Raw genomic sequence first — 83,423 nt, 5'->3', positions numbered from 1 at the left:
CGCGGCCACCAGAAACAACTCTCCCGGCCCGGCGTATTCGACGTGTAAATACGTGACGCGGTCGACGTCGCGGTGCGCCAAGAGCGTCCGCAGCAGGTGCTGCCGTGTCGGCTGATCGACACTCTGACCGAGCAGGAACCGCCGGTTCTGGTTGATGAGCACCACCGCGACCACACCGAGGAGAACGCCGACCAGGATCGAGCCGATCGAATCGTACGTCGGTGACCCGGTCAGCTGATGGAGAAGAATGCCGACGAAGGCGATGGCGAGGCCGATCAGCGCGGCGGCGTCTTCGGCGAATACCGCACGGAGGGTGGGATCGGAGGTCCGGAACACCTGATCGAGCAGACCGATTCGACGTTTATCCGCACCCTGCTTGGCCTGGTGGTACGAGCGGAGGAACGAGACACCTTCGAGCACTGCGGCAATCGCGAGGACCGCGTAGGCCACACCGTAGTCCGTGGCGGGTTCCGGCGACAGCAGCTCTGAGATCCCGTGCTGAATGGACACTGCCGCACCGACGGCGAACAACCCGAAGCCGGCGAACATCGACCAGATGTACGCCTCTTTGCCATAACCCTGGGGATGGCGGGCATCTCGCTGGCGGCGGGATCGGCGTTCGGCGATCAGCAGCAGGATCTCGTTACCCGTATCGGCCCACGAGTGGGCGGCCTCGGCCACCAGCGACGCTGATCCGGTGAGCATCGCGGCCCCGGTCTTGGCCACGGCGATCAGTAGGTTCGCGACGAATGCGATGAAAACCGTCAGGAAGCTCTCGCTTCCGCCCGCTGCGGTCGTACCTGTCTGCTCACTCGGCGTTGACATGCGAACCCCCCGCCCTGAGAGTATTCGCTACCCGTCGGTCTCGGGCGCCACGCGCCGAGACACCGTGGCCAGAGCGGATTCACCGTTCAGATCAAACCCTCTCGCATCGCATAGGCGACTGCATGGGAGCGGTTGCGCAGCTGCAATCGTGTTGTCACGTCGTGTAATACGTTCTTGACCGTCCGCTCCGAGAAGCACAGCTGGCGGGCGATCGCGGACGTGTCGAGTCCATCGGCCACCAGCCGTAGGACCTCGATCTCGCGTTCGGACAGGCCGGAGAAGTGGAGGCCGCGGGGCGCGAGTGTTTGACGCTGCAACCGGCCGACCTGGTCGAGCAGGCCGCCGAGTAGATCCGCCGGGACCACGCCGCCACCGGCTGCCACCCGACGGATCTGCGCGATCAGCGCGTCGGCTTTCGCGTCGGCGCGACGTACCAGGCCGCTGACACCGGCTTCGGCGGCATCCACGACGGTGGTGTCGTCGAGGACTCCGAGGACCAACATCGTCCGTGGGATACCACCGCGCTGAAGGGCACGCAGGTTGCGTTTGACCGCATCGTCGAAGCAATCGGCGACCACTATCGCGACTTCCGCCGAGTCCACGTCGGATTCGTCGACCAACCGGACCTCCGGTCGCATGTGCAGTTGGCTGCTCACCCCGGCCTGGAGAATGGTGTCGTTCGAGTACACATACGTGAGGATTCGATGTTGCATCTGCCGACTCCTGGATGACCTTGACGATGGCGGCGGGTGGATGGTCATTGCCGCGCCATTCCGGAGCCGACGAGAATGGTTGCGGTGGTTTCCGTACCGCCGAAGACAACCTGATTCGATTCGGGCGATACGTCTTTCGAGCAGGCCGCAACGGTGAGAACGATGCCGGCGACGAACACCGCGAGTGTCACCGTCGACGACTTCAACAACTCGAGGACGGACGTTGGGGGGATTCCGGTCTGTCGGGACATGCACTGAGCGTGGTCGCGTGACGTCCCGAAAACGCGAGTAGGCGACTACCCGAATATGGGTAGCCGCCTCGCCCGCGGACTGCGTAACACCGCATCGGCCCGCGTAGTGGTCACGGCCGCACTACCTGCGGTGGCGGGAATCAGTGTGCGAAATGCGTCTTCTGCTCGAGGTGTCCGCTGGTGGTGACCTTGCGGAGGTCGGCGATCACCTGCACGAGGTGTTGGTGCAGAACTCGCGCCATGTCACGCGAAAAACCCTCGCGGACAACAACTCGCAGAACCGCGAGATTGGTGACGTTGTCGGGCATCGTGTAGGCGGGAACCTGCCAGCCGTAGGCACGTAGTCCGTGGCTGATGTCGAATGCGGTGAACTCGCACGATTCGTGGAGTCTGAACGTGACCACCGGAATGGCCGAGCCGTCGGTGATGATCTCGATCTCGTCTTCTTCGGCGATCTGTCCGGCAAACCATTGGCCGGTGCTCGACAACGACTTCATGATGTCGGTGTAGCCCTGACGGCCCAGCCGCAAGAAGTTGTAGTACTGCCCGATGACCTGGTTGCCGGGTCGAGAGAAGTTGAGGGTGAAGGTGGGCATGTCGCCGCCGAGATAATTGACCCGGAACACAAGGTCTTCCGGCAGCCATTCCTTCCCTCGCCAGACAACAAACCCGACACCGGGATAGGTCAGGCCGTATTTGTGGCCGGAGACATTGATGGACACCACCCGAGGCACCCGGAAGTCCCATTCGAGGTCGGGATGCAGGAACGGGAGCACAAAGCCGCCGCTGGCAGCATCCACGTGGATCGGCACGTCCACGCCGCCGTCGGCCGCCAGTTTGTCGAGTGCGTCCGCGATGGCCTTCACCGGTTCGAGTTCACCGGTGTAGGTGGTGCCGGCGATGACCACCACACCGATGGTGTTCTCGTCGACGGCGTCGATGACCTGCTCGGGCGTGATGACGTAACGGCCTTCCTCCATGGGGAGGTAGCGGGGTTCGACTTCGAAGTAGCGGCAGAACTTCTCCCAGACCACCTGCACGTTGCTGCCCATGATCAGGTTGGGCGTACCCCGGGTTTCGCCCTGCTTCGCTTTCCACAGCCACTTCAGGGCCAGACCGCCGAGCATGACCGCTTCGGATGAACCGATGGTCGAGGTACCGGTCGCGGTGGAGGCATTGGTGGGGTCGAGGTCTGGTGCGTTGAACAGGTCGGCGACGATTGCGACGCAGCGTTCCTCGATGGCTGCGGTCAGCGGGTACTCGTCTTTGTCGATCATGTTCTTGTCGAACGTCTCGGCCATCAGTTTCTCGGCCTCGGGATCCATCCACGTGGTGACAAATGTCGCGAGATTGAGGCGGGAATTTCCGTCGAGCATCAGTTCGTCGTGAATGAATCGGTATGCGACCTCGGGGTCCATCGATTCTTGGGGCATCTGGAGCGCCGGTACATCAGAAACGGCAAGGCGGCCAGTGTAAGCGGGAGTGATTGTCCCGCGGTCGAGGTCTGACATCTCAGTGAAACTCCATCTATTGGAAGTTGAACCGGCACGAACTGAGCGCAATCTTGCACGATGTTACCGTTCCGTTGCAGGTCCGGCGGGTTGTTCGGCCGGACAGCCGCAGGGGTGATTGCGGCACAGCGGATTCGGCGCCGCGAGCCGGTTGATGAACACCGATCAGGCGTGGTAGGACCGCGAATTCGGGCCGCCGGTAAGGTCGAAGCCCTGACCGCCGACGTGAGGAGTGCACGCATGGGTCCCGGAAACGGAAACGATCGCGAGAATCCCGACCAGCCGACATGGGGTGGCGGGCAGGACCCGGCGCAGCCCCAGCAACCGTATTGGGGCGCGCCGCCCGACCAGCCGGGCCACGGTCCCAGCGGTACCACCCAGATGCCGTCGCAGGATTCCGGTCCGGCGTCCCAGTACGGGCAACCCGACTACGGTCAGGGCCCCCAGTACGGACAACCGGGCTACGGCCAATCGCAATATGGTCAGCCTCAATACGGTCAGCCCCAGTACGGCGGTGATAAGTATGGGGGCGATCAATACGGTCAACCGGTTGTCGGTGGCCAGCCCGCCTACAGTCAGCAACCCGACTACGGCCAGCAGTACCCGGGCGGTCCGTACGGTGGCGGGCCGCCCTATGGTGGTGAGCCGCCCTACGGCGGCTACGGAAGCGGTGGTCAGCCCCCGGGTGATGGCGGTAGCAAGAAGACGGTCTGGATCGTCGTCGCGGTTGTCGCAGTTCTGGTTTTGGTTCTCGGTGGAGTCTTCGCGGCCGTGGCCTTGTCCGGTGATGACGGCGACAATTCGAATACGGCGGCGTCATCGACCTCCGCGACATCGACGGAAGAAAGCACCCGTTCGACCGAAACCGATACGACGACAACCGAGGCCACGGAATCCACCACCACGAGCGGATCGTCGTCGGGCACAGTGACCTACGAGGTGACGGGAAAAGTCGACTTCATCCTCTACACCAGTGATACCGGCCAGCAAACGGTTACCGGGCCGAGCGATCCGTGGTCGATGACCGTCGAGGACACCGGGAGCGAGTTCATGGTCAGTGCGGTCTCGGCTGATGGCAGCGACGTCACGTGCGAGATCAAGGTCGACGGGAAGACGGTTGCCGACGACGAGGGTGCGATGGCGATCTGCGTGGATCTGAACATCCGCTAGGAGCGCACCATGACTGACTCGGACAAGCGGGCCCAGATGTCGAGGTCTTTTGGGGGACAGGCGCAGTCGTACAGTCGTGGACGCCCTGACTATCCGGCCGCGGCGGTCGCCGAACTGACCAAGCCGGATGCTCGGGTGATTGCCGACATCGGTGCCGGCACAGGAAAACTCACCGCATCCCTGCTCGATTCGGCGCGCACGGTCTACGCGGTCGAGCCCGATGCCCAGATGCTCGACGTGCTCAGGGCCCACCTGCCCACGGTGCACGCTCTGATCGGGACAGCCGAACAGATCCCGTTGGCAGGGCGCACCATTGACGCACTGGTCTTCGGCCAGGCGTGGCACTGGGTACGCCCGGACATCGCTGCGGCCGAGGCGGCACGCGTCCTGCGTCCCGGCGGCACCCTGGGGATGATCTGGAATATTCGCGACGAATCGGTGCCGTGGGTGAAGCAGCTGACCGACACCATCGCCGCCAGCGAAGCCGAACGGTACGTGGCGGCAGGGGTGCCCGAGTTGGGCGCCGGATTCGGGCCGTTGGTGCACACGACCGTTCGCTGGGACCGCACTTTGTCGGCTGCGCAATTGCTGGACATGGTCTCCTCCCGCAGTGCGGTCATCACCGCCACGGACACCGACCGGGCCCGGATACTGGAACAGGTCGAGGCCCTTGCCGCCGAGGTGTCCGACGAGGACGGAAACGCAATTCTGCCCTATGCCACACATGTGTATCGGGCTGAATTGAATCCATGAATCCATGAATCCATGAATCCACGGCAGGCGTGACGTCGACGGTCCCCGCCCAGCTCGGCCTGTTGTTGCTCCTCACCCCGTGGAGGGATGTGGGGCTCACACCGTCGATCATCGCCCTGATCCCGATGGGTTCGAGCCGTCTTCAAGAGGTGGGAACAGTTGTTATCCGCGGTTGAGTCGATAACCGCACACCCTGTCGCCTACCGTGGAGTCGTGAGTTCCCCAGACGTGTCCCATATGCCCGCTCAGCCTGCGCCAACGGAGGCCGGCAACGGCGACTTCAAAGCCATGATGACCTGGCGCGGCATCGGTGCCGAACGTCTGGAACAGGTCCGGGTGACGGTAACCGGTCGACGGATCAAGGCGTACGGCCGGATCATCGCAGCGGCGACCCCCGAACACGAGGCGTTCAGTGCTTCCTACGACCTGATCACCACCGACGCCGGACTCACCAAGAGGCTGTCGCTGCACCTGGTGCGGGCCGGCGGAGACACCCAGATCTCGATCACCCGTGACGGGCAGGATGTGTGGCTGGTGCAGTCCGCGCGCGGCATGCATCGCAGCGACTTCGGTGGCGCCCAGGACGTCGACCTGGCACTGAGCCCCTTCTTGAACGCACTTCCGATCCGGCGGCTCGGACTGGACAACCCGGCCACGAAGCCGGTGGTTGTTCCGGCGGCGTACCTGTACTTGCCGACCGGTGAGTTCGCGGCGGAGTCGCTGCAGTACACCCCCGGCGAGTCCGGAATCGGCATCGTCGGGCCGGTGGCCCAGACCACCATCACCGTCGACCAGAACGGATTCGTGCGCGACTACCCCGGTCTGGCCGAGCGGATCTAGCGCCACCGGCGGCGGACAAACGTCTCTGCCCGGCGGGGTCGTCGCAGATCAGCCGGTCCAGATCGCCCCGTCACGGGCCGCGTTGCGCAGGTCGGCCTCCCAGCCGGGTGCGCCGATGGTCACCGTGGCCGGTGGTCCGTCGACTCCGTTGACCTTCTCGTAGTGCATGCGGGCGCGGTGTCCGTCGGCGACAAGTGTCTCGACGGTGCCCTGATCACGCAGCTGATCCCGAGCGTATGTCAGTCGATCGATCGTTTCGCTGAGCGCGACCAGCAGGGCCGTCGAGTTCGCTTCGAGCATCGCGCGCTGCGCAGTCGGGGAGGTCCCGGCCACGCGGGTGCCGTCCCGGTACGAGCCGGCGGCCAGCCGCAGGGCCAATTCGCCCTCACCCGCGCCGACCACCGCGGTGACCGCTGCCGTCAGGTGCGGAAGGTGCGAGATCCCGGCCACCGCTCGGTCGTGTTCGTCAGATGCGGCCGCGACGACGCGCGAACCGACATCGAGCGCGAGGCGCGCGACCATCCGCCAGATCTGCGGGTCGGCGCCGTCGTCGGTCCCGACCACCCACACCGCGCCCGAGAACAGAGCGGGATCGGTCGCGGGCCAACCGGACTCGGACGTACCGGCCATCGGATGCCCGCCCACATAGCGGTCGCCGAGGCCATGAGCGTGCGCCGCGTCGGCAACGGGCTGCTTCACGCTGACCACATCGGTCAGGGGGCATGCGGGGGCGTGTTCGGCGACGCGCGCGATCAGCGCATCGATCGTCGGGGCCGGGGTCGCCAACACGATCAGTGCCGACGTGTCGGCGGCCCGGCGCAGCGTCGCAACCAGGTCGGAGGAGGCGTCGTAGCCGTCCGCCACCGCGGCGTCCACCGTCTCGGGGGACCGGTTGTATCCGAACGCGGTGCGACCGGCGGCCACCGCCGCGCGGAGCAGGGAACCACCGATCAGACCGAGACCCAGAACGCAGATCGATGGCTGATGTGTCGGAGCGCTGTGAGTCACCTGTTCAGATTCGCATATCGTCGCGCCCGGCAAGCCGGGTGGCAGTGGTCGATAGAGTTGGGTTTACCCGTTCCGCCCGCTACCGTGAACCGCTATGGCTGGTGCGCGCGCGGATGAAGTAGACGGCTTTGCCATTGCGGTCGTCCGAGAGGACGGCAAATGGACCCTCACCGCGTTGGACAGCAACTCCCTCGGCGACCTGGGGGAGACCGAGAACCTGCTGCGTGGCCTGCGTAGTGCCGGTGCGGTGTTCGGGCTCCTCGATGTGGACGACGAGTTCTTCGTCGTCGTACGTCCGTCGCCATCGGGGACCAAGCTGTTCATCTCTGACGCCACCGCCGCCATCGACTACGACATCGCCGCCGACGTACTCGAGGTCCTCAACGTTGACATCCCCGACATCGACCCCGACGAACTCGCCGACGTCGAACCCTGGGAGGAGGGCGATCTCGCGATCCTCTCCGACCTCGGACTGCCCGACTCCGTGATGAGCGTGATCGTCGGCGACACCGACCTCTACGCCGACGAACAGATCGGGATGATCGCAGCGCGTCTGGGCTTTGCCGACGAGCTGTCGAATACGCTTGAGCGTCTGGGCCACTAGACCTCTGGGGGCGTATGACTGCCGATGAGGAACTGATCGAGGCGGCACTCGCCGCCGCCGCGCAGGCCGATCCACGGGATGTGCCGGTGGGTGCGGTGATCGTCGATCCACAGGGGCAGGTGATCGCCACCGCCGCCAACGCCCGTGAGGCCACGTCCGATCCGACAGCTCACGCCGAGGTCCTTGCGATCCGGCAGGCCGTCGCCGTGCTGGGCGATGGCTGGCGGCTGATCGGCTGCACCATCGCAGTCACCCTCGAGCCGTGCACGATGTGCGCCGGCGCCATCACGCTGGCTCGGTTGGACCGGCTTGTGTTCGGCGCGTGGGAGCCGAAGACAGGCGCGGTGGGGTCACTCTGGGACGTTGTCCGCGATCGCCGCAACACCCATCGGCCACAGGTCCGCGGCGGGGTCCTCGAGGACCGGTGCGCGGCTGTGCTCCGCGACTTCTTCGCCACTCACCGACCTTCCTGACCAGGTGCCACGCCGCGCCCACCTGTAATTGCACGTTCCGGTCCGCGCCCCACCTGTATCTGCTCCGTCCACCGAAAATTGTCGGTGGACGGAGCGAAAACGGGTGGACGTTCGCTCGGCGCGATCCAGGAGGGGTTTAGGAGTGCCGATCGGCTGGGTATGCGAGGTGTGTACCGAAGAGCGGTCTGAACGAACCGTCAGGGAGGAAGTGTCATGGGTATTTCCGACGATGCAAAGAACAAGGCAGAAGATCTCAAGGGACGCGGCAAAGAGGCCGCGGGAAGCCTGTCCGGTGACGATCAGCTGAAGGCAGAAGGACAGGGCGACCAGGCCAGTGCCGGCGTCAAGCAGAAGGTCACCGACGCGGCGGACGCCGTCAAGCACAAGGCCGACGAGGTCAAGGACAAACTGACCGGCCGCTGACGTTCGGGTCGCCTGACAGCCGAAAATGGCTCTGACCAGCCGATTGCAGTCCTAGGCCACTGCTGCGGTACAGTTTTCCGCGGTGGCGTGTCCGAGCGGCCGAAGGTGCAGCACTCGAAATGCTGTGTACGGTAACCCCGTACCGAGGGTTCAAATCCCTCCGCCACCGCCAGTGAAAGCCCCCCATCCTCGCAGGTGGGGGGCTTTTTCATGCGAGACGTATGTTCGAATGCCCTTCCGGTGGGCACACTTTGGGCACACTCGCTGCAGAGTAGGACGTGTGGAGGGTGTCGGCCGCGGCGTCCAGGTCGGTGTCGAACAGGTCGGCGTAGACATCGAGGGTCACCTTGGCCGACGTGTGTCCGAGCATCCGCGCGAGCACCAGAACGTTGATGCCGGCCGAAATCGACAGGCTCGCAGTCGTGTGTCGTAAGTCGTGTGGCGTCACCGACTGCACGCCAGCGCGTTTGACCGCGCCAGCGAACCATCCCCGCGTGGACTTCGGCCGCGGTAGGTACTTGCCGCTCTCGCCCGGGAACACCAGATCGCCGGGGCCCTTGCCCGCGCACTGCTGTGACAGCTCCTCGAGGATGAACTGGGGGACCGGGACCGATCGAGTGGTGCGACTCTTCGTCAGACCCTCGGCGTGCTCGACGCCGAGCTGCACCGCGTTGTCATGGACGGTCAGGCGACGCCGGAGGAACTCGACATCCCGGACGCGCAATGCGATCAGCTCGCCCCATCGCAGTCCGGTGTAGGCCAGTGTGAGCACCAGGGCGCGGTGCTGGCCTGACTCAGCGGCGAGCTTGGCGACGTCCTCGGCGGATAGGTAGACGTGACGCTTCCGCCGTTTGCGCGGCAGGTTCTCGACGCCGCGCGCAGGATTGGCGGCCAGTCGCCGGCCTTTCACCGCATCGTCCAGGATCCCGGCCAGCACGCCGTACGCGCGGATGATCGTCGTTGCGCCAGCGCCCTTCTTCGTGACCTTGCCGTCTGCGTTGGTGATCGTGCGGCCCATATGTGCGATCCACCGCTCAACCTCGACCAGCTCGATATCCGAGACTCGACGAGTCCCCCACTGGGGCTTCACGTGCACGCGCCACGCGGCGTCGAGCGTCCGGTAGTTCGACGGCGCGACGTCGGACTCCTTGCGCGCCAGCCATTCGGGGCCCAGCTCGGCGACCGTGATCCGGCCGAGCGACGGCTGGATGTAGGCGCCTGTCAGCTTGGACACTTCGACGGTGGCGGCGTAGGCCTCGGCGTCCCGTTTGGTGCGAAACCCGCGCTTCTTCGTCTGTCGGTGATCTGGCGTCCGGTAGCGGACCTGGTAACGCTTGCCGGACTTCGTCTCGTAGGGCTCAATCGTCGCCATCGGTGCCACCCTTCTGCTGTGGTGGGATTCGCATCATCGATGTCTGGGAGTCAACGACGCCGGTGTCATCAATGCGGACGCGCCTCTCGACGGTGATCCCGTCAAGGTCGATTTCGAGTCGCTCGCCATCGTCGAACGACAGTCCGCGACCAAGGCCAGGACGAGAGCGGAAGACAAAGCCGAGGCCCGTCCCGTTGGGGGACCAATAGCCCTCCACGAACTGCCAAAGTCTCTCGGCTGTAACGGGTTTCATACCAGTGACTTCGAACTCGTGGGTGAGTTCGATCCTAAATCCTTCTGGAGACAAGAGTCTGCCCGGCGCAACGTCGAGTGCGACAGCGAGCGCCATCAGGTCATCGACGTCCACGCGCCTATCGCCAGTTTCAATCCTCGATAGTCCCAGCGTTGCTATCGGCCGGCCGATCTCAGTGAGACGTCGACTCAGCTCGGCGAAGGTTATCCGCTGGGCCTCGCGTAGCCGTTTGATGTTCGCGCTTACCGCGATGCCTGTTGGCCCCAGGGGGTTCTTCTTATCCGCCATTGTTCGAGCATCGCCCAATCATTTTGATATGTCCACACATCGTCTTGACACTTGCCCACTTCGGTTACATGATGATTGCACAGCAGATCATAATGATCTGACAAGCTGTCAAAATGAGAGGAAAGCGATGGCTATCGACGCTTCGCCACTAGCTCTGCCGAGTGAGGTGGCCGCATATTTTCGGACCTCAGAGGCCAAGCTCGCTCAGGATCGGTTTCGCGGCATCGGTCCTCGGTACGTGAAGCACGGCCGCCGCGTTCTGTACCGGTGGGCCGATGTCCACGCCTGGGCCGACGCGAACACCCTGCAGCGCACGGATGACCGCCCGGTTGCCTCGTGAATCGCTACACCCGTCTCGAATCGCAGAGCGACGTCGGCCTCGGCGCCGACGAGGACGGAATGCGCCGGTTTACCCGGCCCTGTGACAGGGCCGAGCTGTCTGCTCGGCTCGAAGAAAGAAGTGACCTGGCCCCGGCGGCAACCGGTGACCAGGTCGATGTCCAAATCCCTGAGAAGAAATGAGAACGATGATGACGATACGACGCCCCTCAGACATGCGCCAGCGCCTGTCTGCCAACTGGATGACCCACATCGACGACGACCTGCAGCGAGACGCGTGGAGCGACCTCCACCACCTGGGGGTCGAACCCGAGTGCCTCGCAGATTTCGAAGATGTCCGGCGCGTGATGATCGACGTCGAGCGCGAAGGGCACCACCCGGCCGAGTTCGACGTAATCGCGATCGCGGTCGAGCTCCGTCGCGCGGCCGGTGATCGCCACCTCGACGCCGCGCCCGACGAGGTCTGGACTGACGCGCTCGAATGGCATCGACGAGCGCCGTGGCCAACCGATCCGAGTCGGATCGAGGCCGCGTGATGTCCGCGAAAGAGCTGCTGCAGCAGGCGAATGACGAGCACGAATTCACGATCGGCGACGAGGACCGGCTGCCGTGGTTCGACGAGGATCGGCCGGCCTGGTCGGACCGCGAAGAGGACGAGACGGGCGCCAGTGACAACGGTGTCGCTCGCCCTGATGCGATGCGGTGGTGCTCGCAACGGGTGTCCCTTCCCGCACGTCTCTACCGAGGGCGGTTCGTCGGCGACACCTACATGGGTGCTCGCCACGAGGTCAGCCTGGTCCAGTCCATTGGCGATCGGGTGCCCACGGTGCTGCTGCACCGGGCCTCGCATCCCGACGGCGCGACAGGCGCATACACGCGGCTGATGGCGCTCACGCTCGACGAGGCCGCGGCGCTGGCTCGAATCCTGCTGCTGCACGTGGATCTCGCGACGGAGGGGGCTGGAGAACCTGCGGAACCCAGCTAGTCCCATCGGCGCCGGGGCTGACAACGTTTCGCCCCGGCGTCAACGGGATTCATCAACACCTACCTCCGAGGAGAGGCAATCATCATGGTAGCCCCGGCCGCCGAATCAGCCGCGACAGAAGGCCAGTCGGTGGGTCACGCGGATCGGTTCGAGTGGGAGCGAGTGCTGCAGCGGGTCGTGTTGCCGCCCTCGACCAACCACCTTGCCGCGATTCTCGCTCAGCACGCGGACCCTGACGGAACGCGCGTCTATCCCGGGACCGAGCGCCTCGCGAAGATCATGAACGTATCGACCTCGACTGTGAAAAGAGGTCTCGCGGAACTGCGTTCGTACGGCTTCATCGAGCGGGTGCGACAGGGCAACAGGTGGGCAAATCAGTCCGACCTCTACCGCCTCACAATCCCGGTCGATCTGTTCGATATGGACCTTCACGTCTACGGTCCCGATGACTTGTCTGGGGGTCACACATGACACGCAGACCTTCGTCGTTGCAGCAACTCTGGGTATCACCCATGACCCCCAGAGTTATCCACAGGCAAACAGTCTGGGGACCACCCATGACACCCAGACCCAGCCGGTTCGACTGGCTTGCAGCAAGTCTGGGGGTCATATCGCGAAAGTCTGGGGGTCATCTCAGAAAGTCTGGGGGTCATCTGGAGCAAGTCTGGGGGTCATGGGTGACCCCCCACCATGTATTACCAACCACTACCAGCCACAGACCAACCATCTGTCGTTGCGTAGACAGGGGAACGTTACGTCGCGCGCGAGCTGAGTCCGGTGATCGAAAATGACATCTCGCTATGACCGGACCGGCGATCGCATCGAGGACACCGACGATGGCCGCATTCGTCCACCCGCGCATGACCCTCGATGCGACAACGGCTGGCTCGGTATCGATGACGAGATGCGGCCGATTCCGTGCCTGCAATGCCGGCCACATCTGGCGCGCGGACTGGCCGACACAAACGACTTCGGAAGGGAACGATGACGACCGACGACCGAGCGAAACTGATCGACCCGACGACCGAGGTGTGGTTGGCCGAGCACGGACTGCCGGGTTTCACGGTCGCCGAGACCATCGACGCTGGCGGCAACCGGCAATTCTGGATCGTCGACCGCGACCAGCTCGGCGGCCGCGACGTCGACCACGGCAACGAGTCCCCGGCTCACGAGCAGACCGGGTTTCTGTCTGAGCGTTGGCACGACCGAATTGCGGCCGCGCCGTTCCGCTGCTGCCGTCCACGTCGGGACGGTCGGCCCTGCCGGATTCTGGTCCGCTCGGCGGACTCCGCGTGCGCGTATCACCGGCGGCAGCAGAAGGCGGGCGTCGACGGCAGGAGTCCGAAGTCGTGACCGTGACCGTCGACCACATCGTTGAGTTCCTAACCGAACTACTGCCCGGTACCGCGAGCCTGCCGGGCGCGCAGTGCGTCGGGTCATCGGCTCTGTTCGACCCTGGCGCGATCGACGAGCCACCCGAGGACTACGCCTACCGCCGCACTGCGGCGCGCCAGCTCTGCCGCTCGTGCCCAGTGCGCACCGACTGCGAGACCTGGGCGCAGAACGTTTCACACCATCGCGTCTCCGGGCTGCTTCCCGGTCGCGGATCCGGATCGAGAAGAAAGCCGAAACCATGAACACACCACCCGAAAATACCAACCGACGACGCGCCACGCTGATCCTGCTCGCCGCGCTCGACGACGACGAATACACCGCGAGAGCCGTTCTCGACGAGGCGTGGGCCGAGTCCGAAACGGCCGGCCTTTGCGGCATCATCGCCTCGATGACGACCGGCATGCTCGAGCTGTTCGTAACGACGGCCGGTCCCGACGCAACGCGCAAGACGCTCGACCTCACGCTGCTCAACCTGAGCCTGGAGGACGGCGATGTCTGACGAAGTCCTGTTCACCAACGCCGCCGCGGGCGAGGGCGAGGACGATCCGACACCGCAGAAGACCCGCAGGGTGTTCGACGGAACGCGGTGGATCTACGTCCCGGAGGAGAACGCGAACCAATGGGACGACCGCGTGTGGCACGCCGAGGTGCCGCGTGATGATCCGCACTGACCGGCCAGCCGCTATCGTGGTCGGTGGAGCCGTCGCCAGCCGACCGCGGCCAGCACTCAGCGAGTGCCCGCCAGCACCCGGTCCGCGAACGAATCCAGCGAGTCCCGCCAGCGCAGAGCGCGGCCAGTGACCCGTTGTCGATTCTCCAATTCCATTGTCCGAAAGGACTTTTCGTGAAACACAAGTCTCTGCCCATAGCTGGGCTCAAAACCGCCGGCCTCGGCGAAGGCGAGTTCGAAGGATTCGCGAGCTGTTTCGACAACGTCGACTCTGCTGGCGATGTGGTCCGCAAGGGCGCGTTCGCCAAGTCGATCAAGACCGGATCGGTGACCCCGTTGATTTGGGAACACCTCGCGAGCGACCCCCGTAACTACGTCGGCGAAGTCGTCGAAGCTCGCGAGACCGACGAAGGGCTGGCGATCAAGGGCCGGTTCGACCTCGACACCGAGCACGGCTCGGCGGCCTACCGAGCGGTCAAGGGCCGGCGAGTAAGCGGGCTCTCAATCGGCTACATGGTGCGCAACTCCACCAAGAACGCCGAGGGCGCAACCGAGCTGCTCGACCTCGATCTGCTCGAGGTATCCGTGGTCGCACGCGGCGCCAACGATCAGGCCCTGGTCACCAACGTCAAGTCGCAACCCAACCCCGACGCCTCGCGTAAGGCCCGCGATGCCTACGCCCGACTGCGCGTCGACATGCTCACCAAATCCACAGATGCCCAAGGAGGCACCACCATGTCCGGAGCCACATCCATCCGCCTGCAGAAGCTCGTCAAGGCGAAAGAGGATCAGCTCGAATACATCGACGAGATCATGAAGAACGCCGGCAAGCTGCGGCGCGAACTGACCGAGGGCGAGTCCGAGGAGGTCGTCGAGGCCACCGAAGAGGTCAAGAAGCTCGATCAGCGGATCGCGTCGTACAAGTCCGAGCAGGACGGCTTCAACGACGCAATGGATCTGGCGCGCCGTATCGGCGGAGTGTCCACCGACGGCACCAGCGACGCCGATCAGCCGGCCTCCGGATTCCTGCCGCTGACCGGCAAGGGCGCCAAGTCGCTCGCGGCCGCCGTCGTCAAGGGCATGCCACGCAAAGAGTCCAAGGCACTCGCGAGCGGACAGACCACCACATCGGTCGAGCTGCGCGACGAAGTCGCCGAGAAGGGCCGCGCGCCACAGTCGCTGCTCGACGTTCTCACCACGCGACAGGTCGCCACGAACTACGCGTTCCTGCGTCAGACAGTGCGCACCAACAACGCCGCGCCCGTGGCCGAAGGCGGCACCAAGCCGACGTCGGTCTACACCGTGACCACCATCGACGCCAAGCTCGAAGTCATCGCACACGTCAGCGAGCAGGTGCCGCACTACGTGCTGTCCGACAACACGAACCTGGAGCGGTTCGTCCAGGACGAGATGCTGCACGGCCTGCGAACCGCGGTCGAGAATCAGGTACTCAACGGCAACGGCACCAGCCCGAACCTGGCCGGCATTCTCGGCACCAGCGGACTACAGACACAGGCGTTCGCCACCGACAAGCTGACCTCGGTACGCAAGGGCATCACGAAACTGGAGAAGCAGGGCTACCAGGCCAGCGTGCTCGTGCTCTCGGCTGACGACTGGGAAGCAATCGAGCTGCTCGCGGCCACCAGCGGCGCAACCGACGTCCGAGGCGTCCCGATTGACGCTGTGGCACGCAAACTCTGGGGTGTGCAGGCTGTCATCAGCAACGCACTGCCGGCCAACAAAGCACTGATCCTCGACGGAACTTCGGTCGCCATCGACACCGATGCGGCAATCGACACTCGGTGGTCCGATGCTGTGTCCGATGACTTCCTCAAGAACTACGTCAGATGTCGCGTTGAGGGTCGATTCGGCGTCTCCGTGTTCAAGCCCGAGGGGATCGTCAACGTCACGACCGCAGCCGCGTAATTTTCGCTCCGCCGCGAAAATTGCGCTCCGCAGAAGTCGGAGCGCGCGAAAGAAGCCCGCCGAGGTGCAATCACATTGCCTCGGCGGGCTTTTGGCTACCCCCTCCCACTCCCGCCCCACCCGGAGTAGGACTCCCACCCCACTCCTGCCGGCCTCCCACCTCCCCACCCCCCTGGGTCAGATGCGCCCGCACGGAGCACCCGCTGAGCGGTTCTGGCGGCGTCCACGCGGGCCACATCGCCGCTGGCGGGCATAACTCGGACGCCATGGGACTTTGGCCATCGTTGCTCCGCCAGAAGCGGCAGGAGAGTTGCAGGCTCGCCCCCGGCCGATCTCTGGCCCTGGGATCAACGCAAGAGCCGTCGGAGTCGCCGTGACGACACGGACCGCGTAAGCGGCAACCGTCGGCTGAACCTCGAACTGGCCGACAACGCCGCGATGTGCTCGCCAGGAACCGCTCAGCGTCTGCGAACGGGTGAGCCGCCGAGCTGCCGGGGGTAAGGGGGTCAGCATCGCTACGGCAAGGCGAAGGGGGAGCCCGACTGGTTGGTCGCTCTTTTTCACGCTCAGGTTGCGGCACGAGGGGGGTGACAGCCCCGCGCGCTAGCTTGAACGTACATGGATGTGATTCAAGCAAAGGGATGTTTGCTTGAACCTGCTCCCCGCGCGTTCAAGCTAGCTTGTGCCGCGCGGCAGACGTTCAAGCAAAGCCGGTTAAGCTTGAATGGTGGACATTGAAGCAGTGGGCAAGTCACCCATCGGCAAGCTCGTACCGATTGCGGGAACCGACCCACGAACGATGCAGGAGTGGACGTACTGGGCGTATCTACCAAAGGATCTGCCAGAGTTGCCGGCCCTGAGTGCCCGCGCGATCGCCAAGTCAGCAACCGCGGGAGAGGCTGTCGCACGGTTGGATGAAGCAGTCGCACAGCTTCCCCGGCCCGAGATCCTCGTGCGTCCGATCATCCGTAAGGAAGCTGCGAGTACATCGGCCTTGGAGGGGACGTACGCGTCGTTCGATGATGTATTGGAAGCGGACTTTCTTGAGGACCGCCAGATGTCGTCAGAGCAGCGGGAGATCCGCAACTACGTGGAGGCCACTGAAGCTGCGTGCGCTCAGATCTCCGAGCGGCGAATTAGTCGCGCATTTTTGGGCGGACTCCAGCACATGATCGTTCAAGGCACTCGCGGCGAAACTGCCGATGCGGGTGACATCCGTCCTCACCAGGTCGCCATTGGTGCCGACGAGCGACCGATTGAGCAGGCTCGATTTGTGCCGTGCCCGCCCGGTGACCAGCTGGAAGCAGGTGTCGCCGCGTGGGAGAACTGGTTGATGACGGACAGTGACCTTCTGATCATCGCGAAGGTCGCGATTGCGCACTATCAGTTTGAAACTCTTCACCCATTTGGCGATGGCAACGGCCGACTTGGCCGTCTCGTCTCAATTCTGCAGCTCATGAAGGCAGGCAGATTGCGATGGCCGGTGCTCAACATTGCCCCATGGTTCGAGACGCGCCGTGAGCTGTACCAGGGCGGACTGATGGACGTCACGCTGTCTGGAGACTTCAGTCCGTGGGTCGAGCTGTTCGCACACGCGGTGGAGCTCCAAGCAAAAGAGGGGTTGTTGAAGATCCAGCGATTGCTGGCTATCCGCGACCGACTAGTTGCCGAACTTCGTTCCGCCAACATGAGGGGTTCAACGGTCGAGATCGCAGAAATCCTCATCGGATACCCAGTGATTGACGTGCGAACCGCAAGCATGCTCATTGGCAAAACCTTTGAAGCAGCAAACCAGGCGATCGCCAAACTAGTTGATCTCAAAATCCTCGTCGAGATCACTGGCAAGAGTCAAAATCGGCTCTTTGGCTGCGCGGAGATAGCTCGGGCGATCACACCCTAGCGCCGCGCGGTGGGCACATTTTGGGCACACTTCGGCGTAATTGGGCACAATCACGGATAACCATCTGGCACCATTAACCCCTGATCAGGGACTCTTTCGTGCCACCACCTGCGGGTATGGGCAGGGTTCAAATCCCTCCGCCACCGCCGTCGAAATCCCCTCACCCTCGGGTGGGGGGATTTCTGGTTTTCTGACCCCTCGACGGCCCGATATTGCGTTACCGGCGTCGGCCAGTACACTTGTGCTCTGCATCACAGATCTGAAAGTCAGTGGACTGGAACACAGCTTGGTCCGCTAGTTCGCTGCCTCGCTCGACTGACGATGACCTGAATACATAGGAGCTGGCTGCAGTGAATGAGCGTCTGGACGTCTCGAATCCGCCTTTGGTGTCGTGGTCGTCGGAGACCGGCGGGCAGGCAAGGCTCAATGCCCTCGTCTCGGCTCAGCGGAATCGTTGGGCGATCACGGTGAGGAGTTCGGACTTTCGGTCGATCGTCGGCGTTCCCTGGGTGGACTGACAGGCCGGCGCCACCTGGCGTGACCACCGGCGCGCAGGTTCAGTGGTTCGGGAGTACGCAGGCCGTGTCGAGCCCGAGGACGTGGTTCAGGCGACCGAACGCCAGCCACGAACCCAGGCACATACTCAGTTCGACGATCTCCCGCTGGTCGTAGGCCGCGGACATTCGCGACCAGAACTCGTCGTCCAGGCCGTGATGGTCCACCGCGTACCGTTCGGCGTACTCCGCCGCCAGGCGGGTGCGGACGTCGAAGGCGTCGGTGGTGCGCCAGTTCTCAACCGCATCGTCGAAGGTCTCCTCGACCTTCTCCCCGTCCCGTTCGGTGCGCCAGTCCTGGCAGAATATGCAGCCGTTGATCTGAGCGGTCCGGAGTCGGGCCGCCTCGAATTCTCGTAGCCCCAGTGTGGAATCCGAATAGACCTTCATCGAGAAGTTGGCCGCGGCTCCGCCAATCTCCGGAACCATCTCGCCCCACACGTATGTGATCGGGTCCTTGCCGTCGGGTACGTCGATTCTCATGTCGGTGCCATCCTCTTCAGTTTGCCGAAGGCCGGGGTCAGCGGAACATCAAGTGCGTCATACAGGCCGGGACCGGCCTCGCGGAGCCAATTGATCGAGTTCACCAATCTGCCTACCGCAGTGGCATTTCCACCCGCGGCGCGATTTCCACCTTCATCTGTCGCCTCGACGCTGATCTCGATGCGCGGACGTCCTTCGATGATCACCCGGTGTGCACCGTCACCGCCGTCGGGCGGGGATGGCCAGTCCGGCGCGCAGGAGGGATGGATTCTGGTGATGTGCTCGATGACGATGAGTGGTTCACCGTCGACGATGCCCTGGACCTCGAATCGGATCGCCCCCTGCGTGCCCTGCTCGAACACACCCATCCGAGGGGTGTCGATCGTGGCGTCCAACGGGCGGCGCAGAAGCGTTTCCCGGATCTCATCCAATTCGACGCCGAGGGCCCTGGCGATGAGCCGAATCTGGCCGCCCCACACCATGGTTGGGACAGTTGGGGCGACCATCGGCGGCTCGTAGTCCATGGGTTGGCCCATCCCGATGAGATATCGCACGGAGTCGGGCTGGTCGTAGGTCGTGTAATCGAAGATCTCCTGGCAGCGCACCTGCTCCACGATCGATGCGACGCCGGTTGCGAGGATCGGGAGGATGTCGTTGCCCCACCCGGGGTCGATGCCGGACACGAACAGGGATCCGCCGCCCTCGTCGATCGCGGCGAGGACGGCGTCGCGTAACTCGGCGGGTGCCGAAGCGGGGTCGTATAGCGCATACAACGAGGTACTGACGACCGTCGCGCCGGTCCGGATGGCCCGGGTGATGTCGGTGAGTGCATCGGCGGGCCTGATGTCGCCGGATGCCGCGTACACAACGGATTCGGCGCCGGCCAGGGCCAGATCAATGTCGTCGGTGGCAAGCACTCCGAGATTGCGACCGATGTCGGCGAGGTCGCCGGCGTCGCGCCCGACCTTGTCGGGGTTGTGCACGATCACCGCGGTCAGCTCGAGGTGAGGATGTGCGTCGATCGCGCGAATTGCCGCGCGCCCCACATTTCCGGTTCCCCACACCACTGCCTTCACCGTTCTCGAACCGCTCATCTCGCCAGAATATAGAACACGTTCCTGTTTTTCAGGCGGTCGGAGATGTCAGCGAATGAACACGGCGGCACCGTCGGCGAGATCGAGCAGCGGTTGCGGGAAGATGCCGATGAGCACGGTGGCCGCGGCGGTGATGCCGATGGTCACGCTCGTCGCGATGTTGGGCGCGATCACCCTCGGGGCATCGGAGCCGGGTTCGGTGAAGAACATCAGGACGATCACCCTGATGTAGAAAACCACCGCGATCGCACTGCTGAGCACTCCCACTATCACCAAGGGCACGGCACCGCCGGAAGCGGCTGCCGAGAACACGGCGAACTTGCTGACAAATCCACTGGTCAAAGGGATTCCGGCAAACGCCAGGAGGAAAAGGGCAAACACGGCGGCCACCAGCGGTGAGCGACGGCCAAGACCGGCCCATCGAGTCATGGCGGTGACCTCACCGGAATCGTCGCGGACGAGCGTCAGAACCGCGAACGCTCCCAGCGTGCTGAGACCGTAGGCCATGAGGTAGAACATGGTCGACGACAGTCCATCTAGGCTGAGGGCGATGACGCCGGCCAGGATGAAGCCGGCGTGGGCGACGGACGAGTATGCGAGCATCCGTTTCATGTCGGTCTGAGTGATCGCAACAACGGAACCGACCACCATGGTCGCGATCGCGACCACCCACATCACCGGTCGCCAGTCGTCCTTGAGTCCCGGCAGCGCGACGTAGAAGACACGCAGCACCGCACCGAACGCGGCGATCTTGGTGGCCGAAGCCATGAATGCGGTGATCGGGGTGGGCGCACCCTGGTAGACGTCGGGGATCCAGTAGTGGAACGGCACGGCACCGATCTTGAACAGCAACCCGACCGAGACGAGGCCGGCACCGATCAGTGCGAGAGTCCGATCACCGGACTCGGCAGTGATGGCGGTCGCGATCTCGTCGAGCTGAACAGATCCCGCGTACCCGTAGAGAAAGGCGGCGCCGAACAGGAAGAAGGCCGACGAAAACGCGCCGAGCAGAAAGTACTTGAGTGCTGCCTCCTGCGATAGCAGACGACGCCGGCGCGCCAGGGCGCAGAGCAGATACAGCGGGAGAGACAGCACCTCGAGTGCTATGAACATCGTCAGCAGGTCGTCCGACGCCGGGAACAGCAGCATTCCCCCGACCGCGAACATCACGAGTGGAAACACTTCGGTCTGGGTGATCCCGGCCCGAGTGGCGGTGTGTTCGTTCTCGCTGCCGGGGACGGTTGAAGCGGCAGATGTGAACGCGTCCAGCACCTTCCGTCCGCCCGAAGCTGATGCTCCCACGCCGGCGTCTGCGGCGACGCCAACCGACGCCCGCTGTGCGATCAGCGGGATCGCCAAGGCCGACACCACCAGGATGGTGCCCTGCATCAGCAGTGCGGGCCCGTCGACGGCAACTGCACCAACCGCCGCCGAGGCGCGGGTGCCGGCAAGTGCCACAACAGCTATGAACGCGGCCGTGAGACCGCCGATACTCAACACCAACTGCCCGCCGTAGCGATACCGGGTCGGTGCGAAGGCCTCCACCAGCACTCCGGCCACCGCCACCCCGAACACGATCAACATCGGGGAGAGCTGTGCATATTCGATGGATGGTGCCGGCAGCACGTCTACAGCGGAGTTCATGGTGGTCCTCCTCCGTCGGGTTCGGCGACGGCAGGCGCCGGGTCCTGTTCCTTGATGACGGTCAAGGTGTGACCGACAGCAGGATCGATCACATCCAGGATCGGTTTGGGGTAGATGCCGAGGACGAGCAGCAGGGCGATCAAGGGTGTTACGACGATGAGCTCACGGCGCTTCAGGTCGCCGATCTTTTCATTGTCCTTTGACACCGGTCCGGTCATCACCCGCTGGAACATCCACAACACGTAGAGTGCCGCGAGGACCAGCGCGATACTGGCGCAGACCGCGGCCACCGGGTAGCGGGTGAAAGTGCCTATCAGGACCAGGAATTCGCTGACGAACGGCCCCAGCCCCGGCAGCGACAGGGTGGCGAGGCCGGCGATGAGGAAGGTGCCCGCCATCACCGGCGCAACCTTCTGGACGCCGCCGTAGTCGGCGATGTTTCGGCTGCCGCGCCGGGTCACCAGGAATCCGGCGATGAGCATGAGTGCGGCGGTGGCGATGCCGTGATTGACCATGTACAGCGTCGATCCGGCCTGGCCCTGGCTCGTCAACGCGAAGATGCCGAGGATGATGAAACCGAAGTGCGAGATCGACGTGTAGGCGATGAGCCGCATCATGTCGGTCTGCCCGATCGCGAGGATCGCGCCGTACACGATGCCGATCACCGCGAGGATGATGATCAGCGGCGTGAAATATCTTGTCGCATCTGGGAACAACTGAACGCAGTAGCGCAGCATCGCAAACGTTCCGACCTTGTCCACCACGGCCATCATGAGGACCGCACTGGCCGGAGTGGCCTGGACGGCTGCGTCGGGCAGCCAGGTGTGCAGGGGCCACAGCGGCGCCTTCACGGCAAAGGCGAACATGAACCCGAGGAACAGGGCCTTCGCCACGGTCGGATCGATATCGAGCGCCCCCGACGAGACCGCGGCCGCGATCTCTCGGAAGTCGAACGTGCCGCCGCCCTGATCGGTGGTCACCACGTACAGGCCGATGACGGCCGCCAGCATCACCAAACCGCCGGCGAGGTTGTAGAGCAAGAACTTCACGGCCGCGCGGGTCCGCTCTCCGGCGTCACGAGGGCCACCGAACCCGGCGATGAGGAAGTACATCGGGATCAGCATGGCTTCGAAGAAGATGTAGAACAACAAGATGTCGAGCGCGGTGAACGAGATCATCACCATAGCCTCGACGAGCAGCATCAGGGCCACGTAGCGGTGCGTGGCCCGTCGGCGATCGGCGTCGGCGTCGTTCCATCCGGCGATCAAGAGCAGCGGCAACAGCACCGCGGTCAGTATCACCAGGGCCAGTGCGATCCCGTCGATGCCGAGCGCGTACCTCGCCCCGAAAGTCGGTATCCACGAGGTGGATTCGACGAACTGGAACTGCTCACCGCCGGTGTCGAAGCCGGCCGCGAGACCGATCGAGATGGCGAGAACCACGGCCGAGGTACCCAGGGCGAGCCACTTGGCGTGAACACGCATCCGCGGCGGCAAGGTGAGGATGATCGCCGCGCCGACAGCGGGTACGGCCCACAACAGGGTCAACCAGGGAACGTCGCTCACCACACCCTCACCACCATCATCATCCCGATCAGCAGGGCGGCACCGGCGAACACCGACAGCGCATACGAGCGAACGAACCCGGTCTGCAGCCGGCGCGTGCTTGCCGAGACCGCGGCCACCGTCGCACCCACGGCCCGCACGACGCCGTCCACGCCCTTGGTGTCGACCACACCGAGTGTGCTGGTGAGCTTTTGGCCCGGTCGCATGAACGCGGCCTCGTTGAGGGCATCGCCGTAGAGGTCGCGGCGGGCGGCCTCGGTCAACGGACTCACGTCGTCGGGTGCAACCTCCGGAATGTCCCGTCCGGCGTACTGGCGGTAGGCGATACCCACCCCGACTACCACGATGGCGAGCGTGGAGAGGGTGATCACCCACACGGGCACACCGAGGTGCTCATGGTGTTCACCGACAACGGGTTCCAGCCAGTCCTGAAGCGAACTGCCGAGGACCAAGAGTCCACCCGCACACACAGACCCGATCGCGAGCACCACCATCGGTGCGGTCATCAACGACGGCGATTCATGTGGATGAGTGTCGTCTTTCCATCGCTTCTCTCCGAAGAACGTCAAGAGCATCACCCGTGTCATGTAGTACGCGGTGATCCCGGCGCCGAGTACCGCGACGCTGCCGAGGATGATGCCCTTGGCTCCTCCTGCCGCCCAAGCGGTCTCGATGATCTTGTCCTTCGAGAAGAATCCGGAGAACGGCGGGATGCCGATGATCGCCAGATATCCGAGTCCGAAGGTCACAAACGTGATCGGCATCAGCTTCCGCAGGCCGCCGTACCGGCGCATGTCGGTCTCGTCGTTCATGCCGTGCATCACCGACCCCGCTCCGAGGAAGAGTCCGGCCTTGAAGAAACCGTGGGTGATCAGGTGCAGGATGGCAAATGCATACCCCGCCGGGCCAAGCCCGGCGGCGAGGACCATGTAGCCGATCTGGCTCATCGTGGATGCGGCCAGCGCCTTCTTGATGTCGTCCTTCGCGCAACCGATGATGGCACCGAACAGCAGTGTCACCGCGCCGACGATCATCACGCCCAGCTGGGCATTCGGTGCCAGATTGAAGATCGGGCCGGAGCGGGTGATGAGGTAGACGCCGGCAGTGACCATGGTGGCCGCGTGGATCAGCGCGGAGACCGGGGTCGGGCCTTCCATGGCGTCACCGAGCCACGACTGCAACGGAACCTGGGCCGACTTGCCGCAGGCCGCGAGCAGGAGCATCAGGCCCATCGCGGTGAGCGTTCCTTCACCGGCCTCACCGGCTCCGCCGAACACCTCCGAGAACCCGACCGATCCGAACGTGGCGAACATGATCATCATGCCGATCGCCAGGCCCATGTCGCCGACGCGGTTGACCACAAAGGCTTTTTTCGCGGCGGCCGCCGCGCTGGGGCGTTCGTGCCAGAAGCCGATCAACAGATACGACGCCAGACCGACACCCTCCCAGCCCAGGTACAGGCCGAGGTAGTTGTCGGCCAGGACCAGCAGGAGCATCGCCGCGAGAAACAGGTTGAGATACGCGAAGAATCGACGCTTGCCCTCATCAGCCTCCATGTAGCTGACGGAGTAGATGTGGATCAGCGACCCGACGCCGGTGATGAGGAGGACGAAGCACATCGAGAGCTGGTCGAGTTGCAGGCCGAAGTCGACCTGCAGCTCACCGACCGGAACCCACGTGAACAGCGTCTGCCCCATCGACCGGTCCTCGGCGGATCGCGCGAGCATGTCGAAGAACATGACCACGCCGAATGCGAATGACGCCAGTGCCATGATGCAGCCGACGAGGTGGCCCCACCGATCGGTGCGGCGGCCACCCAGCAATAGCACGACGGCCCCGGCGAGGGGGAGTGCCGGCAGGATCCAGATGAGTTTGTCCATGGCGGGATCAGAGTTTCAGCAGATCGGCGGCGTCGACCGAGGTCGATCGACGGGTGCGGAAGATCATCATGATGATCGCCAGGCCGACAACCACTTCGGCGGCCGCGACCACCATCGTGAAGAAGGCGATCACCTGGCCGTCGAGATTGCCGTGCATGCGGGCGAAGGTGACAAATGCGAGGTTGCAGGCGTTGAGCATCAACTCGACACACATGAACACCACAACAGCGTTGCGGCGGACCAGGACTCCGCCGGCTCCGATGGTGAACAGGAGCACTGAAACATACAGGTAGTTCTCGGGATTCATTTCCGGTCCTCCGTTCGGCGCACTTCGGGCCCGGGAGCGGTCGGGTCGCGGGGAACGAGGACGTCGCTGACCGACAGATCGGAGTAGGAGCCGTCCGGAAGCAACGCCGGCATGTCGACGGCGTTGTGGCGGGCGTAGACGCCCGGATTGGGGAGCGGTGTGGCGCGGGCGCCGTCTCGGAACCGCCGGATCGACATCTCCCGCTGGGAGGTCTTGGGGCCGAGGCGTTCCCGATGGGCCAGGACCATGGCGCCGAGGGTGGCGGTGATCAGCAGTGCGCCGGTCAACTCGAACGCCCAGAGGTACCGGATGAAGATGAGCTCGGCCAGTCCTTCGACGTTGCCGCCGGCGTTGGCTTCCTCGACTCCCACAAATGCGGTGACGGAGGCGCTGCCGACCCCGGCGATGATGAGGATCCCGAACCCGAGGCCGGCGATGATCGCGCCGAGGCGTTGACCCCGAAGGGTTTCGACAAGTGAATCCGATGAATCGACACCCACCAGCATGAGGACGAACAGGAAGAGCATCATCACCGCGCCCGTGTACACAACCACCTGCGCGACACCGAGGAACAGTGCACCCTGCGCGATGTAGAAGACGGCGAGGATGATCATCGTCATCGCCAGGAACACCGCCGAGTACACGGCTTTCGCCGAACACACCACACCGAGCGCACCCAGCACGGCGACCGTGCCGAGGACCCAGAACTGCACTGCTTCGGTGGGCGACGTCTTGGTCAGCGGCTCGGCGGCGAGTATCGATGCGGACAACAGACTGTTCACGGGGCGGGGTCTCCTTCGGGTCTCGTCGTCGGGGGTCACCGGGGCGTGGTCGGCGGCATCACCTCGCCGATGACATTGCCGCGGTAGTAGTCCTCGTCGGTGCTGCCGGGGGCCATCGCGTGGGGCGGCGGCGTCATACCGTCGGCGAGAGGGGCGAGCAGTTGGTCTTTGCCGTAGATCAGGTCGGCGCGATTGTCGTCGGCCATCTCGTAGTTGTTGGTCATGGTCAGGGCGCGGGTCGGGCAGGCCTCCACACAGAGGCCACATCCGATGCACCGCAGGTAATTGATCTGGTAGACAACGCCATAGCGTTCACCAGGTGAGTATCGATCGTCCTCGGTGTTGTCGGCGCCTTCGACGAAGATGGCGTCTGCCGGGCAGGCCCATGCACACAGTTCGCATCCGATGCACTTCTCCAGGCCGTCGGGATAGCGGTTGAGCTGGTGGCGTCCGTGGTAGCGGGCCGCAGTGGGCGTCTTCACCTCTGGATACAGCTCGGTGTTGTTCTTCTTGAACATGGACGAGAAGGTGACGCCGAATCCGGCCAGGGGTTCGAGTGGGTTACGCATCGCTGCTCTCCTTGATCGGTGGCACCGGGAATCCGCCGGCCATGGCATCGAATGGCTCGATGGTTTCGACGAGTGCGGGGGTGGCGCGGCGTAGATCGCGTTTGCCTCGGAAGACTTTCCACAGCAGGGCGATCAGAGCGAGGCCGGCGACGACCCCGGCGACGCTGAGGACGGCGGTGGCGCTGCTGTATCCCTCGTTCCGGATCGCGCGCACCGTGGCGACGATCATCACCCAGGTCAGCGACACCGGGATGAGGATCTTCCACCCCAGTGCCATGAACTGGTCGTAGCGCAGGCGGGGCAGGGTGGCGCGGAGCCAGATGAAGAAGAACAGGAATGCCCAGACCTTGGCCACGAACCAGATCAGGGGGAACCATCCCGAGTTGGCACCGTCCCAGAGCGAAATCGGCCAGGGCGCATGCCATCCACCGAGGAAGAGAGTCGCGGCCAGCGCCGAGACGGTGGCCATGTTCACGTATTCGGCGAGCATGAACATCGCGAACCGCAACGAGGAGTACTCGGTGTGGAAGCCGCCGACCAGCTCACCTTCGGCTTCGGGGAGATCGAAGGGTGCGCGGTTGGTCTCGCCGACCATCGAGAACACATAGACGACAAACGAAGGCAGCAAAAGGAATATGTACCAGGTGTCGTCCTGCGCCGCGACGATGCCGGACGTCGACATGGTCCCGGCATCGAGGAAGACCGCCGCGAAGGTCAGGCCCATGGCGATCTCGTACGAGATCACCTGCGCGCTCGACCGCAGACCGCCGAGCAGTGGATAGGTGGATCCGGACGCCCAGCCGGCGAGCACGATGCCGTACACCCCGACGGAGGTGACCGCGAGGATGTACAGGACGGCCACCGACAGGTCGGTGAGCTGCAGCGGTGTCTCGTGACCGAAGATCGATACCTCCGGACCGAACGGGATGACCGCGTAGGCCATGATGGCCGGGACCACCGAGATGATCGGTGCGAGTAGGTAGATGGGCTTGTCGACCCCGGCGGGGATGATCCCTTCCTTCAGCGCGAGTTTCACGCCGTCGGCCAGACTCTGGAGTAGACCCATCGGACCAACCCGGTTGGGCCCCACCCGGGTCTGCATCCAGGCCATCACCCTGCGCTCGGCCAGGATGCCGATCAGCACGGTCAACACCAGGAAGACGAAGATCGCCAGGGCCTTGATGATGATCAGCCACCACGGGTCGTGGCCGAAAGCGGACAGGTCGGTCATGAGCGTTCCACTCTCGCTGCCGGCGCGATCTGAACCGTATGTCCGACAACCGGACCGAGTGTCGCGTAGAGGGAGCTTCCCGGTGAGTTGAGGGGCAACCAGACGACACGATTGGGAAGGTCGGTGATCTCCAGCGGCAAGGTGATGGATCCGCGATCGGTGCTGACCGTGACCAGTTCCTCGGCCCCGACCCCGTTCTCTGTCGCGGTGGCGGCGGACAGCCTGACCACCGGGCGCCGGGCGGTGCCCGCGAGATGGGGTTCACCGTCTTGCAGGCGGCCCGAATCCAGCAGCATCCGCCAGCTCGTGAGGACTGCTTGTCCGGGCCTGGTATCAGGAGCCTCCGAAACTGTGGTCACAGTGGGTGTTTCGAAGGCACCGTCCCAGGGTCCGAGCCGGCCGAGCTCCTCCCGTGCGCTCAGCGCATCGGGAAGGTCGATACCGCGGCCCAGGTGGTGGGAGATCGCGTCGAGAACCCGTTGATCGGGCATGGCGCCGTCGCTGGGCAGTGCCGCCTCGAACGACCGTGGACGTCCTTCCCAATCCACGAAAGTGCCGTCTTTGCGGACCACCGGTGACACCGGGAACACCACGTCTGCGACGTCGGTGACGGCGCTTTCCCGCATTTCGAGACTAATCACGAAGGGAGCCGCGATCAGTGCTGCCAGTGCCGCGTCGGGGTCGGGCAGATCGGCGAGCTCCACACCCCCGACCACCAGGGCCTGGAGTTCGCCTGATGCAGCGGCTTCGAGGATCCCGGCCGTGTCCATCCCCGGTGTGTGCGGTAACTCCGTACCCCAGATCTGACGGACCTGGGCTCGTGCGAGCGGGTCGCCGACGGGTCGGCCTCCGGGTAGGAGGTTCCCGAGGGCGCCGACCTCGAGCGCTCCCCGTTCGCCCGCCCGTCGGGGGACCCATCCGACCCTAGCCCCGGTGGCATCGGCTAGCGCGCCCACCGCGGTCAGCGCGCCGGGAACCTGGGCCAGCCGCTCGCCGACCAGGATCACCGCACCCGGCGCCCTGAGGTGATCGGATTCGTGAAGTCGTTCCAGCGCAGAGGGTTCGGCACCTGGTTCGACCTTGATCAGGCCGCCGGACATCTTCCGCAGTCCGCCGGTCGCGAAGGGCGCTATCGAGATCACGGTCAGTTTTCGCATCCGAGCAGCTTTGCGGAGACGCAGGAAGATGATCGGTGACTCTTCTTCCGGTTCGAGACCCGCCAGCAGGACCGTCGGCGCCTTCTCGAGGTCCGAGTACGTCAGGGACATCGGTCGTCCGGCCACCCGGGCCGCCAGGAAGGACGCCTCCTCGGCCGAATGCGCCCGGCTACGGAAGTCGATGCTGTTGGTGCCCAAGACTGTTCGGGTGAACTTGGCGTACGCGTAGGCGTCTTCCGCGGTGGCCCGCCCACCCACCAGTACGCCGGTTCGTGCACCCGCGGTCTTGAGACCGGCGGCCGCCGCGGCAACGGCCTGCGGCCACGACGCGGGCACCAGGCTGCCGTCGGCGCTGCGGATCAGCGGTGTGGTGATGCGGTCCAGCGACGTCTGATACGTGAATGCCCAGCGGCCTTTGTCGCAGTTCCACTCCTCGTTGACCTCGGGGTCGTCGCCGGCGAGGCGGCGCAGCACCTTGCCCCGTCGATGATCCGTGCGTTGCGCACAGCCGTCTGCGCAGTGTTCGCAGACGCTGGGGCTGGAGACCAGATCAAAGGGGCGGGCCCGGAATCGGTATGCCGCGCCGGTCAGCGCGCCGACCGGGCAGATCTGCACCGTGTTCCCGGAGAAATAGGATTCGAACGGGGTGTCGTCGGCGATCCCCACCTGTTGCTGGGCACCGCGCTCGAGGAGATCGATGAACGGATCGCCCGCGACCTGTTCCGAGAACCGGGTGCAGCGCGCGCACATCACACAGCGTTCGCGGTCGAGGAGGACCTCGGAGGACAGCGGAATCGGCTTGGGGAACGTACGTTTGACGCCCTCGAAACGGGACTCGGCCTGCCCGGTGGACATCGCCTGATTCTGCAGGGGACACTCGCCGCCCTTGTCACACACGGGGCAATCGAGTGGGTGGTTGATCAGCAGCAGTTCCATCACACCCCGTTGCGCCTTCTCCGCTTCGGGTGAGGTCAGTTGCGTCCGGACCACCATGCCGTCGGTGACGGTCGTTGTGCAGGAGGCCAGTGGTTTGCGCTGCCCCTCGACCTCGACCAGGCATTGCCGGCAGGCCCCGACCGGATCGAGGAGGGGGTGGTCGCAGAATCGGGGGATCTGCACGCCGATCAGCTCGGCTGCCCGGATCACCAACGTGCCCTTCGGAACCTTGAGCTCGGTGCCGTCGATCGTGACGGCAACCAGGTCGGCCACGGCCGACTCGGGGGAGGAATTGCTGGTCAGTGTCATGGCGCACCTGCCTGTTCAAACAGCGGGGAGCCGGCCGGTTCGAACAATGTGGACCGAGCCGGGTCGAAGGGACATCCGCCGCGGACGTGCTCGACGTACTCGTCACGGAAATACTTGAGCGAGGACATGATCGGGCTCGCCGCGCCGTCGCCGAGTGCACAGAACGACTTACCGAGGATGGACGCAGAGACGTCGAGTAGCTTCTGCAAGTCGTAGTCGGTGCCGCTCCCGTTCTCGAGTGCTCGCAGGATCTGGACCAGCCAGTAAGTGCCCTCGCGGCACGGCGTGCACTTGCCGCACGACTCGTGCGCGTAGAACTCGGTCCACCGCAGCACCGCGCGGACCACGCAGGTGGTTTCATCGAAGATCTGTAATGCTTTGGTGCCCAGCATCGAACCGGCAGCGCCGACACCCTCGTAGTCGAGGGTGACGTCGAGATGCTCGGCGGTGAAGATCGGGGTCGAGGATCCGCCGGGTGTCCAGAACTTGAGCTCGTGACCGGCCCGCACGCCACCGGCGTATTCGAGCAGTTCCCGCAATGTGATCCCCAGTGGTGCCTCGTATTGGCCGGGTGTGGTGACGTGTCCGGACAACGAGTACAGGGTGAACCCGGGTGACTTCTCGGTGCCCATGCTCTGGAACCAGTCGTTGCCGTGCAGGATGATCGGCGGCACGCTGGCGATCGACTCGACGTTGTTGACCACCGTGGGACTGGCATAGAGACCGGCAACTGCCGGGAACGGGGGACGTAGGCGCGGTTGACCACGACGCCCTTCGAGTGAGTCGAGTAGCGCGGTCTCCTCACCGCAGATATACGCGCCGGCTCCGGCGTGGACCACCAGTTCCAGGTCGAATCCCGACCCGAGGATGTCGCGGCCCACGAGCCCGGCCGTGTAGGCCTCGGCGACCGCGGTCTGCAGCCTTCGCAACGCAGGGATCACCTCGCCGCGAACGTAGATGAATGCGTGCGACGCCCGGATCGCGTATGCCGCAATGATGATCCCCTCGATCAGCACGTGCGGAGTCGCCAGGAGCAGGGGGATGTCTTTACACGTTCCGGGCTCGGACTCGTCGGCGTTGACCACGAGGTAATGCGGCTTGCCGTCGCCCTGTGGGATGAACGACCATTTCATACCGGTGGGGAATCCGGCGCCGCCGCGACCTCGTAGACCGGACTCCTTCACCGTGGCGATCAGGTCGTCGGGATCCATCGCCAGGGCTTTGTCGAGGGCTTGATATCCGTCATGGCTGCGGTAGGCGTCGAGGGTCCACGACCGGGACTCGTCCCAGTACCGAGACAGCACTGGTGTCAAAGGCATCTCAGCTCGCCTTCCCGCCGGGAGGTACGTCTGCAGAAGGTGCGGGAGCGGGCTTGTCGGCGCTCGACTCCGCGGCCGCCTGCTCATCGTCGGGCCCGGCGACATCGTCGGAAGCCCCGGGGGCCGGAGCCTGCATCTGGCGTTCGCGGGCGATGCGGTGCCCGGCAAGAGTGGGAGCACCCGGTTCGGCCGCATCCGACGCACCGTCCCGTTCATCCGCGAAACCTGCCAGAATTCTTGCGGTCTCGCGGAACTTGCACAACGGCGCGCCGCGGCTGGGTGTCACCTGCTCTCCGCTGCGGAGGGCGTCGACGAGGTCGCGACCGGATCGTGGTGTCTGATTGTCGAAGAACTCCCAGTTGACCATCACCACGGGTGCGTAATCACAAGCCGCATTGCACTCGACGTGTTCGAGTGTGATCGACCCGTCCGGGGTGGTCTGCCCGACCTCGATCTCGAGATATTCGCGCAGGTCCGCGAGGATCTGGTCGCCGCCCATCACCGCGCACAGGGTATTGGTGCACACCCCCACCAGATAGTCGCCGGTCTCCTCACGCCGATACATCGAGTAGAAAGTCGACACCGCAGTGACCTCGGCGGTGGTGAGCCCGAGTTGCTGTGCGCAGAAACCGATTCCGGCGGGCGTGATGTACCCGTCGACGCTCTGTACGAGGTGCAGCAGCGGCAACAATGCCGATCGCGGGCTCGGATACCGCGAGATGATCTGCGTGGCGTCGTCACTCAGACGCGCGAACACGTCGTCGGGGTAGCGGTGGGATTCCGCGGCAACTTCGCGCGGGATGCCGAAATCGATGAATATCGGTTTGGCGGTCATCGGTCGACACCTCCCATGACGGGATCGATGCCGGCGACCGCGGCGATCACGTCCGAGATCATGCCGCCCTCGCACATCGCCGCCACCGCTTGGAGATTCGTGAACGACGGATCCCGGAAGTGGACACGATAGGGGCGTGTCCCGCCGTCGGAGACCATGTGGACGCCCAGTTCGCCGCGGGGGGATTCGATCGGGATGTAGACCTGGCCCGGGGGTACCCGCATACCTTCGGTGACCAGCTTGAAATGATGGATCAGGCCTTCCATGGACGAACCCATGATGTCGGAGATGTGCTTCGGGGAATTGCCCAGTCCGTCCTCACCGACGGTGAGTTCGGCCGGCCAGGCGATCTTCTTGTCCTCCACCATGATCGGTCCGGGGCGCAACCGGTCGAGGGATTGCTCGACGATCTTCAGGGACTCCTTCATCTCCTTGACCCGGATCTGGTAGCGGCCGTACGAGTCGCAGGCATCGTCGGTGATGACGTCGAACTCATAGTTCGCGTACCCGCAGTACGGAGACGACCGGCGCAGGTCATGGGCCAGGCCGGTGGCCCGCAGCACCGGACCGGTGACACCGAGAGCCATGCATCCGGTGAGATCGAGGTAGCCGACGCCCTGGGTGCGGGCCTTCCAGATGTAGTTCTCGCTCAACAGGTCTTCCACGTCACGCAGCCGCCCGGGCAGCACCCGGAGCACCTCGCGCACCTTCTCGACCGCGCCGTCGGGGAGATCCTGGGCCAGGCCACCGGGCCGGATGTAGGCGTGGTTCATCCGGAGGCCGGTGATCATCTCGAAGACGTCGAGGATCAGTTCCCGTTCGCGGAACCCGAAGAGCATCGCGGTGACCGCGCCGAGCTCCATACCGCCGGTTGCCAGAGCGACCAGGTGAGATGAGATCCGGTTGAGCTCCATCAGCATCACCCGGATGACGGTGACCCGCTCCGGGATCAAGTCGGTGATGTCGAGAAGTTTCTCCACGCCCAGGCAGTAGGCCGTCTCGTTGAAGAATGGCGAGAGGTAATCCATCCGGGTCACGAACGTGACGCCCTGCGTCCAGTTGCGGAACTCCAGATTCTTCTCGATCCCGGTGTGCAGGTAGCCGATACCGCACCGGGCTTCGACCACGGTCTCGCCCTCGAGCACGAGGATCAGCCGCAGGACCCCGTGCGTCGACGGGTGCTGGGGACCCATGTTGACAACGATCCGCTCCTCACCGGCACCGGTGGCAGCGCTGACCACGTCGTCCCAGTCCTGCCCCGACGCGCTGTAGATCCCGGGATCCTTATCGATTTCGGGGTCCCTGTCCGTTCGACTCATGGTCGAGCTCCGCTTCGCTTCGTCTCCGTACTCATGGTCGAGCTCCGCTTCGCTTCGTCTCCGTACTCATCAGCTGTACGACCTCCGCTGGTCGGGCGGTGCGATGCGGGCACCCTTGAACTCGACCGGGATGCCGCCGAGTGGGTAGTCCTTGCGTTGCGGATGACCTTCCCAGTCGTCGGGCATCTGGATCCTGGTCAGTGCGGGATGTCCGTCGAACACGATCCCGAAGAAGTCGTAGGTCTCGCGCTCGTGCCAATCGCAGGTCGGGTAGATCGTGTAGAGCGACGGGATGTGCGGATCGCTGTCCGGGACAGCCACTTCCATGCGGATGCGTCGGTTGTGTGTGATCGACAGCAACGGGTAGACAGCGTGGAGTTCCCGGTCGTTCTCGTCCGGATAGTGCACGCCGCTGACGCCGAGACACAGTTCGAATCTCAGTGTGGGCTCGTCGCGGAGGGTTCCGGCAACGAGCGGTAGATGATCGCGCCGCACGTACAGGGTCAGTTCGTCGCGGAAGACCACAACCTTCTCGACCGCCTCGTCCAGACCCGGTCCGCCGCGCGCGGTGAGAGCGTCTGCGAGGTGATCGACCACCTCGTCGAAATATCCGCCGTACGGCCGAGGGCTGCGGTCGGGCATGAAGATCGGGCTGACGAGACGGCCGTAACCTGAGGTGTCGCCGCTTCCGCTGGCACCGAACAGCCCGCGGCGGGTGGCGATGGCCTCGCGCCCGGAATCGCCCTCTGCGTTCGGGGGTGTCATCGCAGCAATCCCTTCATCTCGATCGTCGGGGTGGCCGTGAGGGCGGCCTGCTCGGCCGCGCGGATGGCCTCGTCACGATCAACGCCGAGCGGCATCTCCTGGATCTTCTCGTGCAGCTTGAGGATTGCGTGGAGCAACATCTCGGGGCGCGGGGGACATCCGGGCAGATAGATGTCGACGGGAACGATGTGGTCGACACCCTGGACGATGGCGTAATTGTTGAACATACCGCCCGAGGAGGCGCAAACACCCATGGCAAGAACCCATTTCGGTTCCGCCATCTGATCGTAGATCTGGCGGAGTACCGGAGCCATCTTCTGGCTGACCCGGCCGGCGACGATCATCAGGTCGGCTTGGCGGGGAGAGGCGCGGAAGGCTTCCATTCCGAAGCGGGCGATGTCGAAACGTCCACCGCTGGTGGCCATCATCTCGATGGCGCAGCAGGCAAGGCCGAACGTGGCCGGCCACAGCGACCCCTTGCGCATGTACCCGGCCAGGCCCTCGACGGTGCTCAGCAGGAACCCGCTGGGGAGCTTTTCTTCAATACCCATGATGGACACTCTCTTTCGGGCAGTTGCTCGTGCGAACCGTCAGTCCCAACTCAGTCCGCCGCGCCTCCATTCGTAGGCGTACGCCACCGAGACGTTGAAGATGAACAGTGCCATCGCGATCAGCCCGAACAGGCCCAGTGAGTCGAAGTAGACCGCCCACGGGTAGAGGAACACGATCTCGATGTCGAAGATGATGAAGAGCATGGCGGTCAGGTAGTACTTCACCGGAATACGCTGCCGGGTAACGCTTCCCGAAGCGATGTCATTGCCCAGGCCGCCCAGTGGATTCGGGATGGGTTCGATCCCGCACTCGTACGCCTCGAGTTTGGCGCGATTGTAGCGACGCGGGCCGACGACGGTCGCGAGGGCGGCAGACCCGACCGCGAAAGCCACTGCGATCAGGCCGAGTACGAGTATCGGCACGTAGAGGTTCACGAGTACGGTTGCTCCTTCCCAGCGAGTGGTTGCGGAGTGGGGTGTCGGCGTTTGGGCGGACCGACAAAAAACAGGGCTACGTTGGTGCTCAGATCATCCGGGGCTGTGTGTGATCTGAAACACAGCCTACCGTCGGCCGGGCCCGGGGTGTCACCGTTACGGGCACCGATGGCCGTGCTGATTTGTAATCGCAGTTATCTGGATCGCTCATAAGAGTGGCCGCAGAACATGGTCGTTCGGGTCTGGTGCAGGAGGCCGCCGATGGCGGCTAGGAGGACGTACGAAGGACCGTGACCACGGCTTTTGTGAGCGCGAACGGATCGATCGGGCGGGGGACCACTGCCTCCGCCCGTGACCAGGCGGCCAGCCATCGATCTTCAGGACGGCCGGTCAACAGGACGATCGGCGGGCAGTCGTCGATCTCGTCCTTCAGCTGACGCGCGATGCCCATCCCGCCGGCGGGTGCCGCTTCGCCGTCGAGGATCACCAGGTCGATACTCCCGGCATCCATCTCGCGGATCACCCCGGGCCCGGTGGCCACCTCCACGTAGAGGAACGGGTCGAGGCCGTCGGGTGGGAAGTCTCCGAGGGCGGCGATGATCTGCCTGCGCGTGCTCGCGTCGTCGCTGTAGACGAGGACGCGTTTGACATCCAGGCGATTGTTGGTGCGTACCGGTGCTTCGGTCACGTGGCCGATGCTACTCGTGCATCCATATCGGCCGCAGGGGGTTTGGTCTTGTTGGCCGGCCACCAGAAGGCGCTCCTCTGCAGGACCGAGAGGCCCGGGACCAACATCGGCGCCATCACCAGCGAGGCGAGCAAGACGCCGATGGCAACACCGGCGCCGAGTTCCTGGAGGTTCTCGAGGCCGGTGAGGGTCAGGGACGCGAACGTCAGCGCGAGAATGGTGCCGGATGCGGAGACGGTGGGTCCGTCGTTCGAGATGGCGATTCTGGCGGCTTCGGCGGGCGAGTGGCCGTTCTTGAACTCTTCTCTCAGGCGTTCGGCCAGCAGGATGTTGTAGTCGGTGCCTATCGCCACGACAAAGAGGTAGAGCACGATCGGGGTCGAGAAGTCGATGCCGTCGTATCCGGCGCCGTGCAGGAAGACGATGACGAGCGCGCCGAGTGTTGCGGCGAACGTCAGGCCCACGCAGACAAGCAGGTTGATCGGTGCGAGCACGGACAGTAGCAACAGTCCGAGGATGACGCCGACGATCACCACGGCGACCGGGAATACGCGGCTGGTGTCGGTGTTGAGCTGTGCCCGGACATCGACAAGTGTCGAGGTCTGGCCGCCCACAAGCACTTCGGCGTCCGGCATGGAGCTGTGGGCGGTGTCGCGGATCGGGCCTTCGACGGCATCGAGGGCTTCGGACGTGTAGGGGCCCTCCACCAGGATGACGTTGATCAGAGCGGCGGTCCCGTCCTGACTGAGCTTGGGTGGTGTCACCGATGCCACGCCCGGGACCTGGCTGAGATTGGTGCTGAGCGTGGCCAATTCGTCCTGCGGTACCGGTCCTGGTGTCTTGACGTACACCTGGGTGGGACTCAGTGCGCCCGGAGGCAGGGAAGCCGACAGTGTGCTGAACGCCTCTTGTGACGGTGTGTCGGAGGGCATTTCATCGAGAGTGTCGTAGGTCGATTTGTAGCCGGTGCTGAAGATCGCCAGGACGATGAGCCCGGCGGCGATGGTGATCACCACGACAACGGGGTGGTGTCCCACAAATCGGCTGATCGGGCCGAACGGCGACCGCTTGGGTTCGGGACCAGGACCCAGTGGCCAGAACAGGTGTTTGCCCAGGATCGCGCAGACCGCGGGTATCAGCGTCAGAGCGGTCACCAACATCAGCGCGACGCCGATGATCAGCCCCGGCGCAAGCGAATTCAGGGATCCGAGTTTGGCGAGGAACAGGGCGGAGAATGCGCCGATCACGGTGAGGGCGGACGACGCCACCACCCGTCCGACCACGCGGGTCGAGAGGATCAGAGCGTGGTCACCAATGTCGCCCTGCCGTAGCTCTTCCCGGTATCGGAAGAGCAGGAACACGATGTAATCGGTGCCGACACCGAACAGCACCACCACGAGTATCGCGTCGAGGGAGGTACTCACCTCGAAGTCGAACAGTTCGGCGGCAAATGCGGTTACGCCGCGGACAGCGGTGAACACCACGCCGATCACCACGATCGGCAAGACCGCGATGATCGGGCTGCGGAACACCAGGCCGAGGGTGAGCAGGATGATGATCACGGTCGCGATCGTGATCACGTTCTCCGCATCGTCGTAGGCGGAGTTGCTGTCGACCAGGATGGCGGCGTTACCAGTGAGGCCGGCCTGCAGATCGGTGCCCTCGAGTGCGGTGGTGGCGTTTGTCCGGACCAGCGGTACCGCATCGTTGACGATGTCATCTCCGGGTTGGCCGGCGAACGCGACCTGCAACGCGGCGACCTTGCCGTCGGGGGAGAACGACTGCTGGCTGCCGGTGACCGCGGTGACGCCGGGGATCTTCTCGTTCTGCAGAGTGGTGGCCAGTCCGATCGCTGCTTGCTGGTCGGGCGGTGACATGGCGGCACCGTCGGTGCGGGACACCACCAATGTGCCGGTGGCGCCCGAGGTGGCGGGGAAGTACTCGTTCCCCAGATCCTGGGCCTGGATCGACTCGAACGAGGTGGGCAGGAAGTCCTGATTGTTGCCGGTCGTGTGGTCCTCGAGATCAGGCGAGAACACGATGATGGCGATGGCGACGACAAGCCACCCCGCTATGACCCGCCAAGGATGACCGACAACGATGCGTGCTATGAATGCGAACATTCGAATCCCATTCGGTGACAACGAATCTGGTGTAGTTGTAGCGACCGCTACCGCAGGTGGGGATGGATGTCGGCGCGCGGGGCATCGGTGCGTCAAAGCTGCGCAATATTAACGCGATTCCCATTGACCTGTGAGGTAACCGGAGATTCGGTCGGCCGCGCCGACCTGGGGTGCGAGGTGGATAGGATCGCTGGATGACTGCTGACAGCGATGTTGTTCTTGCCCAGACCGATGGTCACGTCACCACGTGGACCCTGAACCTGCCGGAGATCCGCAACCCGATCTCGGGTGATGACGTGGTCGACCGGCTCGTGGAGCTGGTCGCCGCTGCGAATGCCGATCAGCAGACGCGGGTGGTCATCCTCACCGGTGCCGGCAGCGCATTCTCCGCGGGCGGCAACGTGAAGGACATGGTAGACCGCAACGGCATGTTCGGTGGTAAGCCGCACCAGATCTTCCAGGGCTATCGGCGTGGGATCCAGCGGCTGGCTCGCGCGGTCTACACCTGCGAGGTGCCGATCATCGCGGCCGTGAACGGACCTGCGGTGGGCGCGGGGTGCGACCTGACCCTGATGTGCGACATGCGGGTTGCCTCCACCAAAGCCTTTTTCGCGGAGAGCTTCGTGAAGCTCGGGATCATCCCGGGCGACGGCGGCGCCTGGTTGCTGCCACGGGCGGTGGGTGCCGCGCGCGCTGCCGAGATGGCTTACACCGGCGACCGCGTGGACGCCGCGACCGCGCTCGAGTGGGGCCTGGTCTCGCGGGTCGTCGAACCCGAGGAGTTGCTGACCACCGCCAGGGAGCTGGCCGCGCGGGTGGCCGTCAACCCGCCGCACGCATTGCGGGCCACCAAACGCCTGCTGCGCGAATCCGGTCGGCAGGACTTCGACGGATTCCTGGAATTGTCGGCGGCTCTGCAGGCACTGTCACATCCCACCGAAGATCACCGAGAGGCACTGGCGGCGTTCAACGAGCGCCGCGTCGGGGACTTCACCGGAGAGTAGCGATCCGTGCAGGCTTTCTGATCGCGCACCGGCATTGCAACGCCGGGATTCGAATGAAGAGCCTGCACGGGGTTGACGATCGGAGAACTCAGAGGAGTTCGAGGATGGTCGCGTTGGCCATGCCGCCGCCCTCGCACATCGACTGCAGGCCGAACTGGATGTCACCCGCCCGCATGCGGTGGACCATCCGTGGTCATCAGCCGAGCCCCGGATCCGCCCAGCGGATGGCCCAGCGCCATGGCACCGCCTACGGATGAGCGCGAACTCGTCGGCGATCATCTCCGCGCCGATGCCCTGGTTGAACGCGAAATTGTTCTATCGCTCGCGGACCATCGGGCCGTACGGCTCACCGTGGAGCCCATCGGCGCGCGTCGCGTCCATGATCACTCGCGACATCGATTCGACGCCGCCGGCGACGGCGATGTCGTAATGGCCGGCGACGACCACGCCGGCCGCGGCGAGGTGAACGGCCTGCTGCGATGACCCGCATTGCCGGTCGACCGGATGTATTCCGGACAGTCCGCCGTTCCGTTTGCCCACCGGGCTGAGGACGGCGTCGACAATCACTGCATCACGTATATGCGTTTGCCTCCTGGGTCGGAACTGTTGAGTTCGATGAACGAAAGCGGTCAGATACCAAGGGATTTGGCGATGATGGTCTTCATGACCTCACTGGTGCCGCCGTAGATTCGCGAGACGCGGGTGTCCGCGTACAGGCGCGCGATGGGGTATTCGGTGACGTACCCGTAGCCGCCGTGGAGCTGCAGGCATTTGTCGATCACCCGGCCGGCGGCCTCGGTGCAGAAGAGCTTGGCCTTCGCGGCGTCGGGCACGGTGAGCTGACCGGCATCGTGCAGTTCCAGCGCGCGGTCGGCCATCAGGACGATCGCGTCGACCTCTGTGGCGCACTCGGCGAGAACGAATTTGGAGTTCTGGAACGACGACAACGGCTTGCCGAAGATGGTGCGTTCCTTGACGTAGTTGATGCCGTGCTGCAGGGCGGCCTGCGCGGAGGACGAGGCCTGCAGCGCGATGGTCAGACGCTCCTGGGCGAGGTTGTGGGTGAGGTAGTTGAACCCTTCGCCCTCGTCGCCGAGACGGTCGGTGACCGGTACTTTCACGTTGTCGAACGACAACTCGGCGGTGTCGGAGGCCTTGAGTCCGATTTTTTCGAGCTTGCGGCCCACCGAGAAACCCTCGGAGGTGGTGTCGACACAGAGGATCGTCAGCCCGGCGCGCCGGTTCTCCGAGGTGCTGGACGCGGTGCGGCAGACCACCAGGATGAGGTCGGCGAGGGCGCCGCCGGTGATGAAGGTCTTGGATCCGTTGAGGAGGTAGTACTGTCCGTCCTCGGACAGCTTCGCGGTGGTGGCGATGTTGGCCAGGTCGGATCCGGTGCCGGGCTCGGTCATCGCGATGGCGGTCATGATCTCGCCGGAGATGAATCCGGGGAGCCAGCGCTTCTTCTGCTCCTCGGTCGCGTATTCGACCAGGTACGGCAGGATCAGGTTGGAGTGCACCGAGTATGAGCCGAACGTGACCCCGGCGCGGGCCGCCTCTTCGGTGACGACCGCGGTGAACTTGAACGAGTCGGAGCCCCCGCCGCCGAACTCTTCGGGCGCCTCGATTCCGAGGATGCCCAACTCGCCGAGGCGGTTGTAGAACTCGCGGGGCGGATGCCCCTGTTCCTCCCATTCGTGGTGCACCGGTACGACCTCGCGATTGATGAAATCGCGGACGACCTGGCGAAATGCTTCATGCTCCTCGTTGAACACCGTCCGAAGCACTGCCCCCTCCATCCCCGAATGCCGGTCTCTTCGGTCGGTCCGAACGCCATGCATGCGGCAAATTCGAACATAGAGCAACCGGGGACGGTTCGGTAGAGGAAGTAAACGGTCAGCCCAGTGGGATTGTCATCATCCCGGTGTTGAGACAGCCTTTGCCGGTCTGGAAGTCGCCCGCGAAACCAGCGCCGTTGTCACAGGTAGGGGCAGATCTGCCGTCGACTGTCACCTCTGCGCCCGGTCCGGCGATACCGATCGACAATCCGGGATTCTGTCCGGTCATGTTGACGACGGCTCCGTCTCCGAGTGCGATCGCGGCGGGTCCTGAGAAGTTGTCGCCGGTGACGGTCGCGACACCGCCGTCGATCGTGATGGCCAGCGTCAGACCGGTGGGCCCGGAACTGACCTCGCAGGTGTCGGTGGATGCCGACTGTCCGGGTAGACCAGGGCAGATGGACACCTGTGGCGCGGCGGAGGCGGCGGGTGCCGCGGCGAAAGCAAGTGCGGCGCCGCCTGCGACGGCGGCAAGAACGCCTACGGTTGTGCGCGCAATTCGAATCATCGGAGTACTCCTCAGTCGGTGCGGTTGTGCGAACACCAGGTATTCGGAGCCGCAACCGAGGAGGACCGGTGCCAATAATGGTCCGGCAGCAGGTCAGTTGACGAGGTTCGCCTCGGCCTGTGCGACGATCGCGTCGAGCAATTGGTCGGCGATCCACTTCAGCGACTCGAGATCGCGTGGCAGACTTGCCTGTTCGTAACCGATGAGCAAGTAGAGGGCCCAGTTGGCGAACCGGTGTGCCTGCTCGGGATCGCCCACGAGTTCAAAGGTCGACTCGTAGAAGATGTCGTACCGGTTCTTGTCCACCTCCTCCTGGATCGGACGGACCTCGTCGCTGATGTTGCTCCAGGTCCGGATCGCGGCCTCGGCCCCGTGCGGCAGCGAAAGTCCGATCTGGACAAGCGCGCTCACCCGGTCGAAGGCTCCCGGTATCGATCGGGCGAACGCCATCTCCTGAACGGTCCGGGTGTTGAGCCAGTGCTGCAACAGTGCTTCGGTGTACGCGCCCCAGTTCTTGAAGAAGTGGTAGAACGAACCGGTTGTGACGCACAGACGCTGACAGACCTCGGACAGCTTCAGTGCGCCGTATCCGGAGGTCGCCAGGATGTCGAGACCGGCTTCGAAGTAGGTCTCACGCGAGGTTGTTGGGGACATGAGGGGCTATTCGATCGAGAACGCGATGGTGTCGGCGCCCATGGTGCAGCGGGAGAGCACTCCGCGTGTCTGCGAAGGGCCACAGTCCCAACCCTGCACCTGCTGGGTTTTGCCGGTGGCGATCATCGGCGAATACGCCTTGGCGATCGGCATGGCCACCGCGCAGTCGATCGAGCCGTCGCCCAGGATGACCACGTGCAACGTCCCATCCGGACCGTTCACGGTGTCGCACCGCGTACCCCCGAGGGCGGGGAGGAGCTTCGATTCCGGAATCGAGGTGGCCGGCGGCAATGACGGACCGGGAACGGCCGGTGCGTTCGAGTTCTGGGACACCGGCGAGTCGGTCTTCGACGGTGGCGCGGCCGACGTGTCGGTGGCAACCGACTGCCCCGGCGAGGCCGATGTGGTGCCATCCGATTGTGCGGAGTCGTCGGAGCAGGCGACAAGACAGACAGCCAGGGCTCCGGCGACAACCGCGGCTCCGAGGAGCCTGGGGGTCGCTGCGCGCATGCGCCAACCGTAGCGAACCGAGCCCGTTTGCTCAGGGATCCACCGAACGCGTCCGCAGCCGAACATGCGCTGGTACGAATCTGGTGTGGCGGACCGACTACTCGGGGGGACACATCAGATGAGCAATGCATCGATCGACGATGGGCCGATTCTCTTGGATCACCGCGGAGCGTTGCGACTGATCACGCTCAATCGCCCACATCTGCGGAACGCCATCGACGTTCCGTTGCGAACCGCGCTCGCCGAGGCCATCGAAGCAGCCATGGACGACGATATTGTCCGGGCGCTGGTGATCACCGGTAGCGGCGGGGCGTTTTGTTCGGGCGGCGACATCTCCACGATGGACCCGCTGACCCCGGATCAGGTCCGCACCCGTGCACAGGCGGCGCAGCGGGTGGTCAGGGCGATCTGGAAAGGCGCGAAACCGGTGGTCGCGGCGGTGGAGGGGCCGGCGTTCGGTGCTGGTGCCGCACTGGCACTTGCTTGCGACCGCGTGGTCGCTGCCCGGGACAGCTCGTTCGGGACCACGTTCACCGCCGTCGGTCTGGCCGGTGACATGGGCATTTTTGCCAGCCTGCCGGCCCGGATCGGCGTGGCCGCAGCAAAACAGTTGTTGATGTTGCCGCGGCGCATCGGAGGTGAGGAGGCGAGTCGGCTGGGTCTTGTCGACTCGCTGGTCGACTCGGGGACGGCACTGGATTCTGCGCTGGCGGACGCGGATCGACTGGTGCAGGGCCCGCCGCTGGCGCTTGCCGCGATCAAATCGCAGCTGGGGACACCCGAGCGGAATCGGTTCGACGTCCTGGACGACGAGGTCGAGAACCAGGTGACGTTGTGGCAGAGCGACGATTTCGCCGAGGGTGTGGCCGCGTTCCGGGGAAAGAGGACGGCGCACTTCCGGGGCCGCTGAGAGGGACGGTCGCTGCCGATTCCGACCCATTCATCGGCGGTGATGTGGGTCACCCCCTGGCGTGTGCTGTGACCGACTCGTCAATTTTGCACCCCTGAGAAATTTTGCAGAGCCCTGCAAGTTCCGTACTCTGGCTTTCGTGGAGCAGATGGGACTACGTGAATCCAAGAAGGCCGCGACGCGGCTCGCCTTGGCAACCGCGGTGCTCCGTCATGCCGCCGTCGGTGGGTTGGAGTCGGTGTCGATCGATACCGTCGCTGCCGAGGTCGGCGTCTCGTCGCGGACCTTTCACAACTACTTCGCCGCCAAAGAGGATGCGCTCATCTATTTCGTGGGCGTGGTCCTCGGCCGGATGGCCGACTTCATCGAAGGTCGGCCGTCAGATGAATCCCTTTGGGATGCAGTCGAATACGCACTGATCGAGATCGCCTGTGACACAGATGCCGTACCCGACCAGTTCATCACCCTGATCAGGCTGCTCGAGACCGAACCGACCCTGGTCGCACGCAAGGACCACAGCGACCTGGTCGAGGTGCAGAAGAAACGGTTCACCGACGTGATCACCGCGCGCGGTGACACCACCGCACTCGGACTGTACGAGCGGCTGGTGTTCTCCAGCGCCCTCTGTACTTTGCGCGTGGCCTTGGAGATGTGGGCCGAGGGGCTCGCTCCGCACGACGATCTACGCCGATTCCTCGGCGAGGCGTTCCTGATGACCAAATCCGGCTTCGCCGGGAGCCCACCACGCGCCGACCAATCCTGACTTCTTCAACCTCCTGAACGAACATCCCGACGGAAGGAAGCCCCAGTGGCTACATATCTCTACCGGATCGGCCGATGGGCCTACCTGAACAAGTTCAAGATGATCGGGATCTGGCTGCTGGTACTCGTCGGGATGGGTGTTGCAGCAGCGACCTTGTCGAAGCCGACAACCGAGAGCTTCAGCATCCCCGGTGTTCCTTCGGTCAAAGCCCAGAACGAAATGGTCGAGGCGTTCCCGGAGAAGCCGAAGTTCTCCGAGAACATCGCGATCACGTATGTGGTCCAGGCGCCCGCCGGCGCCACACTGACCGAGCCCGAGTATCAGGCCGCGATCAACACCATGGTCGATCAGATGAAGCAGTTCGACGGCGTCAAGGCGCCCGAATCGATCGCGAATCCGTTCGATACCTATGGGACGCAGCAGAATCCCGGCTCCGGCCGTGATGCGGTGGTGGCGTTCAACGAGGAGACCTTCGGGACCTCCCCGGCGGAGGCGCAGGCCGACGCGCAGGTCACCTCGCCTATCAATGCCGATGCCACGATGGTGCAGCTCGGCGCGGCGTTTGATGTGGAAGCCGCCGCAGACGTGAGCAGTGTCGCCCACACGGAGATGGACAAGATCGCCGATCAGGCCCGCGACAGTGGCCTGAAGGTCGAGATGTCGGGCACCGCGATGCCCCAACCGGCGATGGGTATGACCTCTGAGCTGATCGGTGTCGCCGTCGGCGCCATCGTGATGATCCTGACCTTCGCCTCGCTGGTTGCCTGGGGCATGCCGCTGATCACCGCGATCATCGGTGTCGCCATCGGAATGATGGGTGTGACGGCCGCGACGTTCTTCTTCGACCTCAGCTCCGAGACCCCGATCCTGGCCACGATGATCGGCCTGGCCGTGGGTATCGACTACGCGCTGTTCATCCTGTCGCGATACCGGCACGAGGTGCACCGGTCGAAGACGCGGGCCGAAGCCGCCGGAAAGGCTGTCGGCACAGCCGGTTCGGCCGTGGTGTTCGCCGGCGCCACCGTGTTCATCGCCCTGGCAGCGCTGTTCATCGTCAACATCCCGTTCCTGACCGCCATGGGTCTGGCAGCCGCCGGCACCGTATTGGTTGCCGTCCTGGTCGCGTTGACCCTGTTGCCCGCGATCCTCGGCGTCTTCGGTGAGAAGGCGTTCGCCGGACGTATCAAGTCGCTGAACCCGCCAGACGTGACCAAGCACGACCCCGCGCGCCGCCACAACGGTCAGCGCTGGATCAATCAGGTCGTCCGGCGCCCGGGCGCGTTCGCCATCGGCGGCATCGTGCTCCTGGCGCTGATCACCATCCCGATCAGTGGACTCAAACTGGGCCTGCCGAACAACGGAAACAGTGATCCAGGCACCACCGAGCGCATGGCCTACGACATGGTCGTCGACGGCTACGGCCCGGGCGTGAACAACCCGTTTGTGGTGGTTGTGAACGGCAGCGAGATCGCGGACGAATCCCAGCGTCTGGTGGCGTTCAACGGCCTGGTCGATCAGATCCGCGGCGTCGATGACGTCGCCGAAGCGGTGATCAGTCCCGGAGACATCAGTGCCAACAGTGAAACCGCGATCATCTCGGTGATCCCCGCCAGCGCGTCCGGCGAGGATGCCACCCAGGATCTGGTCAAGGACCTGCGTGGGATGGAATCGAATGTTGCGGAACAGACCGGGCTGACCTACGGCGTCACCGGTCAGACGGCCATCGAGATCGATGTCTCCGACAAGCTGTCCTCGGCGTTGATCCCGTACCTGATCGTGGTTGTCGGGTTGGCCTTCATCCTGCTGATGATCGTGTTCCGGTCGATCCTGGTCCCGCTGACCGCCGCGCTGGGCTTTCTGCTCAGCATCGGCGCCACCTTCGGCGCCACCGTGGCGATCTTCACCAATGGTGACCTCGGACTGGTGGGCAATCCGCAGCCGCTGGTCAGCTTCTTGCCGATCATCCTCATCGGCATCGTGTTCGGCCTGGCGATGGACTATCAGGTGTTCCTGGTCAGTCGAATGCGGGAGGCGTACGTCCACGGGATGTCTGCAAAGGAAGCCATCATCGACGGCTTCAGCCACAGCTCGCGTGTGGTGGCGGCAGCAGCTGCCATCATGATCTCGGTGTTCGCGGCATTCATGTTGCAGGACATGGTCTTCATCAAGGCGATGGGCTTCGCCCTGGCCATCGCGGTGTTCTTCGACGCCTTCGTGGTGCGGATGACCGTGATCCCGGCGGTGCTCGCGTTGCTCGGTGACAAGGCGTGGTCGTTGCCGAAGTGGCTGGACAAGATTCTGCCGAACGTCGACATCGAGGGTGACAGCCTGAACAAGACGCTGGCCGCCGAGGAGGCCGCCCGCGAGGTCGCTGCGGGGGCCAAGGTCTGAGTCACATCGGGCGCCGGCGGAGTCCCCTGTTTTGCCGGGCAGGGTCGCGGGCTGCGAGGATGCAGCGGTGAGCGATCTCAATGAAGGTCCCGACCGTACATTCACGGTCGGGACCACCCTGCCCGGCACACTGGGCCGCACCGGCGTGATCAGCACCCCCCATGGGGCGATCCAGACGCCGGCATTTGTTCCGGTTGGCACCAAGGCGACCGTGAAAACGGTTGTGCCGGAAGCAGTTCGTGATCTCGGAGCGCAGGCGGTACTCGCCAACGCATATCACCTTTATCTGCAGCCGGGCCCGGACATCGTCGACGAGGCCGGTGGCCTGGGATCGTTCATGAACTGGCCCGGACCGACATTCACCGACAGCGGCGGCTTTCAGGTCATGTCGTTGGGGGCCGGTTTCAAGAAGGTCATCGCGATGGACCTCACCGGGATGCAGAACGATGACGTCATCGCCGAGGGCAAAGAACGACTGGCCCGGGTCGACGATGACGGTGTGACGTTCAAATCCCACCTCGACGGTTCGACGCACAGGTTCACGCCGGAGGTCTCGATGCAGATCCAGCATCAGCTCGGCGCCGACATCATCTTCGGGTTCGACGAACTCACCACGCTGATGAATACCCGTGCCTATCAAGAGACTTCACTCGAGCGCACCCGCCTGTGGGCGATTCGCTGTCTGGCCGAACACAATCGGCTCACCGCGGAGCGAAGCCACCGGCCGCTGCAGTCACTGTGGGGTGTGATCCAGGGTGCGCAGTACGAGGATCTGCGGCGCAAGGCGGCACGCGACCTGGTGACGATGAGCGAAAAGGACGTGGCCGAGGGTGGCCGCGGTTTCGGTGGCTACGGAATCGGCGGTGCGCTGGAGAAGCAGAACCTGGGAACCATCGTCCGGTGGGTCAACGAGGAACTGCCGGTCGACAAGGCGCGCCATCTGCTCGGCATCAGCGAACCCGATGATATCTTCACCGCGATCGAGAGCGGCGTCGACACGTTCGACTGCGTCTCGCCGTCCCGGGTGGCACGCAACGGCGCGATCTATTCGCTGGATGGTCGTTACAACGTGACCAACAGCCGGTTCCGGCGCGACTTCACGCCGCTGGACCCCGAAATGCAGAACTACACAACGCAATACACTCGCGCCTACATCCATCACCTGTTCAAGGCGAAAGAAGGCCTGGCGGCCACACTCTGCACCATTCACAATGAGCACTTCATCGTGACCTTGGTGGAGCGGGCGCGCCAGGCCATCCTCGACGGCAATTACTTCGAATTCCGGGACGAGTTCCTCGGCAGGTATTACGCGGGTGCCGTAGCGAAATGATCAGGCGGTCTTGACGACCGAGGTGCCGCCGGCGAATTTGTCGTGCCACCCCTGCTTTCGCGGATCACCGTTGATCGTGACGGCGATGGAGACCGCCAGGCCGATCCAGGCGAGACCCAGAATGAACGGCAAGAAGAAGATCGGCAACCAGGCCAGCACGCCGACGAGCATCCAGAGGTTCCGTTTGGCGGATTCGTCGATGGTCGGAGTGCCGCCGCGAGCGCCGACCACCTTGAGTTTCAGCAACTTCTTGGCGATCGTGGCGCCGTCCTGCTGGGTCTCGAAGTAGACGAAGTACGCGAACGCGGCAAACGAGAGCACGAAGCCGAGGACGAGCGCGACAAACCAGGGCGCTGCCAGGAACAGGATCGTGTAGACGAGGTTCATCGGGATGGCGACGATGATCCAGTCGATGGCCCTGGCGCCGAACCGGATTGCGACATCAGCCGGCGAGCCTGGGCCGGATTGCGCTCCGGGAGGGCCATATTGGGGAACCTGCTGCGCATACGAGGCAGCTGGTTGGCCGTAAGGTGTGCCACCGGGCGGCGGAGGCTGGTAGGGCGCCGGATTCGGTTGTGGGGGAAGGTGTGCGCCTGGTCCGGGACCCGGATATGGCTCGGATCCGGGGTGGTGGGGTCCACTCATGGAAGGTCCTCTCGCGGGGTGGGGGCACCCCGTCTGTTGTCGAATTGATGAGTGACCTTAAGCCGGGCTTCCCGGGCGAATCGAGGGTCGAGGCGATAGATATCCCGAATGAATGACCGTCAACCAGACCTGTTGTGTCAGTGATGCAAAAGGTCTGCAGGATCGAGAACCCAGGGTTCGGACGGCAGGGTCGCCGGAATGAACCGCGCGAGCATCAACTCAGCGGTCACCACCTCGCCGGGGTCTGCGAGATTCAACGAGTTGGCGATCAGCGACAGCACCTGTGGAGTTCCGACACCAACGGCCTTCAGATCGCCGAGGGTCACCGCCCCGTCACGTTTGGCGAGACGTTTGCGCTCGGTGTTCAAGACCATCGGAACGTGGGCGTACGTCGGAGGCGTCAGCCCGAGCGTCGTCGCCAGATAACTCTGCCGCGGTGCCGAACTCAGGAGATCGTCGCCGCGAACCACCTGATCGACGGCTTGGGCGTTGTCGTCGATGACCACCGCGAGGTTGTACGCCGGGATGCCGTCGCCGCGGCGCAACACGAAGTCGTCGACGATGCCGGTGTACGGCCCGCGGAGGGCATCGGACACGGTGAATTCGGTGACGTGGGAGCGGAGCCGGATGGCGGGTCGGCGACCGGCATCGAGATGTGCCCGCTCCTGGGCGGATGTCAGATGCCGGCAGGTGCCGGGGTACGCCCCCGCGGGGGCATGCGGTGCAGACGGCGATTCGAGGATCTCGCGCCGAGTGCAGTAGCAGGTATAGGTGAGACCGCGGCCTTGCAACTCCGAGATCGCGTTGTCGTAGTTGGCGAGCCGCCTCGACTGCCACATGACCGGTGGATCCCAGTCGAGACCCAGTCCGGCGAGGTCCGCGAGCTGTCGCTCGGCGGATCCGGCGGCCACCCGATCGAGATCCTCCATCCTGATCCGAAATGTCCGACCGGTGGAACGGGCGAACATCCAGGCGAGCAGTGCGGTACGCAGATTTCCGATGTGCAGGTCCCCGGACGGGGACGGCGCGTATCGTCCACCACCCCGATAGTCCACGCGCATGAGCCTACAAGTGGAAGTATTGGGAGTCATGGACCTCCCAGTGATGCCCCCGGTGGTGCCGATGCTCGCCAAGGCCGCGGCGAAGATCCCGGACGAACCCGGTGCCGAGGTGTGGTCGCACGAGCCGAAATGGGACGGCTTTCGCGCCATCATCTTTCGCGACGGCGACGAGGTGGTCATCGGTTCGCGGGGTGGTAAGGACCTGGGCCGGTACTTTCCCGAACTGATCGAGGCCGCGCGAGATGAGTTGCCCGACAAAGTGGTGGTCGATGGCGAGATCGGGGTCCAGGCAGACTTCGACGGTGTACGCCGTCTCAGCTGGGATGCGTTGTCGATCCGGATCCATCCCGCCAAGTCGCGGGTGACGATGCTCGCGGAGCAGACGCCGGCGATGTTCATCGGCTTCGACGCGCTGGCGGTGGGAGATCGGGACCTGTCCGGCGAAGCGTTCTCGGTGCGCCGGGCAGCGCTGCTCGAGGCGATACCCGGAGCGGGCCGCTGCCGCGTGAGTCGGGTGACCACCGATGCCGGCCTCGCTCACAACTGGTTCTCCGAGTTCGAGGGCGCCGGCCTCGACGGCGTTGTCAGCAAACGCCTCGACGGTCCTTACGTCCCGGGCAAGCGCGAGATGATCAAGGTCAAGCACAAGCGCAGCGCCGACTGTGTGGTGATCGGCTATCGCGTCCACAAGAGCGGGGCCGGACTCGGCTCGATGCTGCTCGGTCTCTACGCCGACGGCGAGCTGCGGATGGTCGGCGGCGCCGGAGCGTTCTCCGACGCCAAGCGCATCGAGTTGCAGGAACTCCTCGAACCGATGCGACTTGATCCGGACCACGTGGCCGAGGGCGAACCCAGCCGGTGGAAGGAAAAGGGTTCCGCACAGTGGATTCCGATCCGCCCCGAGCTGGTGGTCGAGGTCGGTTACGACCAGATGGAGGGACAGCGGTTCCGCCACACGGTTCAGTTCGTCCGCTGGCGCCCGGATCGCGAACCGGAGAGCTGCGGCTACGACCAACTCGAGGTTCCGTTGACCTACGACCTGTTCGACGTACTGGAGGGGCAGAACTGATGGCCAGATCACCGGCTGAGGAACTCGACGTCGACGGAACGCCTGTTCGGTTGTCCAATCCGGACAAGATCTACTTCCCGCAACTCGGTGAGAACGGCGGACGCAAACGTGACCTCGTCGGCTACTACCGGACCGTCGCTCTGCAGGGCGCGATGCTGACCGCACTGCGCGATCGCCCGACATTCCTGCAGCGCTTCCCCGACGGCATCGAAGGCGAGGAGATCTATCAGAAGCGGGTCGCGGCCAAACGTCCCGACCACGTGCAGTCGACGTCGATCACGTTCCCGTCCGGGCGCAAGGCCGATGCCATCCGGACCACCTGCGCGCAGGACATCGTCTGGGCGGCGAACCTCGGAACGGTCACGTTCCATCCCTGGCCCACCATCGCACCGGACAACGACCATCCGGATCAGCTCCGCATCGACCTGGATCCGCAACCGGGAACGGACTTTTCGGACGCGCGACGGGTGGCGATCGACGTGCTGCGACCGTTTCTCGACGAGCTGGGCCTGCGCGGATATCCGAAGACCTCGGGCGGGCGGGGGCTGCACATCTTTGTGCCGATCGAACCCCGGTGGGACTTCATCCAGACCCGCCGGGCAGTCATCGCGCTGGCCCGCGAACTCGAGCGCCGCGACGGTGCGGGCATCACCACGTCCTGGTGGAAAGAGGAACGCGGGGAACGGATCTTCATCGATTTCAACCAGAACGCCCGCGACCGGACGATGGCGGCCGGCTATTCCGCCCGGCGCACCCCCACGGCCACTGTCTCGACCCCGGTCACCTGGGACGAGCTGGCCGACGTCGAACCGCTGGATTGCACGATCGCCACGGTTCCGGCGCTGCTCGACAAGCGCGGTGATCCCATGTCCGACATAGATTCTCATCGCGGCAGCCTCGAACCGCTCCTCGAACTGGTGACGCGAGACGAGCGAGATGGCCTGGGGGACATGCCTTATCCGCCGAGCTATCCGAAGATGCCGGGCGAGCCGCCACGTGTGCAGCCGAGCAAGAAGGTGACGGCCAACTGGGATGACGAGGGGAATCCGGTGGCCCGGGACGACACCTGACCCAACCCAGACGCTCCATCTCTGCGAGGACGCTCCACAAACAAGCGGCGCGTCCTCGTATATCCGGCTCGTTTGTGTGGTGCGTGGAAAAGCGAAATCGCCCCGTATCGGAAAGACGGGGCGATTTCGGTCTTCGTTCTCTTGGCGGAGGATAGGGGATTCGAACCCCTGAGGGCTATTAACCCAACCCGCGTTCCAGGCGAGCGCCATAGGCCACTAGGCGAATCCTCCGTCGGCGAGCTTACCGGCAATGAGCGGACTCGCCAAAAACGGGCTGGTCAAAGGGAAGTTTTCACGCCTGGTCGTCGGCCCGCTACACTCGATCTCGGATCCCGCGCGGCGAGCATCCTGTGAACTCCCCCAGGGCCGGAAGGCAGCAAGGGTCAGCGGGCTCTGCCGGGTGCGCGGGGTCCCCTATTTTGTCTCCGAGCAGATCAGCTGTTCTGCGCGAACACCCGCGCAACCACAGTTCCGGGGCCGGGCGTTCCGGGAAAGGCCGAAGTGAATTTCCACTCGATGAGTGCTGACCAGCTGACCGCCACCCAATCCGAGCTGCGTCTCAAGTACCAGGTGCTCGTCGATGCAGGTCTCAAGCTGGACCTCACCCGAGGTAAACCGGCCCCCGCTCAACTCGACTTGGCTGCAGAACTGTTGTCGCTGCCCGGCGCCGGCGACTACCGCGACGCCAGTGGCACCGACACCCGCAACTACGGCGGTGTGACAGGTCTTCCCGAGCTGCGTGCGATCTTCGGTGAACTGCTCGGCATCCCCACAGACAACCTCCTGGCCGCCGGCAACGCCAGCCTCGAGATCATGCATGACCTGGTGGTGTTCGCGCTGCTGCACGGCACGCCGGATTCGGCGAAGCCGTGGGGACAGGGCCCGATCAAGTTCCTGTGCCCGTCGCCCGGCTACGACCGGCACTTCGCGATCACCGAGTCCTTCGGGATCGAGATGATCACCGTTCCGATGAACGACGACGGTCCCGACGTCGCATTCTGCGCGGACCTGGTTGCAACGGACCCGCAGATCAAGGGCATGTGGTGTGTGCCGACGTACTCGAACCCCACCGGCGCGACGTACAGCCCGGAGGTCGCTGCGGCCCTGATGTCGATGAAGGCCGCGGCTCCTGATTTCCGCATCTTCTGGGACAACGCCTATGCCGTCCACACACTCGTGGCCGAACCGCCGGCCCCCATCGATGTTCTCGGACTGGCCGCCGCTGCGGGCAACCCGAATCGGCCGTTCATTCTGGCTTCGACCTCCAAGATCACCTTTGCCGGAGCCGGTGTCTCGTTCTTCGGATCATCACCGGCGAACCTGGCGTGGTACCAGCGCAACGTGTCGATCAAGACGATCGGTCCGGACAAGCTGAACCAGCTGCGGCACCTGCGGTTCTTCAAGGACGCCGACGGCGTGCGCGCACACATGGCCAAGCATCGTGACCTGCTGGTGCCCAAGTTCGCGATGGTGCTGCAGATCCTGGAAGAGCGCCTCGGCGGCGCCAAGGTCGCATCCTGGACCGAACCCGAGGGCGGCTACTTCATCAGCCTCGACGTGATCGACGGCACCGCGGCGAGGGTCATCACCCTGGCGAAAGAAGCCGGCATCGCCCTGACGGGTGCCGGCTCGGCGTTCCCGTACAAGAAGGACCCGAACGACCGCAACATCCGTCTGACTCCCACGTTCCCGGGCCTCGAGGATCTGCGCGTCGCCATGGATGGCGTGGCGACCTGCGTCCTGCTCGCGTCTGCGGAGCAATTGCTCGAGCAGCACGGCTGAATGCACAGGTGTGGTGACCGGACCGGGCGTTGAGAAGCGAAATCCGGTGGACGCCGACTCCGACATCTCCCAGTCGAACAACCAGAATCCAGCAGTAGCAGCCCGCCCCGAGCGGACCGTGCCGTGGCCGGCCGCCGTGGTGGTGGCTTCGATCGTCCTCGGGCTGCTCGCGATCTGGCTTCAGAATCTGGCTGTCCCGCTGGACGAACCCTACTGGGGCATCTTCGGCAACCAGCTCGACCTCGAGGTGTACCGGCAGGGAGCCCAGGCCGTCCTCGACGGGCGCCGGCTGTACGAGGCGAAGCTGGTCGGGGTCATGGACTACACCTATGCCCCGGCGTCGGTGTTCGTCTTCGTCCCATTTGCGCTGATGACCGTCGAGATGGCGAAGGTCGTGTGGATGGGGAGCATCTTCATCGCGCTGTACTTCGTGATGACGCTCAGCTTCCGGAGTCTCGGATACCGGATCACCTGGCCGGTGCGGAGCATCGCGCTGTCACTGGTGCTGATCGCCACGTTGATGGAGCCGGTGCGCACGACGATGTGGTATGGCCAGATCAACGTGTTCCTGATGTTGCTGATCCTGTGGGACCTGCTCCGCGACAAAGACAGTCGGTTGCGTGGTCTGGGTGTCGGGATCGCGGCCGGCATCAAACTGACCCCCCTGATCTTCGTGTTCTATCTGGCGATCAACCGGAACTGGCGATCGGTGATCGTGGCCTGCACCGGGCTCGTCGGGACCGTGGTGCTCGGTTTCCTCGTGATGCCCAGAGACTCCTGGAAGTACTGGAGCGGCACCTTCATCGACTCCGAGCGGGTGGGTGCACCCAATACCGTCGGGAACCAGTCCATTCGCGGCGCGCTGGCGAATCTGTGGCAGACCGACAGCCCGAACATCCTCGTGTGGGGCACGCTGGCGCTCGCGGCGCTGGCGCTCGGCATGGTCGCGGCCTCCCTCGCACATCGCGCGGGTCACGAACTCCTGGCCATCACCCTGGTGGGTATGACGGGCACGGTGGTGTCGCCGATGTCGTGGGGACACCACTGGGTGTGGGTGGTTCCCCTGCTGGTGATCCTGGTGCATCTGATCCTGTCGGTGCGGGCCCGCGCCCTGCGGGTCCTCGCCGCCGTCGGTGCATCAGCATTGCTGCTCACCACCTTCATCTGGCGCAGCTACCGGGGATATCCGGTGGAGCAGATCGAGCGGATGCTGCCCGACGCGTACTTCACCGGGCTGTTCCACAAGTTCGGGATCACCTGGCTCCGATGGTTCACCTACGACCCGTACAACTGGATGTTCCTGGTGGTCGCGGTGATCAGCATCATCTGCCTCACGGCAAGGCGCAAGGCTGATCGGGTCTCGACGGGATAGCATTCTCGCCGAAGTAACTGCTTGGGGGAAGGCGGAAGGTGCCCACTCACGACGCCGCTTCTACGACGCGCCTACGTTTCCCGACCAGTCGGTGGCTGCTTGCCGGGTTTGTGGTCGGCGCGATCATCGCCGTCTATGTCCAGTTCACGATAATTCCGCTCGACACCAAGATCTTCGGTCTCTTCGACAATCAGGTGGACTTGCGCGTCTACCGTGAGGGCGCGTTGCACCTCGCGAACGGGCAGCCACTCTACGAATCGCCGATGCTGCGGAACGGGCTGCTCTACACATACACACCCTTTTCGGCGATCGTGTTCCAGCCTTTTGCATGGCTCGATGTCCCACGGGCCGAAGTGCTGTGGACGGCCTTGATCTTCGCGGCCCTGTTCTACGTGATCGTTGCGTCGTTCCGAAGCCTCGGATACCGCGTCGACTGGCGGCTGCTCATCGTCTCGGCCTCGCTGGTGTGTGCGTCGACGTTGCTCGAACCGGTCCGGACCACCATCTGGTATGGACAGATCAACGTCTTCCTGATGGCGATCGTGCTGTGGGATCTCCTACGACCAGACGGCAGCCGGCTCAAGGGGATCGGCGTCGGTATCGCCGCGGGCATCAAACTCACACCGGGTTTCTTCGTCTTGTACCTCGCGATCACCCGGCGCTGGCGCGCGATTGTTGTCGCGGCGGTCACCATCGCGGTCACGATCCTGATCGGATTCCTGGCCACCCCGAAGCAGTCGTGGAAGTACTGGTCTGACCGGGTGATCAATTCCGAGCGGGTCGGACCGACCGATGCGCCCAGCAACCAGTCGATCAAGGGCGCCCTGGCCACCACATTCGGGACCACCGACCCCAACCAGGTGCTGTGGGCGGCACTGGTCATCATCGCGATTGCCCTGGGTATGTCCGCGGCGTACGTCGCGCATCGACACCAGCAGGAACTCCTCGCGCTGTGTCTGACCGGGATGACGGCGACCGCGGTCTCCCCGTTCAGCTGGGGACATCACTGGGTGTGGTTCGTGCCGCTGCTCGTCTACCTCGTCCATCTCCCCATCGCGGCCTATCGCGCCGGCCGAACCGGGTTACTGGCGGTGACGCTGGTGCTCCCGGCGGCGTTGTACGCCAGCGCCTTCATCTGGCGGAATCACCTTCCCGGAGGGGCGATGGGGTTCAAGCCGTTCTACGGGACCGGCATGTTCATGACACCGTTCCCCGATTGGTTGCGGTGGTTCTCGGCCGAACCCTATCTGTGGATCTTCGGGGTGACGGCGGTGGCGACTCTGATCATCTGGGGTCCGAACGAGTGGCGGCGGTTGCGGACATCGACGCCGGGATCTCGGATCGGTCGAAGTGCTCCGGCCGATCCCGCGGCCGTCGGACCGCGCCGGTAGTCTCGCAGCGTGGCTCTATACCGGACTTATCGCCCCGCGACCTTCGCCGAAGTTGTCGGGCAGGAGCATGTCACCGAGCCGTTGGGTGTGGCCCTGAACTCCGGCCGGATCAACCATGCGTACCTGTTCTCGGGTCCGCGTGGTTGCGGTAAGACGTCGTCCGCGCGGATCCTGGCCCGATCCCTGAACTGCGAGCAGGGGCCCACCGCGACGCCGTGCGGGGTCTGCTCGTCCTGTGTGGCGCTGGGCCCGGGTGGTCCGGGCAACATGGACGTGATCGAACTCGACGCCGCCAGCCACGGTGGTGTCGACGACACCCGGGAACTGCGCGATCAGGCGTTCTACGCGCCGGCCGAGTCCCGCTACCGGGTGTTCATCATCGACGAGGCCCACATGGTCAGCAACGCGGGATTCAACGCGTTGCTCAAGATCGTGGAAGAGCCGCCAGAGCATCTGATCTTCATCTTCGCCACCACCGAGCCGGAGAAGGTCTTGCCGACCATCCGCTCGCGTACCCATCACTACCCGTTCCGGCTCCTGGCCCCGGCGACGATGCGCGGCCTGCTCGAACGCATCTGCGCGAGCGAACACGTCACCGTCGAACCCACCGTGTTCCCGCTGGTGATCCGCGCGGGCGGTGGTTCTCCGCGTGACTCGCTCAGCGTGCTCGACCAGCTGCTCGCCGGTGCGGGACCCGAGGGCGTCACCTACCAGCGTGCGCTGGCGTTACTGGGTGTCACCGATGTCGCGTTGATCGACGATGCCGTCAATGCGCTGGCAGACCACGACGGTGCTGCGTTGTTCGGGACGGTCGAGGCCGTGGTGGATGCCGGACACGATCCCCGTCGGTTCGCCGTCGATCTGCTCGAACGACTGCGGGACCTGATCCTGATGAACGCGGTTCCCGACGCCGCGGCGCGTGGCCTGGTCGAGGCACCCGACGATCAGGTGGAGCGGATGACCGCCCAGGTTGCCCGGATGGAAGCGGGCACACTGACCCGCTTCGCCGAGACCGTCCACGACGCACTGGGGGAGATGCGTGGGACCACGTCCCCGCGGCTGCTCCTGGAAGTGATGTGCGCCCGGATGTTGCTGCCCGCGTCGTCTGATGCGGAATCGGGTGTGCTGCAACGCATCGAGCGGATCGAGTCGCAGCTCGCGAGCGGTGCGATCGCGGCCCCTGCCGGCGAAGGGTCAGCGTCCGCGCCCGCCGCTTCGATTCCGTCCGCAGCGCCCGGACCGCCGGCGGCCCCTCTCGACGCCGCGGCCTCGAAGTTCGTCCGGCCGTCGCAGCGCAAACAACAGGACGATGTCGCCGAACCCGAGCCGGTGGTGGACACTGCGGTGACACCGCCGACTCCGCAACCCGAACCGACGCCTGAACCCGCACCCGAGCCCATTGTGGCGGTGGTGCCGGAGCCTGAGCCCGCGCCGGAACCTGACCCCGAACCGGTTGCGCCTGCGCCTCAGCCTGTTTCGGTGACACCTGAACCGAAGCCGGAACCCGAGGCCGCGGATGAACCCGTGCCGGCGTCACCGTTCGACGATGTTCCGCCGCCGCCCGAACCCGATTTCGAACCCGAACCCGAACATCACGGTGAGCCGCAGCCTCAGGTGGAACCGGTGCCCGCGGTCGCAGCGGGTGGTATCGATCTCGCTGCGGTGCAGGCGAAGTGGCAGGAGGTCCGGTCTGCTGTCCGGACCGCCAACAAGGTGACCGAGGTGATGTTGTCGGGTGCTTCGGTCCGTGGCATCGACGGCAGCACCCTGATCTTGAGCCACGACTCCCAGCCGCTGGTTCAGCGGCTGAGTTCACAGCACGCGGTGGATGTCATCACAGCGGCGATGTCGCAGGTGTTCGGCGGTGACTGGCAGGTCCAGGTGCATGCGGCGTCGGCGATGCCGGCCATGCCGACGAAACCTCAGGCAGCACAGGTCGATACCCGCAAGCCCGAGGCGAAGCAGGCCACTTACACCCGGCCGAGTCGGGGTTCGGCGGCCGGCAGCCGGGAAGAAGATGCTCCCGAACCGGAGCCTGAACCGGAACCCGAGCCCGTTCCCGACCCGGTCAAAGACGAAGACCTCACCGACGCCGAACGTGACGAGATGGTCGCCACCGCACGCAATTCCACACCGGATCCGCGGGCGGACCCCGAGCAGATCGCGATCGCGCTGCTGACGAGTGAGCTCGGCGCAACGCCGATCAACTAGTCTGTTGTAGGCCGTGACTCGCCGCTAACGGTCTGTGAACGAGATCCGGACCGAGATCGGATCGCTCTGCAACGCTCGGACCGATGCTGCGACGAGCTTTGCGAACACCGGGTTCGTGGCGAAGGTGCGGGCCCGGTCCGCCACGTTGTCGTCGGGAACGAATTCCGCCGTACCGCTGCGCCATTGGCTTCCTTGCCGGATCCGGACGACGGGATCTGCGGCAATGTTGATCGCCCATCCGGACCGATTTCCGTGCTGGCTGATGATCCAGGCTCCCGTGGCATCGAATCCCGCGGTGACGGGCACCCGGCGTTGTTGTCCGGAACGGCGCCCGGTGGTCTCCAGTTCGGTGGCCAGTGACGTCCGGATCCCCAGTCGCGTCAGCAGCGCGACCGCGGGATTGGCGATGTGGCGGCCGACGGCCCGTTCGACTCGGAACTTGCGGAGCACCTTGCGGTCTGCGCCCGATCCGATCCGTTCCCGTTTGGTGCGGAAGGCGTCGATACCATTGCGCCGGACCGTGGTGATCGCGGTGCGCCACAGCGGCCGCAGAGGATCGGGTTCGGCACCCGCTCCCATCCGGTGCAGTTGGTCGGTGTGCCATTGCAGGTCGAGGGCGCCGTCGAGGGCTTTGATCGGGCTGGTGCCGGCGACCCGTCGCGGGACGGGCAGGCGCCGCCGTGTGGTCGCCAGGGCGGCCGAGCTGTCCCTCAGGATCGTGTGCCCGGCGGTCGGAGACACCGCCGTGGGCCGGCCGAGGCCCACGATGTCGCAGGCTCCGGAGGCGATCGCTTCCGTCATGCCGGCGTGGGTTCGGAAGCCACCGGTCACGGCCAGCGGAACATGCCCGGCCACGGTCCGGACTGTTTCGGCGTATTCGAGGAAGTAGGCCTCGCGCGCCCGGGTCCGGGCGGACACCACCGGGCGACCCATCATCGCGGGCGATTCGTAACTGCCGCCGCTGATTTCGATCAGGTCGATACGCTCGTCGGCGAGCATGGCGACCACCTCGCGGGATTCGTCCTCGGAGAATCCGCCGTGCTGGAAGTCTGCCGAATTGAGTTTGACCCCGAGCGCGAATCCGGGGCTGACGGCATCGCCGACTCGGCGGATGATCTCGATGAGCAGCCGGGTCCGGTCCTCGATGGATCCGCCCCATCGATCGTCGCGATGGTTGGATATCGGTGAGAGGAATTGGGAGAGAAGATATCCGTGTGCGGCATGGATCTGGACACCGTTGAATCCGGCGGCCTCGGCGAGACCCGCGGAGACCGCAAACCGTTCGACGATGTCCCAGATCTCGGTGTCATCGAGCGCTCTCGGCGCCCGGACGCCGGGGATCCCGACACCGATCGCGGACGGAGCCACCGCCCGGCTGGCGGTTGCGAACGGGTTGGCCTGCCGTCCTGGATGATTCAGTTGCATCCAGCACGGGACACCACCGTCCTGGGTGGTCTTGGCCCAGCGGCGGAAGGCGCCGATGTCATGATCGTTCTCCAGCGCCACGTTGCCGGGTTCGCCGAGGTGCTCGCGGTCCACCATGACGTTGCCGGTGACAACCAGTCCGTAGCCACCCGAGGCCCACCGCGAATACAGCCGTTCCAGGCGGATGTCGGGGCCGTGGCCGGATGTCCCGAGCCCCTCACTCAGCGCGGACTTCATGATCCGGTTCGAAATCACCTGGCCGCAGGGCAGGTTCAGCGGTGACGACAGTGAGATGGTGTCCGGCATGGTGTGCACCTTCGTTCGAGGTCCCGTCGCAGACTATATCGATCGGTCTACTTCGCTCCGAGGCTAGTAGACCAACTGTTATATTTCAAGGCGCGTCCCACTGAAATCTGAAACCGGGGAGATGAGCGAGGTGTCACATGGGTGTCCGTGACCAACTGACGGCCGCCACCGCGGACCTGATGCGCCGCCATGGAGTCGCGGGTACCGGCGTCTCGGAGATCCTGCGTACCAGCGGGGTGGCCAGGCGATCGATCTACCTGAACTTTCCCGGCGGCAAATCAGAACTGGTGGCCGCCGCGACACGCACCGCCGGTTCATCGGTGACCCTGATGCTGAAGAAGTTCATGACCAAACCCGACCCCTTCGCCGCCTTCGCCGCGATGTGGTCGAAAGTGCTGACCTCGAGTGACTTCGAGAGTGGGTGCCCGGTGGTCGCGGCGGCGCTGGGGCGTAGCGAGGCCCCCGCCGCCGCCGATGCCGCCGCGGAACTCTTCCGCGAATGGGGCGGCGTCATCGCCGGGCGGCTGACCGAAGACGGAATCGATGATCAGGTTGCCGACTCCCTGGCGACGACGATCGTCGCCGCCGTCGAGGGTGCGGTCATCATGTCTCAGGCCGCCGGCTCCACGAAGCCCCTCGAGCAGGTGGTGGTCCACATCCGAGAACTGATCGAGCTGCACTCGTTGCGTTGAATCCGTCCGACGCAGAGACAAACCCACCAGAATCAGTCAAACCCACACGTTGCAACGTGTGGGTTTGACTGAAACTGGTGGGTTTGTGGAGATCAGGCCTGCCACCACGGGCGCAGCGGAAGCCCGCCGTTGCCGCCCTTGTCGTCGAGCTTGACGGCCAGTACCTGGTGCAGCTGAATGATGTTGCGCTCGAATCCGAGTCGACATCCGGCCATGTACAGGCCCCAGAGCCGGGCGGTGCCCTCGCCGACTTCCTCGACGGCTGCATCCCAGTGCTCGACGAGGTTCTTGTTCCAGTCGCGCAGCGTCATCGCATAGTGCTCCCGCAGGTTCTCCTCGTGGAGAACCTCCATCGAACCGATGTCCTGGATCGCCGAGATGATCGTGCCCGAACCGGTGAGCTCACCGTCGGGGAACACATAGCGGTCGATGAACGGTCCGGCCTTGCCCTTCGACGAGTTGTCCGGGCGGGTGATGCAGTGGTTCATCAGGATTCCGCCGTCGCGCAGCTTGGCGCGGATGAACTTGAAGTACGAACGGTAGTTCGCGATGCCGATGTGTTCGGTCAGGCCGATGGAAGAGACCGCGTCGAAGCCGACTTCGGTGATGTCGCGATAGTCGCTGTGCCGGACCTCGGCGAACTCCGACAGACCTTCGTCGACGATGGCCTGCTGTGCCCACTCGGCCTGTTCCTGGGACAGGGTCACACCGATCACGTGAACGCCCCGGCGAGCTGCGTACCGCACCATGGATCCCCAGCCGCAACCGATGTCGAGCAGGCGGTCGCCCGCTTTGAGCTTCAGCTTCTCGAAGATCAGGCGGTACTTGTTGTCCTGTGCCTCTTCCAGGCTGGCTTCCCGGTTCGGGTAGCAAGCACAGGTGTAGGTCATCGAGTCGCCGAGCACGAGTTCGTAGAACGCGTTGGAGACGTCGTAGTGGTAGTGGATCGCTTCGGCATCGCGGGACTTGCTGTGCCGCAGACCTTCCGCGATCCGGCGCCACCGCGGCAGCTGCTCCTGCGGAGGCGGGGCGATCGGCTTGAAGTGTTCGAGCCCGAGTGACCGGGTGATCTGGGCCATCGTCCGGGCCGATGGCCGCGCGAAGTGGATGTCGTCGGAGAGTGCGCGCAGTGCGCCATAAGGATCGCCGCCGGGTGCGCCGTGCAGCTTGAGGTCGCCGGCGATGTACGCGCGGGCCAGACCGAGGTCCCCGGGAGCTGTTGCGAGGTAGGTGGTTCCCCGTGGGGTCAGCAACTCGACGCCGTATTCGGCATCTTCCGGACCTGCCGAACTGCCGTCGTACGCCGTCACGCGAACACTGAGGTCACCGCCGGCAACCGCCTCGACGACTTCGGCCAAGCTGAGCTTGGGACCTACCACCGATCCGGAAGTGAAGTCGTTTTCCTTGAATGTCGTCACTGACGTTGCACCGCCTTCGCGTAGAGGTCGAGAAGCCGCGACCCTGGATCAAACTGCTTTTTCAACAAGCGGTAAGACTCACCGCCGTACAGTTCATCGAACTCTTCTTTGCCGTAAAATGACTCGGAATACAGAGACTTGTGGCCGCCGAGTTCGGACACCTTGATTTCGATCTGGCGATTGGCGTACCCCTCCGGCTGATCGTCGCGTTTGGGCACCGCCGACCAGAAGCCCACGTTGACATACGTCCGTCGGGGTTCCAGGGGATACAGCGGCCAGGGCCGGTGCGTGTCGGCTCCCGGCAGAGCCGGATCGCGAAGTCGTAGCGGGCACAGCCAGATCGGTTCGATCGGAATGTTCTCGAGGAACCAGCCGACGAATTCGGCGGTGTGTTCGATCGGTACCTCGATGTCCTGGACCACGCGCTCGCCCGGGGGCAGACCCTTGCGGGCGTTGAGCTTGTCGCCGATGTTGAAGCGATGATCGAGGCCGATCAGCTTCCAGTAGAAGCTGCTGCGCAACAGCTTTTTGGGCCACAACCGCCGGATGCGCGGGTTCTGGGCGCCGAAGGCGCGGGAACACCAGAACCAGTCGGTGTCCCATCGCCACAGGTAGTCCGCGATGGTGAGTCGGTCGCGGATCGGTGTCGAATCGGCGGAGTGCTGAATGGACCGGTAGAAGATCTGATCGTCGGTGTAGTCACTCACCGGGCCCGCCGCGGTGGTCTGGCGGCCCAGGATCAGGTAGCTCTCGGTGGCCGAGAAGACCACCCCGTCAAGATAATCCACGCGTTCGCCGTCGAACTCGGCATTGCCGACGATCTGCGCCATCGCCGACTGGAGTTCGTCGACCGTGGTGAATCGTACGTGGCGGAGGTCGACAAATGGTGCCACCTCTTCGAGTTCGATCCGTAGGCGCGTCGAATAGCCAAGGGTGCCATAGGAATTGGGGAATCCGAAGAACAGGTCGGAGTTCTCGCTCGTCGGTGAGGTGGTGACGATCTCCCCGGCGCCGGTGAGGATGTCGATCTCGACCACGGACTCATGGGGCAGGCCATTGCGGAACGACGTCGATTCGATACCGAGTCCGGTGACGGCACCGCCGAGGGTGATCGTCTTCAACTGGGGAACGACTTTGGGGGCGAGCCCGTATTTGAGGGTGGTGGCGACGAGTTCTTCGTAGGTGCACATGCCCGCGACATCTGCTGTCCGCGCCGCCACATCGACAGAGATCACCCGGTCGAGCCCGGAGACATCGAGGCCGGGGAAAGGATTCTTCGCCCGCTTCCGAAAGAGGTTTGAGGTCTTCTTCGCCAGACGTACTCTGCCGGCAGCAGGAATTGCCTGGTAACTCGCCAGCAATGTCGCGACGCCTTCATCGTAGGCAGCGCGACCGGACACGGAACCCTTAACCCTCGGCACGCAATAGAGCCTATGACCACCGCCTGGTGGACGCCAATGGAGGGCCGACATGTTGTTCTGGCAGGCTCAAGGGTCTACAGCACAAGAACCGGAAGGTGATTTTCGTGGCACAGGTAACCGCATCGCAGTCAATAGAGGTCAATGCCGCACCTGATCAGGTGCTGGCGGCCCTGTCTGACTACCAGACCGTGCGCCCGGCCATCCTGCCTCCGCAGTATCTCGACTACTCGGTCGTCGAAGGCGGGGCCGGCGCCGGCACCGTCGCCAAGTGGACTCTGCAGGCAACGTCGAAGCGCTCCCGCAACGTGCAGGCCTCGGTGGATCAGGTCGGTTCGACGATCACCGAGACCGACGCCAACTCGTCGATGATCACCACCTACCAGGTGCAGCCGTTGGGTACCGGCTCGAAGGTCACCACGGTCACCACCTGGCAGGGCGCGGGCGGTATCGGCGGATTCTTCGAGAAGACCTTTGCGCCCAAGGGCCTGGGCAGGATTCAGGCAGAACTGCTGGGCAATCTGAAGTCGCACGTCGAACGCGGCTGACCGGGTCACACCCGGAGCGCCGAGGCCGGTGTGAGGAACCGTAGACCGTCGCCGCTGCCCCTGCGGGATGGAGTTGATCCGACTCGGGTGGTCCTGCGCCGCTCCGGTGTGACGGTTGCGGAGGCGATGCTGGCCGCACCGGCCTGCGCGGGACTCACGGTGGCCGATCTGTCGGACCGGGCCGCCGAGGGCGAGGTCCGCGACATATCCGGAGATCGGGTCGACCTGGCTGCGCCGGCGCAGGTGGGTCGCCCGATTTATTTCTATCGAGATCTGCCGGACGAGACCGTGATCCCGTTCGAGATGCCGATCATCCATCTCGACGACGATCTGGTGGTGGTCGACAAACCGCATTTCCTGGCGACGATGCCGCGGGGTGCGCACGTGGTGCAGACGGCTCTCGTGCGGTTACGGCGAGAACTCGACAATCCTCAGATCAGCCCGGTGCACCGGCTCGACCGCCTCACCGCGGGGGTGCTGATGTTCAGCCTCCGTCCGCAGGCCCGCGCGCCATACCAACTGCTGTTCGCCGATCGCCTCGTCGACAAGGAGTACCGGGCGCGTGCTCCGGTCTCCGGAGACATGGGGTTTCCGGCGACGATCCACAACCGCATCCTGAAGGATTCCGGCGACCTGCGGGCGCGGGTGGTTCCAGGTGAGGTGAACGCGATCTCCACGATCGACCTCGCCGACACCGACGGCGACCGGGGGATCTACCGGCTGCTTCCCCGGACCGGCCGGACACATCAGCTGCGGCTGCACATGTCCGGCCTGGGGATCCCGATCGACGGCGACCCGCTGTATCCGGAGGTCCGGCCCGAGGTGGCGGACGCTCCCGATCGCGGTGACTTCTCCGACCCGTTGCAGCTGCTGGCCTACGCTGTGGAGTTCGACGACCCGTTGACCGGTCGGCGCCGGCGATTCCAGAGCGCCCGAATCCTGGGTTGAAGGGAGGCCTCACATGGCCATCGTCGTGTCGTACGACCGCTACGAGGACCTCGCCTGTGAGGTTGTCGTATTTCTCGACGACGAGACCGGTGATTGTTTTCAGGTGCAGCGGGATCTGCCGCGGACACCGTCGACGACGGCAACCGAATCGGCGATCTTCCAGATCAGCACCGGTGCCGGACCTGCGGTGGAGCAGGGGATCGTCGCCTGGCAGCGGGAGGGGAACGAGTTCCGGTTCGCCCTGTCGCCGCTGGCGTCCAGGATGTTCGGGGGCAACGCGCAGCTGCGATTCGAGGCTCGTGCCGCTCACGGCGATACCATCGATGACATCGCCGCTGCGCTGGAACGTATGACGCGCCGGTGAGTGCCCGCGGGTGCTGACGCAGCAGGTTCGACAACACAACGATCAACGCGAGGACACGACAAGTGCAACCAGACAACCCGATGGCCGGACTTCTCCAGCAGGCGCAGCAGATGCAGCAGCAACTGCTGGCCGCGCAGGCCGAGATCTCGGAGGCAGAGGTGACGGGAACCGCAGGCGGTGGCCTGGTGACCATCACCGGTTCCGGGGCCGGTGACGTCACCTCGGTGACGATCGACCCCAAGGTGGTCGACGCCGACGATGTGGAGACCCTGCAGGATCTGATCGTGGGAGCGCTCGCCGACCTCGCCGAGAAGCGCGATGCGCTGACGCAGCAGAAGATGGGTCCGCTGGCCGGAGGCCTGGGTGGCCTCGGCGGCGGTTTCCCCGGCCTGGGCGGGTAACAACCGGTGTATGAAGGCCCGATCCAGGACTTGATCGACGAGCTGGCCAAGTTGCCGGGACTCGGTCCGAAGGGTGCCCAGCGCATCGCCTTTCATCTGATGGCCGTACCGGCCGCCGACATCGATCGACTGACCGCTTCGCTGGTCCATGTCCGGGACGATGTGGTGTTCTGCGAGGTCTGCGGCAACGTCTCGGCGCAGGCACGTTGCCGGATCTGCCGGGATGCGCGGCGGGATGCCAGCAAGATCTGTGTGGTCGAAGAGCCCAAGGATGTCCAGGCGATCGAGCGGACGAAGGAGTTCTCCGGCCGCTACCACGTGCTCGGCGGTGCACTCGATCCGCTTGGCGGAATCGGTCCGGACCAGCTCCGGATTCGGGAACTGCTGCGCCGCTTGGCAAACCAGGAAGACGGTGTGGATGTCAGCGAGGTGATCGTGGCCACCGACCCGAACACGGAGGGTGAGGCCACCGCCACGTATCTGCAGCGGATGCTCCGGGATTTCCCCGGGTTGTCGGTGACCCGACTGGCTTCCGGACTGCCGATGGGTGGCGACCTGGAGTTCGCCGACGAGCTGACATTGGGCCGGGCGTTGTCCGGGCGCCGTGTGCTGACCTAGGCGCGCTCATGGTCGATCAATCCTGGATGGACACTCTGGCCAGGCAACTGAAATCAGGCATCGTTGCCATCGACGGACCCTCGGGTGCCGGGAAGTCGACGTTCGCCGACGCCCTGGTGAGCAAACTCGAAGAGCTCCGTACCCGGGTGGTGCTGATCCGTACCGACGATTTCGCCACATGGGACGAGCCGGTGGGGTGGTGGCCCGAACTGGAAGAGGAAGTTCTGCGGTCGTATTGGCGAGGGCACGACTTCCGTTTTCACCCGCGGGTGTGGCGTGATGGCAGCCCACAACTCGGTCCGCGTGTGTGGCTGCGGTGGGAGCCGCTGCTGATCATCGAGGGGGTGTCGAGCGCCCGCGTGCCGGTTCGCCGGCACCTCAAACGAGCACTCTGGGTCGACGGCGGCACCGAGGAACAGCGCCTGGAACGTGCGGTGGCCCGGGATGGCGAATCGGAGCGCGACAACTTGCGCCGCTGGCAGGATTTCGAGCGTGGCTGGTTTGCCGTCGACCGTACCCGCGACTTCTGCGAGATCGTTCCCGAGTTCGTTCTCGATCCGCGCTGATCGTCAGGTTGCCGGCGCGGCGGTGTTGTCCTCGGCCAGGCAGACCGACCGAAGTACGTTGTGGTACACGATGAGTCCGTAGGTGTTCGGTGCGTTGATCAGGCTGCCGGGACTGGGGATCAACTGTGTCAACTGCTCCGGGGAGAGAGACGGAAGCAGCATCTGCAGCAACGAGACCGTCAGATCATCGCTCTCGTTGTAGGCCAGGGTGAACACGTGTGTGCTCAGGGCGTAGGCGTAGTAGGCCGACGTCATCGACTTGGTGACCGTCAGGTCGGCCAGCGGGACGGTCTGGGACATGTCGGCGCCGTCCAGGATGTTGCTCACCAGACCGGTCAGGGCCTGCGTCGGCGCGCCACCCACATAGGGTACGAAGCCGAGGCCGAGTGCCATCAGCGTTTCGATCGTGTCGAAGTCCGCGGGGTCGGCCGGGATCAGGTTGTGTGGCACCTGCGCCCTGCTCATGAAGTCTTGCAGCCGCGCGGTCTGGTCGGCGACCTGCGCTGACGTCGAGGCGTCGGTGGTGTCCTGAAGGTAATGCGAGGTGCGTTCGACAACCCGGGACAGGGGCTGCGATCCCACCGAGGGGCAGGTCTTGTCTTCGGCGATCAGCACCTGTCCGGCGATGTTGGTGAGAATCTGCGGAACCTGATTCGGGAATCGGAGGTCTTTGACGGGCTGACCGGCGCTGTCCTTCTGTTCCTTGGTGACCGAGACAATGCAGGCGTCGATGAGGGCCTCACTCAGCGCGCTCTTGATCATGTCGATGGCCATCGTGCCGATACGAAGGGGAAGCGAGATCAGCATTCCGAGGCTGACCGGACCGATCGGCATGATGGGCGGAATCGTCCCCGCCACCAGCGTCGCCGGGATGATGACCGTGATGTAGAGGTAGAAGTAGACGGTCTCGACGGCCTGCGACAGCGTCATGTTCTCGAGCGTGATCGCTTCGAACTCCGTGCCGTTGCGAATGTTCATCAGCTGCGTCAGAACATACTGGGACAGCGGATCCCGGTATTCGAGGCTGGGGGAGTCGTCGGACGCTCCGAGCGCTTTGGGGTGGTTCGAGATGGCCAGCGACGACACCCGCACACCATCCATGTCGCGGTGTGCGGCGGCTTTGATCGAGGTGGCATCACGCTGAACCTGCTCGGGCATCTGCGGCAGCAGCGAGTCGAAGATCGCGTCGTAGATGCCGCCCAGGGTTGCGAAGCTCGAGCCGACGCATTCGGTCGGCGGGTTCGTGACCTGTGGCGACGACGTCGACGGCGGTGCCGGATCTGCTGCTGCCGAACCCACGTTGGCGACGACGCCGCTGCCGCCGAACAAGACGAGTGTCAGGCTCAAGACCACCGTGGCGACACCGGCGTGGAGCAGGTGCGGCAATGATCTCCGCGGCCGAGCTGACAAGGCAGTCCCCGTTCTGTTCATCGGCCGCACATGGGAATGCGGCGCAGCGCAGATTTCGACCACCTCGAAGTGCGCCAGGACAACAATCGCACATCGTGGCGGAAGTGTGCAGTGCCGCATGGATGTTCACGATGTGCAACCCGGATTCGGTGAACTTTGGATTCGATCCCGGAAACCCGGATCCGCGGCGACCCTCAGGGGTTCGGCCACACGTCGGTCAGGTCGTGGACCGGGCGAGCAGCGAGCACACGGTGGCGTCGGCCACCTGCTCGAATCGTTCGTACCACTGGCCCACCGCCCGAAAGTCGGTGGGCGTGCTCACGCAGACGAGATCGTCCACCAGCGGCGCGATCTCGGAGATGGCCGACTGCGGCGCGACCCCCACGGCCACGATCAAGCGATCCGGCTTGTGCGTGCGGGCGGCCTCGATCGCGGCCCGCATGCTTGATCCGGTGGCGAGACCGTCGTCGACCAGGATCGCGATCCGCCCCTCCATCCCCAGCGGCGGCCGCCCGGCGCGGTACGTCTGTTCGCGGCGCGTCAGTTCACGGACCTCCGCATCGACCACCCGTTGCAGCTGTTGCTCGGTGACCCGGAACTCGGAGACCACCTGCCGGTTGATCGCCGGAGAACCACCGAAGGCCACCGCGCCCAGCGCGAGCTCCGGACTGCTGGGGACGCCGAGTTTGCGGATGATGCAGGCGTCGAGGGGGGCGTGCAGTGCGGCCGCTATCTCCCATGCGACCGGCACGCCACCGCGGGCGAGACCGAAGACTGCGGTCGCGGGATTGTCGACGAGGTTGCGGTCGCGGGCGATCAGGGCTTCGGCCAGCAGCTGCCCGGCCTCGCGGCGATCTCGCAAGGTGTGACCCCGGTTGCCCCATGGTTGTCGCGTGTCGGGTCACCTCCGCCGGCTCCTACAGGAACTGTGCCTTTGTGATGCAGGTCTTTCCATTCTGCATGATGACCTCGTACACGATGCGGGATTGGTTGACGGTGTCACCGGATTGCCAGGAGGAGGCCACCAGTACTTCGGCGGCGGGTGCGGCCGGATCGCGAGGTGCAACCGCAATCGATTCGAATATCACTGTGCTGGTGCGTTTCTGGGCCTTGAACTCGTCGGTGAACGAGATCAGGTTGGGCAGACCCGCGTCTGCGAATTCGCCGCAGGTCTTGTCCTTGAAGGTCGCGATTTGGGTATCAACGGTGACTGGGCTGATCTCGAACATGCTGCGGGTGACCACCTCGGCGATCTCGCGGGCTTCTTGATCGTCGATCACCGGGGTGGGTGCGGTGGTGGGCGCGGAATCGGAGTCGTTGTTGTTGTCCGGCGCCGTCAGGGTGGCCGACACGATGGTCAGCGCGACGACAACCACCAGGGTGACTGCCAGGACGATCGCGATGCGCAGTCGGCGGCGCGAACCCGCGGGAGAAGTCGGTGTCGGCGTTCCCGGGGCCATCACAGCACCTCCATCGAGCTGATGCACATCGGAACGGCGGTGCGCTGCACCGTGAACTCGACGGCGGTGGTGGCCGGTGCGGCGGGTGTGTTGTTCTCGGTGGTGTCGAGGACGAAGAGTGCGAGCACTGTCGCGGTGGTCTCGTCCAGATCGACGATCCCGTAGTGCGCATTGGAGGTCCCGACGCTGCGGCCGGTGTCGGCAACGATGCCGGGCAACGTCTTTGCGGTCTCGTTCCACTGGTTGAGGGCGTCGCCGCACAACGTAGCCTGCGCGGTCTTCACCGTTGCGTTGATGGTGTCCGGTGTGAAGTTGTAGAGCGATTCGGTGGTCGCGCGGACGGTGTCGACCACCTCGGCCTCGGGGGCGGGTTCGACCGTTGCAGGCGTCGGCGACGACGACGCGGAATCGTCTTTGCCGGCGACGGACCACGTGATCGCCCAGGTGATGGTCACGACCACCGCGAGCACGACGAGTCCCAGCGCGAACACCATGGGGGTGATCCGTGTGTCACGGCGTTGTGGCACAGGTGAATTGGTCATCGGTGTCAGCCTCGGCGGCCGGCCGCCAGACGTTCGTGACGCAAGAGGTCGACCTCGGGCAGGACCAGCGGTTCGAGTTTGTCGACACCCAGGGCGCGGGACAGGAGGAGGTCTGCGAGTTCGGGGTTGCGGGCCAGGGCCGGGCCGTGCAGATAGGTGCCGATCACCGAACCCTGCACCGCGCCTTCGATTTTCTGGCCGGCACCGTTGCCGACCCCGTACTTGACCGTGGCCAGGGGGCGGGCTCCGGCACCGAGAGTGGTGCCGCCGCGATGGTTCTCGAATCCGGTGAGAGGTTGTGTGAGACCGGAATCCTGGGCCGGATCGGTGACGAGTTCACCGATGCTCCGGGTCTCCTGGGGTGTGGTGGTGAGGTCGAGCATCGAGATGCCGTCGACCCGCTCACCCGCGGACGTCTCGTACCAGTGGCCCAACACCTGGATGGCTGCGCAGATCGCGAGCACCGGCCGTCCGGCCTCGGCTGCCCGTTGCAGACCGGGGTACTTGGTCAGGTGCCGCGTGGCCAGCCGCTGGGCGTAGTCTTCGGCGCCGCCGAGGGTGTAGACGTCGAGGGATTCGGGGACCGGATCGGCCAGCGTGATCTGGACTATCTCGGCGTCGATGCCACGCATCCGGGCGCGCTGCCGCAGGATCAGGGCGTTGCCGCCGTCGCCGTAGGTGCCCATCACATCGGGGAGCACCAGGCCGATGCGCACAGTCGATTCGCTCATCAACGCATTCCCTTCTGTGCGCGGTCCATGGCGATTCCGAGGTCGCGGAACGCGGTGTAGTTGGCCAGCACTTCGACGCGTCCGGGCGGGCAGGACGCGATCGCTGCCAGTGGGTCGGCGATCGTGGTGTGCTCGGCGCCGGCGTAGAGGAGTCTGACCCCGAGGTCGGTGGCGCGTTCGCCGGCCGCGACCACTTGGATGTTCTCGAATGCCTCGAAGCGGACGTCCCAGAGCCAGCTGAGGTCCTCACCGTCGGGGACCTGACCGTTGACCGCGATCACCAGTCCTTCGGCATCCTGGTCGATCATCGACATGGCTTCCTGCCAGCCCGCCGGGTTCTTGGCCAACAGCATGCGCACCCGATGCGGTCCGATCTGGTGTACGCCGTACCGGCCGGCGACCTCGCCGACGGTGCCGACGGCGGCGGTGGCCGCTGCCGGGTCGGCGCCCATCGTCACGGCGGCGGCAATGGCCTGGGTGGCGTTGCCGCGGTTCGCCTTGCCGGGCACCGCGAGTTCCATCGGATGGGAGAAACCGTCGGGTCCGTACACGTGGCTGTCGTCGAACCACCAATCCGGCGTCGGACGTTCGAAGTCGATGCCGGGGGAGTACCAGTGGTCGCCTTCGCGGACGATCGGTTCGCCCGAGCGCGGGCAGCTGACCGAGTCATTGGCCCATCCCGCACCGGCGGCCACCCACACGACCTTCGGTGCGTCGTAGGCGGCAGACGAGACGAGCACGTCGTCGCAGTTGGCGATGATCGTTGCCTGGGGATGAGCGGCGATGCCCTCGCGCAGCCGACGTTCGATCATGTTGATCTCACCGACCCGGTCGAGCTGATCGCGCGAGAGGTTGAGCAGGACGATGGCAGCCGGGTGGACGGCGTCGCTGACGTGAGGAACGTGCAGTTCGTCGACTTCGAGCGCCGCGAGCTTCGCGTCCCGGTGCAACGAGAGAGCCGCCACGATCCCGGCGTCCATGTTCGCCCCGTCGGCCTGCGAGGCCACCTCACCGAGGGAGGCGAGCGCCGCCGCGGTCATCCGGGTGGTGGTGGACTTGCCGTTGGTGCCGGTGATGATCACCGTCCGCTTGCCGCGTCCGAGTTCACCGAGCAGCGAGGAGTCGATCTTCAGCGCGATCAGGCCGCCGATCATCGAACCTTTGCCGCGGCCGGTCTTCTGTGAGGCCCAGCGCGCAGCCGCGGCCGCGGCAAGGGCGAGCCGGGAGCGGGGACGGAGTCCGGTGGATGGGCGCGGGCGGTCGTCGTCGAGCATGGCAGCGAGTTTGTCACAGGTGCCGGTGTGACCTGAGTCGACACAGGTCGCGGCCCGGTGAGGAGGCGGCGGCGCTCAGGATCGGACGAGTCGGGCGATCGCGGCCGAGGCTTCGTTGAGTTTCTGTTCGGCTTCTTCACCGCCGATCTTGGCGGCGTCGACCACGCAGTGTTTGAGATGGTCGTCGAGCAGCCCCAGTGCGACGCTTTCGACTGCCTTCGTCAGCGCGGAGATCTGGGTGAGGATGTCGATGCAGTACTGCTCTTCGTCGACCATGCGGTGGATACCCCTGGCCTGGCCCTCGATGCGCTTGAGTCGGGCGAGGTACTTCTTCTTGTCGCTGATGTACCCGTGCGGGGCAGAGTCGTCGGCGTCGGTGATGGGTGTGGCAGCCATGGTGAAGGTCCTCCGGTTCGCGGGCACTTGGCAGTGTAGGTGCTCAGCGCTGCAGGATCCTGTCTGTACTCTCCTCGGGCCGCAGGTCGAGGCGCCGCAGGAGCTGGGCGTTGAGAGCGACCACAACGGTGGACGCAGACATCAGCACCGCTCCGACAGACATCGGCAGGACGAGTCCGATGCCGGCCAGGACTCCGGCGGCCAGGGGCACGGAGATCAGGTTGTAGCCGGCTGCCCACCACAGGTTCTGCTTCATCTTGCGGTAGGTCGCCCGTGACAGTTCGACGACCGACAGGACCGAGCGAGGGTCGTCGCTGGCGAGGATGACACCCGCTGATGCGATGGCCACGTCGGTGCCGGCGCCGATCGCGATTCCGACGTCGGCCTGCGCGAGAGCCGGGGCGTCGTTGACGCCGTCGCCGACCATTGCGGTCTTGCGTCCTTCGTGTTGCAGCTCAGCGACTTTCGATGCCTTGTCCTCGGGACGGACCCCTGCGAACACGCGGTCGATGCCGAGTTCGGTGGCCACCGAGTGGGCCACGGCCTCGGCGTCGCCGGTGATCATGACCACATCGATGCCGAGGCGGTGCAGCGCGGCCACGGCGTCACGGGACTCGTCGCGGACCTCGTCGGCCAACGCGAGGGCGCCGATGACCTCACCATCGGCGACCACGTGCAGGATGATCGCTCCGTCGGCGCGCCAGGTGTCGGTGACCTCCAGTTCGTGATGCCGATGCCGCTCGAGCATCTGTGGTCCACCGACCTCGATACGGCGGCCATCGACCGTTGCCGAGACACCCACTGCGGGCGAGGACGTGAAGTCGACGGCGCGTGGGATCGCCAGGTCTTTGTCGGTGGCCGCAGTGACGATGGCTTTGCCGAGAGGGTGTTCGCTGTCGCGTTCTGCGGCGGCAGCTGCCGCCAGGACATCGTCTGCGGTGTGTCCGGGAGTTGCGTGGACGACGGTCACGGCGGGCTCGCCGCGGGTCAGTGTGCCGGTCTTGTCGAACAGGACGGTGTCGACGGTGCGCATGCTCTCCAGTGCCAGGCGATCCTTGATCAATACGCCTCCGCGAGCGGCCCGTTCGGTTGCGATCGCCACCACCAACGGGATGGCCAGTCCGAGGGCATGGGGGCACGCGATGACAAGAACTGTGATGGTGCGGACGACGGCGTCGTCCGTGCTTCCGAAGATCGACCATGCCGCCGCGCTGAGGACAGCTGCGCCGAGAGCGAACCAGAACAGCCAGCCGGCCGCGGTGTCGGCCAGACGCTGAGCGCGGGAGGATGAGTTCTGGGCTTCGGAGACCAGCCGGGCGATCCCGGCGAGTGCGGTGTCGTCGCCGACTGCGGTGACCTGAACCCGCAGACCGGAATCCGTGGCGACCGTGCCCGCCACCACGGGCTCCCCGACGGTGCGGCGTACCGTCCGCGACTCGCCGGTGACCATCGACTCGTCCATGTCGGCGGCGCCGTCGACGATGGTGCCGTCGGCGGGTACGGCCGCACCCGGGCGGACGATGACAACGTCGCCGAGTCGAAGCTCGGCGGGTGACACGGTGGTGACGGTGTCTCCGACCACCCGTTCGGCCTGGTCGGGCAGCAGTGCGGCCAATGAGTCGAGGGCAGAGGTGGTTTGGGCCAGCGACCGCATCTCGATCCAGTGCCCGAGCAACATGATGACGATCAGCAGGGCGAGTTCCCACCAGAAGTCGAGTTCATGGTGCAGGACGTCCAGACTCGCACCCCAGGACGCGACGAACGCCACTGAGATGGCCAGCGCGATGAGCAGCATCATCCCGGGCGTACGAGCCCGCACTTCGCTGACCGCGCCGGTGAGGAACGGCCTTCCACCCCAGACGAACATGACCGTGCCCAGGACCGGTGAGATCCACGAAACCCATTCGGTGTCAGGCAGGTCGTAGCCGATCAGCGACGCGAACATGCCCGAGAACCCGACCACCGGCACGGCGAAGATCAACATGATCCAGAACAGCCGCCGGAACTGGCCTACGTGATCACCGTGCCCGGCATGTCCCGCATGTCCGGCAGTTGAGCCGTGGTCGGCGTGACCCCCGTGGTCGGTGTGGTCGTGATGCGGGGACTCCTGGTGTGTGGCAACGGCACTGGTGTGGTGGGAGTGTCCTGAACTGGGCGCCACACGCGTCGGCGGTGTGGCCCCGTGCTTGTCATGTGAGGTGTTCATGCCACCACTGTATACCCCTAGGGGGTATGTGTCGAGGTAGTCGGATATCAGCAGAGGGCCGGAGCCGCGCCCTGGGCGGGCACGACTCCGGACCTTGATCTGGCTGGTTTCAGGAGGCGGTCTGCAGTGACCTCATGGTGTCGATCTCGGCCTGCTGCGTGGCGACGATGGCGGTTGCCATCTGGTCGACTGCCGGGTTCAGACCGTCTGCGATCACGGTGTCGGCCATCTCGATCGCACCGGCGTGGTGCTCGATCATCATCGACAGCCAGACCTGGTCGAACTCGGCGCCGGTTGACGAGGCCAGGTCGGACATGTCCTGGGCGGTCATCATTCCGCTCATGCCGTGATCGCCGTGGTCCATGTCGTTTGTGTCAGTGTCGGGAGCCGGTTGACCCCACTGTGTCAGCCATCGCTCCAACTGCTCCATCTCCGGACCCTGCGCATTCTCGATTGCCCTCGCCAGCACAATGATCCGCGGGTTGTCGCTACGGCCTTCGACAAGCGCAGCCATCTCCACGGCCTGCGCGTGGTGCGGGTACATCATCTGCGCGAACATCACATCCGCAGAGTTGTGATCGGCTGCGTTCGCTGAAGATTCAGCTGGATTCTGCGCGCCGGCAACGGAAGGGCTCGACATCGAGTTCATGTCGTGGCCACCGTCGTCGCTGCAACCGGCGAGTACGAGTGTGGCGGCGACACCAAGCCCGGACGCGGCGATCTTGATGCGTGCCGAACGAGTTGTGGGCAGGGTGGATCGAGTCAAAGACATGGTTGATCTCCTTCAGAGAAAGTACTCACGAAACAAGACGGATTGACGCGTGCGGAAGGCACGCCGAAGGGCGTCACCGCTGGCAGTGCGGTGAGATGCCCATCAGATCCGCAAGATCGACAATTTCTCCAAACTGGGTGTCGCCCAAGGTGGTGCCCGAGATGCATGCCTGCTGATCTGCGCTGAGCCAGGCTGTCCGGCATGGTCGCCGGAACGATTCGCCAGTAGTCGACGAACCACCAGCAGGGCTGAGGCGATCGTGATCACCGCCATGCACATCGCCATCCCGGCATGTCCGGAGCAATCGGTGGTACAGCCCGTCAGCTGTGATGCGGCTGACTGCGGATGCCCCGTCGACGAGATCGCCGAAACATGTTCGGCGGCATGGGGAACCGGAGGCGCGTAGGCGGCGTTGGCGCCGGTCACCATGTGCCCGGCGGGAGGATGCACCATCGGCACCGAGTGCATGAGCAGCACACCGAACAGCACGGCAAACGCCGCACACAGCATGAGACGGCCGGAGCTACGCGCAGGTCGCCGGTGACGTACAGGCGCGATGCGCCGGACCTGCGCGTCCATCACCGCCGACATGTTCCGCTCCGTTCCGCCGAGAATGTTTTACCCCCCATGGGTATACCTCAATCCCGGAACAAAACCCACCCCCGTACGTCCGGCTCGTGCGCGTGGTGGGGTGCCGGAGTCGCGGGATGGGCAGCTATTGCAGCGCGCCGACCAGCGGTGCGATCGTCCGGCGGGCGATGTCGCGGGCAACCGCAGGGTCGTTGAGGTCGAAGCGGCCGTCCGGCACCACGAGGTGTCCCAGGGTCAGTCGGATGATGGCGTCGGCCTGGATCGCGCCTTGGTCCCGACTTCGGCGAGCACGATGAGCGCGGCGTCGAACACTTCGGTGTCAGCGGACTCCGAGACGTGGTTCGATACCGCCGCGAGTGCGGCTCGCTCGAACAATCGGGGCAACGTCGCGCCGGGTCGTGGCATCGAAGCAATATCGCACCCCGGCCACATACGTCTGTTGGCATGATCAAACCTACGCAACCGTAAGTTACGGTACCGTAGGTAGATGGAGATCGACATCTCAGAGGCTGATCAGGTCTACGCCCATTACCTGGAACACCAGCAGGACCGCCGCGCAGCGCTCCTCAAATACGGATACCTGGCACTGAAGTACCGTCCGCGCGTGCGATTCGATGCGGCAGACGGAAAGGGGTCGCTGAATGAACTCACAAAGTCCGGCGTGAGGCTGGTGATTTCGATCAATCACATCAGCGAGTCGGATCCGTATGTGGTCGCGGCGGCCGCATTTCGGTCACCGTTGCGCTTCCTGATCGGACGCACTCGCATCCTGGCAAAGGACGAATTGTTCGTCGACGACGAGCTGCGCCGCAAGATCGATTCCATGGGAGGCATTCCGGTGTTCCGGGCGAAGAACCACGGAACCAGAGTCGCGGCGGCGGCGGGTCTGAAGATGATCGATACCTGCGTCGAACGGATGTCACGGGGCGACAGCATCGCGGTGTTCCCGGAAGGTACGTGCAATCTCGACGACCCGACCATTGTGGCGCCCGTGGGCAGCGGGGTCGCTCACATCGCGGTGCGGGCCAAGAACGCCGGCTGCCGGGTTGCGTTGGTCAACGTGGGATTGTCGTACCCGGACGACAGTCACCGAAAAGCGTTGGTGGTCATGGGAACTCCGATCGAGCTGGATGCGGGGGCGCGTCCTGCTGCCGTCGCGCGGCAGATCCGGCTCGACCTGCAACGCGTCGTCGACCTCGCGAACGCCTGATTGCTGCGGTGCCCTTACTTCTTCCGGCGTCTGAAGCTCTGGAACCGGTAGAGGTACGACGGGACGCGGTGGAGGGGGACCGCCCGCGGCCATTCGTTGGTCCGGAAGTAGGCATCGGTGCCGCCGTCGACGAATACAACGCTGCCGCAGAGGAAGTCTGCGGCGTCCGACAGCATGAAGATCACCCATTCGGCGAGCTTGCCGGGGTCTCCGAATCCGCCGACGGGCACCGGAAAACCCTTGACCGCCTTGGATTCGGTGGGTGAGTTGAGCTGGGCCTCGAGCAGCGGAGTCATGATGGCACCAGGTGCCAGCGCATTGAGACGGATGCCCGCACCGGCCCATTCCGGGGAGACCGCGTGCCGGCGTACCCAGTGGCTCACCGCGACTTTCGACGACGCATACGCCATCACCGATGCGCCTGTGCCATAGAGCCGAACCGATCGGACGGCCTTGTCGCAGTCGCCGGACAGATACGCCCGGATCGCGCGGCGGGGGACCGCCGGTACCGTCGTTGTCGAATTGCTGGAGAAAACAACCACTTTCGCCATCTTGGTGGCGGCCAGGGCTTCTCGCCAGCCTTCGAGGAGTTCGATGACGCCGAAATAGTTGACCTCGGCGATCAAGCGGGGGCGATCCTTTCCCGCGCCGGGACCGAGTCCGGCGGCGAGTACGGCGCCGTTGAGTTCACCCTCGGACCGCGCGAGCACTTCCTTGATGGCACCGGCGCGGCCGGCTGATGTAGACAAGTCGGCGATCACGTCGGTTTCTTTGATGTCGACGCCGATGACGGTGTGACCGGCGGCGACGAGCCTCGCGGCCACCTCGCGGCCCATCCCCGATGCGGCTCCGGTTACGGCATACACGCCCATGGCAGTACTTCCTCGGTGGTCGGCGGACGTCGACGTCGTACCCTGCGGTCCAACCGAACAGTAATATACGCGGCCGAAGTTCGTCGCCACATGCCATCGACCGTGCCGAAATCCGCGTCGATCGGGCCGAAAGATGCAGGAAAACATCACTTTTGGCACGCTCGGCGGCGACAAGGGCACGCTCGAGGGAAGTGCTCCGCGTCAGGCGGGGACCCGTACCTCAGCCGGGGGTGGGGTGACGATTGCCGGCGCCGCTGTGCGTCGCGCGGTCAGACCGGCGAAACAGCCGATGATCACGATGGCGCCACCCACGATCTCCCCGGGGCTCGGTGTCTCGTCGAGGAACACCCACGCGGCCGTGATGCCGACGATCGGAACCAGTAGCGAAAACGGTGCGACCCGCGATGCGGGGTAGCGCGACAACAGATAGGTCCACAGACCGGATCCGGCGGCGGTGCCGAGCACCACCACGTAGGCCAGACCTGCGAGGGCGACAAGACCGGTGTGTGAGCCGACGCTGGTGATCGCGTCGACACCGGCCGAGGGTCCTTCGACCGCCAGGCTGAGCGCGTACAGCGGAATCGGTGGGATGACACACATCCACAGCGTCAGGTGCAGGGCGTTGTCGGGCCGGGCCTTGCGTGAACCGATGTTGCCGAACGCCCACCCGAGCCCGGCGACGAGGGTCAGCAATACCGGCAGCAGCGCGGCGCTTGCTCCGTGCGTGGCCCGGTCGACGCCGATCACAACCATGCCGGCGATCGCCACGCTGATGCCGATCACCTGACGTCCGCTCATCCTCTCGCCGAGGAACAGCACGCACAGCAACACGGTGAACGGCGCCGACGACTGCAGGACCAGAGACGCGAGCCCGGTGGGCATACCCTGGTCCATCGCGAGGAACAGGAAGGCGAATTGAATTGTGCCGAAACCGATTCCGTATAGCAGTAACCATCGCAACGGCACGTTCGGCCGTGGAACGAACAGGATCACCGGCACGGCCATCACGGCAAAGCGCAGCGCGGCGAAGAACAGCGGCGGGAAGTGTTCGAGTCCGGCGTGGATCGCCAGAAAGTTCAGTCCCCACAGCAGGACCACGGTCAGTCCCAGTAGGCGGTCGCGAGTAGTCACCCGTCCATGGTCACGGCCGCAACAATTCAGTTCAATCTAATTATTGTGGATCGATGATGTAGAAGAACTTCACGTTCGAATCAGGTGATCCGGGTGGCCCGCAGCACGGTGTCGTTGATGTGAGCCGCGCCACCCGAAGACGCGTCGATACGGCGCGGTTGGGTGCGGTCGACCAGGACCTTCCAGTTGTCGCCGAGGAACGCGGCGAACTCGTGCGACGTGTAGTAGTCGAGCGGGTTGAAATCCCGGTTCTCCGAATGCGAATGACCGTGCTTCTTCATGTGGTCCCCGGTCAGGTCGTGACTGACCACGAACAGGGTGCCGCCGGGCGCGACCGCGTCGACAAAGGCGCGGGCGGCATCGTCGCCGGGTGCACGGAGGAGGGGGAAGTAGTGCATCGACACCAGGTCGAAAGCCGACGGCTCCGGCGGGTTCTGGACCGGATCGGCGTGCGTCCAGGTGATCGACGGGTGGTCGTTCAGCTCCTTCGCCCGGGCGAGCGCGGCGGATGAGATGTCGATCGCAGTCACCTTCCAGCCGCGATCGGCCAGCCAGCGCGCATCGGCACCTTCACCGCAGCCGACATCGAGTGCGGTGCCCGGGGTGAGGTCGGTGATCTCACCTTCCAGCGCGTGGTTCGGGTTGTTGCTCCAGACGCGATCGGTGCTTGTGTAGCGGGCGTCCCAGTCTGCTTCATTCATGTCCGTGAGTGTTCCTGTAAGTCTCGAGAGTTGGCAAGTGTGTTTGCCGGTTCAGCAATATCGGTCCGCTGAGAGGGGCCCAGCAGCGCAAAGCAGGCCCGCAGCGCGGTGTCTTCGATATCGGCGACGGGACGGCCGTTCTCGACCGCGTTGGCGGTTAACTCGCGGAGGCCGCCGAGCAACATGATCGCCATCTCCGTGGTCACCGGTTCGATACCGGCGGCCCGCATCTGGGGGGTGTCCGTGAGGGAGACGATGGCCTCGATGAAGTCGTTGACGGCTTGCTGCTGGATCGGGCGGGCACTTTCTCCCAGTGCCGGGAGTTCGCGGATCCAGCACAGCGTCATCGCGGGGTGCGAGTCCATCGACCGGATGTACGACCCGACGGCCTGGCGGATCTGATCGGCCCAGTCGGCATCGGGGTCCACCGCGGCCATGATGGCTTCGATGTTCTGGTCGTTGGTGACGTGCAGGAGTTCGACGAAGCAGCTCTCTTTCGAGGTGAACTCCTGATAGAAGGTCCGTCGCGACGTCCTGGCGTGCCGAACGATGTCGGCAACCGTGGTGGCGCGGTATCCGCGCTCGACGATGGACTCGCCGAGCGCTTCGAGGAGTCGGAGCCGGAACTCGGTGTTGCCCGGCGGACTTGTCGGGGCCGGGATCGGGGCGTGGGGCGGCACACCGCCACGATACGGCGAGCTCAACCCTTGTGATGCATGGTACGTCGGCGTACCGTCAAGTAATCAAGTGGCCCAGAACACTGGCGGGGAGTGGTTCGGCATGAGTGCAGTTCGACGTGAGACCACCATCGAACCCACTCGCGTCGACGAGCCCGACCTCCCACCGCGGGTCCCGCTGCCCCGAGCGCTGACGGCGCTCCCGTTCGTGATCTCCCGACGTCGGACAATGGCCATGGCGGCCAGGCGCTATGGATCGGTCTTCACCATCGACCTTCCGGTGTTCGGGAGGACTGTGGTGGTCGCTGATCCGCAACTTGCCAAGCAGGTGTTCACAACACCCTCGGACGTTCTGTGCAACGTGCAGCCGAATCTCAGCCGGATCCTCGGTGAGGGCTCGATGTTCGCTCTCGAAGGCGATGAGCATCGAAGTCGGCGCAGATTGCTGACACCTCCGCTGCACGGCAAGGCCATCAAGGTGTACGAACAGATCGTGGCCGAGGAGTTTGCGAAGGAATCGGCCACCTGGCCCGAGGGCGAGGAGATCGCCACTGTCGAACCGATGATGCGGGTCACGCTGAACGTGATCCTGCGGGCCGTATTCGGTGCCCAGGGAGAGTATTTCGAAGCGTTGCGCCGCGTGATTCCACCGATGGTCGAATCGGGTTCGCGTTGTGCGACCATCCCCGATTCGATGCAGAAGGGCCGAATCGGGCCGTGGGCCCGGTTCCGTCGGCTAAGGGCCGAGTACGACTCCATCATCGCCGACATGGTCACCAGGGCCCGCAAAGACCCGGACCTCCAAAATCGCACGGACATCATGGCATTGATGCTGCAGAGTACCTACGACGATGGCTCGGCGATGACGACCAAAGAAGTCGCCGACGAACTCGTGACCCTGCTGGCCGCCGGGCACGAGACCACGGCCAACACCCTCGCCTGGGCTTTCGAGCGTTTGAGCCGGCATCCGGAGTTGTTGGCGCGCTTGACCGCCGAGGTCGACGAGGGCGGCTCGGAACTGCGCCAGGCGACGATTCTGGAGGTGCAGCGGAGCCGTCCCGTGATCGACTTCGCCGGCCGGCACGTGCTGTCGCCGACGTATGAACTGGGACAGTGGCGAATCCCCAAGGGCAGCACGGTTTTCATCTGCATTTCGCTATTGCACGACGACAGCGACCAGTTCCGAGATCCGGAGATCTTCGATCCGGGGCGGTTTGTCGACCGGCGGCCGTCGGCGGCGTGGTTGCCGTTCGGGGGTGGCACCAGGCGCTGCATCGGGGCGGCGTTCGCGAACATGGAGATGGACGTGGTGCTGCGCGAGTGCCTGCGCGACTTCGAGATCGTCGGCACCGATGCCGACGCAGAACGCTGGCATGGACGCGGCGTCGCGTACGCGCCCAGGCGCGGTGGGCGGATGATGATCCGTCGGCGCTAGCCTGCCGGTATGGACCTGCAGCGTTTACGGATACTCAGAGAGTTCGCCGATCGCGGCACTGTCGGCGCCGTCGCGCAGGCCTTGAACATGACACCGTCTGCGGTGTCGCAGCAGCTCAAGGTCCTCGGCAAAGAGGCGGGCATAGCGTTGCTCGAGCAGGACGGGCGGCGAGTGCGACTGACCGATGCCGGTCGGGCGCTGGTGCTGCGGGCAGACGAGGTCGTCTCCGCGGTCGATCGTGCGTCCGAGGAGATGGCGTCCTATCGTGACGACGCGGTCGGTTCGGTGCGGATCGCGATGTTCCCCTCGGGTGCCGCGGTGCTCCTGCCAGGACTCATGGAGCGGATGCGGACCGCCGGTATCGCCCTGATCGCACGCGACGAGGACGTGCGCTATCAGGAGGCCCCGGCATTGCTGTCCGACTCCGACGTGGTTCTGACGCACCGCGACGAGCGAGCCCCGCAGGTGGTCTCGGCCAGGGTGGCCGCGACATTTGTGATGCGCGAACCCATCGACCTGGTCGTGGGTGCCGATCATCGTCATGCCGGGCGCACCGA

The 83,423-nt window shown here is 64.7% G+C and carries 89 protein-coding genes, 2 tRNA genes, 1 other RNA gene and 2 pseudogenes (1 of these 94 only partly in view); 41 read left to right on the top strand and 53 right to left on the bottom strand.

What is annotated here, in order from left to right; all coding sequences use genetic code 11:
* The 4 genes from VIQ49_RS28140 to VIQ49_RS28125 all read right to left on the bottom strand — a co-directional run.
* Nucleotides 1-825: cation diffusion facilitator family transporter (locus VIQ49_RS28140; RefSeq protein WP_331890332.1), on the bottom strand; the 825-nt coding region annotated here is incomplete at its 3' end.
* 86 nt (nt 826-911) lie between these two features.
* Nucleotides 912-1,538 (bottom strand): response regulator transcription factor, encoded by a 627-nt coding sequence (locus tag VIQ49_RS28135; RefSeq protein ID WP_331890330.1) that lies wholly within the window; start codon nt 1,536-1,538, stop codon nt 912-914.
* Nucleotides 1,539-1,582: 44 nt separating this feature from the next.
* Nucleotides 1,583-1,789 carry a hypothetical protein gene (locus VIQ49_RS28130; RefSeq protein ID WP_331890329.1) on the bottom strand — a complete coding sequence of 69 codons (207 nt, stop codon included), beginning with the start codon at nt 1,787-1,789 and terminating at the stop codon, nt 1,583-1,585.
* A gap of 140 nt (nt 1,790-1,929) precedes the next feature.
* Nucleotides 1,930-3,300, bottom strand: a complete 1,371-nt coding sequence (locus VIQ49_RS28125; protein ID WP_331890327.1) for a glutamate decarboxylase — start codon at nt 3,298-3,300, stop codon at nt 1,930-1,932.
* Nucleotides 3,301-3,540: 240 nt separating this feature from the next.
* Here VIQ49_RS28125 and VIQ49_RS28120 point away from each other — a divergent pair, with 240 nt between their 5' ends.
* The 4 genes from VIQ49_RS28120 (at nt 3,541) to VIQ49_RS28105 (ending at nt 6,063) form a co-directional block, all read left to right on the top strand.
* A complete protein-coding gene (locus tag VIQ49_RS28120; RefSeq protein WP_331890325.1) occupies nt 3,541-4,470 on the top strand; it encodes an MmpS family transport accessory protein in 930 nt (309 codons plus the stop codon).
* Between the two features lie 9 nt (nt 4,471-4,479).
* Complete coding sequence (locus VIQ49_RS28115; RefSeq protein WP_331890324.1) at nt 4,480-5,223, top strand: class I SAM-dependent methyltransferase; 744 nt, start codon at nt 4,480-4,482, stop codon at nt 5,221-5,223.
* A 29-nt stretch (nt 5,224-5,252) separates the two neighbouring features.
* Complete coding sequence (locus tag VIQ49_RS28110; RefSeq protein ID WP_331890323.1) at nt 5,253-5,399, top strand: hypothetical protein; 147 nt, start codon at nt 5,253-5,255, stop codon at nt 5,397-5,399.
* Nucleotides 5,400-5,460: 61 nt separating this feature from the next.
* Nucleotides 5,461-6,063, top strand: a complete 603-nt coding sequence (locus VIQ49_RS28105; protein ID WP_331890350.1) for a putative glycolipid-binding domain-containing protein — start codon at nt 5,461-5,463, stop codon at nt 6,061-6,063.
* Nucleotides 6,064-6,111: 48 nt separating this feature from the next.
* Here the strand turns inward: VIQ49_RS28105 and VIQ49_RS28100 are convergent, their stop codons facing one another.
* Nucleotides 6,112-7,071, bottom strand: coding sequence for a prephenate dehydrogenase (locus VIQ49_RS28100; RefSeq protein WP_331890322.1), 960 nt, complete (start codon nt 7,069-7,071; stop codon nt 6,112-6,114).
* A 94-nt stretch (nt 7,072-7,165) separates the two neighbouring features.
* Between VIQ49_RS28100 and VIQ49_RS28095 the strand changes: the two genes are divergently transcribed.
* The 4 genes from VIQ49_RS28095 to VIQ49_RS28080 all read left to right on the top strand — a co-directional run bounded on the left by VIQ49_RS28095 (nt 7,166) and on the right by VIQ49_RS28080 (nt 8,743).
* Complete coding sequence (locus VIQ49_RS28095) at nt 7,166-7,675, top strand: tRNA adenosine deaminase-associated protein (protein WP_331890320.1); 510 nt, start codon at nt 7,166-7,168, stop codon at nt 7,673-7,675.
* Nucleotides 7,676-7,689: 14 nt separating this feature from the next.
* Nucleotides 7,690-8,148 (top strand): nucleoside deaminase, encoded by a 459-nt coding sequence (locus tag VIQ49_RS28090; protein ID WP_331890319.1) that lies wholly within the window; start codon nt 7,690-7,692, stop codon nt 8,146-8,148.
* Between the two features lie 213 nt (nt 8,149-8,361).
* On the top strand, nt 8,362-8,571 hold the full coding sequence (locus tag VIQ49_RS28085; protein ID WP_331890317.1) for a CsbD family protein: 210 nt from the start codon (nt 8,362-8,364) through the stop codon (nt 8,569-8,571).
* Nucleotides 8,572-8,652: 81 nt separating this feature from the next.
* A tRNA-Ser gene (locus tag VIQ49_RS28080) sits at nt 8,653-8,743 on the top strand.
* Between the two features lie 36 nt (nt 8,744-8,779).
* On the opposite strand, the gene VIQ49_RS28075 is transcribed toward VIQ49_RS28080, so the two are convergent.
* Nucleotides 8,780-9,943 carry a tyrosine-type recombinase/integrase gene (locus VIQ49_RS28075; protein WP_331890315.1) on the bottom strand — a complete coding sequence of 388 codons (1,164 nt, stop codon included), beginning with the start codon at nt 9,941-9,943 and terminating at the stop codon, nt 8,780-8,782.
* On the bottom strand, nt 9,930-10,484 hold the full coding sequence (locus VIQ49_RS28070; protein ID WP_331890313.1) for a helix-turn-helix transcriptional regulator: 555 nt from the start codon (nt 10,482-10,484) through the stop codon (nt 9,930-9,932). Before VIQ49_RS28070 ends, VIQ49_RS28075 begins: the two co-directional genes overlap by 14 nt.
* Before the next feature lie 127 nt (nt 10,485-10,611).
* Between VIQ49_RS28070 and VIQ49_RS28065 the strand changes: the two genes are divergently transcribed.
* Nucleotides 10,612-10,824, top strand: coding sequence for a DNA-binding protein (locus VIQ49_RS28065; RefSeq protein ID WP_331890311.1), 213 nt, complete (start codon nt 10,612-10,614; stop codon nt 10,822-10,824).
* Between the two features lie 208 nt (nt 10,825-11,032).
* Here the strand turns inward: VIQ49_RS28065 and VIQ49_RS28060 are convergent, their stop codons facing one another.
* Nucleotides 11,033-11,311 (bottom strand): hypothetical protein, encoded by a 279-nt coding sequence (locus VIQ49_RS28060; RefSeq protein WP_331890309.1) that lies wholly within the window; start codon nt 11,309-11,311, stop codon nt 11,033-11,035.
* Between the two features lie 47 nt (nt 11,312-11,358).
* Between VIQ49_RS28060 and VIQ49_RS28055 the strand changes: the two genes are divergently transcribed.
* The 10 genes from VIQ49_RS28055 to VIQ49_RS28010 all read left to right on the top strand — a co-directional run bounded on the left by VIQ49_RS28055 (nt 11,359) and on the right by VIQ49_RS28010 (nt 18,217).
* Complete coding sequence (locus tag VIQ49_RS28055) at nt 11,359-11,808, top strand: hypothetical protein (protein ID WP_331890307.1); 450 nt, start codon at nt 11,359-11,361, stop codon at nt 11,806-11,808.
* An 84-nt stretch (nt 11,809-11,892) separates the two neighbouring features.
* Nucleotides 11,893-12,279: a helix-turn-helix domain-containing protein gene (locus VIQ49_RS28050; protein ID WP_331890305.1), complete on the top strand. Its 387-nt coding sequence runs from the start codon at nt 11,893-11,895 to the stop codon at nt 12,277-12,279.
* Nucleotides 12,280-12,595: 316 nt separating this feature from the next.
* Complete coding sequence (locus tag VIQ49_RS28045; protein WP_331890303.1) at nt 12,596-12,796, top strand: hypothetical protein; 201 nt, start codon at nt 12,596-12,598, stop codon at nt 12,794-12,796.
* Nucleotides 12,793-13,161, top strand: coding sequence for a hypothetical protein (locus VIQ49_RS28040; protein WP_331890301.1), 369 nt, complete (start codon nt 12,793-12,795; stop codon nt 13,159-13,161). Before VIQ49_RS28045 ends, VIQ49_RS28040 begins: the two co-directional genes overlap by 4 nt.
* On the top strand, nt 13,158-13,445 hold the full coding sequence (locus tag VIQ49_RS28035; RefSeq protein WP_331890299.1) for a WhiB family transcriptional regulator: 288 nt from the start codon (nt 13,158-13,160) through the stop codon (nt 13,443-13,445). The genes VIQ49_RS28040 and VIQ49_RS28035 overlap by 4 nt, the downstream gene beginning before the upstream one ends.
* Complete coding sequence (locus VIQ49_RS28030) at nt 13,442-13,702, top strand: hypothetical protein (protein WP_331890297.1); 261 nt, start codon at nt 13,442-13,444, stop codon at nt 13,700-13,702. The genes VIQ49_RS28035 and VIQ49_RS28030 overlap by 4 nt, the downstream gene beginning before the upstream one ends.
* Nucleotides 13,695-13,874, top strand: coding sequence for a hypothetical protein (locus tag VIQ49_RS28025; RefSeq protein ID WP_331890295.1), 180 nt, complete (start codon nt 13,695-13,697; stop codon nt 13,872-13,874). Before VIQ49_RS28030 ends, VIQ49_RS28025 begins: the two co-directional genes overlap by 8 nt.
* Nucleotides 13,875-14,047: 173 nt before the next feature.
* Nucleotides 14,048-15,799, top strand: a complete 1,752-nt coding sequence (locus tag VIQ49_RS28020; protein WP_331890293.1) for an HK97 family phage prohead protease — start codon at nt 14,048-14,050, stop codon at nt 15,797-15,799.
* A gap of 727 nt (nt 15,800-16,526) precedes the next feature.
* Nucleotides 16,527-17,699: a Fic family protein gene (locus tag VIQ49_RS28015; RefSeq protein ID WP_331890292.1), complete on the top strand. Its 1,173-nt coding sequence runs from the start codon at nt 16,527-16,529 to the stop codon at nt 17,697-17,699.
* A gap of 350 nt (nt 17,700-18,049) precedes the next feature.
* The gene (locus tag VIQ49_RS28010; RefSeq protein WP_331890291.1) at nt 18,050-18,217 is read left to right on the top strand and encodes a hypothetical protein; all 168 of its coding nucleotides are present in this window, start codon (nt 18,050-18,052) and stop codon (nt 18,215-18,217) included.
* A gap of 39 nt (nt 18,218-18,256) precedes the next feature.
* On the opposite strand, the gene VIQ49_RS28005 is transcribed toward VIQ49_RS28010, so the two are convergent.
* The 18 genes from VIQ49_RS28005 to VIQ49_RS27920 all read right to left on the bottom strand — a co-directional run bounded on the left by VIQ49_RS28005 (nt 18,257) and on the right by VIQ49_RS27920 (nt 38,245).
* The gene (locus tag VIQ49_RS28005) at nt 18,257-18,736 is read right to left on the bottom strand and encodes a carboxymuconolactone decarboxylase family protein (RefSeq protein ID WP_331890290.1); all 480 of its coding nucleotides are present in this window, start codon (nt 18,734-18,736) and stop codon (nt 18,257-18,259) included.
* On the bottom strand, nt 18,733-19,830 hold the full coding sequence (locus VIQ49_RS28000) for a dihydrodipicolinate reductase (RefSeq protein ID WP_331890289.1): 1,098 nt from the start codon (nt 19,828-19,830) through the stop codon (nt 18,733-18,735). The genes VIQ49_RS28005 and VIQ49_RS28000 overlap by 4 nt, the downstream gene beginning before the upstream one ends.
* 48 nt (nt 19,831-19,878) lie before the next feature.
* Nucleotides 19,879-21,474 (bottom strand): NADH-quinone oxidoreductase subunit NuoN, encoded by a 1,596-nt coding sequence (gene nuoN / locus VIQ49_RS27995; protein WP_331890287.1) that lies wholly within the window; start codon nt 21,472-21,474, stop codon nt 19,879-19,881.
* Nucleotides 21,471-23,042: an NADH-quinone oxidoreductase subunit M gene (locus tag VIQ49_RS27990; RefSeq protein WP_414731729.1), complete on the bottom strand. Its 1,572-nt coding sequence runs from the start codon at nt 23,040-23,042 to the stop codon at nt 21,471-21,473. Before VIQ49_RS27990 ends, nuoN begins: the two co-directional genes overlap by 4 nt.
* A complete protein-coding gene (gene nuoL / locus VIQ49_RS27985) occupies nt 23,036-24,919 on the bottom strand; it encodes an NADH-quinone oxidoreductase subunit L (RefSeq protein ID WP_331890283.1) in 1,884 nt (627 codons plus the stop codon). Before nuoL ends, VIQ49_RS27990 begins: the two co-directional genes overlap by 7 nt.
* A gap of 7 nt (nt 24,920-24,926) precedes the next feature.
* Nucleotides 24,927-25,226, bottom strand: a complete 300-nt coding sequence (gene nuoK / locus VIQ49_RS27980) for an NADH-quinone oxidoreductase subunit NuoK (RefSeq protein ID WP_331890281.1) — start codon at nt 25,224-25,226, stop codon at nt 24,927-24,929.
* Nucleotides 25,223-25,984 (bottom strand): NADH-quinone oxidoreductase subunit J, encoded by a 762-nt coding sequence (locus VIQ49_RS27975; protein WP_331890348.1) that lies wholly within the window; start codon nt 25,982-25,984, stop codon nt 25,223-25,225. Before VIQ49_RS27975 ends, nuoK begins: the two co-directional genes overlap by 4 nt.
* A 59-nt stretch (nt 25,985-26,043) precedes the next feature.
* Nucleotides 26,044-26,577, bottom strand: a complete 534-nt coding sequence (gene nuoI, locus VIQ49_RS27970) for an NADH-quinone oxidoreductase subunit NuoI (protein ID WP_331890279.1) — start codon at nt 26,575-26,577, stop codon at nt 26,044-26,046.
* Nucleotides 26,570-27,808 carry an NADH-quinone oxidoreductase subunit NuoH gene (nuoH, locus tag VIQ49_RS27965; RefSeq protein ID WP_331890278.1) on the bottom strand — a complete coding sequence of 413 codons (1,239 nt, stop codon included), beginning with the start codon at nt 27,806-27,808 and terminating at the stop codon, nt 26,570-26,572. Before nuoH ends, nuoI begins: the two co-directional genes overlap by 8 nt.
* The gene (locus VIQ49_RS27960; RefSeq protein WP_331890276.1) at nt 27,805-30,210 is read right to left on the bottom strand and encodes an NADH-quinone oxidoreductase subunit G; all 2,406 of its coding nucleotides are present in this window, start codon (nt 30,208-30,210) and stop codon (nt 27,805-27,807) included. Before VIQ49_RS27960 ends, nuoH begins: the two co-directional genes overlap by 4 nt.
* Nucleotides 30,207-31,529 (bottom strand): NADH-quinone oxidoreductase subunit NuoF, encoded by a 1,323-nt coding sequence (gene nuoF, locus VIQ49_RS27955; protein ID WP_331890274.1) that lies wholly within the window; start codon nt 31,527-31,529, stop codon nt 30,207-30,209. The genes VIQ49_RS27960 and nuoF overlap by 4 nt, the downstream gene beginning before the upstream one ends.
* 1 nt (nt 31,530) lies before the next feature.
* Complete coding sequence (gene nuoE, locus VIQ49_RS27950; protein WP_331890272.1) at nt 31,531-32,364, bottom strand: NADH-quinone oxidoreductase subunit NuoE; 834 nt, start codon at nt 32,362-32,364, stop codon at nt 31,531-31,533.
* Entirely contained in the window at nt 32,361-33,683 is a 1,323-nt protein-coding gene (gene nuoD / locus VIQ49_RS27945; protein WP_331890270.1) for an NADH dehydrogenase (quinone) subunit D, read from the bottom strand. Before nuoD ends, nuoE begins: the two co-directional genes overlap by 4 nt.
* A 69-nt stretch (nt 33,684-33,752) precedes the next feature.
* On the bottom strand, nt 33,753-34,448 hold the full coding sequence (locus VIQ49_RS27940; protein WP_331890268.1) for an NADH-quinone oxidoreductase subunit C: 696 nt from the start codon (nt 34,446-34,448) through the stop codon (nt 33,753-33,755).
* Nucleotides 34,445-34,999 carry an NADH-quinone oxidoreductase subunit B family protein gene (locus VIQ49_RS27935; RefSeq protein ID WP_331890266.1) on the bottom strand — a complete coding sequence of 185 codons (555 nt, stop codon included), beginning with the start codon at nt 34,997-34,999 and terminating at the stop codon, nt 34,445-34,447. The genes VIQ49_RS27940 and VIQ49_RS27935 overlap by 4 nt, the downstream gene beginning before the upstream one ends.
* A gap of 39 nt (nt 35,000-35,038) precedes the next feature.
* Complete coding sequence (locus VIQ49_RS27930; RefSeq protein ID WP_331890264.1) at nt 35,039-35,434, bottom strand: NADH-quinone oxidoreductase subunit A; 396 nt, start codon at nt 35,432-35,434, stop codon at nt 35,039-35,041.
* Between the two features lie 268 nt (nt 35,435-35,702).
* Nucleotides 35,703-36,122, bottom strand: coding sequence for a hypothetical protein (locus VIQ49_RS27925; protein WP_331890262.1), 420 nt, complete (start codon nt 36,120-36,122; stop codon nt 35,703-35,705).
* Nucleotides 36,119-38,245 carry an MMPL family transporter gene (locus tag VIQ49_RS27920; protein ID WP_331890260.1) on the bottom strand — a complete coding sequence of 709 codons (2,127 nt, stop codon included), beginning with the start codon at nt 38,243-38,245 and terminating at the stop codon, nt 36,119-36,121. Before VIQ49_RS27920 ends, VIQ49_RS27925 begins: the two co-directional genes overlap by 4 nt.
* A 194-nt stretch (nt 38,246-38,439) precedes the next feature.
* Between VIQ49_RS27920 and VIQ49_RS27915 the strand changes: the two genes are divergently transcribed.
* Entirely contained in the window at nt 38,440-39,249 is an 810-nt protein-coding gene (locus tag VIQ49_RS27915; RefSeq protein ID WP_331890259.1) for a crotonase/enoyl-CoA hydratase family protein, read from the top strand.
* 88 nt (nt 39,250-39,337) lie between these two features.
* Here VIQ49_RS27915 and VIQ49_RS29055 read toward each other — a convergent pair.
* From VIQ49_RS29055 to VIQ49_RS27890, 6 genes and pseudogenes are all read right to left on the bottom strand, one after another.
* Nucleotides 39,338-39,497 (bottom strand): annotated as a pseudogene (locus tag VIQ49_RS29055) (acetyl-CoA C-acetyltransferase); the annotation flags it as partial.
* Nucleotide 39,498: 1 nt separating this feature from the next.
* A pseudogene (locus tag VIQ49_RS27910) lies at nt 39,499-39,828 on the bottom strand (acetyl-CoA C-acetyltransferase); the annotation flags it as partial.
* A gap of 50 nt (nt 39,829-39,878) precedes the next feature.
* Complete coding sequence (locus tag VIQ49_RS27905) at nt 39,879-41,036, bottom strand: acyl-CoA dehydrogenase family protein (RefSeq protein WP_331890257.1); 1,158 nt, start codon at nt 41,034-41,036, stop codon at nt 39,879-39,881.
* Between the two features lie 109 nt (nt 41,037-41,145).
* Nucleotides 41,146-41,595, bottom strand: coding sequence for a hypothetical protein (locus VIQ49_RS27900; RefSeq protein ID WP_331890255.1), 450 nt, complete (start codon nt 41,593-41,595; stop codon nt 41,146-41,148).
* A 93-nt stretch (nt 41,596-41,688) separates the two neighbouring features.
* Complete coding sequence (locus tag VIQ49_RS27895; RefSeq protein ID WP_331890253.1) at nt 41,689-42,249, bottom strand: TetR/AcrR family transcriptional regulator; 561 nt, start codon at nt 42,247-42,249, stop codon at nt 41,689-41,691.
* 6 nt (nt 42,250-42,255) lie between these two features.
* Nucleotides 42,256-42,759, bottom strand: coding sequence for a hypothetical protein (locus VIQ49_RS27890; RefSeq protein ID WP_331890251.1), 504 nt, complete (start codon nt 42,757-42,759; stop codon nt 42,256-42,258).
* 118 nt (nt 42,760-42,877) lie between these two features.
* On the opposite strand from VIQ49_RS27890, the gene VIQ49_RS27885 reads away from it, so the two are divergent.
* The 4 genes from VIQ49_RS27885 to tgt all read left to right on the top strand — a co-directional run bounded on the left by VIQ49_RS27885 (nt 42,878) and on the right by tgt (nt 48,153).
* Entirely contained in the window at nt 42,878-43,669 is a 792-nt protein-coding gene (locus tag VIQ49_RS27885) for an enoyl-CoA hydratase/isomerase family protein (protein ID WP_331890249.1), read from the top strand.
* A 148-nt stretch (nt 43,670-43,817) separates the two neighbouring features.
* Nucleotides 43,818-44,432, top strand: a complete 615-nt coding sequence (locus VIQ49_RS27880; protein WP_331890346.1) for a TetR/AcrR family transcriptional regulator — start codon at nt 43,818-43,820, stop codon at nt 44,430-44,432.
* A 45-nt stretch (nt 44,433-44,477) separates the two neighbouring features.
* Entirely contained in the window at nt 44,478-46,823 is a 2,346-nt protein-coding gene (locus tag VIQ49_RS27875; protein WP_331890247.1) for an MMPL family transporter, read from the top strand.
* A gap of 67 nt (nt 46,824-46,890) precedes the next feature.
* Nucleotides 46,891-48,153 (top strand): tRNA guanosine(34) transglycosylase Tgt, encoded by a 1,263-nt coding sequence (tgt, locus tag VIQ49_RS27870; RefSeq protein WP_331890245.1) that lies wholly within the window; start codon nt 46,891-46,893, stop codon nt 48,151-48,153.
* On the opposite strand, the gene VIQ49_RS27865 is transcribed toward tgt, so the two are convergent.
* Nucleotides 48,154-48,798: an RDD family protein gene (locus tag VIQ49_RS27865; protein WP_331890243.1), complete on the bottom strand. Its 645-nt coding sequence runs from the start codon at nt 48,796-48,798 to the stop codon at nt 48,154-48,156.
* Nucleotides 48,799-48,935: 137 nt separating this feature from the next.
* Nucleotides 48,936-49,859 carry a tRNA glutamyl-Q(34) synthetase GluQRS gene (gene gluQRS, locus VIQ49_RS27860; protein ID WP_331890241.1) on the bottom strand — a complete coding sequence of 308 codons (924 nt, stop codon included), beginning with the start codon at nt 49,857-49,859 and terminating at the stop codon, nt 48,936-48,938.
* Between the two features lie 28 nt (nt 49,860-49,887).
* Here gluQRS and VIQ49_RS27855 point away from each other — a divergent pair, with 28 nt between their 5' ends.
* Together VIQ49_RS27855 and VIQ49_RS27850 are read left to right on the top strand one after the other, a co-directional pair.
* Entirely contained in the window at nt 49,888-50,928 is a 1,041-nt protein-coding gene (locus VIQ49_RS27855) for an ATP-dependent DNA ligase (RefSeq protein WP_331890344.1), read from the top strand.
* Nucleotides 50,925-51,998 carry a DNA polymerase domain-containing protein gene (locus VIQ49_RS27850; RefSeq protein ID WP_331890342.1) on the top strand — a complete coding sequence of 358 codons (1,074 nt, stop codon included), beginning with the start codon at nt 50,925-50,927 and terminating at the stop codon, nt 51,996-51,998. Before VIQ49_RS27855 ends, VIQ49_RS27850 begins: the two co-directional genes overlap by 4 nt.
* A 142-nt stretch (nt 51,999-52,140) precedes the next feature.
* On the opposite strand, the gene VIQ49_RS27845 is transcribed toward VIQ49_RS27850, so the two are convergent.
* Nucleotides 52,141-52,229, bottom strand: a tRNA-Ser gene (locus VIQ49_RS27845).
* Between the two features lie 93 nt (nt 52,230-52,322).
* Here VIQ49_RS27845 and ffs point away from each other — a divergent pair.
* The 5 genes from ffs (at nt 52,323) to VIQ49_RS27820 (ending at nt 58,754) form a co-directional block, all read left to right on the top strand.
* Nucleotides 52,323-52,417: signal recognition particle sRNA small type (ffs, locus tag VIQ49_RS27840), an RNA gene on the top strand.
* Between the two features lie 82 nt (nt 52,418-52,499).
* On the top strand, nt 52,500-53,780 hold the full coding sequence (locus VIQ49_RS27835; protein WP_331890239.1) for an aminotransferase class I/II-fold pyridoxal phosphate-dependent enzyme: 1,281 nt from the start codon (nt 52,500-52,502) through the stop codon (nt 53,778-53,780).
* Between the two features lie 13 nt (nt 53,781-53,793).
* A complete protein-coding gene (locus VIQ49_RS27830; RefSeq protein ID WP_331890237.1) occupies nt 53,794-55,152 on the top strand; it encodes a glycosyltransferase 87 family protein in 1,359 nt (452 codons plus the stop codon).
* A gap of 38 nt (nt 55,153-55,190) precedes the next feature.
* Complete coding sequence (locus VIQ49_RS27825) at nt 55,191-56,543, top strand: glycosyltransferase 87 family protein (RefSeq protein ID WP_331890235.1); 1,353 nt, start codon at nt 55,191-55,193, stop codon at nt 56,541-56,543.
* A gap of 9 nt (nt 56,544-56,552) precedes the next feature.
* Nucleotides 56,553-58,754, top strand: coding sequence for a DNA polymerase III subunit gamma and tau (locus VIQ49_RS27820; protein WP_331890233.1), 2,202 nt, complete (start codon nt 56,553-56,555; stop codon nt 58,752-58,754).
* A gap of 24 nt (nt 58,755-58,778) precedes the next feature.
* Here VIQ49_RS27820 and VIQ49_RS27815 read toward each other — a convergent pair whose 3' ends face one another.
* Nucleotides 58,779-60,485 carry a nitroreductase/quinone reductase family protein gene (locus VIQ49_RS27815; protein ID WP_331890231.1) on the bottom strand — a complete coding sequence of 569 codons (1,707 nt, stop codon included), beginning with the start codon at nt 60,483-60,485 and terminating at the stop codon, nt 58,779-58,781.
* Nucleotides 60,486-60,622: 137 nt separating this feature from the next.
* On the opposite strand from VIQ49_RS27815, the gene VIQ49_RS27810 reads away from it, so the two are divergent.
* Nucleotides 60,623-61,177 (top strand): helix-turn-helix domain-containing protein, encoded by a 555-nt coding sequence (locus VIQ49_RS27810; protein WP_331890230.1) that lies wholly within the window; start codon nt 60,623-60,625, stop codon nt 61,175-61,177.
* Nucleotides 61,178-61,269: 92 nt separating this feature from the next.
* On the opposite strand, the gene VIQ49_RS27805 is transcribed toward VIQ49_RS27810, so the two are convergent.
* Both VIQ49_RS27805 and VIQ49_RS27800 read right to left on the bottom strand, forming a co-directional pair.
* Nucleotides 61,270-62,595 carry a class I SAM-dependent methyltransferase gene (locus VIQ49_RS27805; protein WP_331890229.1) on the bottom strand — a complete coding sequence of 442 codons (1,326 nt, stop codon included), beginning with the start codon at nt 62,593-62,595 and terminating at the stop codon, nt 61,270-61,272.
* The gene (locus tag VIQ49_RS27800) at nt 62,592-64,016 is read right to left on the bottom strand and encodes an FAD-binding oxidoreductase (protein WP_331890228.1); all 1,425 of its coding nucleotides are present in this window, start codon (nt 64,014-64,016) and stop codon (nt 62,592-62,594) included. Before VIQ49_RS27800 ends, VIQ49_RS27805 begins: the two co-directional genes overlap by 4 nt.
* A 104-nt stretch (nt 64,017-64,120) precedes the next feature.
* Between VIQ49_RS27800 and VIQ49_RS27795 the strand changes: the two genes are divergently transcribed.
* The 6 genes from VIQ49_RS27795 (at nt 64,121) to VIQ49_RS27770 (ending at nt 67,458) form a co-directional block, all read left to right on the top strand.
* Nucleotides 64,121-64,561 carry an SRPBCC family protein gene (locus VIQ49_RS27795; RefSeq protein WP_331890227.1) on the top strand — a complete coding sequence of 147 codons (441 nt, stop codon included), beginning with the start codon at nt 64,121-64,123 and terminating at the stop codon, nt 64,559-64,561.
* Nucleotides 64,562-64,648: 87 nt separating this feature from the next.
* Nucleotides 64,649-65,509: a pseudouridine synthase gene (locus VIQ49_RS27790; protein ID WP_331890340.1), complete on the top strand. Its 861-nt coding sequence runs from the start codon at nt 64,649-64,651 to the stop codon at nt 65,507-65,509.
* A 13-nt stretch (nt 65,510-65,522) separates the two neighbouring features.
* Nucleotides 65,523-65,873: a hypothetical protein gene (locus VIQ49_RS27785; RefSeq protein WP_331890226.1), complete on the top strand. Its 351-nt coding sequence runs from the start codon at nt 65,523-65,525 to the stop codon at nt 65,871-65,873.
* Between the two features lie 80 nt (nt 65,874-65,953).
* On the top strand, nt 65,954-66,274 hold the full coding sequence (locus VIQ49_RS27780; protein ID WP_331890338.1) for a YbaB/EbfC family nucleoid-associated protein: 321 nt from the start codon (nt 65,954-65,956) through the stop codon (nt 66,272-66,274).
* 6 nt (nt 66,275-66,280) lie between these two features.
* Nucleotides 66,281-66,892, top strand: coding sequence for a recombination mediator RecR (gene recR, locus VIQ49_RS27775; RefSeq protein ID WP_331890225.1), 612 nt, complete (start codon nt 66,281-66,283; stop codon nt 66,890-66,892).
* Between the two features lie 8 nt (nt 66,893-66,900).
* Nucleotides 66,901-67,458, top strand: coding sequence for a hypothetical protein (locus VIQ49_RS27770; RefSeq protein WP_331890224.1), 558 nt, complete (start codon nt 66,901-66,903; stop codon nt 67,456-67,458).
* A 3-nt stretch (nt 67,459-67,461) separates the two neighbouring features.
* On the opposite strand, the gene VIQ49_RS27765 is transcribed toward VIQ49_RS27770, so the two are convergent.
* The 11 genes from VIQ49_RS27765 to VIQ49_RS27715 form a co-directional block, all read right to left on the bottom strand.
* Nucleotides 67,462-68,844 (bottom strand): hypothetical protein, encoded by a 1,383-nt coding sequence (locus VIQ49_RS27765; protein WP_331890222.1) that lies wholly within the window; start codon nt 68,842-68,844, stop codon nt 67,462-67,464.
* 241 nt (nt 68,845-69,085) lie between these two features.
* A complete protein-coding gene (locus tag VIQ49_RS27760; protein ID WP_331890220.1) occupies nt 69,086-69,730 on the bottom strand; it encodes a phosphoribosyltransferase in 645 nt (214 codons plus the stop codon).
* A 55-nt stretch (nt 69,731-69,785) separates the two neighbouring features.
* A complete protein-coding gene (locus tag VIQ49_RS27755; protein WP_331890218.1) occupies nt 69,786-70,328 on the bottom strand; it encodes a hypothetical protein in 543 nt (180 codons plus the stop codon).
* Entirely contained in the window at nt 70,328-70,870 is a 543-nt protein-coding gene (locus tag VIQ49_RS27750; protein WP_331890216.1) for a hypothetical protein, read from the bottom strand. The genes VIQ49_RS27755 and VIQ49_RS27750 overlap by 1 nt, the downstream gene beginning before the upstream one ends.
* 5 nt (nt 70,871-70,875) lie before the next feature.
* Complete coding sequence (locus VIQ49_RS27745) at nt 70,876-71,601, bottom strand: glutamine amidotransferase (RefSeq protein ID WP_331890214.1); 726 nt, start codon at nt 71,599-71,601, stop codon at nt 70,876-70,878.
* Complete coding sequence (locus tag VIQ49_RS27740) at nt 71,601-72,875, bottom strand: Mur ligase family protein (RefSeq protein ID WP_331890212.1); 1,275 nt, start codon at nt 72,873-72,875, stop codon at nt 71,601-71,603. Before VIQ49_RS27740 ends, VIQ49_RS27745 begins: the two co-directional genes overlap by 1 nt.
* 75 nt (nt 72,876-72,950) lie before the next feature.
* Nucleotides 72,951-73,271 (bottom strand): metal-sensitive transcriptional regulator, encoded by a 321-nt coding sequence (locus VIQ49_RS27735; protein ID WP_331890210.1) that lies wholly within the window; start codon nt 73,269-73,271, stop codon nt 72,951-72,953.
* A 43-nt stretch (nt 73,272-73,314) separates the two neighbouring features.
* Nucleotides 73,315-75,477 (bottom strand): heavy metal translocating P-type ATPase, encoded by a 2,163-nt coding sequence (locus VIQ49_RS27730; RefSeq protein WP_331890208.1) that lies wholly within the window; start codon nt 75,475-75,477, stop codon nt 73,315-73,317.
* Nucleotides 75,478-75,586: 109 nt separating this feature from the next.
* Nucleotides 75,587-76,249, bottom strand: coding sequence for a DUF305 domain-containing protein (locus VIQ49_RS27725; protein ID WP_331890206.1), 663 nt, complete (start codon nt 76,247-76,249; stop codon nt 75,587-75,589).
* 102 nt (nt 76,250-76,351) lie between these two features.
* Nucleotides 76,352-76,840 carry a DUF6153 family protein gene (locus VIQ49_RS27720; protein WP_331890204.1) on the bottom strand — a complete coding sequence of 163 codons (489 nt, stop codon included), beginning with the start codon at nt 76,838-76,840 and terminating at the stop codon, nt 76,352-76,354.
* A 234-nt stretch (nt 76,841-77,074) separates the two neighbouring features.
* The gene (locus VIQ49_RS27715) at nt 77,075-77,245 is read right to left on the bottom strand and encodes a hypothetical protein (RefSeq protein ID WP_331890202.1); all 171 of its coding nucleotides are present in this window, start codon (nt 77,243-77,245) and stop codon (nt 77,075-77,077) included.
* An 82-nt stretch (nt 77,246-77,327) separates the two neighbouring features.
* Between VIQ49_RS27715 and VIQ49_RS27710 the strand changes: the two genes are divergently transcribed.
* Nucleotides 77,328-78,050, top strand: a complete 723-nt coding sequence (locus VIQ49_RS27710; protein ID WP_331890200.1) for a lysophospholipid acyltransferase family protein — start codon at nt 77,328-77,330, stop codon at nt 78,048-78,050.
* Nucleotides 78,051-78,064: 14 nt separating this feature from the next.
* Here the strand turns inward: VIQ49_RS27710 and VIQ49_RS27705 are convergent, their stop codons facing one another.
* The 4 genes from VIQ49_RS27705 to VIQ49_RS27690 all read right to left on the bottom strand — a co-directional run bounded on the left by VIQ49_RS27705 (nt 78,065) and on the right by VIQ49_RS27690 (nt 81,434).
* Entirely contained in the window at nt 78,065-78,922 is an 858-nt protein-coding gene (locus VIQ49_RS27705; RefSeq protein WP_331890198.1) for an SDR family oxidoreductase, read from the bottom strand.
* A gap of 201 nt (nt 78,923-79,123) precedes the next feature.
* Nucleotides 79,124-80,053: an EamA family transporter gene (locus VIQ49_RS27700; RefSeq protein WP_331890196.1), complete on the bottom strand. Its 930-nt coding sequence runs from the start codon at nt 80,051-80,053 to the stop codon at nt 79,124-79,126.
* A gap of 80 nt (nt 80,054-80,133) precedes the next feature.
* Entirely contained in the window at nt 80,134-80,754 is a 621-nt protein-coding gene (locus VIQ49_RS27695; protein ID WP_331890194.1) for a class I SAM-dependent methyltransferase, read from the bottom strand.
* Nucleotides 80,751-81,434: a TetR/AcrR family transcriptional regulator gene (locus tag VIQ49_RS27690; protein ID WP_331890192.1), complete on the bottom strand. Its 684-nt coding sequence runs from the start codon at nt 81,432-81,434 to the stop codon at nt 80,751-80,753. Before VIQ49_RS27690 ends, VIQ49_RS27695 begins: the two co-directional genes overlap by 4 nt.
* A 100-nt stretch (nt 81,435-81,534) precedes the next feature.
* Between VIQ49_RS27690 and VIQ49_RS27685 the strand changes: the two genes are divergently transcribed.
* Both VIQ49_RS27685 and VIQ49_RS27680 read left to right on the top strand, forming a co-directional pair.
* Nucleotides 81,535-82,866 carry a cytochrome P450 gene (locus VIQ49_RS27685; protein ID WP_331890190.1) on the top strand — a complete coding sequence of 444 codons (1,332 nt, stop codon included), beginning with the start codon at nt 81,535-81,537 and terminating at the stop codon, nt 82,864-82,866.
* A gap of 9 nt (nt 82,867-82,875) precedes the next feature.
* On the top strand, nt 82,876-83,423 hold the 5' portion of the coding sequence (locus VIQ49_RS27680; protein WP_331890188.1) for a LysR family transcriptional regulator. The gene runs 346 nt beyond the window's last position; 548 of the gene's 894 nt are visible here — the first part of the coding sequence; it begins with the start codon at nt 82,876-82,878; its stop codon lies off the right edge, out of view.

The sequence above is a fragment of the Williamsia sp. genome (assembly GCF_036566845.1).
GTDB lineage: Bacteria > Actinomycetota > Actinomycetes > Mycobacteriales > Mycobacteriaceae > Williamsia.
Note: the sequence above shows the minus strand (reverse complement) of the source record. Positions and strands in the feature narration are given on the sequence as shown.

Excerpts from the sequence above, each read along its gene's own strand:
- VIQ49_RS28135 (WP_331890330.1), bottom strand. The coding sequence starts at position 1,538 with ATGCAACATCGAATCCTCACGTATGTGTACTCGAACGACACCATTCTC.
- VIQ49_RS28130 (WP_331890329.1), bottom strand. The coding sequence starts at position 1,789 with ATGTCCCGACAGACCGGAATCCCCCCAACGTCCGTCCTCGAGTTGTTG.
- VIQ49_RS28125 (WP_331890327.1), bottom strand. The coding sequence starts at position 3,300 with ATGTCAGACCTCGACCGCGGGACAATCACTCCCGCTTACACTGGCCGC.
- VIQ49_RS28120 (WP_331890325.1), top strand. The coding sequence starts at position 3,541 with ATGGGTCCCGGAAACGGAAACGATCGCGAGAATCCCGACCAGCCGACA.
- VIQ49_RS28115 (WP_331890324.1), top strand. The coding sequence starts at position 4,480 with ATGACTGACTCGGACAAGCGGGCCCAGATGTCGAGGTCTTTTGGGGGA.
- VIQ49_RS28105 (WP_331890350.1), top strand. The coding sequence starts at position 5,461 with ATGCCCGCTCAGCCTGCGCCAACGGAGGCCGGCAACGGCGACTTCAAA.
- VIQ49_RS28095 (WP_331890320.1), top strand. The coding sequence starts at position 7,166 with ATGGCTGGTGCGCGCGCGGATGAAGTAGACGGCTTTGCCATTGCGGTC.
- VIQ49_RS28090 (WP_331890319.1), top strand. The coding sequence starts at position 7,690 with ATGACTGCCGATGAGGAACTGATCGAGGCGGCACTCGCCGCCGCCGCG.
- VIQ49_RS28085 (WP_331890317.1), top strand. The coding sequence starts at position 8,362 with ATGGGTATTTCCGACGATGCAAAGAACAAGGCAGAAGATCTCAAGGGA.
- VIQ49_RS28075 (WP_331890315.1), bottom strand. The coding sequence starts at position 9,943 with ATGGCGACGATTGAGCCCTACGAGACGAAGTCCGGCAAGCGTTACCAG.
- VIQ49_RS28070 (WP_331890313.1), bottom strand. The coding sequence starts at position 10,484 with ATGGCGGATAAGAAGAACCCCCTGGGGCCAACAGGCATCGCGGTAAGC.
- VIQ49_RS28065 (WP_331890311.1), top strand. The coding sequence starts at position 10,612 with ATGGCTATCGACGCTTCGCCACTAGCTCTGCCGAGTGAGGTGGCCGCA.
- VIQ49_RS28060 (WP_331890309.1), bottom strand. The coding sequence starts at position 11,311 with ATGCCATTCGAGCGCGTCAGTCCAGACCTCGTCGGGCGCGGCGTCGAG.
- VIQ49_RS28055 (WP_331890307.1), top strand. The coding sequence starts at position 11,359 with ATGTCCGCGAAAGAGCTGCTGCAGCAGGCGAATGACGAGCACGAATTC.
- VIQ49_RS28050 (WP_331890305.1), top strand. The coding sequence starts at position 11,893 with ATGGTAGCCCCGGCCGCCGAATCAGCCGCGACAGAAGGCCAGTCGGTG.
- VIQ49_RS28045 (WP_331890303.1), top strand. The coding sequence starts at position 12,596 with ATGACATCTCGCTATGACCGGACCGGCGATCGCATCGAGGACACCGAC.
- VIQ49_RS28040 (WP_331890301.1), top strand. The coding sequence starts at position 12,793 with ATGACGACCGACGACCGAGCGAAACTGATCGACCCGACGACCGAGGTG.
- VIQ49_RS28030 (WP_331890297.1), top strand. The coding sequence starts at position 13,442 with ATGAACACACCACCCGAAAATACCAACCGACGACGCGCCACGCTGATC.
- VIQ49_RS28025 (WP_331890295.1), top strand. The coding sequence starts at position 13,695 with ATGTCTGACGAAGTCCTGTTCACCAACGCCGCCGCGGGCGAGGGCGAG.
- VIQ49_RS28005 (WP_331890290.1), bottom strand. The coding sequence starts at position 18,736 with ATGAGAATCGACGTACCCGACGGCAAGGACCCGATCACATACGTGTGG.
- VIQ49_RS28000 (WP_331890289.1), bottom strand. The coding sequence starts at position 19,830 with ATGAGCGGTTCGAGAACGGTGAAGGCAGTGGTGTGGGGAACCGGAAAT.
- nuoN (WP_331890287.1), bottom strand. The coding sequence starts at position 21,474 with ATGAACTCCGCTGTAGACGTGCTGCCGGCACCATCCATCGAATATGCA.
- nuoL (WP_331890283.1), bottom strand. The coding sequence starts at position 24,919 with ATGGACAAACTCATCTGGATCCTGCCGGCACTCCCCCTCGCCGGGGCC.
- nuoK (WP_331890281.1), bottom strand. The coding sequence starts at position 25,226 with ATGAATCCCGAGAACTACCTGTATGTTTCAGTGCTCCTGTTCACCATC.
- nuoI (WP_331890279.1), bottom strand. The coding sequence starts at position 26,577 with ATGCGTAACCCACTCGAACCCCTGGCCGGATTCGGCGTCACCTTCTCG.
- nuoH (WP_331890278.1), bottom strand. The coding sequence starts at position 27,808 with ATGACCGACCTGTCCGCTTTCGGCCACGACCCGTGGTGGCTGATCATC.
- VIQ49_RS27960 (WP_331890276.1), bottom strand. The coding sequence starts at position 30,210 with ATGACACTGACCAGCAATTCCTCCCCCGAGTCGGCCGTGGCCGACCTG.
- nuoF (WP_331890274.1), bottom strand. The coding sequence starts at position 31,529 with ATGCCTTTGACACCAGTGCTGTCTCGGTACTGGGACGAGTCCCGGTCG.
- nuoE (WP_331890272.1), bottom strand. The coding sequence starts at position 32,364 with ATGACCGCCAAACCGATATTCATCGATTTCGGCATCCCGCGCGAAGTT.
- nuoD (WP_331890270.1), bottom strand. The coding sequence starts at position 33,683 with ATGAGTCGAACGGACAGGGACCCCGAAATCGATAAGGATCCCGGGATC.
- VIQ49_RS27940 (WP_331890268.1), bottom strand. The coding sequence starts at position 34,448 with ATGACACCCCCGAACGCAGAGGGCGATTCCGGGCGCGAGGCCATCGCC.
- VIQ49_RS27935 (WP_331890266.1), bottom strand. The coding sequence starts at position 34,999 with ATGGGTATTGAAGAAAAGCTCCCCAGCGGGTTCCTGCTGAGCACCGTC.
- VIQ49_RS27920 (WP_331890260.1), bottom strand. The coding sequence starts at position 38,245 with ATGTTCGCATTCATAGCACGCATCGTTGTCGGTCATCCTTGGCGGGTC.
- VIQ49_RS27915 (WP_331890259.1), top strand. The coding sequence starts at position 38,440 with ATGACTGCTGACAGCGATGTTGTTCTTGCCCAGACCGATGGTCACGTC.
- VIQ49_RS27900 (WP_331890255.1), bottom strand. The coding sequence starts at position 41,595 with ATGATTCGAATTGCGCGCACAACCGTAGGCGTTCTTGCCGCCGTCGCA.
- VIQ49_RS27895 (WP_331890253.1), bottom strand. The coding sequence starts at position 42,249 with ATGTCCCCAACAACCTCGCGTGAGACCTACTTCGAAGCCGGTCTCGAC.
- VIQ49_RS27890 (WP_331890251.1), bottom strand. The coding sequence starts at position 42,759 with ATGCGCGCAGCGACCCCCAGGCTCCTCGGAGCCGCGGTTGTCGCCGGA.
- VIQ49_RS27885 (WP_331890249.1), top strand. The coding sequence starts at position 42,878 with ATGAGCAATGCATCGATCGACGATGGGCCGATTCTCTTGGATCACCGC.
- VIQ49_RS27880 (WP_331890346.1), top strand. The coding sequence starts at position 43,818 with ATGGGACTACGTGAATCCAAGAAGGCCGCGACGCGGCTCGCCTTGGCA.
- VIQ49_RS27865 (WP_331890243.1), bottom strand. The coding sequence starts at position 48,798 with ATGAGTGGACCCCACCACCCCGGATCCGAGCCATATCCGGGTCCCGGA.
- gluQRS (WP_331890241.1), bottom strand. The coding sequence starts at position 49,859 with ATGCGCGTGGACTATCGGGGTGGTGGACGATACGCGCCGTCCCCGTCC.
- VIQ49_RS27855 (WP_331890344.1), top strand. The coding sequence starts at position 49,888 with ATGGACCTCCCAGTGATGCCCCCGGTGGTGCCGATGCTCGCCAAGGCC.
- VIQ49_RS27815 (WP_331890231.1), bottom strand. The coding sequence starts at position 60,485 with ATGCCGGACACCATCTCACTGTCGTCACCGCTGAACCTGCCCTGCGGC.
- VIQ49_RS27810 (WP_331890230.1), top strand. The coding sequence starts at position 60,623 with ATGGGTGTCCGTGACCAACTGACGGCCGCCACCGCGGACCTGATGCGC.
- VIQ49_RS27785 (WP_331890226.1), top strand. The coding sequence starts at position 65,523 with ATGGCCATCGTCGTGTCGTACGACCGCTACGAGGACCTCGCCTGTGAG.
- VIQ49_RS27780 (WP_331890338.1), top strand. The coding sequence starts at position 65,954 with ATGGCCGGACTTCTCCAGCAGGCGCAGCAGATGCAGCAGCAACTGCTG.
- VIQ49_RS27770 (WP_331890224.1), top strand. The coding sequence starts at position 66,901 with ATGGTCGATCAATCCTGGATGGACACTCTGGCCAGGCAACTGAAATCA.
- VIQ49_RS27755 (WP_331890218.1), bottom strand. The coding sequence starts at position 70,328 with ATGGCCCCGGGAACGCCGACACCGACTTCTCCCGCGGGTTCGCGCCGC.
- VIQ49_RS27750 (WP_331890216.1), bottom strand. The coding sequence starts at position 70,870 with ATGACCAATTCACCTGTGCCACAACGCCGTGACACACGGATCACCCCC.
- VIQ49_RS27745 (WP_331890214.1), bottom strand. The coding sequence starts at position 71,601 with ATGAGCGAATCGACTGTGCGCATCGGCCTGGTGCTCCCCGATGTGATG.
- VIQ49_RS27740 (WP_331890212.1), bottom strand. The coding sequence starts at position 72,875 with ATGCTCGACGACGACCGCCCGCGCCCATCCACCGGACTCCGTCCCCGC.
- VIQ49_RS27735 (WP_331890210.1), bottom strand. The coding sequence starts at position 73,271 with ATGGCTGCCACACCCATCACCGACGCCGACGACTCTGCCCCGCACGGG.
- VIQ49_RS27730 (WP_331890208.1), bottom strand. The coding sequence starts at position 75,477 with ATGAACACCTCACATGACAAGCACGGGGCCACACCGCCGACGCGTGTG.
- VIQ49_RS27725 (WP_331890206.1), bottom strand. The coding sequence starts at position 76,249 with ATGTCTTTGACTCGATCCACCCTGCCCACAACTCGTTCGGCACGCATC.
- VIQ49_RS27720 (WP_331890204.1), bottom strand. The coding sequence starts at position 76,840 with ATGTCGGCGGTGATGGACGCGCAGGTCCGGCGCATCGCGCCTGTACGT.
- VIQ49_RS27715 (WP_331890202.1), bottom strand. The coding sequence starts at position 77,245 with ATGCCACGACCCGGCGCGACGTTGCCCCGATTGTTCGAGCGAGCCGCA.
- VIQ49_RS27710 (WP_331890200.1), top strand. The coding sequence starts at position 77,328 with ATGGAGATCGACATCTCAGAGGCTGATCAGGTCTACGCCCATTACCTG.
- VIQ49_RS27705 (WP_331890198.1), bottom strand. The coding sequence starts at position 78,922 with ATGGGCGTGTATGCCGTAACCGGAGCCGCATCGGGGATGGGCCGCGAG.
- VIQ49_RS27695 (WP_331890194.1), bottom strand. The coding sequence starts at position 80,754 with ATGAATGAAGCAGACTGGGACGCCCGCTACACAAGCACCGATCGCGTC.
- VIQ49_RS27685 (WP_331890190.1), top strand. The coding sequence starts at position 81,535 with ATGAGTGCAGTTCGACGTGAGACCACCATCGAACCCACTCGCGTCGAC.